The 115,343-nt window shown below is 70.2% G+C and carries 98 protein-coding genes and 1 tRNA gene (2 of these 99 cut by a window edge); 56 read left to right on the top strand and 43 right to left on the bottom strand.

Annotation, left to right across the window (positions count from 1 at the left end):
* On the bottom strand, positions 1-117 hold the 5' portion of the coding sequence (locus tag ABD817_RS11500) for a hypothetical protein (protein ID WP_344917804.1). It extends 501 nt beyond the left edge of the window; only the first 117 of its 618 coding nucleotides appear in the window; the start codon lies at positions 115-117; the stop codon falls past the left edge of the window.
* A gap of 640 nt (positions 118-757) precedes the next feature.
* Between ABD817_RS11500 and ABD817_RS11505 the strand changes: the two genes are divergently transcribed.
* Positions 758-2,188 carry an NsdA family TPR-like regulatory protein gene (locus ABD817_RS11505; protein WP_344917805.1) on the top strand — a complete coding sequence of 477 codons (1,431 nt, stop codon included), beginning with the start codon at positions 758-760 and terminating at the stop codon, positions 2,186-2,188.
* Here ABD817_RS11505 and ABD817_RS11510 read toward each other — a convergent pair.
* Positions 2,185-3,198 (bottom strand): NAD-dependent epimerase/dehydratase family protein, encoded by a 1,014-nt coding sequence (locus ABD817_RS11510; protein WP_344917806.1) that lies wholly within the window; start codon positions 3,196-3,198, stop codon positions 2,185-2,187. The two genes, ABD817_RS11505 and ABD817_RS11510, sit on opposite strands and share 4 nt — an antisense overlap.
* 183 nt (positions 3,199-3,381) lie before the next feature.
* On the opposite strand from ABD817_RS11510, the gene ABD817_RS11515 reads away from it, so the two are divergent.
* Together ABD817_RS11515 and ABD817_RS11520 are read left to right on the top strand one after the other, a co-directional pair.
* On the top strand, positions 3,382-3,858 hold the full coding sequence (locus ABD817_RS11515; RefSeq protein WP_344917807.1) for an SAM-dependent methyltransferase: 477 nt from the start codon (positions 3,382-3,384) through the stop codon (positions 3,856-3,858).
* 137 nt (positions 3,859-3,995) lie between these two features.
* On the top strand, positions 3,996-4,532 hold the full coding sequence (locus ABD817_RS11520; protein WP_344917808.1) for a GNAT family N-acetyltransferase: 537 nt from the start codon (positions 3,996-3,998) through the stop codon (positions 4,530-4,532).
* A 131-nt stretch (positions 4,533-4,663) separates the two neighbouring features.
* Here the strand turns inward: ABD817_RS11520 and ABD817_RS11525 are convergent, their stop codons facing one another.
* Positions 4,664-7,741: a M14 family metallopeptidase gene (locus tag ABD817_RS11525; protein ID WP_344917809.1), complete on the bottom strand. Its 3,078-nt coding sequence runs from the start codon at positions 7,739-7,741 to the stop codon at positions 4,664-4,666.
* 248 nt (positions 7,742-7,989) lie between these two features.
* On the bottom strand, positions 7,990-8,433 hold the full coding sequence (locus ABD817_RS11530) for a MarR family winged helix-turn-helix transcriptional regulator (RefSeq protein WP_344917810.1): 444 nt from the start codon (positions 8,431-8,433) through the stop codon (positions 7,990-7,992).
* 143 nt (positions 8,434-8,576) lie between these two features.
* On the opposite strand from ABD817_RS11530, the gene ABD817_RS11535 reads away from it, so the two are divergent.
* Together ABD817_RS11535 and ABD817_RS11540 are read left to right on the top strand one after the other, a co-directional pair.
* On the top strand, positions 8,577-9,815 hold the full coding sequence (locus ABD817_RS11535) for an FAD-dependent monooxygenase (RefSeq protein ID WP_344917811.1): 1,239 nt from the start codon (positions 8,577-8,579) through the stop codon (positions 9,813-9,815).
* Positions 9,812-10,534, top strand: coding sequence for an MBL fold metallo-hydrolase (locus tag ABD817_RS11540; protein ID WP_344917812.1), 723 nt, complete (start codon positions 9,812-9,814; stop codon positions 10,532-10,534). Before ABD817_RS11535 ends, ABD817_RS11540 begins: the two co-directional genes overlap by 4 nt.
* 213 nt (positions 10,535-10,747) lie before the next feature.
* Here the strand turns inward: ABD817_RS11540 and ABD817_RS11545 are convergent, their stop codons facing one another.
* Positions 10,748-11,935: a ThuA domain-containing protein gene (locus ABD817_RS11545; protein WP_344917813.1), complete on the bottom strand. Its 1,188-nt coding sequence runs from the start codon at positions 11,933-11,935 to the stop codon at positions 10,748-10,750.
* A complete protein-coding gene (locus ABD817_RS11550; protein ID WP_344917814.1) occupies positions 11,928-14,738 on the bottom strand; it encodes a PQQ-dependent sugar dehydrogenase in 2,811 nt (936 codons plus the stop codon). Before ABD817_RS11550 ends, ABD817_RS11545 begins: the two co-directional genes overlap by 8 nt.
* A gap of 1,299 nt (positions 14,739-16,037) precedes the next feature.
* On the opposite strand from ABD817_RS11550, the gene ABD817_RS11555 reads away from it, so the two are divergent.
* From ABD817_RS11555 to ABD817_RS11575, 5 genes are all read left to right on the top strand, one after another.
* Entirely contained in the window at positions 16,038-16,379 is a 342-nt protein-coding gene (locus tag ABD817_RS11555; RefSeq protein ID WP_344917815.1) for a CU044_2847 family protein, read from the top strand.
* On the top strand, positions 16,376-17,311 hold the full coding sequence (locus ABD817_RS11560; RefSeq protein WP_344917816.1) for an AAA family ATPase: 936 nt from the start codon (positions 16,376-16,378) through the stop codon (positions 17,309-17,311). The genes ABD817_RS11555 and ABD817_RS11560 overlap by 4 nt, the downstream gene beginning before the upstream one ends.
* An 8-nt stretch (positions 17,312-17,319) precedes the next feature.
* Positions 17,320-19,062 (top strand): hypothetical protein, encoded by a 1,743-nt coding sequence (locus tag ABD817_RS11565; protein ID WP_344917817.1) that lies wholly within the window; start codon positions 17,320-17,322, stop codon positions 19,060-19,062.
* Positions 19,063-19,294: 232 nt separating this feature from the next.
* Positions 19,295-20,380, top strand: coding sequence for a CHAT domain-containing protein (locus tag ABD817_RS11570; protein ID WP_344917818.1), 1,086 nt, complete (start codon positions 19,295-19,297; stop codon positions 20,378-20,380).
* Positions 20,377-23,070 (top strand): trypsin-like peptidase domain-containing protein, encoded by a 2,694-nt coding sequence (locus ABD817_RS11575; protein WP_344917819.1) that lies wholly within the window; start codon positions 20,377-20,379, stop codon positions 23,068-23,070. Before ABD817_RS11570 ends, ABD817_RS11575 begins: the two co-directional genes overlap by 4 nt.
* Before the next feature lie 16 nt (positions 23,071-23,086).
* Here the strand turns inward: ABD817_RS11575 and ABD817_RS11580 are convergent, their stop codons facing one another.
* Genes ABD817_RS11580 through ABD817_RS11595 form a run of 4 tightly spaced genes read right to left on the bottom strand, consistent with a single transcriptional unit; the run spans position 23,087 to position 29,313 of the window.
* Positions 23,087-24,877: a hypothetical protein gene (locus ABD817_RS11580; protein WP_344917820.1), complete on the bottom strand. Its 1,791-nt coding sequence runs from the start codon at positions 24,875-24,877 to the stop codon at positions 23,087-23,089.
* A 13-nt stretch (positions 24,878-24,890) separates the two neighbouring features.
* Positions 24,891-26,846: a hypothetical protein gene (locus ABD817_RS11585; protein ID WP_344917821.1), complete on the bottom strand. Its 1,956-nt coding sequence runs from the start codon at positions 26,844-26,846 to the stop codon at positions 24,891-24,893.
* A 20-nt stretch (positions 26,847-26,866) separates the two neighbouring features.
* Positions 26,867-27,880, bottom strand: coding sequence for a DEAD/DEAH box helicase family protein (locus ABD817_RS11590; protein WP_344917822.1), 1,014 nt, complete (start codon positions 27,878-27,880; stop codon positions 26,867-26,869).
* Positions 27,877-29,313 carry a hypothetical protein gene (locus ABD817_RS11595; protein ID WP_344917823.1) on the bottom strand — a complete coding sequence of 479 codons (1,437 nt, stop codon included), beginning with the start codon at positions 29,311-29,313 and terminating at the stop codon, positions 27,877-27,879. Before ABD817_RS11595 ends, ABD817_RS11590 begins: the two co-directional genes overlap by 4 nt.
* 305 nt (positions 29,314-29,618) lie before the next feature.
* On the opposite strand from ABD817_RS11595, the gene ABD817_RS11600 reads away from it, so the two are divergent.
* Complete coding sequence (locus tag ABD817_RS11600; RefSeq protein WP_344917824.1) at positions 29,619-31,022, top strand: DUF4407 domain-containing protein; 1,404 nt, start codon at positions 29,619-29,621, stop codon at positions 31,020-31,022.
* A 6-nt stretch (positions 31,023-31,028) separates the two neighbouring features.
* Positions 31,029-32,789: a protein kinase domain-containing protein gene (locus tag ABD817_RS11605; protein ID WP_344917825.1), complete on the top strand. Its 1,761-nt coding sequence runs from the start codon at positions 31,029-31,031 to the stop codon at positions 32,787-32,789.
* A 166-nt stretch (positions 32,790-32,955) separates the two neighbouring features.
* Here ABD817_RS11605 and ABD817_RS11610 read toward each other — a convergent pair.
* The 4 genes from ABD817_RS11610 to ABD817_RS11625 form a co-directional block, all read right to left on the bottom strand.
* Positions 32,956-33,032: transfer RNA gene (locus ABD817_RS11610), tRNA-Lys, on the bottom strand.
* A gap of 615 nt (positions 33,033-33,647) precedes the next feature.
* Positions 33,648-34,043: an OsmC family protein gene (locus ABD817_RS11615; protein WP_344917826.1), complete on the bottom strand. Its 396-nt coding sequence runs from the start codon at positions 34,041-34,043 to the stop codon at positions 33,648-33,650.
* An 88-nt stretch (positions 34,044-34,131) separates the two neighbouring features.
* On the bottom strand, positions 34,132-34,416 hold the full coding sequence (locus ABD817_RS11620; RefSeq protein WP_329085017.1) for a hypothetical protein: 285 nt from the start codon (positions 34,414-34,416) through the stop codon (positions 34,132-34,134).
* A gap of 35 nt (positions 34,417-34,451) precedes the next feature.
* Positions 34,452-34,718, bottom strand: a complete 267-nt coding sequence (locus ABD817_RS11625; RefSeq protein ID WP_344917827.1) for a hypothetical protein — start codon at positions 34,716-34,718, stop codon at positions 34,452-34,454.
* 876 nt (positions 34,719-35,594) lie between these two features.
* On the opposite strand from ABD817_RS11625, the gene ABD817_RS11630 reads away from it, so the two are divergent.
* Together ABD817_RS11630 and ABD817_RS11635 are read left to right on the top strand one after the other, a co-directional pair.
* A complete protein-coding gene (locus tag ABD817_RS11630) occupies positions 35,595-35,975 on the top strand; it encodes a phage holin family protein (RefSeq protein WP_344917828.1) in 381 nt (126 codons plus the stop codon).
* Between the two features lie 4 nt (positions 35,976-35,979).
* Positions 35,980-37,416 carry an aromatic amino acid lyase gene (locus ABD817_RS11635; RefSeq protein WP_344917829.1) on the top strand — a complete coding sequence of 479 codons (1,437 nt, stop codon included), beginning with the start codon at positions 35,980-35,982 and terminating at the stop codon, positions 37,414-37,416.
* 39 nt (positions 37,417-37,455) lie between these two features.
* Here the strand turns inward: ABD817_RS11635 and ABD817_RS11640 are convergent, their stop codons facing one another.
* Positions 37,456-38,445, bottom strand: coding sequence for a LacI family DNA-binding transcriptional regulator (locus ABD817_RS11640; protein ID WP_344917830.1), 990 nt, complete (start codon positions 38,443-38,445; stop codon positions 37,456-37,458).
* A gap of 213 nt (positions 38,446-38,658) precedes the next feature.
* On the opposite strand from ABD817_RS11640, the gene ABD817_RS11645 reads away from it, so the two are divergent.
* Together ABD817_RS11645 and ABD817_RS11650 are read left to right on the top strand one after the other, a co-directional pair.
* Positions 38,659-39,651, top strand: coding sequence for an amidohydrolase family protein (locus tag ABD817_RS11645; RefSeq protein ID WP_344917831.1), 993 nt, complete (start codon positions 38,659-38,661; stop codon positions 39,649-39,651).
* Positions 39,652-39,799: 148 nt separating this feature from the next.
* The gene (locus tag ABD817_RS11650) at positions 39,800-40,318 is read left to right on the top strand and encodes a cysteine dioxygenase (RefSeq protein WP_344917832.1); all 519 of its coding nucleotides are present in this window, start codon (positions 39,800-39,802) and stop codon (positions 40,316-40,318) included.
* 92 nt (positions 40,319-40,410) lie between these two features.
* Here ABD817_RS11650 and ABD817_RS11655 read toward each other — a convergent pair whose 3' ends face one another.
* A complete protein-coding gene (locus tag ABD817_RS11655; RefSeq protein WP_344917833.1) occupies positions 40,411-40,551 on the bottom strand; it encodes a hypothetical protein in 141 nt (46 codons plus the stop codon).
* A gap of 82 nt (positions 40,552-40,633) precedes the next feature.
* On the opposite strand from ABD817_RS11655, the gene ABD817_RS11660 reads away from it, so the two are divergent.
* On the top strand, positions 40,634-41,365 hold the full coding sequence (locus tag ABD817_RS11660) for an HAD family hydrolase (RefSeq protein ID WP_344917834.1): 732 nt from the start codon (positions 40,634-40,636) through the stop codon (positions 41,363-41,365).
* A 246-nt stretch (positions 41,366-41,611) separates the two neighbouring features.
* Here the strand turns inward: ABD817_RS11660 and ABD817_RS11665 are convergent, their stop codons facing one another.
* The 4 genes from ABD817_RS11665 to ABD817_RS11680 all read right to left on the bottom strand — a co-directional run bounded on the left by ABD817_RS11665 (position 41,612) and on the right by ABD817_RS11680 (position 45,955).
* Complete coding sequence (locus tag ABD817_RS11665) at positions 41,612-42,709, bottom strand: glycerophosphodiester phosphodiesterase (RefSeq protein ID WP_344917835.1); 1,098 nt, start codon at positions 42,707-42,709, stop codon at positions 41,612-41,614.
* Positions 42,710-42,885: 176 nt separating this feature from the next.
* Complete coding sequence (locus tag ABD817_RS11670) at positions 42,886-44,094, bottom strand: CynX/NimT family MFS transporter (protein WP_344918102.1); 1,209 nt, start codon at positions 44,092-44,094, stop codon at positions 42,886-42,888.
* A gap of 266 nt (positions 44,095-44,360) precedes the next feature.
* The gene (locus tag ABD817_RS11675; protein WP_344917837.1) at positions 44,361-45,821 is read right to left on the bottom strand and encodes a benzaldehyde dehydrogenase; all 1,461 of its coding nucleotides are present in this window, start codon (positions 45,819-45,821) and stop codon (positions 44,361-44,363) included.
* Positions 45,818-45,955, bottom strand: coding sequence for a hypothetical protein (locus ABD817_RS11680; protein ID WP_344917838.1), 138 nt, complete (start codon positions 45,953-45,955; stop codon positions 45,818-45,820). Before ABD817_RS11680 ends, ABD817_RS11675 begins: the two co-directional genes overlap by 4 nt.
* Before the next feature lie 457 nt (positions 45,956-46,412).
* Here ABD817_RS11680 and ABD817_RS11685 point away from each other — a divergent pair, with 457 nt between their 5' ends.
* From ABD817_RS11685 to ABD817_RS11705, 5 genes are all read left to right on the top strand, one after another.
* Entirely contained in the window at positions 46,413-47,594 is a 1,182-nt protein-coding gene (locus ABD817_RS11685; RefSeq protein WP_344917839.1) for a thiolase family protein, read from the top strand.
* A gap of 29 nt (positions 47,595-47,623) precedes the next feature.
* Positions 47,624-49,012, top strand: a complete 1,389-nt coding sequence (pcaB, locus tag ABD817_RS11690; RefSeq protein WP_344917840.1) for a 3-carboxy-cis,cis-muconate cycloisomerase — start codon at positions 47,624-47,626, stop codon at positions 49,010-49,012.
* Positions 49,009-49,440, top strand: coding sequence for a 4-carboxymuconolactone decarboxylase (gene pcaC / locus ABD817_RS11695; protein ID WP_344917841.1), 432 nt, complete (start codon positions 49,009-49,011; stop codon positions 49,438-49,440). Before pcaB ends, pcaC begins: the two co-directional genes overlap by 4 nt.
* On the top strand, positions 49,424-50,230 hold the full coding sequence (locus tag ABD817_RS11700; protein ID WP_344917843.1) for an IclR family transcriptional regulator: 807 nt from the start codon (positions 49,424-49,426) through the stop codon (positions 50,228-50,230). The genes pcaC and ABD817_RS11700 overlap by 17 nt, the downstream gene beginning before the upstream one ends.
* A gap of 288 nt (positions 50,231-50,518) precedes the next feature.
* Positions 50,519-51,508: a LacI family DNA-binding transcriptional regulator gene (locus ABD817_RS11705; RefSeq protein WP_425583320.1), complete on the top strand. Its 990-nt coding sequence runs from the start codon at positions 50,519-50,521 to the stop codon at positions 51,506-51,508.
* A gap of 28 nt (positions 51,509-51,536) precedes the next feature.
* Here ABD817_RS11705 and ABD817_RS11710 read toward each other — a convergent pair whose 3' ends face one another.
* Entirely contained in the window at positions 51,537-52,466 is a 930-nt protein-coding gene (locus ABD817_RS11710) for an SDR family oxidoreductase (RefSeq protein ID WP_344917844.1), read from the bottom strand.
* Between the two features lie 105 nt (positions 52,467-52,571).
* On the opposite strand from ABD817_RS11710, the gene ABD817_RS11715 reads away from it, so the two are divergent.
* Together ABD817_RS11715 and ABD817_RS11720 are read left to right on the top strand one after the other, a co-directional pair.
* On the top strand, positions 52,572-53,258 hold the full coding sequence (locus tag ABD817_RS11715; protein ID WP_344917845.1) for a TetR/AcrR family transcriptional regulator: 687 nt from the start codon (positions 52,572-52,574) through the stop codon (positions 53,256-53,258).
* A gap of 120 nt (positions 53,259-53,378) precedes the next feature.
* On the top strand, positions 53,379-53,831 hold the full coding sequence (locus ABD817_RS11720) for a hypothetical protein (protein WP_344917846.1): 453 nt from the start codon (positions 53,379-53,381) through the stop codon (positions 53,829-53,831).
* A gap of 111 nt (positions 53,832-53,942) precedes the next feature.
* On the opposite strand, the gene ABD817_RS11725 is transcribed toward ABD817_RS11720, so the two are convergent.
* Positions 53,943-55,100 (bottom strand): glycosyltransferase 87 family protein, encoded by a 1,158-nt coding sequence (locus ABD817_RS11725; RefSeq protein ID WP_344917847.1) that lies wholly within the window; start codon positions 55,098-55,100, stop codon positions 53,943-53,945.
* Between the two features lie 438 nt (positions 55,101-55,538).
* Here ABD817_RS11725 and ABD817_RS11730 point away from each other — a divergent pair, with 438 nt between their 5' ends.
* The 4 genes from ABD817_RS11730 (at position 55,539) to ABD817_RS11745 (ending at position 58,514) form a co-directional block, all read left to right on the top strand.
* Positions 55,539-56,087 (top strand): EXLDI protein, encoded by a 549-nt coding sequence (locus tag ABD817_RS11730; protein WP_344917848.1) that lies wholly within the window; start codon positions 55,539-55,541, stop codon positions 56,085-56,087.
* 95 nt (positions 56,088-56,182) lie between these two features.
* Positions 56,183-57,154, top strand: a complete 972-nt coding sequence (locus ABD817_RS11735; protein WP_344917849.1) for an ATP-binding cassette domain-containing protein — start codon at positions 56,183-56,185, stop codon at positions 57,152-57,154.
* Entirely contained in the window at positions 57,151-57,954 is an 804-nt protein-coding gene (locus ABD817_RS11740; RefSeq protein ID WP_344917850.1) for an ABC transporter permease, read from the top strand. Before ABD817_RS11735 ends, ABD817_RS11740 begins: the two co-directional genes overlap by 4 nt.
* Positions 57,951-58,514 carry a DUF1707 SHOCT-like domain-containing protein gene (locus tag ABD817_RS11745; protein WP_344917851.1) on the top strand — a complete coding sequence of 188 codons (564 nt, stop codon included), beginning with the start codon at positions 57,951-57,953 and terminating at the stop codon, positions 58,512-58,514. The genes ABD817_RS11740 and ABD817_RS11745 overlap by 4 nt, the downstream gene beginning before the upstream one ends.
* 213 nt (positions 58,515-58,727) lie before the next feature.
* On the opposite strand, the gene ABD817_RS11750 is transcribed toward ABD817_RS11745, so the two are convergent.
* The 4 genes from ABD817_RS11750 to ABD817_RS11765 form a co-directional block, all read right to left on the bottom strand.
* Entirely contained in the window at positions 58,728-59,462 is a 735-nt protein-coding gene (locus ABD817_RS11750; RefSeq protein WP_344917852.1) for a hypothetical protein, read from the bottom strand.
* 252 nt (positions 59,463-59,714) lie between these two features.
* Positions 59,715-60,497 (bottom strand): SDR family NAD(P)-dependent oxidoreductase, encoded by a 783-nt coding sequence (locus ABD817_RS11755; protein WP_344917853.1) that lies wholly within the window; start codon positions 60,495-60,497, stop codon positions 59,715-59,717.
* Positions 60,498-60,729: 232 nt separating this feature from the next.
* Entirely contained in the window at positions 60,730-61,506 is a 777-nt protein-coding gene (locus tag ABD817_RS11760) for an AMP-binding protein (protein ID WP_344917854.1), read from the bottom strand.
* Between the two features lie 522 nt (positions 61,507-62,028).
* Complete coding sequence (locus ABD817_RS11765; RefSeq protein ID WP_344917855.1) at positions 62,029-64,536, bottom strand: tetratricopeptide repeat protein; 2,508 nt, start codon at positions 64,534-64,536, stop codon at positions 62,029-62,031.
* Positions 64,537-64,713: 177 nt separating this feature from the next.
* Between ABD817_RS11765 and ABD817_RS11770 the strand changes: the two genes are divergently transcribed.
* Positions 64,714-66,591 (top strand): ABC transporter ATP-binding protein, encoded by a 1,878-nt coding sequence (locus tag ABD817_RS11770; RefSeq protein WP_344917856.1) that lies wholly within the window; start codon positions 64,714-64,716, stop codon positions 66,589-66,591.
* Positions 66,592-66,769: 178 nt separating this feature from the next.
* On the opposite strand, the gene ABD817_RS11775 is transcribed toward ABD817_RS11770, so the two are convergent.
* The 3 genes from ABD817_RS11775 to ABD817_RS11785 form a co-directional block, all read right to left on the bottom strand.
* Entirely contained in the window at positions 66,770-68,242 is a 1,473-nt protein-coding gene (locus ABD817_RS11775; protein WP_344917857.1) for a peptidoglycan D,D-transpeptidase FtsI family protein, read from the bottom strand.
* Positions 68,243-68,595: 353 nt separating this feature from the next.
* Complete coding sequence (locus ABD817_RS11780; protein WP_344917858.1) at positions 68,596-68,958, bottom strand: MerR family transcriptional regulator; 363 nt, start codon at positions 68,956-68,958, stop codon at positions 68,596-68,598.
* 494 nt (positions 68,959-69,452) lie between these two features.
* Positions 69,453-70,109, bottom strand: coding sequence for a TetR/AcrR family transcriptional regulator (locus ABD817_RS11785; RefSeq protein ID WP_344917859.1), 657 nt, complete (start codon positions 70,107-70,109; stop codon positions 69,453-69,455).
* Between the two features lie 68 nt (positions 70,110-70,177).
* Here ABD817_RS11785 and ABD817_RS11790 point away from each other — a divergent pair, with 68 nt between their 5' ends.
* From ABD817_RS11790 to erm, 3 genes are all read left to right on the top strand, one after another.
* The gene (locus ABD817_RS11790; protein WP_344917860.1) at positions 70,178-71,503 is read left to right on the top strand and encodes a GH1 family beta-glucosidase; all 1,326 of its coding nucleotides are present in this window, start codon (positions 70,178-70,180) and stop codon (positions 71,501-71,503) included.
* A 265-nt stretch (positions 71,504-71,768) separates the two neighbouring features.
* Positions 71,769-72,449 carry a GAP family protein gene (locus tag ABD817_RS11795; protein WP_344917861.1) on the top strand — a complete coding sequence of 227 codons (681 nt, stop codon included), beginning with the start codon at positions 71,769-71,771 and terminating at the stop codon, positions 72,447-72,449.
* A 429-nt stretch (positions 72,450-72,878) separates the two neighbouring features.
* Positions 72,879-73,571 (top strand): ErmE/ErmH/ErmO/ErmR family 23S rRNA (adenine(2058)-N(6))-methyltransferase, encoded by a 693-nt coding sequence (gene erm / locus ABD817_RS11800; protein ID WP_425583327.1) that lies wholly within the window; start codon positions 72,879-72,881, stop codon positions 73,569-73,571.
* Between the two features lie 110 nt (positions 73,572-73,681).
* Here erm and ABD817_RS11805 read toward each other — a convergent pair whose 3' ends face one another.
* On the bottom strand, positions 73,682-74,287 hold the full coding sequence (locus tag ABD817_RS11805) for an NADPH-dependent FMN reductase (RefSeq protein WP_344917863.1): 606 nt from the start codon (positions 74,285-74,287) through the stop codon (positions 73,682-73,684).
* A 166-nt stretch (positions 74,288-74,453) separates the two neighbouring features.
* Here ABD817_RS11805 and ABD817_RS11810 point away from each other — a divergent pair, with 166 nt between their 5' ends.
* Both ABD817_RS11810 and ABD817_RS11815 read left to right on the top strand, forming a co-directional pair.
* Positions 74,454-75,308, top strand: coding sequence for a helix-turn-helix domain-containing protein (locus ABD817_RS11810; protein WP_344917864.1), 855 nt, complete (start codon positions 74,454-74,456; stop codon positions 75,306-75,308).
* A gap of 340 nt (positions 75,309-75,648) precedes the next feature.
* Complete coding sequence (locus ABD817_RS11815; protein ID WP_344917865.1) at positions 75,649-76,503, top strand: hypothetical protein; 855 nt, start codon at positions 75,649-75,651, stop codon at positions 76,501-76,503.
* A 115-nt stretch (positions 76,504-76,618) separates the two neighbouring features.
* On the opposite strand, the gene ABD817_RS11820 is transcribed toward ABD817_RS11815, so the two are convergent.
* Entirely contained in the window at positions 76,619-77,059 is a 441-nt protein-coding gene (locus ABD817_RS11820; protein ID WP_344917866.1) for a DUF6294 family protein, read from the bottom strand.
* Positions 77,060-77,161: 102 nt separating this feature from the next.
* On the opposite strand from ABD817_RS11820, the gene ABD817_RS11825 reads away from it, so the two are divergent.
* The 12 genes from ABD817_RS11825 (at position 77,162) to ABD817_RS11880 (ending at position 90,807) form a co-directional block, all read left to right on the top strand.
* The gene (locus tag ABD817_RS11825; protein WP_344917867.1) at positions 77,162-77,929 is read left to right on the top strand and encodes a response regulator transcription factor; all 768 of its coding nucleotides are present in this window, start codon (positions 77,162-77,164) and stop codon (positions 77,927-77,929) included.
* 132 nt (positions 77,930-78,061) lie between these two features.
* The gene (locus tag ABD817_RS11830; protein WP_344917868.1) at positions 78,062-78,961 is read left to right on the top strand and encodes a maleylpyruvate isomerase family mycothiol-dependent enzyme; all 900 of its coding nucleotides are present in this window, start codon (positions 78,062-78,064) and stop codon (positions 78,959-78,961) included.
* Between the two features lie 93 nt (positions 78,962-79,054).
* The gene (locus ABD817_RS11835) at positions 79,055-81,271 is read left to right on the top strand and encodes a glycoside hydrolase domain-containing protein (RefSeq protein ID WP_344918104.1); all 2,217 of its coding nucleotides are present in this window, start codon (positions 79,055-79,057) and stop codon (positions 81,269-81,271) included.
* Complete coding sequence (locus tag ABD817_RS11840; RefSeq protein ID WP_344917869.1) at positions 81,268-82,542, top strand: glycosyltransferase; 1,275 nt, start codon at positions 81,268-81,270, stop codon at positions 82,540-82,542. Before ABD817_RS11835 ends, ABD817_RS11840 begins: the two co-directional genes overlap by 4 nt.
* 199 nt (positions 82,543-82,741) lie before the next feature.
* Positions 82,742-85,066 carry a GDSL-type esterase/lipase family protein gene (locus ABD817_RS11845; RefSeq protein WP_344917870.1) on the top strand — a complete coding sequence of 775 codons (2,325 nt, stop codon included), beginning with the start codon at positions 82,742-82,744 and terminating at the stop codon, positions 85,064-85,066.
* A gap of 90 nt (positions 85,067-85,156) precedes the next feature.
* A complete protein-coding gene (locus tag ABD817_RS39565) occupies positions 85,157-85,594 on the top strand; it encodes a hypothetical protein (protein WP_425583321.1) in 438 nt (145 codons plus the stop codon).
* A 57-nt stretch (positions 85,595-85,651) separates the two neighbouring features.
* Positions 85,652-87,265: an alpha/beta hydrolase gene (locus tag ABD817_RS11855; protein WP_344917871.1), complete on the top strand. Its 1,614-nt coding sequence runs from the start codon at positions 85,652-85,654 to the stop codon at positions 87,263-87,265.
* A gap of 140 nt (positions 87,266-87,405) precedes the next feature.
* Positions 87,406-88,149 carry a MerR family transcriptional regulator gene (locus ABD817_RS11860; RefSeq protein WP_344917873.1) on the top strand — a complete coding sequence of 248 codons (744 nt, stop codon included), beginning with the start codon at positions 87,406-87,408 and terminating at the stop codon, positions 88,147-88,149.
* Between the two features lie 89 nt (positions 88,150-88,238).
* The gene (locus tag ABD817_RS11865; RefSeq protein ID WP_344917874.1) at positions 88,239-88,757 is read left to right on the top strand and encodes a hypothetical protein; all 519 of its coding nucleotides are present in this window, start codon (positions 88,239-88,241) and stop codon (positions 88,755-88,757) included.
* 41 nt (positions 88,758-88,798) lie between these two features.
* Positions 88,799-89,545 carry a GOLPH3/VPS74 family protein gene (locus ABD817_RS11870; RefSeq protein ID WP_344917875.1) on the top strand — a complete coding sequence of 249 codons (747 nt, stop codon included), beginning with the start codon at positions 88,799-88,801 and terminating at the stop codon, positions 89,543-89,545.
* 19 nt (positions 89,546-89,564) lie between these two features.
* The gene (locus tag ABD817_RS11875) at positions 89,565-89,915 is read left to right on the top strand and encodes a Rossmann-fold NAD(P)-binding domain-containing protein (RefSeq protein ID WP_344917876.1); all 351 of its coding nucleotides are present in this window, start codon (positions 89,565-89,567) and stop codon (positions 89,913-89,915) included.
* Between the two features lie 496 nt (positions 89,916-90,411).
* Positions 90,412-90,807 carry a hypothetical protein gene (locus ABD817_RS11880; RefSeq protein ID WP_344917877.1) on the top strand — a complete coding sequence of 132 codons (396 nt, stop codon included), beginning with the start codon at positions 90,412-90,414 and terminating at the stop codon, positions 90,805-90,807.
* A 63-nt stretch (positions 90,808-90,870) separates the two neighbouring features.
* Here ABD817_RS11880 and ABD817_RS11885 read toward each other — a convergent pair whose 3' ends face one another.
* The gene (locus tag ABD817_RS11885) at positions 90,871-91,110 is read right to left on the bottom strand and encodes a hypothetical protein (protein WP_344917878.1); all 240 of its coding nucleotides are present in this window, start codon (positions 91,108-91,110) and stop codon (positions 90,871-90,873) included.
* 350 nt (positions 91,111-91,460) lie between these two features.
* Here ABD817_RS11885 and ABD817_RS11890 point away from each other — a divergent pair, with 350 nt between their 5' ends.
* From ABD817_RS11890 to ABD817_RS11900, 3 genes are all read left to right on the top strand, one after another.
* On the top strand, positions 91,461-91,736 hold the full coding sequence (locus ABD817_RS11890) for a helix-turn-helix domain-containing protein (protein ID WP_344917879.1): 276 nt from the start codon (positions 91,461-91,463) through the stop codon (positions 91,734-91,736).
* A gap of 57 nt (positions 91,737-91,793) precedes the next feature.
* Entirely contained in the window at positions 91,794-93,686 is a 1,893-nt protein-coding gene (locus ABD817_RS11895; protein WP_344917880.1) for a hypothetical protein, read from the top strand.
* A gap of 448 nt (positions 93,687-94,134) precedes the next feature.
* Positions 94,135-95,118: a hypothetical protein gene (locus ABD817_RS11900; protein ID WP_344917882.1), complete on the top strand. Its 984-nt coding sequence runs from the start codon at positions 94,135-94,137 to the stop codon at positions 95,116-95,118.
* 196 nt (positions 95,119-95,314) lie between these two features.
* On the opposite strand, the gene ABD817_RS11905 is transcribed toward ABD817_RS11900, so the two are convergent.
* A complete protein-coding gene (locus ABD817_RS11905) occupies positions 95,315-95,659 on the bottom strand; it encodes a hypothetical protein (RefSeq protein ID WP_344917883.1) in 345 nt (114 codons plus the stop codon).
* Positions 95,660-95,849: 190 nt separating this feature from the next.
* A complete protein-coding gene (locus tag ABD817_RS11910) occupies positions 95,850-96,716 on the bottom strand; it encodes a coiled-coil domain-containing protein (protein WP_344917884.1) in 867 nt (288 codons plus the stop codon).
* A 388-nt stretch (positions 96,717-97,104) separates the two neighbouring features.
* Between ABD817_RS11910 and ABD817_RS11915 the strand changes: the two genes are divergently transcribed.
* The gene (locus ABD817_RS11915) at positions 97,105-98,538 is read left to right on the top strand and encodes an aldehyde dehydrogenase (protein WP_344917885.1); all 1,434 of its coding nucleotides are present in this window, start codon (positions 97,105-97,107) and stop codon (positions 98,536-98,538) included.
* A gap of 260 nt (positions 98,539-98,798) precedes the next feature.
* Here ABD817_RS11915 and ABD817_RS11920 read toward each other — a convergent pair whose 3' ends face one another.
* The 3 genes from ABD817_RS11920 to ABD817_RS11930 are packed head-to-tail and all read right to left on the bottom strand — an operon-like array spanning position 98,799 to position 102,913.
* Positions 98,799-100,085: an acetate/propionate family kinase gene (locus ABD817_RS11920; RefSeq protein WP_344917886.1), complete on the bottom strand. Its 1,287-nt coding sequence runs from the start codon at positions 100,083-100,085 to the stop codon at positions 98,799-98,801.
* Positions 100,082-102,127, bottom strand: a complete 2,046-nt coding sequence (pta, locus tag ABD817_RS11925) for a phosphate acetyltransferase (protein WP_344917887.1) — start codon at positions 102,125-102,127, stop codon at positions 100,082-100,084. Before pta ends, ABD817_RS11920 begins: the two co-directional genes overlap by 4 nt.
* Before the next feature lie 27 nt (positions 102,128-102,154).
* Complete coding sequence (locus tag ABD817_RS11930) at positions 102,155-102,913, bottom strand: alpha/beta hydrolase (protein WP_344917888.1); 759 nt, start codon at positions 102,911-102,913, stop codon at positions 102,155-102,157.
* A gap of 259 nt (positions 102,914-103,172) precedes the next feature.
* On the opposite strand from ABD817_RS11930, the gene typA reads away from it, so the two are divergent.
* Both typA and ABD817_RS11940 read left to right on the top strand, forming a co-directional pair.
* A complete protein-coding gene (gene typA, locus ABD817_RS11935; protein ID WP_344917889.1) occupies positions 103,173-105,026 on the top strand; it encodes a translational GTPase TypA in 1,854 nt (617 codons plus the stop codon).
* A 423-nt stretch (positions 105,027-105,449) separates the two neighbouring features.
* The gene (locus ABD817_RS11940) at positions 105,450-106,106 is read left to right on the top strand and encodes a superoxide dismutase family protein (protein ID WP_344917890.1); all 657 of its coding nucleotides are present in this window, start codon (positions 105,450-105,452) and stop codon (positions 106,104-106,106) included.
* A gap of 74 nt (positions 106,107-106,180) precedes the next feature.
* On the opposite strand, the gene ABD817_RS11945 is transcribed toward ABD817_RS11940, so the two are convergent.
* The 4 genes from ABD817_RS11945 to ABD817_RS11960 all read right to left on the bottom strand — a co-directional run bounded on the left by ABD817_RS11945 (position 106,181) and on the right by ABD817_RS11960 (position 109,090).
* A complete protein-coding gene (locus ABD817_RS11945) occupies positions 106,181-106,639 on the bottom strand; it encodes a hypothetical protein (RefSeq protein WP_344917891.1) in 459 nt (152 codons plus the stop codon).
* A complete protein-coding gene (locus tag ABD817_RS11950) occupies positions 106,630-107,157 on the bottom strand; it encodes an RNA polymerase sigma factor (RefSeq protein WP_344917892.1) in 528 nt (175 codons plus the stop codon). The genes ABD817_RS11945 and ABD817_RS11950 overlap by 10 nt, the downstream gene beginning before the upstream one ends.
* A 90-nt stretch (positions 107,158-107,247) precedes the next feature.
* Positions 107,248-108,285: a polysaccharide deacetylase family protein gene (locus ABD817_RS11955; RefSeq protein ID WP_344917893.1), complete on the bottom strand. Its 1,038-nt coding sequence runs from the start codon at positions 108,283-108,285 to the stop codon at positions 107,248-107,250.
* Positions 108,286-108,511: 226 nt separating this feature from the next.
* A complete protein-coding gene (locus ABD817_RS11960) occupies positions 108,512-109,090 on the bottom strand; it encodes a helix-turn-helix domain-containing protein (protein WP_344917894.1) in 579 nt (192 codons plus the stop codon).
* A gap of 85 nt (positions 109,091-109,175) precedes the next feature.
* On the opposite strand from ABD817_RS11960, the gene ABD817_RS11965 reads away from it, so the two are divergent.
* Positions 109,176-110,012: an EamA family transporter gene (locus ABD817_RS11965; RefSeq protein WP_344917895.1), complete on the top strand. Its 837-nt coding sequence runs from the start codon at positions 109,176-109,178 to the stop codon at positions 110,010-110,012.
* Positions 110,013-110,071: 59 nt separating this feature from the next.
* Positions 110,072-111,010: an anti-sigma factor RsbA family regulatory protein gene (locus ABD817_RS11970; protein WP_344917896.1), complete on the top strand. Its 939-nt coding sequence runs from the start codon at positions 110,072-110,074 to the stop codon at positions 111,008-111,010.
* Between the two features lie 100 nt (positions 111,011-111,110).
* On the opposite strand, the gene ABD817_RS11975 is transcribed toward ABD817_RS11970, so the two are convergent.
* Positions 111,111-111,707: a sigma-70 family RNA polymerase sigma factor gene (locus ABD817_RS11975; RefSeq protein WP_344917897.1), complete on the bottom strand. Its 597-nt coding sequence runs from the start codon at positions 111,705-111,707 to the stop codon at positions 111,111-111,113.
* 654 nt (positions 111,708-112,361) lie between these two features.
* A complete protein-coding gene (locus ABD817_RS11980; protein ID WP_344917898.1) occupies positions 112,362-113,381 on the bottom strand; it encodes an ABC transporter substrate-binding protein in 1,020 nt (339 codons plus the stop codon).
* A gap of 100 nt (positions 113,382-113,481) precedes the next feature.
* Here ABD817_RS11980 and ABD817_RS11985 point away from each other — a divergent pair, with 100 nt between their 5' ends.
* Positions 113,482-114,534, top strand: coding sequence for a FecCD family ABC transporter permease (locus tag ABD817_RS11985; protein WP_344917899.1), 1,053 nt, complete (start codon positions 113,482-113,484; stop codon positions 114,532-114,534).
* Positions 114,531-115,343 carry the 5' portion of a FecCD family ABC transporter permease gene (locus ABD817_RS11990; RefSeq protein ID WP_344917900.1) on the top strand. It continues 291 nt past the right edge of the window, so 813 of the gene's 1,104 nt are visible here — the first part of the coding sequence; the start codon lies at positions 114,531-114,533; its stop codon lies off the right edge, out of view. The genes ABD817_RS11985 and ABD817_RS11990 overlap by 4 nt, the downstream gene beginning before the upstream one ends.

The following is a 115,343-nucleotide window of genomic DNA, read 5'->3' on the forward strand; positions in this document are numbered from 1 at the left end:
GTAGGTCAGCCGGGGCACCCCGTCCGCCCACTCGAAGGCCAGCGGCAGATCCAGGTTCTCCTCTTCATACGGCGTGACGTAGGGCTTGCGAAGCCGCGTCGACACGGCGCCCGTCATGACCTGCCACCCGATCGAGCGGCGAGGATCAGGTCCGCGACCTGCCGCGGTTCCCGCACTGCCTGCGGGTCGGGGTCCTCTCGCAGGGATACCAGGTAGCAACCGGAGCGCGGTCCCATGGTCACCGTAGCCACCCGTCCGGCGGCGCCGTGAACGACCAACTCGGGAACGTACCGCTTGGTCTCCCCCAGCTGGATCGGCCGACCTCTCTTATCGGACAGTCTCAGGCCGAAGGTACGGATGGCGCACGAGCGAACTCCATAATCCCTCAAAAGCCGCTGCACATCGGCCAACGCGTCGTTGTATTTCTCCTCCCTCGCTTCGCTTATCCCCGGTTCCTCGTGCTTTTCGGCTGCCGATCGTTTCGCGTGCGCGGTGTCTGCTTCAGCACCACTGACGGTAGGAGACTGCTCACAAGATTTCATGAGGAACCCTTGAACGCTGGAAGACGGGTACGAGTGGGTTGAGCATGAAGGTCCGCTCGGTGTCTTCGGGAGGGTTCCGGCGGCGTCTTTTCACGTCCAGTTGGGACATGTGTGGGACATCTATGTGACGCGGGTGAGACATTTGCGACATGTAGGGCACGCATAACTTCCACCACTGGACGTTGCCGCTTACCCTGCGATCGACAGGACCCACGGTGAAGGGCTGGATCGTGATGGAGCAGGCGGAGGAGACCCACCTGAAGCAGCTTGTCCGCGCTCGTAAACTGCTGCCGTACAAACTGTTTGTCCGCGCTTACGAAAAGGCCGCCAACGCGGCTGATCTGCGAGGGTTGACCGTGGAGCGGCGGCAGTATCAGCGGTGGCTTTCCGGCGAACTCAGAGGGCTTCCGCAAATCGACGCGTGCCAGGTGCTTGAGAAGATGTTCGGCTGCCCTGCCCGGAGGCTGTTCACCAAAGTCCCCGTCGCCGTAATGCCCATTCCCGGCCCGGATGTGATCAACGTTTCACCGATGTCCGACGCCATACGGAGTGCGCCCGACACTTCGGCCGTTCGGCCGATTCCTACGAATTTGCATGAGTTGATGATGTCTGCTGCTGAACAGTCCCGCGAATCCGCTACCCACGCCGAGACGGCGCTCGGCCGATCCACCCTGGAAATCCTCGAGGCCGACGTCACCGCGCTCGCCCGGACCTACCTGAACCGGTCGCCGATCGTGATGTTCCCCAAGATCACAGAATTACGGGATCACGTCGAGGCCAAAACCCGGCAGACCCGGAACCCCGACCAGCTCCGTCATCTGTCGCTCATGAACGGGCTGTTGTGCTCGATGTTGGCTGAGGCGTGCATCGACCTGGGCGAGCACCGGATGGCCACCGACCACGCCCGCGCGGCTTGGGTCCATGGCAACAACATCGGCCACGTCCCCCTCGCGGTGTGGGCCCGCGGCATGCAGGCCACCTCCTCGTACTGGAACGACTGTCCCGGCGACGCGTTGATAGCGGTCCGTCGTGGCGAGGAACACCGCCCGACCGGGGTGGCAGCCGCCCGGCTGAGCAGCATCCGTGCCCGCACCTGGTCACATCTGGGCAACCCAGAACAGACACTACGGGCGGTGCGTGACGCCCAGGACGCGCGGGCCACCGCCCAGGAGGACGAGGACGATCTGGAGTACGTCGGCGGCATGTTCGTGTGGGACCTGGCACGGGAGGAGCGATGCGCGTCCAGCGCGTTCCTGGAGGTGGTGCAGCGGCGCCACACAGAACTCGAACCGGCAGCCCTGCGGCACCTCACGGGCTTGATTCTCGACCACGCCGAGCGGGCGCTGGCCATCTCGCGGGCCGCGCCACCCGAGGAGCGTTCCCCGATCGTGGACGCGACCATCCTGCTGGACATGAGCACGGCCCGGCTGCTGCTCGGCGACGTGACCGCCGCTCACGAAACGCTCCGCTCGGTGCTCACTCTGCCGGAGGACATGCGGACCGTCCCGATCCTGCGGCGCCTGAAAGGCATGCGGGTTCCGCTCGCCGAGGTCCAAGCGACGCGGGCGGTTCACGAACTCGCCGAGGATCTCGTCGAGTTCGCCTCCGGGTCGACCATCCGGGCGCTTCCCCCCGGTTCGCCTTAGCCGTCGGCCTCGTCGCGGGCGTCCCATGCGGTGAGGATCTCCGTCTCGCGCTCGCGGCTGATGCCCAGTTCGGCGGATCGTTCGGAGGAGACCACAGCACCACCGCGTAGCCACGCGTAGGTGTCGGCGACGGTCTCCTCCAGCGGGCGGCATCTCAAGCCTTCGGCGCGAGCACGGGCGGCGTCCACATGCCATGTGCCCTGGTAGTCGCGCCACAGGGGCAGTCCGACCCACTCGGGGACACCGTGATCGCGCAGGAACGCGTCGTCGACCCAGACGAGTTCGGCGTCGGCACCGGTCACCTCACGGCACGCGCCCAGGAACGCGCCGAACGTGGAATGGCCGATCGGCGCGGCCAGGTTGTAGGACCCCGCGAGGTTCCGTTCGGCGACGTCCAGCGCGAAAGCCGCGACATCGCGGACGTCGATCGGCTGGATGGACCGGTCCGGGAGGCCGGGTGCCAGGACCCGGCCTCCGGCCTGGATCCGCGACAGCCACCAGGGGATGCGGCCGATGTACTCGTACGGGCCGAGGATGACGCTGGGCCGCAGCAGCGTGGCCCGCTCTCCGAAGACGGTCGTGACGGCCCGCTCACATCCGGCCTTGAGACGGCCGTACTCGTCGGCGTCGCTCTCACCGGCCGGGCCGACCGGGGTGTAGTCGCGGATGGGCGAGTCGTCGTCGAGCGGGTCGGTGGGCCAGCCTTTGTAGACGTTCACCGTGGAGACGAAGACGTAGCGGTCTACGGCGTCGGCCAGCACGCGGGTGGAGTTTTCCACCATGGAGGTCGTCATTCCGCTCGTGTCTATGACCACGTCCCAGTCGCCTTGCGCGACGAGCGTCGCTAGGTCCCGGTCACTGGTGCGGTCTCCGCGGATCGGTGCGACTCCACGCACGTCACCGCCGGACGTGCCGCGGTTGAACGTCACCACGTTGTGATCGCGGCGCAGCGCCTCTTCCGCCACGATGCGCCCGAGGAACTTCGTGCCGCCGAGAATGAGGATTCGCATGCCTTCGATCCTGGCTCACGGGCGGGTCGGAGACGAGCCCCCGCCGGGGGTTGCTTACGCGGGCGGTGTCAGCGACAGGTCTTGTTCAAGGGCTGGACCTGAAACCGAACTGGACGCATGAGCCACCGCATACCTGACCAACGTAGATTGATCACGCCGGATCGACAGGATGAAAATAGGCGCATGACTCAGTCGCTGGAGATCAAGCCCATCGGAACCGTTGTGGGTGGACGCACCGAACCCACCGACGACCACTGGAGTGGCACGGCGATCATCCGCCTGAACGCGGACTTCCCCGCCGAGGTCGTCCAGGGCCTTGAGGAGTTCTCCCACCTGCTGGTCGTCTGGCACTTCCACCGGGCCTCGCCCGAGGATGTTGCGCTACACGCCCGCAGCCCGCGCAACAACCCCGCCTGGCCATCCACCGGCACGTTCGTCCACCGTAACCATCGCCGCCCGAACCAGCTCGCGCAGTCCTTCCCCCGCCTCTTGAAGGTTGATGGCCTGGACCTGTACGTCACCGATCTCGACGCGATCCACGGCAGCCCTGTGTATGATCTGGCGCCGTACTTCAGGGAGATGGGTCCGCGTGGCGAGGTACGCGAGCCTGTCTGGCCCGGCGAGATGCTCAAGGACTACTGGGACGACCCGCGAAACTGAACGCGGCTGTGTGGGCGACGTCACGAGACACCTGATCGCTTACGGTGCGGCTGACGCCGCGCCGACCGGGCACAAAGCGCAGCGTGCCATTGCGAGTATCGGCAACATCTGGCCCTGACGGTAGCGAAAGAGGACACGTGACCGATATCGAATACCGGTGCCTGACCGGTGGGGATGCCGCCGAGGTGCTCAGTGATGAGTACGTCCATCTGTACCTGGAGAATTACGCCGAGCCCCCTTATCTGTCCGGGCCGCTCTTCAGTCGTGAGCGGTTTCTTGAGCGCACGGGTCGGCAAGTGAAGAATGACAGCTTCGTTCTGGTGTCGGCCCGGGACGGGGCGGAGCTCGTGGGATTCTCGTTCGGTCTCGCGTTCGGGGTGGATCGGTGGTGGGCAGGGGAAGCCGCTCCCGCTCCCGCTGAGCTGGCGGGCTCGCCGAGGTTCGCGGTGATCGAGCTGGACGTCCGCGAGGACCACCGGCGACGGGGTATCGGCCGACGGCTTCTGGAGACGTTGCTGGCCCAGCAGGACGCGCCGTACGCGACGCTGCTGGCCGATCCGGACGCTCCCGCCCACGCCATGTACCAGCGCTGGGGATGGCGGCCGGTGAGCGCCGTGCGATCCGCGCCCGACGCCAGAGCCAGTGACGCACTGGTGCTCGACCTGAAGAAGTAGGGGGTTTCCGGCGCGTCCGCTGTGCGGGCCACGTCGGCGCGGGTCTTTCTCCGGAAGCCGGACGCGCGAAGGCCGGGCGCCACGGGTGTGGCGCCCGGCCTCACGATGCGGTTACCGGTGGGAAGACCCGGTTAGCCGATCAGGTATTCCATGATCTTCTTGATGGTGGTGGCGCGTTCGGCGGGGCTGGCCACCTGCTCCAGGCCGAAGCCGAGGAACACGGTGTCCTTCGTCGAGACGGCCGCCGTCTTGTCGGCCTGGGCCCTGGTGAAGTCACCGGCGTTCGCCGGGCTGCCCGGGGGCGGTCCGGGGATCGCCCAGGCGCCGAGGCCGGACTCGAAGCCCTCGGCGGCGAGCTGGCCGCCGGTGGTGGTGATCCTGGTGTCGTCCACGAACGCGCCGACGCCGCCGGTGCCGGGGTCGGTCACGTAGCTGATCGACACCTCGACCTGCTGGCCCGCGTACGCGGACAGGTCGAAGGCCACCTGCTGCCAGCCGTCGGAGCTACCGGTGAAGGCGTTCCAGGAACCGCTCGTCCCGGTCGGCGTGCAGGGGTTGCCCGGCGTCAGGTAGCGCAGCAGCCACGGGTGCTCGTCCAGCAGGAAGCCGGCCTCGCACTCGGTCGGGACGTCGGTGGCGGTGCCGCCGTTGAGGTCGGGCAGGGTCGTCCAGTTGTCCTGGCCGACCGTGTGCGCCTCGACGATGACGTTGTCGTAGCCCGGCTCGGTGTCGTAGGAGAGCTGGAACTGGAGCTTGGGCTGCTGCGCGGCGGGGACGGCCGCCAGGTCGATCGTGCGCGTCAGCCTCTTGTACGCGTCGTCGGTGTGCGGGCCCGCCACGTACCAGTCGCCCTCGGCCGGGTCGAACGGACCGGTCGCCCCGATGTAGTCGGCTACGGCCGAGCTCCTGAACTGCGGGAACTGCGCGGGTGGCAGCGTGTCGCTGGTCACCTGCAGGCTGCCCGCCTCGTCCAGCGGGTTGTCGGCGAGCGCCGGGCCGCCGAAGGTGCCGCTCGTGCCGTTCATCGCGGCACCGGAGCCGGTGAACCCGGTCGGCCCGACGCGCGGGTTGCGGCCGTAGACGCCGAGGTAGTACTGGGCGAAGTCGTCGGCGAGGATGAGGCACTCATCGAAGAACCCGGCCTGGCTGGTGATGACGCAGTCGGAGTCCGGGGCGCCGTCCAGGCCGTAGTAGATGCCGCCGAGGCTGGTACCGAAGAAGCCGAAGTATCCGGCGGTCTCCCCGGTGTAGAGCAGCTTGCCTCCCTCGTTGAGGTAGTCGCGGACGGAGATGGTCAGGTCCTGCTGCTGCCGCTTGACGTCCATGTCGGGAAGCGGGCCGAACGGGGTCTGGGTCTGCACGTCCTGGGCGTCCATCGCGAGCCGGTCGTCACCGAGGTACCAGGCCACCGCCTTGAAGTGGCTGAGCACCCCGAGGTGGTGCGGCACGCCCTGGGCGTCGACGTCCCACGCCTCGGAGGAGTATCCGGCGGTCTGCAGCGCCTGCCTGTACTGCGCGATGTACTTCGGCGCGGTCACCGACGCCGGGTAGTCGGGGTTGAAGCCGGTGTAGTCCTCGTTCGCCACGACGAGCACCTTGGCGTTGGGCTTCTTCTCCAGCTTGTACGTGAAGTGCTCGCTCTCCACGGTCCCGGTGCCGGGCTTGTGGCCGGAGAACCAGACCTCGACCCTGTCCCCCGGTTTGGCGCCCTCGACCTTGGCGCGGTACTCGGCGAAGTACAGGTCGTTCTCGTCGCCGTACCGCTCGCCGCCGTCCCACTCCTTGAGGCCGCGCACGCTCACCGAGCCGCCGTTGATCCGGAAGTGCAGCTGCTTGGCCGACAGGGAGCGCCGCATGGTCACGGCCACCGGCTGCGGGTCGCCGTACGAGACGGTGAAGCTGTCGGGCCGGAAGTCGGGAACCGCGCGGTTCACCGGGGAGACCGGGGTGTCGGGGGTCTGCACGGACTTGGCGAGGTCGACCGCGAGCGGGACGTTCTTGGCGAACTCCGCCTGGATGAGGGCCTCGCTGTCGGGGAAGGTGAAGCCCGAGCCGCCCGCGCAGTCGGCGAGCGTCCACTCGTCGTCGGGGACGCTCTCGACCGCCACCTCGCAGGTGGTCATCTCCGGCGTGATCGTCAGTGCGTCGCGCTTGTTGGTCATGTGACCGTCGGTCTCGCCGTTGGTCGTGTAGAGCTCGGCGCCGATGTCGGGGTCGTAGCCGGGGACGGCGGGCGTCGCGTCGTCGCCGAGCAGCGCCTCGAAGATGAGGTCGTCGGGAGAGGGCGTGGCCTGCTGCCAGCCGACGCCGTACAGCAGGAGCTGGGCGGCCGAGTGGTAGTTGAGGATGTAGGTGAAGTCGATCTTCTTGGCGAGGGTATCGACGGCCATGGTCTCCGGCTCCGACTGCGCCCTCGGGCCCCGGTAGGTCTGGCTGGCCGGGTTGTCGGAGGAGCCCTCGTTGTCGTAGCCCCACTTGTAGTCGAAGTTACGGTTCAGGTCGACGCCGTCGGCGCTGGTGATCTGGCCGTCGCCGTTGTTGTCGCGGAGGTTCTTGCGCCACAGGCGGTTGCCGCTGGTGAAGCTGTAGTCGTAACCGTCGGGGTTGGCGACCGGGATGAACCAGAGCTCGACGGTGTCGACCAGCTGGGTGATCTCGGGGTTGGTGCCGTAGCCGTTCAGATAGTGGAGCAGGAGCCTCCGGTTCATCTCCGGGGTGATCCACTCACGGGCGTGCTGGGCGGACATGTAGAGCACGGCCTTGCGCGCCCCGTCCCTGAGCTGCCGCGCGTCCTTGGTCACCTTGATCGCGGTGAGCGGCTGCCCCTTGACCGTGGTGCCGAGGTTGACGACCTTGGCGATGTTCGGCTTGGCGTTCGCCGCGTTGACGATCTGCTCGCGGATGCCCCCCGCGCCGCTGTACGGCTTGAAGACGCCGTCCCCCTTGGCCGCCTGCCTGCTGGCCGCCGCGGACCGCTGGGCCTTCAGGCCGAGGCCCGCCTTGCTGAGCTGCTCCGCCTGGGCCGCGCCGAGGATCGCCTCGACGCTGACCTTCTTGCCGTCCGCGGACTTGGTGAACCGCAGTTCCTCCCGGTCGACGCCCGACTTCAGCAGCGTGTCCAGCTGCTGCGGGGTGAGTTCGCCGACGTAGACGCGTACTCCGTCGTCGCCGGCGGGTGGATCGGGTACCGCCGCGGCGGGTGTGCTCACGACCAAGCCCAGGAGCAGGACCGCGATTGCGAGAATGGATAATCTCGCACGTTTCATTGCAACCTCCGTACATCCCCCGAGAGACAGGAATGTCCGAAATCTGGGGGATAGACGGACCTGAGTCAACGTCAATCCTCGCCAGCTTTTCGCTCTGACCTGATGTGGTCAGCGCGAATCCAGGGCTTCCGAAATCACGAAGGACGTGCGGGGCGCGGCCGAACGTCGTACCGAGGTCACGGTGGGGTCGTTCACGGTCGCATGGCACGTGTCGCCCGCTTGAGGTAATCGGTGACGGCGCGGTGGGCGTCGGCGTCGAGTTCCCTGCTGATGCCGTCGATGGCCATGATCGCGGGGCGCAGGAACTCAAGGGTGGCCTGATGTGCCGCCGGGGTGGCGGCGACGGTGACGCGGCGGCGGTCGTGGGGATGGCTGGAGCGCTCTACGTGGCCGGCGCGTTCGAGGCGGTCGATCAGCACGGTCACCGACGCCGACCGGATCCCGAGTCGCGACGCGAGTTCGGCGGGCCCCATCGGCCCATATTGCTCCAGCAGTGACAGGGCGCCCATGTCGGTGGCGTTGACGCCGAGTTCGCGTGCGGCGCGGGCCGAGAGTTCACGCGCGGCGCCGATCAGGTGTTGTACCGCGATCGTGGCCTCCGTGAGTTCTGGCAGCTCCTGGTGCTGGTCGCCCATGAACTTTTACCCTCCAATGTCTAGTTACTAGATAAAACAACATATTGTGGGTCGAGGGTCACCCGATCCTTCGTCAAGTGTGGTCACCGGGGAAGTCCCGTCCCCGGCGACCCCCCAACCGCCCAAAGGACGTGTATCCGACGATGCCCACACCCAGCATCCTCATCTCCGGAGCCAGCGTCTCGGGCCCCGCCCTGGCCCACTGGCTCAACGCGGCCGGTTGGAGCACGACCGTCGTCGAGCGTTTCGACGGTCTACGCGACGCCGGACAGAACGTCGACGTTCGAGGGGCGTCACGCGAGGTCGTACGCCGCATGGGCATCGAGGACGCCCTGTTCGCCACCGCCACCGGTGAGGAGGGCACCGAGATCGTCGACGACCGAGGGCGAACCGTCGCGTCCTTCCCGAGGAACGCCACCACCGTCGACGGCGCCACCGCCGAACTCGAAATCCTGCGCGGCGAACTCTCCCGCGTGATCTACGAGAGCACGCTGCCCGCCACGGAGTACGTCTTCGGTGACCAGATCACCGGACTCGACGACCGGGGCGATCGCGTCGACGTGACCTTCCGGCACGCCGCGCCGCGCTCCTTCGACATCGTCGTCGTCGCCGAGGGCCTGACGTCACGGACGCGCTCGCTGGTCATGCCCGACGCGCGCATCAGGTACCTGGACCTCTATCTGGCGTATCTGACGATCCCCCGGACCGCCGAAGACAGTGACTGGTGGCGCTGGTACAACGCGCCCGGTCAACGCTCCGTGACCCTCCGGCCGGACAACTTCGGCACGATCCGGGCCACTTTGGGCTTCATGTCGAATGTCCGTGGTCTTGAGGATCTCGACCAACGGGACCAAACCACCATTCTGCGCAAGACCTTCGCCGACGGCGGCTGGGAGACCCCGCGCGTCCTCGACGGCCTCGACGACGCGCCCTACTACTTCGATGCCGTCGGGCAGGTCCGTATTCCCCGCTGGAGCAGGGGCCGCGTCGGGCTGGTCGGCGACGCCGCCTACTGCGCGGCCCCCTTGAGCGGCATGGGAACCAGCCTCGCCCTGGTCGGCGCGTACGTGCTCGCCGCAGAACTCGCCACCGCGTCGGACCACGCGCGGGCTTTCGACCGCTTCGAGCGGAGGATGCGGCCCTATGTCGCCGGTGCGCAAAAACTCCCTCCCGGCACGCCGGGCATCGCCCATCCCCGCACCCGGGCCGGGGTCAGAACCCTGCGGACCCTCGCGAAGGCGGCCGGCAGTCCCCTGGCCCAGCGATTCGCCCTGGCCGACAAGATCAGCTCCCCACCGGCCGACAGGATCACCCTCCCCGATTTCCTTCCCGGCGGTAGCCGGCCCGGGACCGCCGACGCCATCGAAGGGGACATGGCATGACCGGCGCGCGGGCGATCGCCCGTGACCTGTGGTACCTGCCCACCTCGGCCAGCAACGCGTACCTGTGGCGCACGGCCACCGGCAGCCTCGTCGTCGTCGATCCGGGGCTGTACGGCGACGAGGCGACGGTTCTCGGCGCGATCGCCGAGCTCGGCGGCACGGCTCACGATGTGGAGTCCATTGTGCTCACGCACTTCCACAGCGACCACGCCGGCGCCGCGTCCGCGCTCGCCGAGGCAACGGGCGCTCAGGTGTGCGCCGGCTTTCGCGACGCGGCCGTGCTGCGTGGCGAGAGCCCCGCGCCGTCGCCGGACCTCACAGCGGCGGAACGGCCGATCTACGAGAGCATCGCCGCCGCCCATCCGGAGAACATGAGGGCACCCCGGTGCGAGGTCTCGGTGGAGCTCGAACACGGCGACGCCGTCGACGCCGGGGAATCCATGATCGTTCATGCTGTCGCGGGGCACACCTGGGGCAGCGTCGCCCTGCATCTGCCGCACTGCGCGGCGGTGCTGACCGGCGATGTCGCGATCAACGGCCCCGGTGGGCGAACCACCCTGGGACCGTTCAACGTCGACAGGGATCGGGCTCGAAGGGCGCGGAGGCGACTCGCCGCGCTCGATCCGCGGATCGCCGGCCTCGGCCACGGCCCGCCCCTCCTGCGCGACGCCGGCGAGGCCCTGCGCGACGCCACCGACGTGTTCGCGGGCCCGTCATGAGAGACCCGGCACCACCCTCGGCGTGACCGGCCCCGCCGAGGGCGCCGCCCGCGCCCGATCCCCGGCCGGTTGGCTGCGCACCGGAGAACCCCTGACCGCGTCCTGGCGGCGACCGCTCGGAAACGCCGGGAGCCCCGGCCCGGCGAACCGGACCGGGACTCCCGTCACTGAGAACCGCTGAACCTCCGGGGCCGCTGTCGCGGTCCTGGCGGCCTATCTGCCGTAGACCTCCAGCTCCCACAGGGAGTAGCCGTACGGGGTCGCGCGCTGGGTGCCGTACATCCGTACGTAGCGGGCGCTCGTCGCGGTGAAGCTCACGTCGTCCACGCCGCCGTCACCGGTGGTCGTGGCGTGCACCTGCGACCAGGTCGTGCCGTTGGTCGAGGTCTCGATCCGGTACGCCCTGCCGTACGCGGCCTCCCAGTTCAGCCGGACCCGGCTGACCTGCCGGGCGGTGCCCAGGTCCACCGAGATCCACTGCGGGTCGGAGAACGCCGACGACCAGCGCGTGCCGCCGTTGCCGTCCACCGCGTTGCCCCCGGCGAAACCGCCGTTCTCCGTGGAGGAGGTCGTCACCGGGCGTCCGGACGACAGCAGCACGACACCCGGGCTCGGCGTGGGAGTCGGGGTGGGCGTCGGGTTCGGGGTGGTGCCGCAGTTGCCCGCGACGACCCCGGCCGCGTAGCGGAGCCCGCCGTACAGGTGCGCCCGGAAGTTCGCCTCGCTGTAGGACGCGATGGTGTGACCGAGGCCGGTGTACCAGGACCGGCCGCCCGAGTACGTCTTGCACCAGGAGATCGGGTGGTCGGCGCCCATCGACCCGCCGGAGTAGGTCGACTCGTCCAGCGTGGCGAGCACGCGGGCGGTGGAGCGGGGGTTGGTGCGGTAGTTGTACAGCTCGTCGGTGCGCACCCAGGCCGCCGGGAGGTGGGCCGTCGAGGGGTGCGTGCGGTCCTCCACCCGTACGGTCACCTGCTGGATGGCGGGGTGGGAGGCGAAGTAGGCGCCGACGAGGTTGCCGTACCAGGGCCAGTCGTACTCGGTGTCGGCCGCGGCGTGGACACCCACGTATCCGCCGCCGCCCCCGATGTAGGACTCGAACGCGGTCTGCTGCGCGGCGTTGAGCACGTCGCCGGTGGTCAGCAGGAAGACGACCGCCCGGTACTGGGCGAGGTTGGCGGTGGTGAAGGCCCCCGCGTCCTCGGTGGCGTCGACGGTGAAGCCGTTCTCGGTCGCCAGCCCGCGCAGCGCGGTGATACCCGCGGGGATGGCGTCGTGCCGGAACCCGGCCGTCTTGGAGAAGACCAGGACCTTGTACGCCGGATCAGCTGCCAAGGCTGGAGCCCCCAGACCAATCATGACGACGAACAACGCGGTGACAACCGCGATGACATTACGCACCGTAGACCTCCATTTCCCATAGGGAGTAGCCGTACGCGGTCGCGCGCTGGGTGCCGTACACCCGCACGTATCGAGCACTGGTCGCGGTGAAGCTCACGTCGTCCACGCCGCCGTCACCGGCGGTCGTGGCGTGCACCTGCGTCCAGGTAGTGCCATTGGTCGAGGTCTCGATCCGGTACGCCGTCCCGTACGCGGCCTCCCACTGCAGTTTCACCCGGTTCACCTGGCGGGCCGCGCCCAGGTCCACCGAGATCCACTGCGGGTCGGAGAACGCCGACGACCAGCGCGTACCGAGGTTGCCGTCCACCGCGTTGGATCCCGCGGAGGCGGCGTTCTCCGTCGAGGACGCGGTGACCGGGCGGCCCGCCGACAGCAGCGTGCCGGTGGGCGGCGGGCCCGTCCCGGTGGTGAGGGTGAAGTCGTCCACGTCGAACAGCGGGCCCGCCCCTCCGGCGAAGACCAGGAAGAGCTTGGTGGTCCCGGCCGGGGCGTTCGCCAGGGTGGCGGAGACGTCGACGAACGTCTCCCACCCGCCGGTCGGTGCCACGGTGGCGGTGCCCAGCAGGGTCCCGGTCGCCGAACCCGCCCTGACCTGGATCGTCCCACCGGCCCCCGCCGAGGAGACCCGGGCGGTGAGCCTGGTGACACCGCTCAGGACGTAGGGGTCGAAGGAGATCCAGTCACCGTTCTCGATGCTGCCCACCGTCTTCGCGCCGTGCGCGGTCGGCTTGTCGTACACGGTGACGCCCTGGGAGGTGGTGTAGTGCTCGGCCTGCCGGTTCCTCGGCTGGGTGACGTGCTGGGTGTGGGTGGTGAGCCCGCCCGCGTCGGTGTACTCGGCGTCCCAGACCCCGAACAGGTTGGCGGCCCCGTCGTGCTCGCCGTTGCCGGGTGTCTGGATCGTGCCCGAGCAGCCGTTGGCGTTGGCGAGCGGGTGGCCGTGGGTGTCGTGACCGAGGATGTAGGTCATCTTCACCTTGGCGCAGTCGATCGTCGTGTCCTCCGCGTCGGTGACCGTGATCCGGTACGGCACGGCGTCGTTGAAGCTGAACACCTGCCCGTTGAGCGGGAGATCGATCCGCACGACGGGTGCGGTGTTGCCGACGTTGATCTCGATGTTGGCCGTCGCGGTGTTGCCCGTACTGTCCCTGACGGTCAGGGTGACGATCCGCCTGCCGTTCGTGGTGTAGGTGTAGGTGGGGTTGGCCGCCGTGGAGGTGCCGCCGTCACCGAACGCCCAGGAGTAGGTGAGCGCGTCGCCGTCCGGGTCGGAGCTGCCCGCCGAGGAGAACGCCACGGTCAGCGGCGCCTTCCCGGAGACCTTGTCGGAGGTGGCCTTGGCGATGGGCGCCCGCCCGCCGGTGCCGATGTGCTCGATGCGGTACAGCGCCGAGTCCTGGTTGCCGTTGAACCAGCCGGTGCCGTAGTCGAGCACGTAGAGGGCGCCGTCGGGGCCGAACGCCATGTCCATCACCAGTTTGCCCGACCAGGGGAAGGGCTGGATGGTGCCCCGGCTGCCGTCGGCGTTGACCTCGATGTCCTTGATCCACTGACGCTGGAGCTCACCGGCGAGGAAGTGCCCGTCGAGCGACTGCGGGAACTTGACCGGCGAGTTCAGCGCGGCGTTGTAGCGGTAGACGACGCCGCCCATCGGCGACTCCGCGCCACAGCCGAACGGCTGGAAGTTGCAGCCGTCGTAGGTGATCCAGGCGGGCTTGGCCGCGGGCAGCCTGACCTGGCCGGTGTTCTTGCGCGAGGTGTTGTCCGGGCCGCCCGCGCAGTTGTACTTCGCCCCGATCGTCGCGGTGGCGTAGTCGTAGCGGGCGTAGGTCTCGGCCGGGGTGTTGTTGCCCGTGCAGTACGGCCAGCCGTAGAAGCCCGGCCCGGTGATCCGGTTGAACTCGACCTGCCCGCCGGGGCCGCGCGGACCGGCGGCCCCCGCGTCGGGGCCGTAGTCGCCGAGGTAGACGACGCCGGTGGCCTTGTCGACGCTCATCCGGAACGGGTTGCGGAAGCCCATCGCGTAGATCTCCGGACGGGTGTTCGCGGTGCCCGGCGCGAACATGTTCCCGGCCGGGATCGAGTACGACCCGTCGGCGTTCACCTTGATACGCAGCACCTTGCCGCGCAGGTCGTTGGTGTTGGCGGCGGTGCGCTGCGCGTCGAGCACGGGGTTGCGGTTCGGCCTGTCGTCCAGCGGGGCGTAGCCGTCGTTGAAGCCGGGCTCGCTGTCGTCGCCGGTGGTCAGGTAGAGGTTGCCCGCGGCGTCGAAGTCGATGTCACCGCCGACGTGGCAGCAGGTGCCGCGGTCGGTCTTGACCTGCAGGACGCTCTTCTCGCTCGCGAGGTCGAGCGTGCCGTCGGTGTTCAGCCTGAAACGCGAGAGCCGGTTGTAGCCTTCGAACCGCGCGAAGTCCGCCGGGGTGCCGTCGGGCGGGGAGCCGTTCGGCGGCGTGGACAGCGGCGGCGCGTAGTAGAGGTAGACGAACCGGTTGGTGGCGAAGCCGGGATCGACGCCGACGCCCTGCATGCCCTCCTCGTCGTTGAAGTAGACGGAGAGCTTGCCCGACACCTTGGTGTTTCCGGCGGCGTCGGTGATCCGGACCGTGCCGTCGCGGGCGGTGTGCAGGACGGAGCGGTCGGGCAGCACCGCCATCGTCATGGGCTCTCCCACCTCGGCGACGCCCTTGGCCAGCGTGACCTGCTGGAACTTGGTGGGGTCGACGGGCGGGGCGGCGGCGCTCGCCGAGGCCGCGGTTGGTACGGCGGCGGTGGCCGGGAGCGGGGACAGGAGGGCGGTCACGGTGAGGAGAGCGGTTAAGGGTGGTAACCATCGGCGGAGCGAGGCCATGGGGGTGACTCCAGGTCTCTGTGGGGGGTGGACCGGTGGTCAGGGTCTCGGGGCGGGGGGGTTCGGAGTCTCTGGCGGGGGACACCGGGAAATTATCGAGGGAGCGCTCTCCCAACCCGAGATTGCTCTTGCCCGACAATCCTTGTCAAGAGGCTGCTTAACCTGGCGGAAACAGCCCGCACACTCCGAGCGAACACCGGTGCGTTCCAGGGAACGCTCCCTTACCGCCCTGTTGCACCGTGACAACCATCTCTGAGCTGGCCAAATACGGAGCTCTTCGAGGAAGCGCTTTCCCTCTCCCCTCCGATCGGCCGCCGACTCCACGAGGCTCCGCCGTCGACAGGAAACGGGAACGCAACCATCCCATGGCAGGGAGCGCTCTCTTCATGATCGCTAACCTGTCGCCCGCCAACGGCCCGTCAGGAGTCGGCCGAGGCCGCCGATCCCCGGTCGCCCGGTGGAGCTCACCGGTCTCGCGAGTCAGGAAATGAGTGACGGATCCTGACGCGAAAGAACAGGGTTCCAAAGAAAGGCCACACCGAGGGGGACGGGTTTTCCCGTCGCGCACCGGCGGGGCCTGGACGGACTTCCCGGTCACGCGTCGGCGGAGCCGGAATGGGGTTTCCAAACACGCACCGGCGAAGGCGGGGCGGGCTTTCCCGTCGCATACCGACAGCTCCGAAGCAGACTTTCCGGTCGCACACCAACGGATCCGGGACAGGATTTCCGGTCGCGCACCAACGGAGTCCACCCGGGCTTTCCTGTCGCGCGCCGACGAAGCCGGTCCGGCTTTCCGGTTATCCGCCGACGGCACCTGGGAGGACGCCGGATGGACGGGGACCCGCCACTCCACGGGCCCCTCGGACCCCGAACCAGAGTTTTAGTGATATTTCGTACTATTCCCCCTAAATGCCCTTATAGATCTTCGTGGCCCCGCATTGGCGAGGAGTACCCCCGCACGGGCGAGGATCCCGAAACACCGCCAGGGCCTCGGCGTTCTCCCCCGCGGAACGGATCGTGAAAGCCGCCCAAGCGGCCCGATACCTTTCACGACCCACGACGACACAGGACGCCCGTCCCCGCCGAATGCGCGATGTTTCATTCGAGACCCGGAGGCGGGAGAATCCACCGGGCCGCATTCCAAAGAGCACATCACCGGATATGGTGACGCGCGCCGGTATCTACGGCAGAATCGGTGACCTGCCACGCGGCACAGAGAACATCAATCTCCGGTGAGGTTTCATGGTTGTGGTGGCGGTCCCGAGTGTGTCCGGTCACGGGGCCATCCAAATCGAGCTCGACGAATTAGCGACGAATGACCACTCCTCGATCTACGACGGCGACACCCGAGGAGCACTCGAAAAGCCGCTGGCGATCAGCCGTCACCTGTTCAGCGAGGCGATCCAGATGGTGACGACCTGCGCCTACGAGGTGGGCGACCAGATCGAGGCCATGGCGGAGAAGGCGCGTCCCGACGAGTTCGAGATGCAAATCGCCGTGAAGGTCGACGGCAAGGTCGGGGCGAAGATCGTGGAGTTGAGTTCGGGGGCGCAGCTCCTGGTGACGCTGCGCTGGAGGAAGCCGACTCCATGACCGAGGTACGGATTCTGCCCTACAGCCACGTCGTCGGGCAGACGGATCTGCGCCGGTGCCTGGAGCTGGCCTTCATCGCGCCGGGCATCGGCGGCGTGCTCGTCAGCGGCGAGCGCGGCACGGCCAAGTCGACCACGGTGCGGTCCTTCAGCCTCATGGCCCACGGCGGGCTCCCGGTCACGCTGCCCATCAACGCCACCGAGGACCGCGTGCTGGGCGGCTGGAGCATCGACGCGCTGATGACGGGCGGGACCGAGTGGCAGGCGGGTCTGCTGGAGGCCGCGGGCAAGCAGGGCCTCCTCTACATCGACGAGGTCAACCTCCTCGACGATCACCTGGTCAACATCATCCTGGACGTCACCTCGACCAACGTGCTCGTGGTCCATCGCGAGGGGCTCGACCGGCCGGCGATCGCCGTCAAGTTCACGCTCGTCGGCACCATGAACCCCGAGGAGGGGTGGTTGCGCCCGCAGCTTCTCGACCGGTTCGGCCTGCTGGTGCCGGTCAGCGCCGAGACGGCGGTCGAGCAGCGGCACGAGATCCTCCGCACGGTCCTGCGGTTCGAGGAGGAGATCACCAAGCCGTCCTCCCCGTGGCTGGAGCAGGGGGCCGCGCGGGATCGGGAGATACGCAAGCGCCTTGAATGGGCGAGGGCGAGGGTGGGCGAGGTGCGGACGCCGGACGAGATCCTCGGGCTCTGCTCCCGGATCTCGGCGAGGTTCGAGGTGGCCGGGCACCGTGGCGAGAAGGTGATGGCACTGGCCGCCAGGGCGCGGGCGGCACTGAACGGACATGGGGTCGTCACCGCCGAGGACGTCGGCGCGGTGGCCGAGTTCGCCCTGGCCCATCGCCTTCCCGAGGCGGTGTACGGAGAGTCGATCAAGTGGACCGCCAAGGAGCGGGACCAGCTGGACAAGATCATTTCGGGGTGACCATGGCCATGCCGACCGCATCGCGAGTGAGGTACGCCCTGGCGTGCGCCGCGCTCGACCCACGGCTCCGCGGGGTGCTCCTGTTCGACCTGGAGCCCGCCCTGCTCCTCGGCATCGGGCACTGGCTCGGCTCGCTTCTCGGAAACCCCCACCCGTACGTGCTGGGAGCGTCGGCCGTCGCGAACACCGCGTGGACCGGCCTGGCCTCCAGGCCCGCGTTCGGCGTCTCGCCGGGACCCCTCGTCGACAAACGTGGCGCTCCTCCCCTCACCGTCCTCGTCTCCGACCTCGCGAGGCTCTCGCTCACCGGGCAGCGGGCCGCGATCGCCCTTCTGGACGCCGACGTGGCCCACCTGGAGCGCGAGGGGCTCAGCGTGACCTGGGCGCCGCGGAGTCGGTGGGTGGCCACCTGCGCCCGCGCCGACGTCGGCCGGATCCCGCCCCATCTGCTCGACCGCTTCCCCCTGCGCGTCAACGCCGCCGGGTTGCACGCGGACCTGGAACCACCGGCGGAGAAGTGGCGTCGCGCGCTGGCCCGGGGCCGGTTGGCGACCATGCCCGACGAGGTCGCCCGAGAGGTTCTCGACCGTGTCCCGGCGGGCGTCGCCGGTGCGCGCCGTGACCTCGCCCTCGCCAGGATCAGCCGGGCGCTGGCGACCCTCGGCGGCCGTACGCGGACCACGAACGCCGATGTCAGGCGGGCGGCGTCCCTCCTGCGCCTCCCCGCGCCGCGCGACCGGGGGCACGACGCCGGTTCCGGCGACGGCGTCGCCCGAGAGCGGTACGACCCGGAAGCGGCGGGGAGAGCCGGAAGGCGCGGCGGGGAGGAGCCGTCACCCTCGGCGCGAGCGGACGGGTTCAACGTCGTGGCCCCGGCTCCCGCCCAGCCTCTCGCTCCAAGCCCCGTCTCCCCCGCCGACCCCGGCGGCCCCTACCCCGAGGACGACACCGAACCGGAACGAGACCCGGGGTCGCTTCGCTCGCCGACCGCGCGGCACTCCTCGTCGCGGCCGAGCCACGGCAGGTCCGTCGGGTCGCGGCCGGGCACCTTCGGCGACCTGGCCCTCGTCGCCACCATCCTCGGCGCCGCCCCCCTGCAGGCGCGGCGCTGCGAAGATCACTACTCCCGCCCGCCGCACCCTCTGCACCTGATCCCGCCGGACCTGAGGGTCCATCGCCGCAGTGCCGACCCGGCCAGGCTCCTCGTCCTCGTCCTCGACCACACGTGCAGGGCGGGCTGGAACTGGCTCGACGCCCTCGCCCCCTACCTGCAGTGGGCCTACACCGGCAGGGCCGGTGTCTCCGTGATCGAGGTCGGCGCGGCGGGCGTCGCCAACGAGCTCCGTGCCCAGCGGTTCAGCGCGTCCAGCCTGCTCGACCCCCGGGTCGTACGAGCCCTGGAACGGCCCGTGGGCCGCTGCACCCCGCTCGCGCACGGACTCGACCTGGCCGTCGAGACACTGCGCCACCGGCTCCATCTGGGGAGGATCCCCGCCGACGACGTGCTGCTCGTCATCGTCACCGACGGGCGCGGCAACATCCCGTTGCGCGCGAGCGCGACGGGCCGGCTACCCGATCATGTCGGCAGCGAGGGAGTGGAGGACGCGCTGGCGATGGCGCGAGAACTGAGCAGGATGAAACGGATCCACGCCGTCGTCCTCGATCCCGGCCCCCGGCCGGGCGCGGCCCTCACCCGCGCGCTGGCCGAGGCCTGCGGCGCCCGGCTCCAGCAGGGCGGTGAGCCACGATGAACGGCATGCCGAACGGGCTGCGCAGGGCACTGCTCAGAGGCGGACGTCCCTTCAACCCGCGCGCCGCCGGACCCACGCGAGCACAGGCTCCCCCGAACGGGGATCCCGGGGCGGCGGGGGCATGGGTTCCACCGGCCGGCGGCCCCGGGCCGGAAGCCGCCGCGACGCCCCCCCTTCGCCCTGCCCCCGTCGATCCCACCGCCGGCCTGCCCCCAGGACCGCCCGCCTGAACGTGTGGCGGGAGAGTGGCACCGGCAGGGAGAGCTACGGACTCGCGGGGGTCTGCTGCTGCGGCATCGCGCTCACCTATCAGAGGCAGCCGCAACAGGTGAAACCCTTCAGGTTGACCCTGGGAGACCTCATCCACGGCGGCGACGGCGGGGAATCCCCGACCAAGACGTTCCTGCGCCTCATGAGCTGGTCCAAGGACGCCAGCGACGGCCTCAGGGGCTTCCTCTCCGAGATCCGCCGGGCGCACGGCGACGACATCCGTATGATCATCGAGGATGTCACCGGCTACAGCCTCCCCTGGGAACTGCTGCGACACCGCGACAAGGGTCTGGCCGGTGAGTGGCTGGGCGCGCTGTTCCCGATCGCCCGCTCGGTGGGGACACCGCCCTCGGCGGTGACCAGATGCACCGGCGAGATCCTCGCCTACGTCGCTCCCGACATGGCGGGTGACCGTGCCCTGCTGGATCGATTCCAGACGACCCCCCGGAACGTCACTCTCAAAGACCTGCTGAATCTCCTGGACGCGGAGGGCGACCCCGTCTCACTGGTCTACGTGGCCTGCCACGGAAAGTACGGGAGGACCGACATCCCCCACTCCGCGGCCGAGATCAAACTCATCGAGGGTTCTCGCGACTCGAAGCGCGGGATCAGCCTTCGCGAGATCGACGGGCACGACCTGCTCCGCCTGGAACGGGACGGCGGGCTCGTCTTCCTCAACGCCTGCCACTCCGCCAGAGAGGGCGTCTACCCCGACCTCGACAACACCACGCTGCGCAGCTTCGCGAGGGTCTTCCTCCGCGCGGGGGCCTCCGGATTCATCGGGACCATTGGAGAGGTCGGCCGGAGGCACGGGTACGACCTGGCGAAGAGCCTGCTCGACGCGTTCACCGAGAGCCCGGACACGCCCGTCGTGGTGGCCCTGCGCGACTATCGGAGAAAAGCCGCGGCCCCGATCGTGGGCGTCCCCGGCGAGGACGACGAAGAGGCCGCCGCGCGGCTGCTCCCGTTCTTCTACGCCTTCATGTACGCGTACTTCGGAAGCCCGGAAACCACCCTGAGCCCGACGCCGCGCGAGGGGATCCGGTGAGCCCACCCACCATCCGGTTGGAGCCGCTGGTCAGCTGGCCCCAGACCATGACGGTGGGCCAGGAGTACCTGGTCACGGTGGATCTCAGGCTCGCGGAGCCCGGCGACGAGTGGCCCTACCAGGAGGAGGAGTTCGCCTTCAGCTGCATGCTCGACGGCGGGGAGCGAATCGCCGTCGAGTCGGTGGACGACATCTCGGTGATCCTCCACCGGTTCGGCGGCACGTACGGACCCGCCCGGTTCATCGTGACCGCGCTGGGAGACACCGGGGATCACCAACTCTGGCTCAGCCTCAGCACCCAGAGGGGCGCCACCGTCAGGACCGACCCCCTGCCCGTACGCATCACCGCGCTCGCGTCCGGCGAGGAGGATCGCCACCTCGACCTCCGGACCGTCCCCGAAAAACCCCGGCAGGAGAGGCTGTCGGGAGAGGAGGGGAGCTGGGTCGCCGCGATCCACCTGGAGGGCGATCCGGTGCCGGTGAGTGCCGGGGTGCTCGTCGACGACGGCCGGGTGCTGACCTGCGCCCACGCCCTTCTGGCCGGTAGCCCGCCCACGGGCCGGCTGTGGATCACCTTCCCCAGGGCGAACCGGCCGGCGCACCGGTACGGCGCCTCGGTGGCCCCGAGGACGGAGGCGAGGCTGGAGATATCCCGGAGCGACCTGGCGGTCCTGGTGCTCCGGGAGGCTCCCCCACCCGAGGTGCTCCCCGCGCCCGTACGGCTGAACGACGTGGACGACCTGGTCGGACGGCGGTGGTCGGCGGCGGGGCTGCCCGACCGCGAGGGCCGGAGCGTCGTCGTCAAGGGGGTCATCGACCCCGCTCCCGCTCACGGGAACGTCACGCTGACCGCCGACCCCGGCCATCGGCTGGATCCCGGCCTCAGCGGCGCCGCGGTGTGGTCGCCGGGCTACGGGGCCGTCATCGGAATGGTCCTGTGGGCCGACGGGCCGGGAAGCGGTGTGGCGATCACGATGCGGGAGGTGGACGCGCTGCTTCCCGGACGGCTGCGCGAGGGCCGCGAAGGGAGACCCGATGTCCTGGACCGGGACCGCCTGGCCCCGGTGCGCGCCGCGCTCCCGCCGGACCACGGCGCCGGGTCACCGGACGACCCGCCGGACGACCAGGCCGCGCGGGACGCCGCCCCCCGGCGGAAGCGGGCGGACGTGATCCTCGCCGTCGAGATGTCCGGGAGGAGCGAGGCCGTCCTGCGGCGCCGACGGCTGGCGGCGGCCACGATCGAAGAGCTGGCGGCCAGGTATCCCGGCGAGGTGAACGTGGCGATCGTCGGCTACACCTACCACGACTTCAGCCGTGGAGGCGACGGGCACCGGCCGGTGGTGACCGGCTCCTGGCTGGAGCCCGCGGAGAACGCCCTGACGTCCTTGGCGAATCTGACGTCGACGTCGGAGAGATTCCCGGGGGCAGCCCCCCTGGAAGACGCCCTGCACTACATCGACCGTCACCTCCCCTTCGGCGCCCCTGGCCGTCCCGTCGTCCTGCTGGTGCTGGCGAGGCAACCGCCCCACCCGGCCAGGGCGAGCCGAGGGACGGCACTCCCGTGCCCGCACCGCTACGACCACCAGCAGCTGACCGGGCGGCTCGCCGAACGCGGGGTGCGCCTCATGACCGTCATCGACGACACACCGGACCGGGCGTCCCCGCACCTGCGACGGCTCGGCGCCGACCATTCCGTGGAACTCCAATGGACCGAACCGGACGCCCTCGTGGACGCGATGGCCATCCAGCACCTCGCGCCCGCCAGGAGGCCGGCCGGCACGCCCGGGACCACGCCCAGGTACGCTCCGGCGCCCGAGCCCGGCCGGCGCGTACGCCGCGTCGGGCTGCTCGGCCCCGCGGGCAGCGGTAAGACGACCTTTCTCGCCGCGCTCAACGTGGCGCTCCTGCTCCACGACTCCGGCCTGTCGCTGCTGGGTGCCAACCCCGCGGCGGCCGATCAGCTCGTCACGCTCACCGGCGCACTCGTACAGGAGCGCAGGTTCCCCTCGCCGGACACCGCCCTGGATGACACGGATTTGATGATCTTGGGGAGCCGGTCGTCCCGGGGCTTCCTGGGGATGGGCCGCCGCGAGACCGGCGTCCGTCTCCATCTCGGCGTCATGGACACCTCCGGCGGGCCGCGCGAGGACATGACGCGATGGCTGACCGCCTGCGACGACCTGGTCTACCTCTTCGACCCCCTCCGTGAGCCGGAGAGCGACGACATCTACGACTTCTTCCTGAGCACGCTGCCGAGGCTCGGCCGGGACCTCGACGCGACCGGCCGCCTGCCGCAACGTCTCGCGGTCTGCGTCACCAAGTTCGACGACTTCAAGATCATGGAGACGGCGAAGCGGATGGGGCTGCTCACGACCGACCCCGAGGATCCCTTCGGGTTTCCCCGGGTGGTCGCCGAGGACGCGAAGGAGCTGTTCCAGCAGCTGTGCCGGATATCGGCCGACGGAAACACGGACATCGTGCCGAACGCCATCGCCCGTTTCTTCCACGAGGACCGGACCAGATACTTCGTGACCTCGTCGATCGGCTTCTACGCCCCCAGGAACGGGCCTTTCACCATGGACGACTACCAAAACCTCATCCCGACGGGGTCCGGTGACGAGGTCCGGATACGCGGCGAGGTGCGTCCGATCAACGTGCTGGAGCCGTTCCTCTGGCTGGCCCGCCCCTGAGCCGGGCCCGCCCGCTCTAGGAGCGTTTGCGGGACGTGAAACCGAGGCGTCGCAGGAGTGAGGGGTCGGTGCCGGACTCCTCCGGCCGGGTGGCGCGCGTCCGCGACGGACGGGCCTCCGGGGTGTCGTGCTCGGTCTGGAACTTCTCGAAGATCTTCGAGGTGATGCCCCCCTGGCCGAGAAGCTCGTGGAAGACGAGGTGCGGGAGCAACCGGCGGGCGGGGGCGTCGCACAGCAGCGCCAGCGCGGCGAGCAGCGGCACCGACAACACCTCGGCGTGAGCGGTGAAGGCCTCCCGCGCCTTCTCCGGGTCGAGGGACGGACCGTAGTCGATCACCAGCAGGACGAGGTGTTTCTCGAACTGACTGTCCGCGTCGGCCTCGTCGAGCCGCTCGACCGCGGCCGTGAGCCGCCCCCGCCCCCGCAGGGCCGCGCCGATGCCGGTCCGCTGGACGGGATCGGCCCAGCGGGAGGCGAGCTCCGAGCACACGAGCCGCACGACGGGCGAGGCGACCGGCTCCCGCTCCCCGGCGGCGACCAGTTCCTCGACGGACAGCAGGGTGAGGGCCGTCGCGGACTGGTACGGGTCGAGATGGCCGGCGAGCCTCAACGTGACGGCCGAGTCGGCCGCCGGCATTCTGGCCAGCGCGGTCAGCAGCCGCGCGGAGATCGGCTTCACGTCCTTGAGGATCTGGTCGAGCCCGTCGACGGTGAGCTTGGGCCCGTAGGCCACGCTCAGCACCAGATCGTAGAGACGCTCCTGAACCTCCGGGACCAGGGCGGCGCTCGGGGTCAGGAGGCGGCGGTCACTGATGATGTTGCGCCGGCGGCGCACACCGCCGTTCAGGGCGGCCGACCCCCGCAGCGCGTCGAGCCGGGCCAGATGCCCGGGGAGCAGGGCCGTCCGCCCGTCCTCGATGCTGTCGGCACAGGCGATCAGCAGGTCGTCGATCGACGTGGGGAAGGGCTTCGCGCCGGACTCGGCGTCCGACAGGACGGCCGCCAGGGTCTCCGCGGAGAACTTCCGCTGCTCGGTCTCGCGGGAGAACCGCGCGATCAGCTCCGCGAGGCCGTTCTCCTGCCTGCTCGTCAGCATCTTGTGGTAGCGGTGGGCGACGTCGTGGCTCTCGGGAACGCTCACCTCCTGCCTCCAGACGATGTTGAACGCGTTCTCCGACGGGTGCTCGGCGAAGAACAGCCTGCTCCGGTGCCCGGCCGCGGGCGGAGCCCACGTCGAGGCGATCAGCTTGGTCCTGAAGCCGTACGGGAGCAGCGCGGCCACCGTGTCCAGGAACCGGAGCCGGTCGAGCAGCGACGCTCCGTCGCCTTCGACGACGCAGACCCGCTGGCCGGTGAGCAGGAGGGCCGCCGCGCCCAGCTCGGTCCGACCGACGGCCTCGGCGACGGCATCGGCGTCCAGCGCCGGTGGGGAGACGACGAGCGGGCCACCGTCGGACGGCACCGCCTGACCGTCCAGCGCCCGGTAGAGCCCCTCGTAGGAGACGGGTCCGTAGACGGCCTGCGCGTAGGGCACGCAGAAGCAATGGGTGACCGCTATCCCGCGGCCCAGCCCGTCGAACGCGTCGGACCACTTCTGGACGGCGAGGAAGAGATGCGCGCCCTCGTCGGCGCCCGCCCTGGCGATCGTCACCTGCGGAAGCTTCCTGGGGGTCACCCTGGCGTACCGGTCGACGAGCGCGGAGAAGCCCGAGCGGCCGATCCGTCCTCGGCTGCAGGACAGGACGTCGTGCGCGTCCTTGCTTCCCGGGAGTATGCCCCACAGTGCCCACTCGGCTTCTATCAGCATGGCCGCCCCCCGCTCAGCGACCCGGGGCCGGGATGAGCATGAAGAACTCCACCAGCGCGATGACGGCGAATATGATCATCAAGAGGTACAGGGTCAGCGGAGGTATGAGAGGTCTGTCCCGGCGCCTGTCCCCGAACCGCTTCTTCTTCCCCGACGACTCGGCGGGGGTGAGGTGGCTCACGCCGGACTCGGATCCGAACAGCAGCTTCTTGACCAGATCGACGATCTCGGGGTCGAGCCCCGAGCCGCGCACGAGATTGAGGGCGGACTTCTTCACGGCCTCCCCCGCGCCCGTGCCGAACAGCGTCACCGCGGCGGCGACCAGCACCCCCGACCGCCCGCCCGAGGAGAGGAGGACCTCCTCGAACTCCTTGGTGCGGAGTTCCGGCCCGTAGGCCGCCCGTAGCAGATCGAGGAGCACGTCGAACTGGGCCCGGTCGCCAGCCGAATAAAGCGCGCCGAGCACGTCGGTGAGATAGCCGTGCTCGCGCAGGGCATCGGCGATCTCCGGGTCCTCGGCGCTGTCGCCGCCCCGCTTGACGAGCTCGTCACGGATGATCTGCACCACCCGCATGTCGGGGGGCTGCCGCGCGGCCATCGCGACCAGATCCCTGGTCTGCAGCGGCCTGAGCGTCGCCTCCAGCTCCTCCCGTCCCCGCTGGTAGGCCGCTTTCATGGAGGCGACCGGATCGGGAGGGGGTTGGCGGACGATCGCCGTCGCCGACATTCCAGCCGGCTGGGCCACCTCCCGGGTGATCTCGCCCGGCCGCGCGGGCGCGTCCGCCACACCGTATCCGGCCACCCGGACCACCTCGTGCAGAAGAGTCTCCAGCTCCCCGGGCAGGCCCTCTTTCGGCGACAGCAGCAGCCGGTCCCTGATGATCTTCTGGCAGCGGGCCCGCTCGTCATCCGAGATCAGCTGGCCGCGGCTCGCGACGATGCCGTCCAGCCTGCCGAGAACGTCCCTGAGCTCAGCCGTGCTCCCGTGTTCGAGGACGTCGGCGCACTCGGTCAGCAGCCCTTCCAGCGACTCCTGGGCGGGCGGTCGCGCGGGTGGGAGCGCGGACGTGGGCGGGAGCGGAGGCGCGGACGTGGGCGGGGGCATGAGCGCCGGTACGGACGAAAGGCTGAACCCCCGGAGCAGGTCCAGCGCACGGGACCTGCCGTTCCTGCCGAACGTGAGCGGTTCGGTGCGCGCGGCGAGCCAGTCGACCAGCTTGGCGTCCGGATCGTGACGTGCCAGCAGGGCGAGGTAGCGGTACGCGTCCTCCTCGTGGGCGGGGATCTCCGCCAGTTGTCCCCAGGTGATCGGATACGTCCTGGCGGGGACGTGCTGGGTGAACGCGAGCCTGATCTTGTGCTCCGCGGTGCTGCTGGCCCAGGTGGACACCGTCAGCCTCGCGCGCATGCCGTACGGGAGCAGCGCGGCCACCGTGTCGAGGAATCGCAGGCGCTCCTCCATCGGGACGGCCTCGCCCCCCAGGACGCAGACGTGCTGACCGGTCATGAGCAGCGCGGCCGTGCTCATGACCGTCCCGTTCACCCTCGCCGCCACCGCACCGGAGTCGAGCGTGGGAACGTGGACGGCGAACTGCCCGTCCATGGGCAGCGGGCACCCCTTGAGCACGTGGTAGAGGTCCTCGTAGGACACGGGGCAGGGAGATTGGGTGATCCGGGCGTACGGCACGCAGAAGTAGTGGGTGCGGGCGATCTTGCGGTGCCGCCTGTCCTCCTCGTCCGACCAGGTCTGGATGGCCAGGACCAGGTGCGCGTCGTCACCGCTGCCCACCCACGCGGCCACGACCTGGGGCAGTGTCTCCGAGGTGCCGATCGTGTAGACCGTTCTGATCTCCTCGAAGTCGTCGCGGCTGAGCAGCCCCTGGCTGCAGGCGAGAATCCTGTAGTCGTCACCGCTGCCCGGGGGTTTTCCTCCCACCGCCCATTCGAACGGCAGCTGCACCGTGCTCATCGGCCCGTCCTCCTGATCGGCTACGGCGCGGGAATCCGCTGTCCGAGCCAGAGCATCGGCTCCATCACATTGATCGGCCGCACTTCGCCGCGTATCAGAATCTCGGTGTTGCGCCTGGTGTCGGAGGACGGTTGACCGTCCACCGGCTTGGACACCGTCGGAACAATGTTCTGATAGTCGTCCATGTCGAAAATCCGCCTCTTGGGATCGGCATAAAAACCGATTGACGAGGTGACAAAGTACCTAATTCGGTCTTCACGGAAAAATCGCCCAATGGCATTCAGCACCATGTCGGCGTTCCCGCTCGCCGACACCCTGCAGAGATGCTGGAACAGTTCTTTCGCGTCCTCGTTCGCCACCCGGGGAAACCCGAAGGGATCCTCGGGGTCGGTCGTGAGCAGCCGCAGCCGCTTCGCCGTCTCCAGCACCTTGAAGTCGTCGAACTTGGTGATGCAGACCGCGAGATGGTGCGGCAGCCTGCCGTCCGTCACCTCGGACCTGGCGATCACCTGCTCGGCGAGCTGGGCCAGCGCCCCGTAGAAGTACTCGAACGCGTCGCCGTCCTCGTTCTCCCTGATGGGATCGAAGAGGAAGACGACGCCCCTGCTCTGCACCAGGTTGCGGAGCAGGTCCTGCTGGGCGACCCCCCGGTTGCCGCCGAAGGCCCCGCCGGGCGGGTCGAGCAGGTTGATGCCGATCTTGAGGGCACGGGCCGCCCTCGACCTGCGGAACCAGCGGGCCCGCCGCCGCTCGTGCCCGACCAGGAACCAGTTGTAGTTGTCCAGTCCCTGCGTCCCCTCGGGGAACACCTTGTCCCGCGACAGCGCCGTGGTCTTCTCCGTCAGGAAGCTGGTGGACTGGCCGTTCGCGCCCACGACGCGCCAGTTGCCCTCCTGCCGGAGCAGGGCGATGTTGAGCGCGGCGAGAAAGGTGGTCTTACCGCTGCCCGGAGCGCCCCACATCGTGATGTTGGGCTGCGGGAGTCCGGATCCGCTGTCGGGAGCCGTACGCTGCCCGCTCCACATGTTCGTCATGGCACCTCGATGAGGGGGAAGGGGATCGATCGGTCTTGAGGCGCCGACAGGCCGAGCTCGGCGCCGAACTCACGGATGTCCAGGGCGTCCAGCCAGGTCAGCGCCGTCGCACCCAGGCGGGACCAGACGGGGTCGGCCTCCCCGACGTCCCGGTCGCAGATCGCTCCGAACGCCATGCCCGGATACTGTTCGAGCCGGCCCAGCAGCGTGCGCCAGTCGTGCCGGTGCGGGCAGGGCAGGATCGTCCCGTTCACCCTGGGCGGATGCGGGGGGCGGTCGCCGACCGTGAGCAGCACCGTCCGCCCGGCCCCGCCGACGGTGAGCCGGCCGACCACCGCGGCCAGCATGTCCTCCAGCTGCGCGCCGTGCGGGTGACCGTCCGGCGCCGGGGGGCGCCCCTCCAGGCCGGTCAGCGAGGCCAGCGCGTCTCCGGGAGAGACCAGCCAGTCCACGACCTCCACCTCTCCGTCGGGGACCCTCCGGTCGTAGGAGTGCGCGCCGTAGGTGACCAGTGACACCTCGAGGAGGCCGGGGGCGCCCGCGGACATCGTCGCGACCATCTGGTGGAGGCGCTCCAGGCGGTTCGCGACGTCACCCGGGGCACCGCTGATCTCGACCGCGCAGATGAGGTGCTGCGAGTCGCTCCGGCTGTCGAGCCCGTTCGGCACCGCGGCGACCAGCTCGGCCCAGCCGCGGTCGTCTCTCACCAGGCCGGGCAGGCCGGTGAGACGGACCTTGCCCGGCCTCTCCAGCTCGACCGTGAAGTCGTAGTGTCCGGGAACGAGCCGCGCCGACTGGAGCGACAGAAGCAGCGGCCTGCGGCCCCAGGCCACCACGGCGAAGGCGGTGCCCCTGTCGTCGCCCGACTCACAGTACGCGGTGACCTCGACGGTCGCGCCGGGCCGCGCCCCGATCGTGAACAGCTGGTGGGCGGCGAGCTCGAACCGGCCCGTCGCGACGCTCCGCTTCAGCACGACCAGCTCGTACGGACGGTCCAGCGGGTCGTTCACGACGACGTCGCGAAGCAGCGCGTCGACCCGCACGTCCGCCTGGACGAAGGCCGCCGCCTCGGGGAACGCGGCGTGCAACCAGGTCAGCGCCTGGCCGGCCAGGGGGCTGTCGGGGAAGGAGCACACGAGGATCAGCGCGGCGCGGGAGGGGACGCCCGCGGCGCGGATGACGGCCTCCTCGGTGGGGTCCTGCCGCGTGAGGTCGCGCCCGGGACCGTCCCACCCGCCACCGGCCGCCAGGGAGGTCCACGGGACGACCGGGTCGAACCTGCAGCGCGGCCTGCCCAGCTCGTCGCGGCGCAGGTCGAACGTGGTGATGCCGTCGGCGGCCACCTCCACCACGGTCAGCCGCCTGGACTCGTCGAGAGCCGCGACCGCCCCGGCGAGGGCCTTGCGGAGCAGATCCTCACCCGGATCGGGCACCTGGAAGCCTCCGTAACGCGTCTGAAGAAAGGCGTGGACTACTGTCGGCGCGGCGGCCCCTCCCGCCTCGGAATCCCCTCGGCGAGTTTCCGAACAACCGCGGTGTAATTGTCTTTCCAACCTTTGTCAGCGTCGCGCCGGCCGTGCCAAAGATCACCTCCGGCGCTTCCCACGGACTCGATTTCCCTGCGGTATAAGGAATCACACCTTACGGAATTATAATAGTGTCCACGTCATGGCGATGCTTCCAGCCCATGATCTAAGTTCATAACCGTGAGCCCGGTCGCCATTCGGAAGGGGAATAGATGAGGACACTTCTGATTACCCTGTCCGGCGCCCGTCCAGAGATCTTGAAACTCTGCCGTACCGAGCAGGGGAAATTCGAGGGCATCGGCGGGGCGGTGCTCACCACCAGCGTGCTGGCGGTCGTGTCGATGACGTTCGCCCTGAACTCCGCGCTCGGTGTCCCCCTCATCCTCGCCATCGCGGCCAGCCTCGTCTGGGGCCTGGCCATCATGAGCCTCGACCGCTGGCTGGTCAGCACCATGAACGCCGACGGGCCACGGCGCTGGCGGGTGGCCCTGCCCCGGATCCTCATGGCCGTGCTGCTCGGCCTCGTCATCTCGACCCCGCTGGTGCTGCAGATCTTCAAGTCCGAGATCGACGCGCAGATCGTCCAGATCAAGCAGCAGCGCGCCAACGAGTTCTCCACCCGGCAGAACGCGGGCAGCGTCGCGCAGGAGGTCGCCCGTCTCCGCGCGGAGACGACGACCCTGCAGAACGTGATCACCTCCGAGGGTGACGTCCCGCTGGATCCCGCCAAGGACCCGAAGATCGTGTCACTCACTGCCGAGCGCGACGCCCAGCAGACGCGGACCGAGAAGCTCTACGACGAGTGGCAGTGCCAGCTCTACGGTGGGAAGACGTGCCCGCGCAAGGGCAACGGCCCCCTGGCCCAGGCCAGCAAGAACACCTACGACAAGGCCAAGGGCCGGGTCGACCTGCTCAACCGGCAGATCGAGGAGCGCAAGTCGGAGCTCACCGCCACGGACGAGAGCAGCAAGAAGGAACGCCTCGCCCAGGCGACGCAGGCGCTGCCCAAGACCCAGGAGCTGCTCGACGCCGCGGTGCGGCGCCAGAGCGACCTGCAGAACGCGTTCGACGCGGAGAACAGGACCACCGACGGGTTGCTGATCCGGCTGCAGGCCCTCAACGAGGTGTCGGGCCAGGACACCACCCTCAGGTCGACCCACCTCCTGCTGTTCCTGCTGTTCCTGCTGATCGAATGCCTGCCGGTGGCGGTCAAGCTGATGCAGAAGCCCGGCAACTACGAGAGGATCCTCAACCTCGCGGCGAAGCAGGAGTTCCGCGACGCGCGAGACAGCTACAGTTCCCAGTTCGGCGGTTCCTCTCCCCCCGCCGTGGATTCCGCGCCGCGGAAGGAGGCCTACGACGACTCCGCCTCGATCTGGGATATCTGGGAAGAACCAGACCCGCTACGCGCGACCCGCAGGGCACAGGCCCCACCCGGCCCGGCGAAGACCGCGCATCTGACCGACCCGCAGGCCCCGGACAACGACCACTACTCCGTCGAGGAGGACATGCTGCGCACGATGCAGAGCACCCGGGTGTACCACAGGTCCGACTCCACCGGCCCGGCGGCCGAGCGTCACGGCAAGATCGAGCTGTTCCCCGATGACGACGACTGACCCTGCGTGACCCCCGAGATGAACGGCCGCCTGGTCAACGGCCGCTACCGGCTCCTGTCCATGATCGGCAGCGGTGGGATGGGCAACGTGTGGCTGGCCGAGGACGAGCTGCTCGGGCGCCGCGTCGCGCTCAAGGAGCTCGTCCTGTTCCCGAACGGGGAGCACCTGTCCGTACGCCACCAGCGCGTGCTGCGCGAGGCGCGGGCCGCGGCGCGGATCAGGCACTCCGGCATCGTCGAGATCTACGACATGTTCGTGGAGAACGACATCTCCTGGATCGTCATGGCCTACGTCCGGGGCCGCTCGCTCCAGGACCTGATCGAGCACGGCCCGCTCGGCGAGCGCCGGATCGCCGAGATCGGCGGGCGGGTGCTGGCCGCGCTGACCGCCGCGCACCGGGCCGACGTGCTGCACCGTGACGTGAAGCCCGCCAACATCCTGATCAGCGGGGGCGGAGAAGTGTTCCTCGTCGACTTCGGCATCGCCCACATCGTCGGCGAGAGCCGCCTCACCTCGCAGAACGCCTTCACGGGCACGCTGGAGTACATGGCGCCCGAACGGATCAACGGCCTTTCTCCGGGGCCGCCCGCCGACCTGTGGTCCCTGGGGGCGACCTTCTTCCACGCCCTGGAGGGATACTCCCCGTTCTTCCGCGGCAACGTACCGGCCACCATGAAGGCCATCACCTTCGACGATCCGCCCCCCTTCACCCGCGAGGGGCCGCTGACCGACGCGATCGTCAGGTTGCTCCGCAAGGACCCCGGCCGACGGATGGACGCGCGGCGGCTGGAGGGGATCCTGAGGTCGATCGCCACCGGTCCCCCGCCCTCCCCCGCGCCGCACCGCCCCGAACCCGCCTCCGCACCGCCCCCTCCCGGCCGCTCCCCCTCACCACACCCGGCCGGGGCAGCGCCTTCACCGCCCCCACCACCCCCGCAGCGCCCGCCCGGGGCCGCACCCTCACCACACCACCCCGAGGCCGCGCCCGCACCGCGCCCGGCCGAGGCCGCCGACCGCGCACGGGAGAGAAACGGAGCCGAGGATCGTACGCGGGAGAAAGCCGAGGCCGCCGGGCGCGCACGGGAGAGAGCCGGAGCCGCAGAGGACGCGCGGGAGAGAAGCAGGGCCGCGGATCGTACGCGGGAGAGAACCGTGGATCTCGGCAGACTGGACCCGGCCGAGGCCGCCCGGGTCGTCGGCACCATAGCGGCCCCATCCGCCGCGCGACTGCTCGACCGTCTCCCCACCGAGACCGTCCAGCGGGTGCTGGTCCGGATGGAGCCCGAGACCGCGGCGGTGATCCTGCTGGAGCTGTCCACCGACAGGGCCGCCTCGATCCTCGACACCATCCCGGCGAGAATCGCCGGACCCGTGCTGAACGTGATGGCGACCAGGCGACAGGAGACCGCCGCGGTGCTGCGGGCGATGGGAAGGGCCCGCGCGGGCCAGGCTCTGAGCCACATCGATCCCGGACGGAGCGGCGCGCTGCTGGGCGCCATCCCCCCCGGCGAGGTCGCGAAGATCCTCGCCTCCACCACCGCACGGACCACGGCCGGCATCGTCCGCGTCCTCGCGACGACCCCGCTCGCCATCCGCCTGATCGAGACGATGCCCGCGAAAAGGGCGTGCGGCGTGCTCGACTACGTGCCCCCCGCCATCGTCGCCGGACTGCTCAAGGCATCCTCCGACGGCCGCGCCGACCGCCTGCTCAACGGTCTCGACGACGCCGTACGCGCTCAGGTGTCGCGCCACATGCGCGGTCTCTGAGCATTCGTACGGGGAGCATCGTGATAGGGAGCATCGTGACGGGGGGCAACCGTACAGGGAGCATCCGTGTGGGGCATCGACCGGATGAGAGGGCCCGTATCAGGCCGGAAATGACGGAGGGCACCTCCGCGATGCGGAAGGTGCCCAGGTCGTCGGCCTCAGCCGATGGTGCGCCGCCAGGGACTCGAACCCCGGACCCGCTGATTAAGAGTCAGCTGCTCTAACCAACTGAGCTAGCGGCGCTTGCGACGGAGGTAACTCTAGCAGCAGCTTCAGCGCGCTCGCACCCCGGTTGATCCCGTTCGCCCCTGTCCGGCCCTTCATGTGAAGCACGCCGAAACATCCGGACCATCGGGACACCATCCGGCCCGACACAGACTCGGGGCCGGACAGTCCCCCAACTGTCCGGCCCCGGCCTCTTCGCGGGCTTTGCCATCGTCTCCCCCAAGACTCCGGCGGCTCCGCTCAGGAACGCGATCCCCCTCGCGTTCTTATCCGGTGAAAAGTCTCTGCAACGCTCCCCCCGGGCTTCGCAGACCCCTCGACCTGCAACAACACTACCTAGTCAAATGTAACGGGCGCGTCATCCAAAGGTTGATTTTGCGCCTACACCCAACCTTGACCCGGTATCACCGAAGCGCCGCGAGCCCCTGCGAGCACGCGGAAACCCGCCGTCCGGGAAGCCGGTCGCATTGGTTCGGGATCGCGGGCCCATTGGTTCCGGGCGCCGATCGGGGGCCTCGGCACAGACCGGAAACACGGGCCGGAAACCTGGCGGCCCGCGTCGGCCTGGATCACCGTGATCACCGGGTCCCGGGGTGCCCCGCGAAGCGGTTCGGCCGGTTCTCCGCGAGGCCGTCAGGGGAGTTCGAGGTTGATCTCAAGGTTGTCCCTCAGCGCCCGGCTCACCGTGCAGTACTTCTCCTCGACGCGGTGGGCCACGGCGCGGAGGACCTCGGCGGCCTTCTCGTCGCCCTCGGGCAGTTCCACGTCGTAGGTGATGGTGATCGGCCCCAGCCTGGCGGCCTCGATCTTATCGGCCTGGACGGTCATCGCCAGACGGACCATGCGGTGGCCGCGCTGGGCCGTCAGCGGCTCCACGGTGACGATGTTGCAGCCGCCGAGCGCCGCGAGCAGCAGCTCCACGGGGGTGAAGACTCCCTGCTCGTCACCGCCCCCCATGGCGACCTCGGCTCCGCGGTCGTTACGCGCCACGAACCCGTCCTCGGTCCGCTCCACTCTCACCTGCGCCATGGCGTTCCTCCCCTGAAAACCTGCCGATCACCCTACAGAGGCCCGCAGATGGAGGAACGCCCGGGTTACGACGGGAACGGAACCCGCATCAGGCTTCGGGATGTTTGGACAGGTATTCGATGTAGAACGGCCGCAGCGCCTCGCCCAGCTCCCCGTGGCCCGAGGCCATCGCGTCGCTGAGCAGGGCCGAGACCCGGCTGAGGTCGTTGGTCGTCTGATCCTCGTTGCCCGCGGACGCCTCCGCCGCGGGGATCAACGTGAGCAGCTCCCACAGGAAGCCGAGATCTCCGTGGTGCACGGCGTAGTGGACCGCGCGATCATGCAGTTCCTGGGCCGACAGCGACTCAAGCTCGTCCGTTTCCAACAGACCCACCCCCTCACGCCCCTTCTGCCCCGAGAATATGACCATCATGCGCAATTGACGGTACGCACCATCAGCGTGTCGGCCGGACCGGCGTCTTTCCGGTTTCCGGTGTCGGCACCGCGAAGCGGGCCGATGAACGCCTGCGGGGCGTGCTCCAAACCGTCGACGACGGTTTCGGGAAGGGTGGGCCCGCCCTCGCGGAGCGAGGCACCTGCCTCCGCGATCAGGTCGGACACGCGATCCACGCGATCCACGTGGTTCTCGTGGTCTTCGTGGTCTTCGTGGTCTTCGTGGTCTTCGTGGTCGAACACGATGAATCCGCGCGGGGGGCCGTCTTCCCACGGTCAGGCCGATGTCACTCGGACCAGGAACCGGCCTGCTCCCGTTTCCGGCCTGTTCTAGAGGCCTGGCCTGGCCGGTGGTCCTGGCCTGGCCGGAGGAGCGGGCCTGTTGTCGGGGCCGGGCCTGGGCGGAGGACCGGGCTTGGGAATGGGGCCGGGCTCTGGCGAAGGGCCGGGCTCAGGCACGGGGCCAGGTTTGGGGACGGGACCGGGACCGGGCCTAGGTGGCGGACCAGGCTTGGGAACGGGGCGGCCAGGCTTGGGAACGGGCTCGGGCTCGGGGACAGGACCCGGGCCAGGGACAGGACCGGGCTCGGGTAGCGGGCCGGGCTCGGGGACGGGGCCAGGCTTAGGCGGAGGGCCAGGCTTGGGAATGGGGCCGGGCTCGGGGAGCGGACCGGGGCCGGGCCTGGGCGGAGGGCCGGGCTTGGGGACGGGACCGGGTTTGGGGGTGGGACCGGGTTCGGGGGTGGGCCCCGTCCCGGTTTCCGCGGACGGCTTTCCCTGTCGGCCAGTGGACGATCGGTCATCGGACATGGTGAGGCCCCCTCGGCGATTCGTGCTCCTCACCTGGGACCTTCCCACCCGGTGGTGGTTCTCCCCGCCGGGGAGCGGCACCCCTGACAGGATCTCGCCGCTTTCATGACCGCATACGGTCACGGATGCGAAACTCTCCACGGGCGCCGGGGCCGGCTCGCCGTCCCGGCGACGATGGGACCGCGTCGCTCGCGGTGATCGGAACCACGGGCAGCGGACCGACCAGCGACACCCCTGCTATGCGTATATATCCGCTCCCAGAGTGCGGATCTATCGCCCGTCCGACTATCCATGCGAGGATCGCGAAACGTGAAAATAATCATCAAAATACTGGTTGTAGCAGCCGCTCTGTGGGCGGCGACCCGATTCGTGGACGGCATCACGGTGTCCGCGACAACCCCGGTCAGGGAGATCGGCACGCTCATCGCCGTCGCCCTCGTCTTCGGTATCGTCAACGCGGTCCTGAAGCCGATCATCGCGACGCTCGGCTGCGCCTTCTACATCCTCACCCTCGGCCTGTTCGCCCTGGTGGTCAACGCCGGGCTGCTGCTGCTGACCAGCTGGATCGCCGAGCAGCTCCGGCTGCCCTTCCACGTCGAGGGCTTCTGGGCCGCCTTCTGGGGCGCGATCGTCATCGGCCTGGTCAGCTGGCTGCTCGACCTGATCCTCGACGCGATCGTCGGCGACTGAGCCGATGACCGTCGTCCTTGACGGCGCCCACCTGACCTGCGAACAGGTCGGCCGGGCGGCCCACGGCTCCGGGATCTCGCTGGGCTCCACCGGCCGTGCGGAGGCGGCATGGCGGATGGCCGGCCTGCTCAACGGACCCGTGTACGGCCGGACCACCGGCGTGGGCGCCAACAAGGACGTGGAGTCCCAGGGCGCCGGCCTGGACCTGCTCCGCAGCCACGCGGGCGGCGCCGGACCGGCGATCGAGGAGTTCCGCGCCCGCGCCACCCTCGTGGTCCGCCTCAACCAGCTACTGGCCGGTGGCTCGGGGGTCGACCCGGCCCTCCTGCCCGTCCTCGCCACCGCCGTCAACCGGGGTCTCACCCCGCCGATCCGCACCTACGGCGCCATCGGCACCGGCGACCTCACCGCCCTGGCCACCACCGCGCTCTGCCTCCTGGGCGAGCTCCCCTGGACCCCGCCCTCGGAGGACGTACGAGCCGGAAACGCCAGAAAAGCCGGGGACACCGCGTCCTGGAAACGGGCCGGGGGCGGCCCGTCCGGGACGCGGGCGGGGGATCCCGTACCCCGGTTCGCGCTCGCCTCGGAGGACGCGCTGCCGTTCATCAGCTCGGGCGCGGCGACCCTGGCGGACGCGGCGCTGGCCTGCCACCGCCTGAGGATCCTCCTGGCCGCCGCCACCGCGGTCGCGGCCCGCTCCTTCCGGGCGATCGACGCCTCGCTCGAACCGCTCTCCCCCGTCGTGCAACGCGGCCCCGAGCAGACCGAGGTCGCGGCCGGGCTGCGCGCCCTGGTCGGCCCCACCACCCCGCGCCGCGTCCAGGACCCGTACGGCTACCGCGCCTTCCCGCAGGTCCACGGGGCCGTCCTCGACGCCCTCGGCCGGGCGGAGCGGACGATCACCGAGGAGATGAACGCGGCTCCCGAGAACCCGCTGATCGCCGACGGCCGGGCCTGGCACAACGGCAACTTCCACTCGGCGCGGGTCGCGCTCGCCCTCGACGCCCTGCGGGCCGCGCTCGTGCAGACCGCGACGCTGAGCGCCGCGAGGCTCGCCACCCTGAACGACCCGGCCCACACGGGCCTGCTGCCCTTCCTCGCCGAGCGTCCCGGGCTGTCCGGGGTCATGATCCTCGAATACGTCGCGTACTCCGCGCTGGCCGAGCTGCGCCACCTGGCCGCCCCGGTCACCCTGGGCGGGGCCGTGCTCTCCCTGGGCACCGAGGACCACGCGAGCTTCACCCCGCAGGCGGCCCGTTCCGCGCTCGCCGCCGCCGAACCGCTGGAGATCGTCCTGGCGTGCGAGCTGGTGGCCTCCGTACGAGCCCTGCGGCTGCGCCGCCTGCCCTGCGACCTGCCGCTCGATCCCGCGATGGAGGACCGCCCCCTGGACGCCGACCTCGACGCGGCGCGCGGGCTGCTGCCCGGCCTTGTCCCCTGAGGCGTCCCCTGAGGCCCCCTCGGACCTTCCAGGGCCGGGTCAGCCCACCGAGCCGCGTTCGCGGAGCTGGGGGGCCTGGACGATGCGGCGGCGGCGCGGGTTGCCGTCGGCGGCTGCCACGACGATGCGGACGGCGGCGCGGACGATGCCGTCGATGTCCCAGTCGACCGTGGTCAGGCCGGGGGTGAGCAGGCCCGACATGGGATGGTCGTCGTACCCCATCACGGACACCTCGAACGGGATGCCCAGCTTCCGCTCGGCGGAGGCCGCGTAGACGCCGTAGGCGATCGAGTCGGCGAAGCAGAAGAACGCCCGGTGGCCGGCATCGAGCATCTCGCCCGCGACCTGGGTGGCGGGTCCCAGTGACTGCGAGGCGGTGACCATGTCGATGTCCAGGCCCAGCCGTGCGGCCTCGGCCATGACGTGCACGTCGGCGGGCCGGTCGGGGGTGCTGGCCCGGGTCGAGGTGAGGACGGCCAGGCGCCGGTGGCCCCGCTGGCGCAGGTGCTCCAGGGCGAGGGTCACCCCGGCCCGGTTGTCGAAGACGACCTCGCCCGCGGCGCGCGCCCCGGCCAGGGCGTCACCGATCGACACCACCGGCAGCCCCTCGCACAGCTCGGCCCAGAGCGGCGCCGCGGGATCGACCGGCTGCACGATGAGCGCGTCCACCCGCTGGTCGCGAAGCTGCCTGGCGAGGGTGTGCTCCCTGGCCGGGTCTCCCGCGGCGTCCAGGATCAGGGCGTAGCGGTCGTTGTCCTTGAGCGCGCGGCCGATGCCGACGGCCAGCGCCTGCTGCCAGAGGTCCTCCAGGGATCCGCAGAGCAGGCCGATCATGCCGGTCCGGCCGCTGGCCAGGGCGCGGGCGATGGGGTCGGCCTCGTAACCGAGCTCGGCCGCGGCCTGGCGCACCCGCTCGATGGTCTCCTCCGACACCTGCATGCCGCGCAGGGCGTAGGAGACGGCGGCGGGCGACAGGCCGGTGGCCTTCGCCACCTCGCGGATGGTCGCTCGTTTCCGGGGCTGGGGCATCCGACCAGCCTATTCCCCGGGGCCTCCGAGGGGGTGCTCCCCGCGCGATCGGGGCCGCCGAGTGGCGTTGGGAGGTATTGACACGATGCGGGGTGAAGCGGTTCACTGAAACGGTTCACTGAACCGTGTCACTGTTGGATGTGGCGAGGTGGAGGCGTTTACCCCTATTCTAGGTAGGGAATACCTCGAAGACGTGAAAGGAGGAGATCCGTCGTGACCGTCGACGTTCACCAGCATCTGTGGACGCCCGCGTTCGTGGACGCGCTCAGACGCCGCACCACCGCGCCCCGGCTCGACGGCTGGACCCTCCACCTGGACGGCGAACCCGCCTACGAGGTCGACCCCGCCGACCACGACCTCACCGGGCGCCTCGCGCTGAACGCGGGCCTCGACCTGGCCCTCGTGTCGCTGTCCAGCCCGCTCGGCATCGAGTCGCTGCCTCCCGGGGACGCCTGGCCGATCATCGACGCCTACCACGAGGACGCCCTCGCCCTGCCCGCGCCCTTCGGCGCATGGGCGGCGACCTGCCTCAGCGAGATCGATCCCGCCAGGCTCGCCAAGACCCTCGACGCGGGAAACCGCGCCTGGGACGGTACGGGGAACGACGCGAAAGACGGCATACGAAACGACGCGGAGGACGGCGACGCGGAGGACGGCGCGCGAGGAGTGTGGCCGGGGCTCGTCGGGCTCCAGCTGCCCGCGACCGCCGTGCGCGACGCCGCGGGTCTGTCCAGGGTCGCCCCGCTCCTCGACGTGCTCACCGAGCGCGACCTGCCGCTCTTCGTACACCCCGGTCCCGCCACCGAGCCCGAGGGGCCCGGCTGGTGGCCCGCCGTCGTGCCGTACGTGCAGCAGATGCACGCCGCGTGGTACGCCTTCGCCGCTTTCGGACGGTCCCGCCACCCCCGCCTGCGGGTCTGCTTCTCGCTGCTCGCCGGACTGGCCCCGCTCCACTCCGAGCGCCTGGCCAACCGGGGCGGCGAGGGCCGGGGTCAGGTCGATCCCGACCTGTTCCTGGAGACCTCCTCCTACGGCCCGCGCGCCATCGACGCGATCGTCCGAGAGCTCGGCGTCGACATCGTGGTGAGCGGTTCCGACCAGCCCTACGCCACCGCACCGGACCCCGCGCTCGGCGACGCCGCCTGGCACGCCATCGCGGTCACCAACCCGAACCGCCTGCTGAACGGAAAGGAGTCGCGCAAGTGAACCAGTACCAGGGCCGCGAGAGCTGTGCGCTCCCGGCGAAGAGAGCCGCGAGCACGCGGCGCGTACGAGCCGCCGGACCCGCCGACCGCGCCGGTCACGCCGGGCGAGTGGACAACGCCGGCTCCGGGCCGTTCGGCGGTGGGACCTCATGAGCTACGAGGCCCTGCCAGCCCGCGCCCTCGACCGGCGCGAGCTCCTCGACCTGGTCAACGAGCTGGCCGCCGACCCGTCCCGGTGGAAGGAGCAGGTGGAGTTCCCCGAGGAGGGCGGACGCCACTTCGCCTCCCTCTACCGCGACTCCCACGTGGACATCTGGCTGCTGTGCTGGCGGCCCGAGGACGACACCGGCTGGCACGACCACGACACCTCCTCCGGGGCGGTCCGCGTGGTGGCCGGGACGCTCCTGGAGTGCAACCCCCGCATCGGCGGCGAGCACCTGGAGACCGTGGTCTCGGAGGGCGAGTCCTTCTCCTTCGGACCCGACCACATCCACAGGCTGACCGGCGCGGTGCACGGCAGCGTCTCGATCCACGCGTACTCGCCGCCGCTGTGGCGCCTGGGCCAGTACTCCATCAGCGACAGCGGCGTGATGCGCCGCGTCTCGGTCAGCTACGCCGACGAGCTGCGCCCCATGGACGACGCCGAGCAGATGGCCGGGGTCGCCTGACCCCTCCCGCCACCCCGCCCTCGCCGCCGCACCCGTGAACGGGGTGCGGCGGCGGTACGGGCCGAGTGCCTCGTCGCGGACTCAGGCCTTCGTCACAGCAGCTTGAGCGCGTAGAAGATCGCGAGCAGGAGCGTCACCGCACCCGCGAAGGCGGCGCCACCCAGCAGGATGGCCGAAGAGACGGCAGCCCCTCCCGCGGTCGACAGAACACCTGCGATCAGGCTGATGATCACCCCGACGAGCACCTCGATCGAAAGAAAGCTCGCGATACCTGCCTTCTGGCGTCAGGGACAGGCACCACGAGATGATCATTTTATGGCAGACGTGATTTTCTTCGATCTGGACGGCACCCTGGTCGATCACCGAAGCGCGGTCTTGGAAACGATCGGCGAGATCGTCCGGGCCGCGCCGAACGCGACGGCTCCACCGGAGGAACTGGTGACGTTGTGGTGGACGCTGGAGGCGCGCCACATGCGGGAATACCTGGCCGGTCAGTGTTCCTTCGCCGAACACCACCGACGCAGGCTCCGCTCCTTCCTGCCCGTGTTCGGGGAGCCGGTTCCGGAAAGTCCCGGCCTTCTGGACGCCTGGATCACCGAGCGCTATCTCACCGTGTTCGAGGAGTCCTGGCGGAGTTACCCCGATGTCCAGCCCTGCCTGGAGAACCTGAAACAGCTTCCCCGAGGACCGCGTCTGGCCGTCCTCACCAACGGGGACCCCGAGCAGCAGCGCGCCAAACTCGCCCGCTGCGGCCTCGGCGAATACTTCGAAGCCGTCCTGACCCCGACCGAGCTCGGTGCGGCCAAGCCCGCCGCTTACACCACCGCCTGCCGGTGGATGCGGACGGACCCCGCGCGGGCGGTCAACGTGGGCGACATGCTGGAAAGCGATGTGAACGCAGCCGCCCTCGCCGGGCTCACCGGCATCTGGCTGGACCGCGGCGTCGACTTCGTCACCGGTGGACCATCGCCGACGGCGGATGAGACGGTGCTCCGCATCGAACGGCTCACCGACCTCCCCGACCACCTGTCACGCACGAACGCCTGACCGGCTCTCACGGCCGTCGTAAGTGAGCGACGTCGTAAGTGAGCGACCCGGGTCAACGCCTTGAAGCGTCCCGGCCTCGATGTGGACCCTGATCCCGCTGGTTCCGGTCGCCGTGATCCTCCTCGGCCCGATCCGGGCGACCGGCGAGATCATGCGCTGGTCACGGTGGCGGCGCCGGGCATCACGCCCGCGTCCGGAAAGCCCGCTACCAGCGCAGATCCCAACCGCGATCTCAAGCCGGAAAGGCTAGAAGACGCGCTCCCTGACGGCGTTGGCCATGCCGGGGTCGTCGGCGAAGACGCCGTCGACGCCGAGGGAGTAGAGCTTCTCCAGCCAGCCCATCACGTTGCCGGTGGCGCGCGGGTAGGCCGCGCTCGCCGGGTTCCCGAACCGGAAGTCCACCGGGAGCTGCGAGTTCTCGTTCCTGATGGTCCAGGTGTGGACCTTCAGACCGGCCCGGTGGGCGTCCCGGATGAGCGGGGTGGGCTGCAGGAGGCGGCCGTCGGGGCCGACGGGCACGATCCGCCTGGTGTCGACGCCGACGCCGTCCGCGTAGCTCGCCACGTCGCGGAGCCCCGCGGGGGTGACCATGGCGTCGTAGGTGCGCGGGTCTCCGGCGGCGACCCAGTCGTACGGGGCGCCCGCGGCGTTGATCAGCTGGGCCAGCGGCAGCCTGGTCTTCTTGCTCAGCTCACGCAGGTTGGCGGTCTCGAAGGACTGGATGAAGACCGGGTCCCGGCTCCCGCGCCAGCCGTGGCGGCCGAGCACGTCGAGCAGCGGCTCCTCCAGGGAGAGCCCGATGGAGTCGAAGTAGCTGGGGTGCTTGGTCTCGGGGTAGACGCCGACCCCGCTCCGCTTGGCGAGCGCGACGACCTCGTCGAAGGTCGGGATCTCCGCGAGGCCGTTGAAGGCGGTGTTGTCCGGACGCAGGTCGGGGATGCGCTCCTCGGCCCTGAGCGTCTTCAGCTCGGCGAGCGTGAAGTCCTCGGTGAACCAGCCGGTGATCGAGGTGCCGTCGATGGTCTTGGTCGTCCGGCGCCCCGCGAACTCGGGGTGGCTCTCGACGTCCGTGGTGCCGCCGATCTCGTTCTCGTGCCTGGCCACCAGCACGTGGTCCTTCGTCGAGACCAGGTCGGGCTCGATGTAGTCGGCGCCGAGCGCGATCGCGGTCTCGTACGAGAGCAGGGTGTGCTCGGGCCGGTGCGCGCTGGCGCCCCGGTGGCCGACGATGATGGGTTCGCGGCCGCGGGGTTCGGCGGTCGCGGGTTCGGGTTGTTGCAGCACAACGGCGACGGTACCGGTCGCGAGGACCGCCAGCGCCGCGGCCAGAAGCCTACGGATCATGTTGAGGACCGTAGAAGGCCCAGATGACCAGCGGAACAACGACTCGCAAAGGAAGCGGGTCACGCAGGCAGCGACTCATAAAGGGCACGGGTCTCGCAGGGGAACGCGGCGCCGTCCGGATCGTCCATGTCGTCTGGGGCGTTCGAAGGGGAACGCGAGGGAGCGGGGACCGCCCGTCAGGCCAGGGAGGGCGAGTCCTCGACCGGGCGTGGCTCGTCCGCGCCGACCGCCGTGACCGGGCGTCCCGCGAGGAACCCGGCCCCCAGTTGCACGGCGCACGCGCCGAGTCCGGCCAGCAGTGGCAGCGTCCAGCCGCCCGAGAGCTGGTAGAGCACCCCGATCAGGAGCGGCCCGAGCGCGGCCAACGTGTAACCGGCGGACTGGGCGACGGCCGAGAGCGCGGTCACCGAGACCGGGTCGGGCGCGCGGAGCGTGATGATGAGCAGGGCCAGCGAGATCGAGGCGCCCTGCCCCAGCCCGAGGACGATCATCCAGAGCCACGGGAGGGCGGCGGGGGCGATCAGCACGCCGAGATATCCGGCCACCGTGAGAACGGTCGCGGCGGTGACGTACGGCACCTGCGACCGGGCACGTCCCGCGAGCACCGGAACGGTCAGCGTGGCCGCCATCTGGGCCAGGCTGGTGAGGCTGAGCATGTATCCGGCCTGGTCGGCGGGGAGTCCCGCGTCCTGGAAGATCGTCGGTATCCAGGCCAGCATGATGTAGAAGGTCAGCGACTGCACACCCATGTAGACGGTGACGTACCAGGTCACCCGGCTGCGGAGCAGCAGGGCGAACGGCCGGGGCGCGACCTCGGGGCGGGCGGGGCGGCGCAGCGCCTGGGGTAGCCAGAGCGCCGCCGCGGCCAGTGCCGGGATCGCGGTCATGGCGGTCACCTCGCGCCAGCCGAGCCCCGTGGCCCGCTCGATCGGGACCACCGAGCCGGACGCCACGGCGGCGCCCAGCACCAGGCCGGAGACGTAGGTCGCGGTGAGCGGCCCGACCCGCGTGGGGAAGTGCTGCTTGACCACGCCGGGCATCGCGACGTTCATCACGGCGATGGCCGTACCGGCGACGGCGGCGCCCGCGTAGAGGGCGGGGACGCTTCCCGTGCTGCGCAGCACCACGCCCGCGGCCAGGATCAGCAGCCCGGCCATGAGCGTGCGGTCCAGGCCGAAGCGGCGGGCGAGCAGGGGGGCGAGCGGGCCCAGGACGCCCAGGCAGACCACCATGACCGTGGTGATCGCCCCTCCCCCGGCGGCGTTCAGCCCAAGATCGTCCATGATCTCGTCCAGCACCGGGGAGACACCCGCCAGCGCGGGCCGCAGGTTGAGCGCCGCGAGCACGAATCCCGCGATGAGCAACACCCGCGACATCCGCGACATCCGCGACACACTGCCTCCCCGCTCGGACACTGCCCAACTCTCCCATACGCCTCACGGCGCGCCATCGGGAGAGGTTACGTGGCGTTCCCTCCGTCCGTCCGCCGGTCCGCCGGACACGGCCCAACCCGGTCAGCGACCCGCCGGACGACCCTGACGGCAGCCCGCCGGGCACGCCCCCGCCCTGTCGGGCGACCCGCCGACCCGGTCTCGCCGGACGGGCCACCGGCTCATGATCCCGCCCACCCGGCTCCGCCGGGATCAAACCATCAGAAAGGGTATGTCGCGATATTTCCTTGCATCGTCACCCAGCGAGTCTCGGTGAAGGCCTCGATGTTGGCCCGTCCCCCGCCGAAGCGAGAGCCGGTCCCCGACGCTCCGACCCCGCCGAACGGGGCCACGGCCTCGTCGTCCACCGTCTGGTCGTTGATGTGCACGATCCCGGTGGGAACGAGGTCGGCCAGCGCCAGGCCCCGCATCGCGTCGCGCGTCAGGACACCCAGCGACAGGCCGTACTCGCTGTCGGACGCCAGCGCGGCGGCCTCCTCGACCGTGGAGAACGGCACGACGGGCGCCACCGGGCCGAACACCTCCTGGGCGTACGCGGGAGCGCGCGCGGGCAGGTCGGCCAGGACCGTGGGCCGGTAGAAGAGTCCCTCGTAGGTGCCGCCCGCCGCCAGCCGCGCCCCGGCGTCGACGCTCGCGGTGACCAGGCCGTGGACCTTGTCCCGCTGACCGGCGTCGATCAGCGGGCCGAGCGCGACCTGCCCGCCCGCCGGGTCGCCGACCGGCAGGTGGTCGGCCTTCTCCGCGAGCCGTGCCACGTACTCCTCCGCGATCGAGGAGTGCACCAGGTGGCGTCCGGTGGTCATGCAGATCTGCCCCTGGTGCAGGAACGAGCCCCACGCGCCCGCCGAGACCGCGAGGTCCAGGTCGGCGTCGTCCAGGACGATCAGCGCGCTGTTGCCGCCGAGCTCCAGGTGGACCCGCTTGAGCAGCCGCCCGCACGCCTCGCCGACCGCGCGCCCCGCCGAGGTCGAGCCGGTGAAGGAGATCACCCGTACCAGCGGGTCGCCGACCAGCGCCTGCCCCACCGCCACCCCTCCCGGCAGCACGTGGAGCAGGCCGTACGGCAGTCCCGCCTCCTCGAAGACGCGGGCGACGGCGACACCTCCGGAGACGGCGGTCCGCGAGTCGGGCTTGAGGATCACCGCGTTCCCCAGGGCGAGCGCCGGGGCGACCGAGCGGATGGCGAGGACGAGCGGGAAGTTGAACGGGGAGATCACGCCGACCACCCCGGCGGGTACGCGCCGGGCCAGGCTGAGCCGCCGCTTGACGGTCGGCAGGATCTCCCCCAGCGGCTGGGACGCCAGCGCGGCGGCCTCGTGGCACTCCTGGGCGGCGACGTGCGTCTCCACGCCCGCCTTGGGACGGATCGACCCGGCCTCGCGGACCAGCCAGTCCTGGATCTCCTCCGCGTGCTCCTCGAACAGCCGCCCGGCCCGCCGCAGCACGGCCGCCCGCTCCTCGAACGAGGTCGCCGCCCACTCCCGCTGTGCCCGTACGGCGCGCACGGCCGCCGCCGCCACGTCCTCGGCCCTGGCCACGCCGACCCGGCCGAGTTCCGCGCCGGTGGCGGGTTCGACCACGGCCACGTCGCCCGCGCGCGAGGTGAACCAGCCGTTCCCGAAGACCTGCCCGGCCCACGTCCTGGCGTCCATGAGCGTCATCGTGTCTCCTCTGTCATGGTGGCGTACAGGTGACCGCGCGGGTCGGCGAAGCGCGGCAGGGAGCGGGTGGCGGGCGGGGAGAGCGCGACCGTGCCGGCCGGGAAGCCGACCAGGACGGTGGTGGGACGGCGCACGGAAACCTCCCGAGGGGAAGAAGCGAGAGGGTGGTGTTCGTTATGTGAACAATGATTCTCTGAACGAACAAGGCGTATCGCGGAAGGTACGCCGCCGATGTCAAGCGTGTCAAGGAGTGTTGATCACCGAATTGACCATCTGGACAGCGGGTCGATATCGTCCTTTAAAGAACATTCGTTCACATAGCGAACAAATGCCGACCCGGATGGCGAGAACCCCCGAAGAGGACGCGATGACCATGACGGATCCGCTCGCCGAGACGCTCGCCGAGACGGCGGCCCACGCCGGGCGCGACGACGTGGCGACGGAGGATCCCGCCCACCTCGCCCCCGGGAGCTCCCATGAGAGATGAACCCCGCGTGAGGCGCGAGGCGCCGGTTGGGCCGCGCACCACCCGGCACCGGTGTCCCCCGCGACCGCGACACCCGACCACCCCGCGGACAGGAGTCCCCGATCGTGAACGACGTCTACATCCTCGACGCGGTCCGCACCCCCATCGGCCGGTACGGCGGGGCACTGTCGGGCGTCCGCCCCGACGACCTCGCCGCGCACGTCGTCCGCGCGCTGGCCGGCCGGGCCCCCGCCCTCGACCCCGCCGCGATCGAGGACGTCTTCTTCGGCGCCGCCAACGGCGCGGGCGAGGACAACCGGGACGTCGCGCGGATGGCCGTGCTCCTGGCCGGACTGCCGGTGACGGTGCCCGGCACGACCCTCAACCGGCTGTGCGGCTCCGGCCTGGAGGCGGCGATCGCCGCCTCCCGCGCGGTGGCCGTGGGTGACGCGTCCCTGGTGGTCGCCGGAGGTTCCGAGTCGATGAGCCGGGCGCCGTGGGTGATGCCCAAGCCCGCCCGGGGCTTCGACCGGGGTGAGCGGACCCTGCACGACACGGCCCTCGGCTGGCGCATGGTCAACCCCCGGATGCCCGCCGAGTGGACGGTCACCCTGGGCGAGGCCACCGAGATCCTCGCCGACCGCTACGCCATCGGCCGCGAGGCCCAGGACCGGTTCGCGCTGCGCAGCCACCGGCGCGCGGCGGCGGCCTGGGAGCGCGGCGTCTTCGACCGCGAGGTGGTCCCGCTCGACGCCCTCGGCCACGACGAGTCCGTCAGGGCCGACGCGACCGAGGAGTCCCTGGCCGCTCTGAAACCGGTCTTCCGCCCCGACGGCACCGTCACCGCGGGAAACGCCTCCCCCCTCAACGACGGCGCCGCCGCGCTGCTCGTCGGCGACGAGGCGGGAGCCGCCCGGTCCGGGCTGGCCCCGCTGGCCAGGATCGTCTCCCGCGCGGTGATCGGCGTGGAGCCGCACCTGTTCGGCATCGGACCGGTCGACGCGGCCCGTACGGCCCTCGGACGGGCGGGCATCGGCTGGTCCGACCTGAGCGTGGTCGAGCTCAACGAGGCGTTCGCCGCCCAGTCGCTGGCGTGCCTCGCCGAGTGGCCCGACCTCGACCCCGAGATCGTCAACGTCAACGGCGGCGCCATCGCCCTCGGCCACCCCCTCGGCTCCTCGGGGGCGCGCGTCCTCGGTACCCTCGCCCACGAGCTGCACCACCGGGGCGGCGGGTACGGCCTGGCCGCCATCTGCGTCGGCGTGGGCCAGGGGCTCGCCGTCGTCCTTGAGGGAACCGGCTCCTGAGCGGCCGTCCGAACCACCCGGAGGTGGACATGACCTCTCCCGCGACCGGCGGCCCGTTCCCCGGCCCAGCCCCCAGCCCAGTCCCCGGTCCAGTCCCCGGTCTGTTCTCCGGGATGTTCGCCAGGGGCGGGGCCTCGGCGGAGGTGTCGGACGTCGCGTGGCTGGCCGCCATGCTGGACGTCGAGGCCGCGCTGTCCGGCGCGCAGGCCGGGCTCGGCCTGGTCCCCGCCGAGGTGCCCGCCGCGCTGGCAGAGGCCTGCCGCCCCGGGCTCTACGACATCGCCGAGCTGGGCGAAAGAGCCGCGCGGACCGGCAACCCCGTCATCCCGCTGGTCGCCGCCCTGCGGGAACGGGTCGAGCCCGGCCTGCGGCGTTTCGTCCACTACGGCGCCACCAGCCAGGACATCAACGACACCGCCGCCATGCTGGTCGCCCGCCGCGCCCTGGCACCGGTCCTGGCCGACCTGTCCGCCTGCGCGGACGCCTGCGCGCGGCTGGCGTCCGAGCACCGCGGCACCGTCATGGCCGGGCGCACCGTGCTGCAGCACGCCGTACCCGTCACGTTCGGGTTGAAGGCGGCGGGCTGGCTGAGCGCGCTTGACCGCGCGCGGGCCGGGCTGGCGGAGGTGCCGCTGCCGGTCCAGTACGGCGGGGCGGCCGGTACGCTGTCGGTCCTCGGCGAGCGGGGCCACGAGGTGCCACCCCTCCTCGCGGCCGGGCTGGGACTGACCGACCCGGTCCTCCCCTGGCACACCGACCGGACCCCGGTGGCCCGGCTGGCCTGCGCGCTCGGCACCGCCGCCGGGACGCTGGGCAAGACGGCGAACGACGTGAAGCTGCTCGCCCAGACCGAGGTGGCGGAGGTCGCCGAACCGGCGGGGCCCGGCCGGGGCACCTCCAGCGCGATGCCGCACAAGCGCAACCCGGTGGGCTCGATGTCCGTGCTCGCCTGCGTCCAGCGCGTCCCCGGCCTGGTCGCCTCGATCCTGGACGGCATGGTCCAGGAGCACGAGCGCGCGGCGGGCCCGTGGCAGGCCGAGTGGGAGACGCTGGGCGAGCTGCTCCGGCTCACCGGCAGCGCCGCCTCCTGGCTCCGCGAGGTGCTGGAGGGCCTGACCGTGGACACCGCCAGGATGCGCGCCAATCTCGGGGCGACCCGAGGGCTGCTCATGGCCGAGCAGGTCGTCGTACGGCTCGGAGGCACCCCGGAGGCCCGGCGGCTGGTGGACGCCGCCTGCGCCCGCGCCGTCGAAGGCGGCTCGGAGCTGCGGGAGGTCCTGCTCGCCGATCCCGGCGTCTCCCTGACCATAGAGGAGATCGACGCGGCCCTCGACCCGGCGGGCGCCCTCGGCTCCGCCGCCACCTTCGTCGACCGGGCGCTCGCCGCCCACGAGAACTTCACGGGAGCCGGTTCATGAGCGAACGAAACACCGAGGACGCGAGCCGCACGAGCACCTGGGAGGCCGGGGACGCGACGCGCCGGGCCGTACTCGGCGACGAGCACGTGGACCGCGCCGTCGCGACCACCACCCCGTTCACCGCGGACTTCCAGGAGTTCATCACCAGGTACGCGTGGGGTGAGATCTGGACCCGCCCCGGCCTGGACCGGCGTACCCGCAGCTGCGTCACGCTGGCCGTGCTCACCGCGCTGGGGCACGAGCACGAGCTGGCCCTGCACGTGAGGGCGGCGCTCCGCGTCGGCCTGACCGAGGAGGAGATCAAGGAGGTGCTCCTGCAGACCGCGATCTACGCGGGCGTGCCCGCCGCCAACCGGGCGTTCGCGGTGGCACGGGCGGCGCTAGAGTTCGAGCGGAACGAGGAGGGCGGGGATGATCGAACCGATTGACCGGGGCTCGGACCATGTGCAGTCGCTGGCACGCGGGCTCTCGGTGATCAAGGCGTTCAGCGCGACGAGCCCCGAGCTGACGCTCAGCGAGGTGGCCCGCGCGACCGGCCTGACCAGGGCCGCGGCCCGGCGGTTCCTGCTGACGCTCGTCGATCTCGGCTACGTCAGGACCGACGGGCGGCTGTTCGCGCTCTCCCCCCGCGTCCTGGATCTCGGGTACGCCTACCTGTCCAGTCTCTCGCTGCCCGAGGTGGCCGAGCCGCACCTCGAACGCCTCGTCGCCGAGGTGCACGAGTCGGCGTCGGTGGCGGTGCTCGACGGCGAGGACGTCGTCTACGTGGCCCGGGTGGCGACCAGCAGGATCATGCGGGTGACCATCAACATCGGCACCCGGTTCCCGGCCCACTGCACCTCGATGGGCAGGGTGTTGCTGGCCTGGCTGCCGCCCGGCGACCTCGACGCCTACCTCGCGGAGGTCGAGCTCCACCGGTTCACCCCCAGGACGGTCACCTCCCCGGCCGCCCTCAGGACCGAGCTCGACAGGGTCCGCGCCCAGGGCTGGGCCATGGTCGACCAGGAGCTGGAGGAGGGCCTGCGCTCGATCGCCGTCCCCGTCAGGGAACGCTCGGGGCGGGTGACCGCCGCGATCAACATCTCCTCCCACGCGAGCCGTACGACCCCGGAGTCCGCCCGCCGCCACCTGCTCCCGCCGCTGCTCGCCACCGCGGCGCGGGTGGAGGCCGACCTGCACGCGTCGGGCGTCAAGGGCAGTGCCCTGTCCCCCCGCTGATCCTCACCACCGTCACCCGTCGCCCCGTGAGAACGTGCCGAGCCCGGCCCGCGGTACCGGTGGCCGGGACGCCGACCACATCTCCGCCATGCCGGTCGCCCGCCGATCCCTGGCACACTTCCTCACCACCGTCACCCGTCGCCCCGTGAGAACGTGCCGAGCCCGGCCCGCGGTACCGGTGGCCGGGACGCCGACCACATCTCCGCCATGCCGGTCGCCCGCCGATCCCTGGCACACTACCTTGATGACAACGTTGTCAACGCGCCGAACCTGGGCGATGATCGGGCCGTGACAGAGAGTTCGCGGGGACGTCCCACCATGAAGGACGTCGCGTCGGCGGCCGGGGTGGCGCTGAAGACCGTCTCCCGGGTCGTCAACGGCGAGCCGGGGGTCACCCTCGCCACCGCCGAGCGGGTCACGACCGCCATCGAGCGACTCGGCTACCGGCGCAACGAGAGCGCCCGCGTGCTGCGCCAGGGCAGGACCGCGAGCATCGGCCTGGTGATCGAGGACGTGGCCGACCCCTTCTACGCGGGGCTCAGCCGCGCGGTCGAGGACGTGGCGCTCCGGCACGGCTCGCTGGTGCTCAGCGGCTCCTCGGGGGAGGATCCCCGGCGCGAGCGGGAACTGGTCCTCACCTTCTGCTCCCGCGGGGTCGACGGCCTGATCATCGTGCCCGCCGGGACCGACCACGACTACCTGCGGCCCGAGCTCGACGCGGGCATCGCCGCCGTCTTCGCCGACCGGCCGGGCGGGCCGGACGCCGACACGGTGCTCTGCGACAACGCCGGAGGCGCGTACGCGGGGGTCTCCCACCTGATCCGGCACGGCCACCGCCGGGTCGCCTTCGTCGGCGACAGCGCGTCCATCTTCACCTCGGGTGAGCGCCTGCGCGGTTACCGTCGCGCCCTCGGGGAGGCGGGCCTGCCCTTCGACACCTCCCTGGTCGCGACCGGCCCGGCCCGGCAAGCCGGCCTCGCCCTGATCCGGATGCTCTCCGGCGACGACCCGCCCACGGCGGTGTTCACCGGCAACGGCCGGATCACCGTGGCCGCGCTGCGCACGGGACGCCGCCTCGCCCTGGTGGGCTTCGACGACTTCGAACTGGCCGACCTGCTCGATCCCGGCGTGACCGTGGTGGCCCAGGACCCGGTCCGGCTCGGCGCGACCGCCGCCGAACTGCTCTTCCGCCGCCTCTCCGGCGACCTCGGCTCTCCCGAACGGATCGAGCTGCCGACCCGGCTCATCCCCCGCGGGTCGGGAGAACTCCCGCCGTGACCGCTTTCCGGACGATCGCTTCGTGCGCTCAGGCGACGTGGGTGGCCAGGGTGACGCCGGTGAGGCGCTCGGCCTCGGCCCACAGCCGGGCGTTGACCACGGGGTCCAGGGCCCTGCGGGGCACCCGGGCGGTGACGGTGGGGCCGACCAGGCCGAACCGCCCGCCGGGGCCGTAGTAGCCGCCCGCGACGGCGTCGGGGCTGGTCGCCGCGTACAGCAGCGGCTCGGTGCCCGGCTCGACGTCCTGCGAGGGCAGGAGGTTGGCGTTGTTGAGAAGTTTGTGCAGGCGCGACGGCCTGTCGCGGCCGAGGGTCGCGCCCGCCGTCTGCAGGTTCGTGCGGGTGAAGCCGGGGTGGGCGGCGGTGCTCAGCAGGTTCCAGTTCCGCTGGACGGCGAGGGCCGCGAGGTGCCGGGTCAGCATGAGGTCGGCGAGCTTGGACTGGGCGTAGGCGAGGGTGGGGCTGTAGCGGCGCTCGCGCTGAAGGTCCTCGAAGTGGATCCGGCCGAAGTTGGCCGTACCACTGCTCATGGTGGCCACCCTCGGCGCCTCGGCGGCGAGCACGGTCGGCAGGAGCCGGACCGTCAGCGCGAAGGGGCCGAGGTAGTTGCTGCCGAACTGCAGCTCGAAGCCGTCGGCCGTGGTCATGCGGGTGGGCGGGGCCATCACCCCGGCGTTGTTGACCAGCAGGTCCAGGGGGGTGCCCTCGGCGATGATCCCGTCGGCGAACTCCTTGACCGAGGCCAGGTCGGCCAGGTCGATCCTGCGCACCTCAAGCCGGGCGTGCGGGTGCCGGGCCAGGATCTCGGCGCGGGCCCGCTCGCCCTTGGCGACCGTGCGGACGGCCATCACGACCCGCGCCCCGGCGTCGGCGAGGCGCCGGGCGGCCTCCTTGCCCGTGCCGCTGTTGGCGCCGGTGACGACGGCGAACTTCCCGCTCTGGTCGGGGACGGCGTACATGGCGAACTCCTTGGGATCTCGCTTAAAGACTGGCGGTCTGTTGGCATGAAAGCTAGCAGACTGCCGGTCTCTTAACAAGGGACCGCCGGTCTGTAGACTGCGGGGATGACGACGTTCCAACGCGCGCGCAGCGAGGAGCAGCGCGCGGTGCGCAGGCGGGCGATCCTGGACACCGCGGCCGCGATGCTGACCGAGATGCCGGTGGCACAGGTAAGCCTCAACGAGCTGAGCCGTCGCGTCGGCCTGGCCAAGTCGAACGTGCTGCGCTACTTCGAGTCCCGCGAGGCCGTGCTGCTCGAACTGCTCGACGTCGCCTCACGGGAATGGCTGGAGCGGCTCGACGGCGCTCTCGCCGCCGAGGTCGGCACCGGCACGCCGTACGAGCGCGGCGACCAGGTGGCCGCGACGCTCGCGGCCACGCTGGCGGACCGCCCGGTCCTGTGTGACCTGGCCGCCGCCCAGGCCGCGGTGCTGGAGCACAACGTCTCCCCGCAGGTCGCCGCGCAGTACAAGCGCGCCGCCGTCGCCAACGCCACCACCCTGGGCCGGTTGGTCGGCGAGCACCTCCGCGAGCTGGGCGAGCACGACGCGATGAGGCTCGCCGCCGCCACCGTCATGGTGACCGGAGCCGTATGGACCCACTCACGCCCGGCGGCCGCGATGCTGGCCGCCTACGAGGCCGACCCGTCACTGGCCGCCATGCGGCTGGACTTCACCACGGCCCTCCGCGAGACCCTCGAAGTCGTGATCACCGGCCTGCTCGCCCGCTCGTCGCACCGACGCGAAGGGTAGCCCGGACCGCCGTTCCCCGTCGCGACCCCTCGAAGGCGCACGTCAGCACGGGATTGGCCGTGGCGACGACGGGCATACCGACCTCATCGCCGACACAGCACCGGCGGAGAGGCGGGGGTCGTGAGCCTGACGGCGGGAATCCTCGCTGGCGCGGCGGGCACCACCGCGCTGGACGTCGCCGGTTACCTGGACATGGTCGTACGCGGCCGGTCCGCGAGCGGGCTACCGGCCCAGGCGGCGGGCAGGCTGGCCGAGCGTGCCGGTGCCGACCTCGGCTCGGGGGAGGCCGCCGACAGCAGGCGCGAGGGCCTGGGCGCGCTGCTCGGGTACGCGACGGGCCTGGGAGCCGGCGGGCTGTACGGCCTGCTCGCCGGAGACCGGCGCGTTCCGCTGCCGCTCGCCGCCCTGGGGCTGTCGGCGGCGGCGATGACCGCGAGCGTCGCCCCTCTCATCGCGCTCCGCCTGACCGACCCGCGCGACTGGAACGCGTCGTCGTGGGTGTCGGACATCGTCCCGCACCTGGCTTACGGCCTGACGGCCGCTGCGGCCTACGACCGCCTGACACGCCCCTGACCTGGCCACGCCCCATCGTCCGCGATCATCTTCGGATGCGACGACCGGCTGCCGGCTCACGCCGGGGTCCGGCCATATGGTCCTGACCGTCGAAGGTTTCTGGTCGTCTTTCTAGTCGCCGCCCGACGCGAGCTTTCTTCGCCGCCGATCACTCCGGCCCAAATAAAACGCGAGCACCAGCAGTGTCAGCAATCCGCTGAGCACGTAACTGCCCATCAGTGGCGTCAGCCACATTCCAGCGTGGGATGGATATATGAAAAGTGTCGCCAGAGTGATATATCCAGGCAGCAGAAAGATGAACCACAAGAACCCCACGCCCACCTTCTCAAGCGTGGCGTCCAAGCGCTGGGCGCGATATGCCCAGAGCACGAGGAGCGGTATGCACCAGACCCAGTGGTGCGGCCAGGAAACGGGTGAGACAAGCAGCCCCACGATGGCACAGGCGGTGACTCCGGCAAGCTCGCCCGCCTTCTTCGCGGTCCATGCGGCGACCAGAAGCCCACCCGCGCCAACTACCGCGCACAGGGCGAGCCAGAGAGGTGTGGTGGACCAGGAGCCGGGCATGAGAAAAAGCACGCCGCGAATTGATTGATTGAAATAATTCGTTTCCGGATCGGTGATCACCCGTTGCGTGTCGAAAAACTTACCACCCCAGTAATCACGCGAGTCTGCCGGCAGCAGCAGAAATCCGATGGCCACGGTGCCGAGAAAACCGAGGCCGGCCATGAGGGCGGCTCGGAAGCGACGCGTGATGAGAAGATAGGGGATGAATATCAGTGGGGTGAGTTTGATACCGGCGACAATGCCTGTTACTATGCCGCACCATTTTCCTTTGCCGTGCGTCAGATCCACGACTATCGCCAGCAGCAGAATAATGCCTATCTGCCCGTTCCACAGCGTCAGCATCACCGGGTATAGGGGAAGTATCGCGATAAAAGCCAACAACGTGTAAGTGGCCCGACGACTACCGCTCTTCACTGCGACACGGCCGACGAGAAGCCATATCAACACCTCAAGGGCGAGGATGGAGATCATCACCCAGAGGGCGATGGCAATCTCCATGTCAACCCAGGCGAGAGGCGTGAACAGCAATGCCGCGAACGGCGAGTAGGTGAACTGCAGCGAATACTTACCCACGACCACGTCATAAAGGGAAGTACGCTGCAGTACCGCCACTCCACCTTCCCGGTAGACCTCCAGATCAACCCAGCCCTCCGCGTAGACCACGTTGACGACGAAGGCCGCCAGCGCGCCACTCAACGCGATCAATACTCCGCACGCTATGTGGAGGGAGCTACCAGCTCTCCTGCCCAAACGAATTCGCGGACCGGCTGACACCGAAGAAGACATGGCGGCTCCCGACGTAGCTGTGGCACACGCTAGTCACGCCGGCTTGTCCAAAGCTTGTCGCGCCTCACCTGGGCCGGCCGTTCGCCGGTCAGGGGCCTGGTGTGATCAGGCGGGAGCGCCTTCCCTCCCGGTGACGGGCGGCCCCGCTTCCCGTAGGCGGGCGCAGAGCTTGTCATGGTGGGCGGTGGCGATCCCCCCGGAGCGGCCCGGCCGGGCGGCGACCGGCCGGCTAGCTGGCTAGCTGGCTGGCTGGCTGGCTGGCGAGAAGTCGCGACATAACGCGAAATTCCAGAAGAGCCTTGCCGTGCGTCTCAATCTATACGTAGGCTTATACGTATACGGGATGAGGATGGAACGATGCCCAATAAAACGATCTACGTCTCGGACGACGATCTGCCCCTGTTCCAGCGGGCGCAGGAAATCGCCGGAGGCAAGCTGTCGACGGCGATCAGCGTGGCGTTGCGACGCTACGTCGAGATGGAGGAGGGCCGCCAGGAGGGCTACGAAGAGATCGTCGTGCAGGTCGGCCAGGGCGGCACGGGCCGCAAGCAGCGCTTCTCCGGGGTGCTGCTCGGTGAGTGGGGACGCACGACGGGCAGCCGCGTGGAGATGTTCCGGGTCTACCGCTCCCGGAAGAACAAATACGTCCTGCACGTGGACCGCTCGCCCGACTGGACGGACAGCCTTACGTCGGGGTCCGACAACTGGCTGGAGGGTCTCCTCTCTCGCGGCGCGTGGCGGAGCTATCTCGGCCTGGCCGACTCAAGCTGGGGCTTCGTTCAGGGCGAGGCCACGCTTGAGGTCGTGAACACCTTCCAGGAGCTGCGCGGCAGGATCCCGGACGAGTTCTACGACCTGATCGCCGACATGGCCGAACGCCCCGTCGTGGAGGACCTCGACATCTAACTCCATCCCAGGAACACAACCGGACGGTCGACAGGCGACCGCCCGCTACCCCGTCACGCCCTCATCCCCCCGGTACGAACGAAGGAGAAAGCCACATGCCCCCCGCGATCACCGCCGAAGGGCTGGTCAAGAAGTACGGCGACGTCGTCGCCCTCGACGGGTTGGACCTCTCCGTCCCCCAGGGCACGGTGTTCGGCCTGCTCGGCCCCAACGGCGCGGGCAAGACCACGACCGTGCGGGTCCTCACCACCCTCCTGAAACCGGACTCCGGCCGCGCCACGGTCGCCGGGTTCGACGTCGTCGCCGACGCGCACCGGTTGCGCGCCCACATCGGCGCCTCCGGCCAGTACGCCGCCGTCGACGACCACCTCACCGGTGCCGAGAACCTGGAGATGGTCGGCCGCCTCTACCACCTCGGCGTCAAGCGCAGCAGGCAGCGGGCCCGCGAGCTGCTGGAACGCTTCGACCTGACCGAGGCGGCCGACCGCCCCGTACAGGGGTACTCCGGCGGCATGCGACGCCGCCTCGACCTGGCCGGAGCGCTGGTCGCCGATCCGCCGGTGCTCTTCCTCGACGAGCCCACCACCGGCCTCGACCCCCGAGCCCGCGCGGGCCTGTGGGACACCATCTCCGAGCTCGTCGCCGACGGCACCACCGTGCTGCTCACCACGCAGTACCTGGAGGAGGCCGACCGGCTGGCCAGGACGATCGCGGTGGTCGACCACGGCCGTGTGATCGCGCTCGGCACCGCCGACGAGCTCAAGGACCAGGTCGGCGGCGACCGCGTCGAGCTGACCATGACCAGCGCCGCCGACCTGGACGTCGTACGGCGCACCCTGGCCCCGCTGGCCGTGGGGGAGATGCGGACCGACGACGCCGCGCTCCGGCTGACGATCCCGGTCGGCGACGGCACGGCCTCGCTCACCACGGCCCTGGGCCACCTGGCCGCCGAACGTGTCGCCGTACGCGACGCCGGACTGCGGCGGCCGACGCTGGACGAGGTGTTCCTCACCCTCACCGGACACCAGGCCGGGGAGCCCACCACGACGAAGGAGCCCGTCCGATGAACGCCCTCCAGATGGCCGTCTCCGACGGCATGACGATCACCAGGCGCAACGTCCTCAAGATCAGGCGAGCACCCGACCTGCTGGGCGGCGTGATCATCCTCCCGATCGTGTTCGTGCTGCTGTTCGCGTACGTCTTCGGCAGCATGATGAGCCTGCCGGGCATGTCGTACCAGGAGTACATGATTCCCGGGATCTTCGTTCAGACGATCGTGACGAGCGCGCAGATCACCGGCTACACGCTCACCCTGGACCTGCAGAAGGGCATCTTCGACCGGCTCCGTACGCTGCCCATGTCCCCGTCGGCGGTGCTGACCGGCCAGACCTCCAGCGACGTCCTCATGAACGTGAGCAGCGTCGTCGCGATGACCCTCGTCGGGCTGGCCGTCGGCTGGCGCATCCACTCGGAACCGTACCGGGCCGTGCTGGGCTTCCTGTTGCTCCTGCTGTTCGCGTACGCGTTCTCGTGGGTGACCGCGACCGTCGCGCTGGCCCTGCGCAAGCCCGAGGTCTTCAACAACATCGCCACCATCGTGTCGATGCCGCTGGTCTTCCTGTCCAACGCCTTCGTCGACAGCACCCGCCTGCCCGGACCGCTGCGGGTCGTCGCCGAGTGGAACCCCGTCTCCACGGTCGTCCAGGCCGCCCGCGAACTCTTCGGCAACACCAACGCGGCCATGCCGGTGCCCGATGCCTGGCCGCTCCAGCACGCGGTGGCGGCGACGCTGCTCTGGTCGGCACTGCTCCTGGTCGTGTTCGTCCCCCTGTCCATCCGGCTGTACAAAAGGGCGGTCAGTCAGTGACGGCGCACGCGGAACCGTGGACACGCGTCTCCGACGGAGAACGCGACAGGGTCGTGCGACGGCTCCAGCAGGCGTTCGCCGACGGGCGCCTCGGCCCCGGCGAGATGGAGGAGCGGCTCGAACGCGCGCTCACGGCGACGTCCCACGGCGACCTGCTGCCGACGGTCGCCGACCTGCCGGACGACCCGGACGACCTGGATGACGTGGTCCAGCTGACACTCACGGGCGGACGCATCAGGCGCTCGGGCGACTGGCAGGTCCCGCGCCTGCTGCGCGTCGAGTCCGAGTACGGCGGGGTGCGGCTCGACCTGTCCCGGGCCGTCGTCCGGCATCAGGAGATCGACATCGAGCTCCGGCTCGCCTACGGCTCCGCCGCGATCGTCCTGCCGCCCGGCGCGACCGCGAACGCCGACGGGGTCCGCACCTCATGGGGCAGCGTGATCTGCGCGGCGCCCGGCCGCGCACGTCCGGGCAGGCTGCACGTTCGGATCACCGGAGAGCTCGGCTACGGCGGCGTGCGCGTCCGCACCCCGCGCAGGTGGTTCGGCCTCCGTCGCTGAGGGCACCCCTCGCCGACCGGGGGAGAGCAAGGTCACGAGAGGTCATGGGAGGCATCGTGAGCGACCGGCCGGACACAGGGAGCGTTTCCACCTGCCTGCGCCGTCGCGCACGATCACCACCGCACCACGCCGGGCGACCCCCTGGTCAACCCCTTGGGCCTCCGGCTCCAAGAAACCGGGGAGCCGAGGTTCCCCGTGACACGAAAGCCGAGTTCAGGGACCACCGCGATACCCGGCGGCGCGTAGCCGCGTGACGATGCCGTCCAGGCCGCAGGGATCGGCCCAGCGGGAGGCCGGATTGATCTCCTCCATGCCCCCGATCACCTTCAGGCCACTGCCGAGGAGCGCCCCCTGCGGATGGGTCGTGTAGATCGGCGTCCCGGCCGGAAGAGCGGCGCGGTCCTTGATCGTAGGCCACTCCTCCCGGGTGTTCTGGGAGACGAACAGCAGAACCCTGGTGCCCTTGGGCACTCCCCTCCGGAAGTCGGCCACCGAGTGAACCGGGGTCTGCTTCTTCCATATGCCGCCCTGGAAGAATTTCACGTAGACCACGGCGGCGGACCGCCCCTTGAATCGCTCGGTCACCCGCACCGGCATCAGCACGTGGTGCGTACGGTCGCCGGGGATCCCTTCCTCGACGACCGGTCCCGGCAGGAAGTCCTTGACGGTTCCCGCGACGACCAGCGGCATCTTCGCCGCGAGTTCCTCCGGGGAGTTGAGGGGGTCGTAGTCGAAGGTGGTCTGCCGGAGCAGTTTGACGTTCAGCTTCCTGGAGGGGGCCGGAGAACACTCGGATCCCGACTCCGTCCTCATCGGGGCCGGAACCGGGGTCAGGGCGGAAGCGGGGGCGGCCGACGCGCCCGCGCTTCGAGCCGCGGTCGCGGGCGCGCCGCAGGCGGTCAGCGCGAGGAGAAGCGGAAGCAGAAGCGGGGGGACAACCGGTCGCATGATGATGAGACGTCGGCGGGCCTCGTCCGGTTCAGCCCTTCAAGGGACGCCAGGACCGTGAAGCCACGCGCTTTCACGGGACACCAGGTCAGGGACGCCAAGCCGTCAAGTCGCATCCTTTCAAAGGACGCCAGGTCGTGGGACCGCGTGTTTTCAAAGGACGCCAAGCCGTGGAGCCGCGTGAGAACCGGCCGAGGAGAGCGCGAGCGACCGTCGCGGGAATGGAGACGGGCCCCGTCCGCGCCGACGCGCTCACGTCGCGTGCGACGGGAGCTGGACGCCGGTCAGCTTGGCGCACTCGTCCAGGAGGCCGTCCTGCGTCTCGGACGACCGCGCGGCGGGATGGGCGAAGCACGGTTCCTGGTGATGGAAGTAGCCGCCGGTCACGGTGGCCTCGGGGTCCTGGCTCGTGGCCAGCCACGCCTGCGTCACGGGCCCCAGGGAGAGATCGTCGGGCGCGCCCGGACCCCCCATCTTCGTCGGGACCCAGCCGGGTTCGAGCGCGTTGGACAGCACGTCCGGCCACCGGCGGGCGACGGCGAACGCCAGGACGACGTCCAGCAGCTTGCTGTCGGCGTACGCCCGCGAACCGTCCCAGGTCCGGGCGGTCCACTGGAGGTCGTCCAGCCTGGGGTCTCCGCCGCGATGCATTCCGGAGCTCAGGTAGACCAGCCGGGCGGGCGGGGTGATGAGTGCCGTGAGCAGGTACGGGGCGAGCACGTTGACCGCGAAGACGTGGGCCAGGCCGTCGGCGGTCTCGATCCTGCTCGGCTCCCGGTATCCGACGGCGGCGTTGTGGATGACCGCGTCGTAGCGATCGAGCTTGTTCGCCTGGACGGCCACGGACCGCATTCCCTCGATGGTGGTCAGGTCGCCGATGAGGACGGCCTCCGCCTCCGGCAGCGCGTCGCGCGCGTCACCGGCGCGGGTGTCGTTGCGCGCGTGCAGGGTGACTCCGTGGCCGTCGTGAGCCAGCAGCCGGGCGGCCATGAGCCCGAGGCCGTCGGTGGAGCCGGTGATCAGAATGCGTGCCATGAAAACGATCCCCTTTTTCAGAACATGCTTGTCGTTAACTACCCACGGGACGGGAACACACGCCGCCGGACAGGCATCAGGCCAGGTCAGCCCCCTGGCAGACCGTTTCCTGAAGCCCGGGAACCGTCGGCGGCCCGACGCGGCGGGCGTGGTCGTCCCTTACCGCCACCCGAAGGGGACATCGTGGCGATGGAAAACGCCTTAACCGACAAACATCGACATAACGGATGCCTCAGACGCGCTGAATGGCCCCGTCGGACAGCGCCACGACGGTGACGCCGAAGTCGTGGATGGTCGCCGACAGCTCGGCGGGCGAGAGGCCGGGGGCCACGACGACGAGGGAGCCGCGCATCAGCGCCAGCCCGATCAGCGTCGTCATCGCCAGGCTGCACCTCAGGGGCCAGGTCACCAGGAGGACGTCGGACTTGCCCAGCTCGACGCCCTCGTCGAGCGTGTTCATCCGCGTGATCAGGTCGTGGTGGGTGAGCACGCCCCCGTCGTCGATCAGGAGGGCGGGCTGCACCGCCGGATCGAGGAAGGGCAGCGGGACGGGCTCAAGGAGCAGCAGGTCGGCGAAGTCGACGGTGTCACGGGCCTGGCCGAACGCGATCACCTGCCGGACCCGCGAGTCCTCCACGGCCCGCAACGACGCGTCCGCCAGGCGCGGGGTGGTGATGAGCAGCCGCGCGTCCCACTCGGCCAGCAAATCGGCCATCTCCTCGCATCCGGAGGTGATCGGCGCCGCCACCCCGCCCGCCGCGATGACGGTGTGCACCGCCAGCGTCTGGGCCACCGCGCTGTCCACGTGGATCCCGGCCACCTGGCGCCGCCTGGCACCCCGTCTCACCAGGCCCGACGCTCCCCGCGTCACCTCCGCGGCCAGACGACGGTAGCCGTACACCACCCCGGCACCGAGGTCGATGAGTGCGGGTCGATCACCTCGACCGTGTGCGTAGCCGAACACCGCTTCGGTGAGGGTGCAGCTGGTTGACGGGGAGGTGGGTCTCATTCCGCCGACGGTAGGGCCGTTCCATCCATGCGGGCATCCGCAGATGTATGTAGATGACTGTGTATTCGATTCCCTGCCCCGTGGCGGGCGCCCGATCCGCGGGTTCCGGGGCCGCGGCGACAGGCGGGAATCGGGAGAAGGGCCGGAAAAAGCGATGGGCGGGCCCGAGCCCTGCGCGACTCGAGCCCGCTGTCGCATGACCCATGGCCCAGGTCCCCACCCCTCCGAGGAGACCTCGGCCATCAAACGGGGACACGCGACGTCCGCAGCGTGCTCGACCGAGACGCCCGGGATGGTGTGGACCTGCCGTTCCGGACCGGAACTGTGACCGGCACGGTGCGGAAGGCTGGACGTCATCGGTCGAACACCAGGAAAACGTACGGCGCGCGGCGGGCACGACACATGCTCCGGACTGCGTATCCCGAGATGTATCTTCACAACCCCAAATGTGTAGCCCGGAGTATGTAGAACTCACACGCGCCCGACAAGACACGTGAGCTCGCGGGCCTGCGGACCGGCGGGCTAGGAGCGGTTCTGCTCGATGACCCAGGTGGCCACCTGGGTGCGGGAGGAGAAGCCGAGTTTGGCCAGGATGTTGGCGACGTGCCGGGCCGCGGTGGCGGGGCTGATCACCAGGTCGTCGGCGATCGCCTTGTTGCTCATCCCCCTGGCGATCAGCTCGGCGATCTCCCACTCCCGGCAGGTCAGCGTGGTCAGCGGGGCCACGACCGGATGCTTGCCGAGGATGGGCGTCTCGTACGGCTCGTCGAACTGCAGCGCGTAGCGGACCGCCTGCTCCTGGGACATCTCCTGGCCGTGCGCCCACAGCTGGGCGACCAGCGCGTCACCGAGGCGCACCCGGGCGGGCTGGAGCAGCTCCTCCATCCGCGCCCCGAACCCGGGCGGCGGCAGCACGGCGTCGCTCATCGCGTTCCTGATCGCGGCGGACGCCCCGGCCAGGCGTACCGCCCGGCGGTCGTCCTCCTCGGCGAGCGCGAGCTGCGCGAGCGTCTCGATGCGGCGGGCCACGCCGAGCCGCTGGCCGGTCCCGATGCACAGTCGCAGGCTCTCGGTCAGCCTGTCCCGCGCGGTGACGAGGTCTCCCTGGGCCAGCGCGATCCGGCCCAGCCCCGACAGGCAGGTGACGGCCTGCCAGTGGGCGGTGATGTCCTGGAGCATGTCGAGGGCACGCTCGTAGTGGGCGCGGGCCTCGGTCAGGTCGCCGCGGAGCCAGGCGACCTGGGCCAGGCCGATGAGGGCGACCGGCGCGGCCCAGTGGTTGTCGAGCTCGTGGGCGATGGCCAGCGCGGCCTCGAAGGATCGCTGTGACTCCTTCGCCCTGCCCTCCGACAGCGCGAACGTGCCCTCCATGGAGCGGATGACCGTCTCGTGCCAGGGGTCGTCGACCGTGCGTACGGCCTCCAGCGCGTCGTCCAGCAGGGACCTGGCCCTTTCGGGGCGCCGCTGGTAGATGGCCACCCAGGCGAGGATGGCCAGCGCGCCGCTGAGCGGCCCGTACAGGCCCGCCTCGCGGCACAGGTCGACCGCGGCGGTGCAGGCGATCTGCGCGGTGTCGGGGTCGCCCTGCCCGAAGGCCACCTGCCCGCGCAGCGCGAGGGCGTCGCCGCGTACGCACGGCGCCAGCTCCTCGGGGGCGGCGTCGAGCAGGCGGTCGAGCCACTTGTCGGCCGGGGTGAACCTCCCCCCGGCGATGATCGGCCAGCGCAGCAGGACGAGGATGCGCAGCGCGCTCTCGGGATCGCCCGCCGACTCGACCGACCAGCGCACCGCCGCCCACACGTTGGCCTGGAGCTCGTCCAGCATGACGAGCATCGGGCAGATCTCCGGCCAGGTCGGGCGGGGGCGCCGGACGATCGTCTGGTGGATCCGGGCGGCGACCTCGATCATGTGGTCGCGGTGCAGCCGCCGGAACTCTGGCTCCTCCCCCGAGGCGTCGAGCTGCTCGGTGGCGTACTCGCGGATCGTCTCCAGCATGCGGTAGCGCGTCTCGCCCGCCACCTCGGCGTCGGCGAGGACGAGCGACTTGTCGACCAGGTCGCAGAGCACCCCCAGGACGTCCTCCGCCCACAGCGCGTTGCCCGCGCAGACCTGCTCGGCCATGTCGAGCGTCCACCCGCCGGTGAAGACCGCCAGGCGGCGCAGGAGGATCCGCTCGGGCTCGTTGAGCTGCTGGTAGCTCCAGTCGACGGTGGCCCTGAGCGTCTGCTGCCTGGCCGGGGCCGTCCTGTCGCCCGCGGACAGCAGCCGGAACCTGTCCCTGATCCTGGCGTTGATCTGCTCCACGGTCAGCACCCTGCACAGGGCGGCGGCGAGCTCGATGGCGAGCGGCATCCCGTCGAGCGCCTCGCAGAGCCCGGCGATGTCGGCCGCGTTCTGCTCGGTGACGGAGAAGGCCCGCGAGGCGGCGGCGGCGCGCTCGGCGAACAGGCGCACCGCCTCGCTGGTGTTCAGGAAGAGCCGCACCGCCTCGCCGGTGCCGAGGTCGTGCTCGCCACTCCTGGGCAGGGTGAGCGGCGGCACCCGCCACACGGTCTCCCCCGCCACCCGGAGCGGCTCGCGGCTGGTCGTGAGGACGCGCACGTCGGGGCAGACGGTGAGCACGGCGCGGCAGAACCTCGCGGACTCCTCGATGAGCGACTCGCAGTTGTCCATGACCAGCAGGAGCCGCCGGTCGCCGAGCGCGTCGATCAGGGTGTCGGCCAGCGCGCGGGACGGCTCGGCCTTGACCCCGAGCACGGCGGCCACCCGGGGCTCGATCTGGTCGCCGCGCACCGCGTCGGCCAGCTCGACCAGCCAGACACCGCCGGGGAACTCCCCCGCCACCTGGCTCGCGACCCGGACCGCCAGCCTGCTCTTGCCGATGCCGCCCGCCCCGCAGAGCGTCACCACCCGGGCGACGCCCAGCAGGTCGGTGAGCTCTTCCACGTCGGCTTCACGCCCCACGAAGCCGTTGGGTTCGAGGGGGAGGTTGCCTCCGGTGAGGGAGGCGTGTGCGGTCTCCTGGGTCATCGGCTCTTAACAGGTAGCGGACAGAACCGTCACAGAAAGTGTGACATCAATTACCGAACCATGCCCAGTCTTACGCCTTTTCCGGCCTATGGGATTACCCTGCCCCGCCGTGACCCCCCACGGCCATCCGATGGCCATCCGATGGCCATCGCCGATACGGCGACTCACACTGCTCCCATGACGGACTCCCCCGCCGCCGCGGCCCCCGAACTCGGCGAGCTCAGCCTCTCCGAGTGGTATGCGCACACCGACAAGATGACGAAGGTCGGCTTCCTGACCATCGCCCGCAGGCTTCCGGCGCTGGTGTCGCAGGCCATCAGGCTGGCGTGGCTGGCCAGTCCCCGCGACACCGCCGTCGCGATCACCCTGAGCCTGCTGAGCGGGGTGTTCACCGCGTTCGGGCTGCTCGCCACGACCGGGGTGCTGTCGGCGCTGTTCGAGGCGGGACCGACCCCCGAACGGGTGCGGGCCGCCCTGCCCAGCCTGATCATGGTGGGGGTGGCCGCGACCCTGCGTACCCTCACGCAGGCGGGCGCGGGCTGGGCCCAGTCGCGGCTGGAACCCCAGGTCGGCCGGATCGCCGAGGAACGCCTGTACGGGCTGACCAGCCGGGTCGGCCTCGCGGCCTTCGACGACCCCGACTTCCACGACGCGCTCCAGCGGGCCAGGGCGCGCGGGGTCTCCATGGCGGACGAGGTGGTGGGCACGGCCATCAACACGCTGACCGCGATCATCGGCATCGTCGCCGCGGCGGGCGTGCTGGGGGTGCTCCATCCGATCCTGCTGCCGCTGCTGGTACTGGCGGTGCTGCCCGACGCGTGGGCGGCGGTCCGCTCGGCCCGGATGCGCTACACGACCATGTACGCCCTGATTCCGGCGAACCGCCACAAGTGGATCATTTCTACGCTACTGGCGGAGCGCGACCCGGCCGCGGAGGTGCGCTCGTTCACCATGCGCGGCTTCCTGATGCGGATGTACGACGTGGTGGCCACGGCCGAGCAGAACGTCCTGCTCGGCCTGGCGCGGCGGCAGATGTTCGCGCGGATCGTGGGCGAGGCGCTGGGCGGCGTCGGCACGGCCCTGGTCTACGTCGCCCTGGGCGTGCTGCTGGCGATGGGCGCGGTCCCCCTGGCGGTCGCGGGCACCGCCGTGCTGGCGATCCGCTCGGGCCAGACCTATCTGGCCAACCTGATGTACGCCACGAACCGCCTCTACGAGGAGGGCCTGTACTTCACCGACTTCCTCGACTTCTGCGCCGAGGCCGAGAGCAGGCTCCCCGCCGGGCGCCCGGCAGAGGCGCCGGAGGGCTTCGAGCGGATCACCGCCGAGAACGTCGTCTTCACCTATCCGGGCTCCGCCGTCCCGGCCCTCCAGGGACTCACGGTGACCATCGGCAGGGGCGAGGTGGTCGCTCTCGTCGGGGAGAACGGCTCGGGCAAGACCACGCTGGCCAAGATCCTGTCCGGGCTGTACGAACCGGACAGCGGCCGGGTGAGCTGGGACGACACGGACCTGGCGGACGTCGACCCCGACACGCTGAGAAACCGCATCGCCGTCATCGCCCAGGACCACACGCGCTGGCCGCTGACCGCCCGCCACAACATCAGCATGGGCACCGACAAGGGAGAGCCCGCGCTCGTCGCCGCGGCCGAGGTCGCGGGTGCCGACCAGGTGGTGGCCGAGTTGCCGCACGGCTACAGCACCCTGCTCGACCGGCGTTTCAAGGACGGCCACGAGCTGTCCGGCGGCCAGTGGCAGCGGATCGCGGTGGCCCGCGGTTTCCACCGGGACGCCCCGCTGCTGATCTGCGACGAGCCCACCGCGGCCCTGGACGCCCGCGCCGAGCACGCCCTGTTCGAACGCATCCGGCGGCACGCCGACGGGCGTACCGTGCTGCTGATCACCCACCGGCTGGCGAGCGTCCGCTACGCCGACCGGATCTACGTCCTCGACCACGGCGAGGTCGTCGAGCACGGCACCCACGACGAGCTCATGGGTCTCGACGGCCTCTACGCCGACCTCTACGGCCTCCAGGCCAGGGCCTACTCCACCTGACCGCCGGGATGCCCCGACGACGGCCTCCGTCATCTCCGGGCGAGAACCTTCCCTGCCGGACATCGCCTCCGGGCGAGAAACCTCTCCGGCCCGACGCCGTCCAGGACCAGGGTCTCCCCGACCCGACACCACCTCCGAGCGAGAACCTTCCGGCCCGATGCCGCCTCCGGGCCGGGGGCTACTCGGCCTGGCCGCCCAGGAAGGCCTCGATGACGGCCCTGGCGATGGGGGCCGCCACCCGCCCGCCCGGCCCGCCGCCCTCGACCAGGACCCCGACGGCGATCCGGGGGGAGGCCGCCGGGGCGAAGCCGCCGAAGACGGCGTGGTCCTCGCCCTGAACGGCGTTCTCCGCGGTACCGGTCTTCCCCGCGACCTTCACCCCCCGGACGGCCGCGGCGGTGCCGGTCCCTCCCCTCCCGGTGACGGCGATCATCATCTCCGTGAGCCGTTCGGCCTCCTCGGCGCCGAGCGCGCGGCGGTACGGCGAGGGCTCGGTCACGTCGATCACCGTGCCGTCGACGAGGCTGACCTCGTCCACGAGGTGGGGGCGCATCAGCGAGCCGTCGTTGGCCACCGCCGCCGCGATCATCGCGATCATGAGCGGGGTGGCCCGGACGTCGAACTGGCCCAGCGCCGACATCGCGGTCTGCGCGTCGTCCAGCACGGGCGGATAGACGCTCCTGGCCACCGGCATGGGCACCTCCAGGTCGTCGGTGTCGAATCCGAAGGCTTCGGCCCGCTCGCGCAGCGCGTCATGGCCGAGGTCGACCCCGATCTTCGCGAAGGGGGTGTTGCACGAGAGCCTGAACGCCTGGAGCAGCGGAAGGGCACCGCCACCGCAGGCGGCGCCACCGGAGTTGCGCAGGTAGGTGCCGGTGCCGGGAAGGCGGAAGGACTTCGGGGCGCTGACACGGGTGTCGAGGTCGTAGCGCCCGGAGTCGAGCGCCGCCGCACTGGTGACGATTTTGAAGGTGGATCCCGGCGGGTAGTTCCGCTGGATCGCCCGGTTCAGCAGCGGGTCCGCGGGGTCGCCCCGCAGCCGCTTGTCCACCCTGTCGAGGCCGGCCGCGTCGAAGCTCGTGTAGAGGTTCGGGTCGTACGAGGGCAGGGAGACCATGGCGAGGATCGCGCCGGTGCGGGGATCGATCGCGACGACGGCGCCGGGCTTTCCCGTGGCGCGCAACCCGTCGTAGGCGGCCCGCTGGGCGCCGCGGTCGACGGTGAGCCTGAGTGTGGCGCCGCCGCGGGTGCCGTCGACCAGCCCGCGCACCTTCACCCGGGGGTCGTTCCCGGACAGCAGGGCCTCCTCGGCCTGCTCGACACCGCCGGTGCCGGTGCCGTAGAGCGAGAAGTGCCCGGTGATCGCGGCGTAGAGCGGGCCTCCGGGATAGATCCTCCGGTATCGGTAGGTGGCGTTCCTGGCCTTGCGGCTGGTCGCGATGACGGTGCCGTCGCGGAGCAGGATCCTGCCCCGGGGACTCTCGAAGCGCGCGATCATCGTCCGCTGGTTGCGCGGGTCCTCGTTGAGGCGCTCGGAGTCCAGCGCCTGGAGGTAGGTCACGTTGGCGAGAAGGGCGAACAGCATCCCCCCGCACATCAGGGCGACGTGGCGCAGCGGAATGTTGATCCGGCGCGCGCGTGGTGCGACCATGACCCCTCCCCGGACACCCGACCCCGAATACCGGTTTAACAGCCGGACCGAAAAGGGCACCTCGACCAGGGGCAAAGCCGTCGTACGGCTTCTGAACGGCCATAAGCCTCAGGGCTCACGGCAGGCACGAGCCGCGCGGTCATCCGGCCCGCCGACACAGACGGCGCGAGTCACCCGGCTCCCGTTCTCCCACCGACACCGACACCGACACCGAACACGGACGGCGCGGGCGAGGCGGGCGGCGCGGCTCTCAGCCTCCCGCGACACGGGCGGCGCGGTCCCCGATCTCCCGCCGACACGGGCGGCGCGCGTCACGCGGTTCCCGGTCTCCCGCGACGCGGGCCGCGCGATCTCTAGTCGACCACCGAGCGGTAGTAACCGATCTTGTTCCGGATCGCCACCTGCTTCTCGCGCAGGTTCTCGACCTGCTCCTGCACCCGCCGGTCGTGGGCTTCGAGCAGCGCGATGCGGTCGCGGACCGTGTGGTCACCCGCCCTGGTCATCTCGGCGAAGCGAAGCATCTCCGCGATCGGCATGCCGGTGTCGCGCAGGCAGCGGACCATGCCGAGCCAGCCGATGTCCTCCTGGGTGAACCGGCGCTGCCCGGCGGCGTTGCGGCCGATCGACTCGAGCAACCCGATCCGCTCGTAGTAACGAAGCGTGTCGAGGCTGAAGCCGGTCTCCTCCACCACCTGTCCCGGTGTGTAGACACTCACGCCCGTGGGCCCCATCAATGACCGCCTAACCGAGAGTCGCCCCTGCCGACCTGCCGCCACCGGCGAGTCGGCACAACCGAAAACGGCCCCGATCCGGTGCGCCACACCAGCTCAGAGCCTTGGCACATCCACCTGAGAGGAATCAGACAGACGAACCCCTACAAGCCTATCGATGCCCTCACGGCCATCACAAATGATTTCCCCGATCAGGTTGTCGGCACCGTGCCCTCCTCCGGACCCCGCGACCACGACCGTCGCCGCCCCGGAGGGTGTCGGCCGGGCCGCGCGTGCCGCGTACCGGGCGGCCCCACTTGCCCTGGAGTCCACTCCAGCGTCCAGGGTGGTGTCCATGACACACATTCCCCTCGCCCTGGGCGCCCTGGACCTCAAACTCGACGGCGAGCAGCGCGCCCGCCTGGACGCCGCCCGCTGACGGCGCTCACCGCTGGCGATCGCCGATGATGGCCGGTCCCGCCGGCGGGCCGGCGGGACCGTCATTCCTGGGGCAGGTGCGCCGACAGGTAGCGGCGGACCAGGTGCTTGCACTCGGCGATCAGCTCGGGGTCCCCGTCGGGCAGGGAGCGGAAGGCGAGCTTGAGCACCGCGTCGGCGGCCTCGACCGCGACGAAGAGCACCCGGTCCAGCTCGGGCCCGATCGGGGCGCCGAGCACCTCGACGACGATGGTGCGGAGCCGGTCGGCCACGATGGCGTTGTTCTCCAGCGCGGCGTCGAGCATGCGGTCGGTCCCCTTGAGGATGGGACCGCCGGGCGTGGCGAACACTCCCCCGAAGTCGACGACCGCGAACCCCGGTGTGGACCGCTTCATCGCGACGAACTCGTCGATCGTGAGGTCGACCATCTCCGTCCACTCCGACAGCCGCACCTCGGAGAGCCTGGCCGTGATCCGGCCGAGGAACGCCTCCAGATTGCGGATCGCCAGCGCGCGCACAAGCCCCTGTTTGTCGGGGAAGAACTGGTAGAAAGTGCCGATCGGCACCTCCGCGCGGCGCGCGACCTCCTTGGTGGTCAGCGCCTCGTAGCCGACCTCGTCCAACAGCCGCGCGCACTCGTCCAGCATGCGCTCCACCCGTTCCAGGCTGCGGCGCTGAGCGGGTCGGCGGCGAAGCGTTCCCCCGGAGACGTTCGTCATCTCCCCATCATCCCCCACGACCAGCAGGGGATTAACATGAGCAAGACTCACGCTATTTGGAGGCCGGGATGTTCCTGTGGGGCACGGCGACCGCGTCCTACCAGATCGAGGGCGCCGTCGCCGAGGACGGGCGGGGCACCTCGATCTGGGACACCTTCACCCGCGAGCCCGGCCGCGTCCGCGACGGCGACACCGGCGACGTAGCCTGCGACCACTACCACCGCTGGCCGGAGGACCTCGCGCTGATGTCCGACCTCGGGGTGAACTCCTACCGCTTCTCCATCGCCTGGCCGCGCGTCCAGCCCGACGGGAAGGGCGCGATCAACCGGGCGGGCCTCGACTTCTACGACCGGCTGACCGACGCGCTCCACGAGAGGGAGATCGTCCCCGCCGCCACGCTCTTCCACTGGGACCTGCCCCAGCCCCTGGAGGACGAGGGCGGCTGGCTGAACCGCGACACCGCCCACCGGTTCGCCGAGTACGCGGTGGCCGTGGCCGACAGGCTCGCCGACCGGATCCCCCTGTGGATCACCCTGAACGAACCCTTCATCCACATGGTCTTCGGCTACGCCCTGGGCACCCACGCCCCCGGCAGGACCCTGATCCTGGACGCGCTCCCGGCCGCCCACCACCAGCTGCTCGGACACGGTCTGGCCGTACGGGAGCTCAGGGCGCGCGGCGCGGAGAAGGTCCTGATCACCAACAACTGCACCCCGGTCTGGCCCGCCTCCCCCGATCCCGCCGACCTGGCCGCCGCCGACGCCTACGACATCCTGCACAACCGCCTGTTCAACGACCCCGTACTCTTCGGCGCCTATCCCGACCTGTCCGCGTACGGGGTGAGCCTCGACTGCGTCCGTGACGGCGACCTGGACCTGATCGGCACGCCCCTCGACGGCCTCGGGATCAACTACTACAACCCCACCCGGATCGCCGCGCCCACCGGTGAGGGACTTCCCTTCGAGGACGCGGGCGTCACCGGCTACCCCGTCACCGCCTTCGGCTGGCCCGTCGTCCCCGACGGCCTGCGCGAGCTCCTCTCCGGCCTCAGGAACCGCTACGGCGACGCCCTCCCGCCGGTCTACGTCACCGAGAACGGCTGCTCCCAGCCCGACGAGCCCGGCACCGGCGGGACGGTGGACGACCAGGACAGGATCGCCTTCCTCGACGGCCACATCGGGGCCGTCGAGCGGGCGCGGGCCGAGGGGGTGGACGTGCGCGGCTACTACGTCTGGTCCCTGCTGGACAACTTCGAGTGGGCCGAGGGCTTCAGCCAGCGCTTCGGGCTCGTGCACGTCGACTTCCCCACCGGTACGCGCACCCCGAAGGCCTCCTACCACTGGCTGCGCGAGCGCATCTCGCGGAGCCGGACCGGCACGCCCTTCCCACCGTGACGGCACGGCGGAACTCCCCGCCGCGCCCGGCCGCGCCGTGGAACGGCCGCCGTAGTCCGAAAGATGTACGGCGGCTTCGGCGTCACGCAGGAGGTCACCCGGGGTCCGGCATCACATGATCGGAGGTGAGGAGAACCGGAACCCGGCCGAGCACCCCCGTACCCGCCCCCAAGCACGACCCGGTGCCGCATGCGGCACCGGCCGCGCGGACCGCGCGGGGTACGCGGGGCCGTCGCGCCCCGGGCGTCACCGACGGAGAGCGACGTTGACCACCGAACTGGTACTGACCCTGGGAGCCCTGGCGCTCGTCGACAGCACGAGCTTCGGGACCCTCGGCATTCCCGCCTACCTGCTGCTCGCCTCGGACCGGTCGCCGACCGGCCGCCTGCTGGTCTACCTCACCACGGTCGCCACCTTCTACTTCGCCGTCGGCGTCGCGCTGATGCTCGGGCTGGCCGCGGCACTCGACGCCTTCGAGGAGGCCCTGTACAGCCGCACCGCCTACTGGGTCCAGCTGGTGATCGGTGTGGGGCTGTTCCTGCTCAGCTTCCGTTTCGACTCCAAGCGGCAGAGGGAGAAGGCCGGGCCGAGTCGCTGGGAGCCCCGCCTCGGCGGGCCGGGGACGATGGTCCTCCTGGGGCTGACCGCCGCCCTGCTGGAGGTCGCGACGATGCTCCCCTATCTCGGCGCGATCGGTTTCATGACCGGCGCGAGCCTGCCCACCGCCCAGTGGGTGCCGCTGCTCGCGGCCTACGTGGTCGTGATGATCCTGCCGTCGCTCGTGCTGCTCGGTGTCAAGACCGTCGCCGGAGGCTGGCTGGACCCGAAGCTGGAACGGCTGCGCACCTGGATGCGCAGGCACTCGGCCTCCACGATCGGCTGGACCCTGGGCATCGTCGGCTTCCTCGTCGCCTACGACGCGGCGGGTCGTCTGTTCACGACCTGAACCCGGCGTCCTCCGGCACACTTCGAGCTTCTCCGGCACCAGCCGACACGGTCGCATCGCCCGATCGGAGCCGATGGAAAACCCGTTGCGAGGTAACGAGACGGGCCGTACCGTATAGGGCCATGTACATGTACTTCGCCGGCGACATGTTCGGCTATGTGATCCGTCCCCGCCACAGCCGGCCTCCGGCCCGCTAGGGACGCTCACCTCTCTTCCCTTTTCCACGCGTCCCGACGCGCGCCCAGGGCCTCCGAGACCTTCTTTCACCTCGGACCCGAAAGGGCGAAAGCTGTGGCGCACTCCTTCGCGCACGGAAACCATTCACACACCCAGAGAAAGGTCAGGAACGGCGGTGGCCGCAGTGACCGCGACCGGACCAGGCGCGCTCTCTCGCAGAATTTCCTCGTCGATCCGCACGCCGTCCGGCAGATGGCCGGGGCGGCCGGGTCGCACGAGCTGCTCCTGGAGCCGGGCGCGGGCGAGGGTGCCCTCACCCTCGCCCTCGCGGACAACTGCGCCAGGGTCGTGGCGTACGAGATCGACCCGCTGCACGCGGGCAAGCTCGCCGCCCGCACCCGCGACGACGACAGGATCGAGGTGGTCAGGGGTGACTTCCTGACCGCGCGGGTCCCGCGCGAGCCGTTCGCGGTCGCCGGGAACATCCCGTACTCGATCACCTCAAGGATCGTCGACTGGTGTCTGCGCGCGCCCGCGCTCACCTCGGCGACCCTGCTCACCCAGCTGGAGTACGCGCGCAAGCGTTCCGGTGACTACGGCCGCTGGAGCAAACTGACCGTGCTGACCTGGCCCGGCCACTCCTGGGAGCTGGCCGGACGCGTCGGCCGCGCGAGCTTCCGGCCGGTGCCCGCCGTCGACTCCGCGATCCTGCGGATCGAGTCGCGTCCCGTCCCGCTGCTGCCCGGCGGCCGGGACGCGGCCTGGCGGGAGTTCGTCGAGTACGGCTTCACCGGGCTGGGCGGTTCGCTGCACGCCTCACTGCGGATGCGGTACGCGCCCCACCGGGTCGACGCCGCGTTCGCGGAGACGCGGGTGGACCGTGACGCCGTGGTGGCGTTCGTCCATCCCGACCGGTGGCTGACGCTCTTCGACCTCCTCCACTGAATGGACACCCGGGTCCGGCCCGCCCCGCCGGCCGGACCCGGGCTCCCATCTCCAGCCGGTCACCCGCCAACCCGGCGCGCGGCCACGGCAAACGGGTTTTCTGACGGGCCCTACCCCCGGGTGGCGTACGGACGGTCACGGCGGGCGTCGTGGAGGATCGAACCCCACCAGAGGAGCTCGTCGAGCATCGCCTTCGCGGCTCCGTCGGGGCCCTCGGGATCCTTGAGAGCGCCGTCGGGAGCGAACAGCTCGTAGTACCGGGGGAAGCTGACGTAGTTGCGGACCGTGTGGGCGTACAACTCGCCGAAGACCTGGCGCAGCTGCTCCACCGCCAGGAGTCCGCCGCTCGCCCCGCTGTAGCCGACGAAGCCGATCGCCTTGGTCTCCCACTCGGTGTAGTGCCAGTCGATGACGGCCTTCAGCGAGGCCGGGAAGCTGCGGTTGTACTCCGGTGTCACCACGACGATCGCGTCGGCCGCCTCGATCCGCCGGGTGAGGTCCGCCATCTCCGCGGGACGGGCCATATTGGGTTCGAGCGCCGGTGGCAGGGACGGCAGTTCGAGCGGCAGGGGCGTGTCCGCCAGGTCGATGAGATCCACCGTGAACCGGCTGTCCCGCCGGGCCCGCTCGGTGAACCAGTTCGCGACCACCGGGCCGAACCGCCCCTCCCTGACGCTACCGATGATCACCGCGAGGTTGAGGGTCTCACTGGGCATGGTTGTGCTCCCTGCGCGAGGTTCGGGATTCGAGGTTCCAGATTCCAGGTGACCGTGAAGGTCACGTCCCCCAACCTGCCGGGCGGGGCGGAGACCAGGAAGACCGGGCCAAGACTGGTAGTGGCAGGGCCATGACCCCGGCGGCCACGACTGTTACGTTCGAAACGTGAGTGACAACGAGCTGGGCATGTTCCTGCGCATCCGCCGTGAGGCCGTCACACCCGCCGACGTGGGACTGCCCACCGGCCCTCGCCGCCGCACACCGGGCCTGCGCAGGGCCGAGCTGGCCACGCTCGCCGGAGTCAGCGTCGAGTACCTGACCCGGCTGGAGCAGGGGCGCGACCGCCACCCGTCGGCGCCCGTGCTCGCCGCGCTGGCCGGGGCGCTACGGCTGACCGCGAGCGAACGCATCCACCTGCACCGGCTCAGCAAGGGGGCCGGCGGCGGCTTCAACTGCATGGGCGACGCGACGCCCTCCCGCGCGGTGCGTCCCACCGTACGGGCGCTGCTCGACCGGCTGGAGCCCGCCCCCGCCGTGCTGCTCAACCGGCTGAGCGAGATCCTCGCCTGGACCGCCGGGTACGAGCGGCTGGCGAGACCGATCGGCCTGCTGGACGGCAGCCCGCCCAACCTCGCCCGCTTCGTGTTCGCCGACGAGCGGGCACGGATCGCCTATCTCGACTGGGATCGTGTCGCCGACGAACAGGTCGCCACTCTCAAGCAGGGGCCGTTCCTGGCGGACCGGCACATCGCGATGCTCGCCCACGAGCTGACCGTCACCGCCGGGGCGGCTTTCACCGGACGCGTGGACACCCTGCCCGGCCTCCCGGCGTCCAGCGGCGTCACGCGGCTGTTCCACCCCGGCACGGGTGAGCTGCGCCTGGCGTACGAAACCCTCGACCTGCCCGCCGACGACGACCTGCGCCTCATCGTCCATCTCCCCGCCGACGACGCCACCTCCGCCGCGCTCGACCGCCTCTCCGGCCGTCGTCCGGGCGCGCTGCGCGCGGTGTCCGGCTGACGGGGACGCGTCGCCCACCGGCGCGGCCCGGGTGATACGAGCCCCTCCCACGGCAGGTCGCGACAGGCCCGGGGCCGCCCTCTCGCGCGAACCTTCCGCCTTCCCTGTCGCGGCGCGGGGGACAGGGACCCATACCCCGCGGACGGCCACGATCGCGTTCGTATCAGCGTGGCTCCCCCCGTTGCGCACCACAGCCGACATAATCGAGACGATCAGCCTGGTCAGAACGCACACGCGATGTCCTCATCCGGGTCGTCCCCGGCGGATCCCCCTCCACCGACACCCACGTCACGCCACGTGACGACCGTACAGCGCCCCGAGCGTCCGGCAGGAGGAGCGTATGCGTCTCGCCATACGAATCGGAGTGGCCACCAGTCTCATGGCGGCCCCGAGCGCCCCGGTCGCGCCAGCCGAGCCGGTCGCGTCGGTCGCCCCGCCCCCTCCCGCGCCTGCCGCCACGGCCCGCGCCAAAGCCACCCCCGCTCCTAAAGCCCGCGCCAAAGCCACCCCCGCCGCCAAAGCCCGTCCCAAGGCCGTCCCCGCCACCACCCCCGCCGCCAAAGCCATCCCCGTCCCCACGGCGAGCGTCAAGGCCGCTCCCGCGCCTGTCGCCACGGCCAACGCCAAGGTCACCCCCTCCCCTGCCCCCCTCGCCGTGGCCACCCCTACCCCGACCTCCCTCGCCAGCCCCAATGCCAATGCCAGTCCCAGTGCCAGCGCCACCGCGACTGTGAGCGCGAGTGCGAGCGCGACCTCGACCGTTACCTCCAAGACCAAGACCAACCACTCGGTTTCGGTGCCTCCGATGGGCGGCAGGAACACCATCCCCCCGTGGCTGAAAAAGGTGCCGTCGCTCCGTATCCGCCCCCTGTGGCCCCGTCAGGCGAGCCATGTCCGGATCTTCGCGCACTGCCCTCCGAAGTCGAACCACGCGCTCATCGGTTCCACCGCGTTCAACCTGAAGGGGTCGAGACGCATCTACCGGGAGGTGGGGCTGGGACTCTCCGACCGGGGGTTGGGGCACCGCGCCGCGTCCATCTCCTACTACGCTCTGCCGGGATTCCACGAGGCGTGCCTGACGTGCGTGAAGGTCACGATGAACAAGGAGACCCGCATCAGGCGGATCCGGGTGCTCGGCCGTGACTCCACCCCCCTCTACGTACGCAGGTTCAGCATCTGGCAGTTCTTCGACTAGCGCGTCCCCTCCACTCCGGCCCGGTGGTCCAGGCCGGGAGGCCGTCGTTGGCGGAACGGTACGAGGGTCGGCCACGCCCCCGCCGAGGGAGTGGCCGACCACGCCGGTGTCCGGTTCAGCAGTGCTTGCCCAGCGACATGCGCCGGATGAGCGGGAACTTGCGGGCGTCGAACCGGCCGGAGGCGAACCACCGGTACCGCTGGGTCTCGCTGGGCAGGTTCTTGACGAACTTGTTCCTGTCGGTGGGGTCCTGGACGCGGTAGTTGGTCAGCGTGCCGAGGACGGCGTTGTCGGCGTCCTTGAGATACGCCCACATCAGCCAGGCGTCGTTGTCGTCGCCGCTGGTGACCGTGCCGTCGAAGGTCGCCGTGCCGTCCGAGTACAGCGTCCACCGCGCGCCCTCGAACATCGTGCAGTCGCCCGCCCTCATCACCTTGTTCCAGGTGAAGGTCCTGGAGGAGAGCGCGTGAGCCGTCCCCGTGGCCGGGAGCGCCGGTCCGAGGGCGAGGGCCAGGGTGGCCGCGACCGCGCCCACCGACCTGCGAATATCACGCATGAGACTTTCCCTTTCTTTTCGCCGGACGTTCTTCCACGAAATTGTTGGCATGCGTCGCGTGTCGCGGTATACGCGGAAGTACGTAGAGCCGCAGGGGGTCCGATGCTTTCCAAGAACAGATATGACCGGGTGCTCGACCTGGCGGTGGAGTTGGTGGCCATGAGTCCCGCCGAGATCGACTACGGCTGGATCGCCGAATTGCTCCAGCAGGTGCTCGAATGCCCCACGGCCACCTTCTCCGAGGTCGGCCGGGAGGGGGTCACGGGGCTGGGGTGGCCCAGGACCCGCCTGCCGACCGCCACGATGACCGACGCCACCCGCCGCAACATGGAACGCCACCCGCTCATCCGGCACTACGTGCGGACCGCCGACCGCAGGCCGCTCGCCATCACCGATCTGATGAGCCTCGGACGCTGGCGCTCCTCGGCGACCGGTTCCGACATCCACGTCGTCACCGGTTTCTACGATCACCTGGCGGTCCCCCTGCTCTCCCCTCCGGGCACCATGCGGGCGTTCGCGCTGGGCAGGGAGGAGGGAACGTTCACGAAACAGGAACGCGAGTTCGTCGAGAGGCTCCATCCCCTGCTGATCGCCATGGACCACAAGGCACGCCTGTCACGATCCCCCGCCGCGCGGAGCCGTCTGACGCCGCGCGAGGAACAGGTTCTCGAACTCATCGCCGAGGGACTCACCCGCCAGGTCGCGGCGCGACGACTGAAGATCTCCATCAGAACCCTGGACAAACATCTTGAGGTGATCTATCGCAAGCTGGGGGTGAACAGCCACATCCAGGCGGTCCTCTGGCTGAACGCCTGCCGGGCGGGGAAAGACCCGGAGTCCCCCGCGCACCCGCGCATCCACGGGGAATAAGAACGTGACTCAATAGTGGCAGGAGGGCGATTCAGCGGAATTTCGCGGACGACCCGTTCGACGAGCGGATGGCCACGAAGATCCTCGACAGGCGCAAATCCGGTCGGGTATTCTGCGCGCACCCCCGAGGAAATGAGCGGAGTCTTTGTGACCGTTGATTCGAGCCGGCTGACACTGACCGAGAGGACGGGCTTGAGTTGCGGCCCGGAGGCACTGCACAAAGCGCTGTACGCACAGCGTAAGAAGCTCGCCGGCCGTCTCGCCGAGCTCACGCCGTCCGACTGGGCGGCTCCGACGCACTGTCCGCGGTGGTCCGTTCACGAAGTCGTCCGCCACCTCGTCGATGTGGCGGAATATCACGTCGCCCACCTCACCAACCGGTCGGAGCACAGCCGTTTCGCCAGGTTCGGGGCATTCGATCCCGCATCGACTCCCGGCCTGTGGCTTCAGGACTCCGCCGGGCAGTCGCCGGAGCAGACGGTCGAGGCGTTCCTGAGGGTGATGGAGGACGAGCGCGACAGCCTCGGTGCCCGCATCGAGGAGGGCGGCGCCACCCTGGAACGCAGCGTCGCGGGCCGCGAGAATCTGTGGTCGGTGCGGTCTCTGCACGTGCTGTGGGACGCCTGGCTGCACGAGCGCGACATGTCGCGGACCCTTCGGCTGGACGACCCGCCGGATGTCACCGTCCAGCGTCTCATCACCCTCTACAGCCTGCTGCTCGCCGGAGGTGTCGCCGCGCTGTTCGGCGAGCTCCCCCGGGTGTCCCTCCATCTCGCGGGCAGCCCCGACGGCGTGTACGAGATCTCGGAGCACCGGGGTGAGGTGAGTGTGACGGCCGTCGGAAGCGCCTCGCCCGCGCACCTCAACGGACCGTTCGAGGCGGTTGTGGAGAGCATCTCCGGGCGCGGCCCCTCCCTCGCCGAGATCGTCGGGGTCTCGAACGCCACCGTCGAAGGTCTCTCGAAGCTGTCCGCCGTCATGCGGCCCGCCCGTCCCGAGGACATCCCGCACCGCCGGGCCGCCGAGGGCTGAGCTCACATAGAGGAAGGATTTCACCTCACCGAAACCTACGGCGATACCGAGGGTGGGTAGAGTCCCGCCATCCTCGACAACGTTGATCCCTTCATCGGCATCGCGGCCACCGACCTGCCCCGGGCACACGGTCTGGCCGCTACCTGGTGGTGGCCGAAACCGCAGGTGGGCAATACCCACCCGGGTGCCACGTCGCCGCTGGGCATGGTGTCGGCCTGCGCCTACTCCGGCGCGTACCCCACCGGGTACGGGCGCTACACGAAGAACACCGAGGGCGTGCCCGAGGAGATGTTCGAGCGGCTGCAGGCGTCCGGGTTCACCCATTTCCAGCAGTCCGGCACCGGCGCGATCCGCAAGTACTACAACTACGTCCGGGTCACCCCGATGCTCCAGCCGCTGGACGCGCTGGGAGAGTCCTGGTCGCTGCGCGACGAGGTCGCGGAGGCGGGTTACTACGCGGCCACCCTGGGCACCGGGGTCCGCTGCGAGCTCACCGTGGGCACCAAGGTCGCCGTGCACCGCTACACCTTCCCCGCGCACAGCAGCGCTCGCGTGGTGGTCGACCTGTCCTGCGGCGGCCTGGCCATCGAGCACGGCCGTACCGTGCCGTTGCGGGCGCAGGTGGAGAGCATGGGCCACGGCCGCGCCCAGGGCACGGTGGCGATGGAGGGCGTCCCGCTGTCGGTGTACCTGGAGGCCGACAGCCCGGGATGGCGGCAGATGCTCTGGTACGACCGGCGGCTCATCGACGGCGGCACCCGCCTCGACTTCGACAGCATCCGGCACACCACGCTGCGGCCTTTCGGCATGCTCTTCATGGGCCCCACCGAACCGGGACAGACCGTCGAGGTGCGGCTGGGGTTCTCGCTGCGCGGGTGCGACCAGGCGCGCGAGAACCTGGAACGCGAGTGCGGGAGCGCGCGTCCGGCGTTCGACACGGTCCGCTCCGGGACCCGGGCCCGCTGGGGCGACCACCTCGGCCGGGTCCAGGTCGAGGGCGGCACCCCGGCCCGCCGTACCGTGTTCGCGACGGCGCTCTACCACTCGCTGATCAAGCCGTGCTTCGCCGACGACGAGAGCCCGTTCTGGCCGACCTCCGGGCCGTTCGCGTTCGACGTGTGCACCATGTGGGACATCTACAAGACGCAGCTTCCGCTGCTCGCGGCCATCGTCCCCGACCGGGCCGAGGACCTGCTGGAGTCGCTGATCCGGGTCTGCGAGGAGGAGGGCAACTTCCCCATCGGGTACCGGATGGCCCGCGGCGCCGACCGGTTCTACCGCCAGGGGAGCGCGCTCGTGCACACCGCGCTGGCGGACGCCCACGCGCTCGGCCGGGCGGGGCTGGACTGGAACTGGGCGCTCGTGCACATGGTCGACGACCTGCGTCGCATGTACGGCGAGGAGTTCTTCGAGTACGGGGTGGTGCACCCGATCACCCACACCCTCGACCTCGCCTACGGCCACCACTGCGCGGCGAAGGTGGCCCGCGCGCTGAACGACCGGCGCCTCGCCGACGACCTGGAGGCCCGGAGCCGCCAGTGGTCCAACGCCTTCGACCCGGGCACGGGGCTGCTGCGCGACTCGGAGTTCTACGAGGGCGGCAAGTGGAACTACTCGTTCCGCCTGCTGCACGACATGGCCGCGAGGATCGCCCTGGCCGGTGGCGACCGGGCCTTCACCGACATGCTGGACAGGTTCTTCGGCTTCGACGCCGCACCGGTGACGCAGCCCGGCCGGCGTCCCCCGCTGGCGGAGATGGCGGCCGGATACGCCCTGAACCGGTTCGAGGGGCTGAACAACGAGCCCGACATGGAAGCGCCGTGGGCGTACCACTACGCGGGACGGCCCGACCGTACGGCCCAGGTGGTCCAGGCGGCGCTGACCTGGCAGTTCGGCACCGGACCCGGCGGGCTGCCCGGTAACGACGACTCCGGCGGCCTGAGCTCCTGGTACGTCTGGGCGTCGCTGGGGCTGTTCCCGATCGCCGGGCAGAACCTGTTCCTGGTCAACGCGCCCGCGTTCGCCGGGGCCGTGCTCAGGACCGGCGGCGGCGAGTTCGTCATCGAGACCAGCGGGCACCGCGAGACGCCGATCGGCGTCGACGGCGCCGAGCGCGACCCACCGGCGCAGTACGTCCAGTCGGCGACCCTCAACGGCAGGCCGCTGCACACGACGCACCTGAGCGCCGCCACCGTGCACCGGGGCGGGGTGTTGCACCTGCGGCTGGGCCCGGAGCCGTCGGGGTGGGGCCGGAAGGTCCGCCCTCCCTCCCTTTCCGATCCGCCCGCCAGACCGGAGGAAGCACGATGATCACCCCCCGTCGCCGTCTCGTCATCGTCGTCAGGGCCGACCCGGTCATCTGCGGCCACTCCGGCGAGGCCCGTAACCTCGCCGAGGTGGCGCTGACCCGTGGGTTCGACGACGTACGGCTGCTGACCTGGCCGATTCCGGCGCTGCAGGCGGCCGGGCTGCCGCTCAAACCGCTCGACCGGCTGCTGCCGTACAGCCCCGGGATCACCGTGGAGCGTCCGGAGGCGGTCGGGGACTACCGGGTGCCGGACGGGCGTTACCAGGCCGGCCTCACCGGCCGCCTCGTCGAGCTGCTCGCCGAACCGGTGCCCACGACCTGCCTGTCCATGTACATCGTCCCGCACGCCTCGGTGGTGATGGACGCGGTCACGGCCGCGCGCGCGGCCGGGTTCGCGCCCGACGTGCACACCGTCGTGAAGGCGGTCGGTTCCGACGTGACGAACGTGATCCGGTCGTGCCTGCGGGAGGGCCGGTTCGGCGCGGCGACCGTGCTGTTCACCACGTTCCTCGCCAACGACGAGGTCGTCGCGGTCTCCGAGTACACCCGGGAGGAGATCATCGCCTCCGCTGAGCAGGTGGACGCCCACTGCGGCACCGGGTTCGCCGAGCAGTGCCGTCGCCGCGTGACCGTCAGCTACCCGCCGATCGACGCCGGCGCCTTTCTCGACCTGGATCCGGCGCGGGTGGACGCCGCGCTCGCGGGACGCGGCCTGGAGCGTGAGGGGTACATCCTGTTCCTGTCCCGGGTGACCCGGGCCAAGGGCGTCCACGACCTGCTCGCCGCCTACGGCCGGATGCGCTGCCGGTCACAGGTGAAGCTGGTCGTCGTCGGCACCGGGCCCGCGCTGGAGGAGATCCAGGCGCTGGCCAAGGAGGACGACCGGGTGGTGGTCCTCACCGACGTCGACGACCACGAGAAACCGCTGCTCATGCGCGGCTGTGCCGCCTACGCCCTGCCGACCAAGCCCGAACCCGACTTCGTCGAGACGTTCGGCATCGCCCTGGCCGAGAAGATGCTGGCCGGTGGTGGGCCGATCATCACCACCATGACGGGCGGGACCCTGGAGGCGGTCGGCGACACCGCCGTCATCGTCGAGCCCAGGGACGTCGACGGCCTGGCCGCGGCCGTGGACCGGGTGGTCCTGGACATGTCCGCCGCAGAACGGCAGGACCTGGAACGCCGCGCCCGCGCCCGCGCGATGGCGTTCGACCGCACCGCGGTGTTCGACGGCCTGTTCCCACGAAGGGAACTCGCCGCCGAGGCCCACTGACCCCAGGCACGCCCCCGGCGGCACCTTGGTGACCGCCCCCGCGGCAGGACATCGGGTGCCGGAAGAAAACGGTCTTTGACCGATATTCCTAACTGTTCACGACCCGTTTGGTTCCGGGCCCGCCTCGTTCCGGAGACGATCAAGTCCCCCGAGCCCGGAGGCGTGCGTGAAATCCCGTCTGGCCATACTCCTGACTTTGGTGTTGTCCCTCCTAGCCGTCCTCACCCCCGCCGTCCCCGCCGCCGCGGAAGTCGTCTCGAAGCCGCACATGGGTGCGGTCTCGGTCGCGGTGGCCGAAGACGACGTCACCATCAGCCTGGAGGCGAGTGGCTACTCTGCCGCCCGGATGTTGCAGATCCTCGCGGAGACCCAGAGCCGCAACGCGAGGATCAGCGACACCGTCAAGCAGGACTTCGAGGCCAACCCCAACGGCATGGGCGCCGGCTTCGACGACTGGTCGAACTTCAACGGCCAGTTGGGCATGACGCCCACCACCGTCTACCTCACCATCACCGACGGGGCGCCGCTGACCAACGCCGGGTTCTGGGAGGAGGTGCTGGCGACCGTCACCGGGCTGCTCACCGGGCTCGTGCTGCGGGCGCTCTGCATAGGGTTCATGCCCGAGGCCGCGGTGCTCTGCGTCAGCATCGGGGGCTTCTTCGGTGGCCTGGTCAGGGGGATCATCATCCAGCACTTCGACGGCACGCTGCGGGACGGCACCGCCTGGGCCAAGACCCTCGTGGGCGCGATCTTGGCGGCGGCCGGCGGGGCGGCTTGGGAGGGCGGCGTCAAGGACTTCGCCAAGGACGTGCTGCCCGGCTATATCCAGGCGGCGGGCAACACCCTCGTCCGGTGGGGCGAGACGGCCGCGGGCTGGGGCGCCTGGTTCCGCGACGGCGCCAAGGCGGCCGGACGGTTCCTCTGGGAGGTGGCCAAGGCGGTGCCGGACGCGGTTTCCAAGATCCGCGTACCGGGCATGACGCGGGTGATGCCCCTCGGCGACTCCATCACCGAGGGCGTCGGCAGCCCGACCGGTTCCGGTTACCGCATCGCGCTCCAGAGCGGGCTCAGAAACCAGGGATTCCAGTACGACTTCGTCGGCTCCCTCTCCCACGGCCAGGGGGGCGACCTCAACCACGAGGGCCACTCCGGATGGCGCATCGACCAGATCCAGGGCCAGATCGAGGGCTGGCTGAACGTCTACCGGCCCGACCTGGTGACCCTCCACCTGGGCACCAACGACATGATCCAGAACTACCAGACCGGCACCGCCGCCGAACGCCTCGCGACCCTGATCGACCGTGTCTTCACCTTCCGGCCCACCGTCGCCGTGGTCGTCTCGACGCTGGTCCCGTCCCGTACGCCGTCCATTGACGCCCGTATCCGGCAGTTCAACCGGGAGACGCGCGAGGTCGTCCGGGGCCGTCAGGAGGCGGGCCGGCACATCGTCCTGGTCGACATGGCCGAGGTGACCCCGGCCGACATCGCCGATGACGTCCACCCCGGTGACAACGGCTACCGGAAGATGGCCAAGATCTTCAACATCGGCGTGGTCCGGGCCGCCATGGAGGGCTGGATCACCCCGCAGCCCGGCCCCGGCCCGGTGTCGTGCACGCCCGGTCCCGACCCCACCGGCGGCTCCGGCCGGGAGGCCTGGTTCGCCGACTTCAACGGTGACGGCCGCGACGACTACCTGGCCCTTCGCCCCGGCAGCGGGTCGGTACGGACCTGGCTCAACAACGGCGCCGACTACTCCGGCGACCACTGGGTGGCCTGCGGCGTCACCGCCTCCGGCACCAACACCGGCGTCGGGCAGGGGCGGGTGCTGCTGTTCGGCGACCTCGACGGTGACCGGCGCGACGACTACCTGGCGGTCAACCCGGCGACCGGCGAGACCCGCGCCTGGGTCAACCGGGGGGCGGAGAACGGCGGCGACCGCTGGGAGGACCGGGGTGTGATCGCCTCCGGCACCAACACGGGTGTCACCCTGCTCGGCCGGGTCGCCCAGTTCGCCGACATCGACGGGGACGGGCGCGACGACTACCTGTCCCTCGACCCCCGTACCGGACACACCCGCGCCTGGCTCAACCGAGGCGCCGACCGTGGCGGCGACCACTGGCTCGACAAGGGCGTCATCGCCTCCGGCACCAACACGGGTGTCTCTCTGACCGGCCGCTACGTTCAGTTCGCCGACATCGACGGCGATGGCCGCGACGACTACCTGGCGATCGACCCGGCCAACGGCAACACCCGCGCCTGGCGCAACGTCGGCGCCGAGAACGGCGGCGACAAGTGGGAGGACCGGGGTGTGATCGCCTCCGGCACCAACACCGGGGTCAGCCGAACGGGGCGCATCGCCCGCTTCGGCGACCTCAACGGCGACGTCCGCGCCGACTACCTGGCGATCGACCCGGCCAACGGCTCGGTCCGGGGCTGGATCAACGTGCGGGCCGACGTCCCGGGCGACCACTGGATCGATCGGGGCCTCATCGCGTCGGGCACCAACACGGGGGTGGGCGGCTGAGCGCCCATCTAGAGGTTTCGCGCGTGACCGGGTGTGAGATCGCCGGGGCGTAAGGGCGTTGACACGGGCCTCGCCGGGGGTGGATCGAGGTTGCCACAACGCCCACCCACCGGCGAGGTCGTGGTCAGTACGCGCCCGCCCATCGCGTTCGCCAAAGCCCCCGCCACCTCGATCGAGCGATTACATGCTCAGTCGCGAGGCCACCGGCGGCAGGCGATCCGCGCGGCGATGGTCTCATCGTCACCGCGCGGCCTGTCGGTGGCGCGGATCGCCGGCTTACCGGACTACGACGCCGCCACCGTGCGCCGATGGATCGGCCGCCTGCGACGTGGCCGCGGGTCCACTGCGAGTCCACTGCGCGACGCGCCCGTGCGCGTGCCGGTGAACAACGCCGGCATCGCCCTGCTCGGCATGATCGAGGACTTCATCCGCCGGCAGCGGATCAACGCCACCGCGCCGTACCTGATCGTCCAGGTCCGCCTGCCTCGCCTGGCCGCCCCGGGAGCCGGGCCGGTGACTCCGGTTTGACCCGGTGCCGGGAACACGGTTTCGACTCGGCGGAAATGCGATGAAGGAGATTGCCACGTGAGCAGAACGACGAGTAATACGGGCCATCCGGCCTTTCGACGATTCGGGGTCGTGGGTCTCGGCCTGCTGGCCTCCATGGCTTCGGTCGTGGCCTGCGCGCCCGCCGAGCCGGCCGGAGAGAAGGCGGCGGCGGCTCCCGGCAAGAGCGCGTCCCCCACCGCCACGCTGGAGCAGTTCTACGCCCAGAAGCTGGAATGGACGGGGTGCACCACCGACTTCGCCACCAGCAAGCGCGAGGCGGAGATCCTCGGAAAGGCTCCGGCCAAGTGCGCGTGGCTGAAAGTGCCGCTCGACTACGACGATCCCCAGGGCGCCACCACGTCCGTCGCGGTCCTGCGCGTCGCCGCCCGCGGAGAGTCGCAGGGCTCGCTGCTCTTCAACCCCGGCGGTCCCGGCGGCTCCGGCGTCTTCGGCCCTCTGGCCGTCGCCGGCGCGCTGACGAAGAGCCGCATCACCGAGAGCTTCGACGTGATCGGCTTCGACCCGCGCGGTGTCGGCGCCACCAAGCCCGCGGCCGACTGCTGGTCCGAGGACGGCACGACCCGGGGAGACGAGGTGTTCCCGATGCTCCCCACGAACGCCGCCCTGACGGAGGAGGACACGCGCGCGGTGCTCAAGCGCTGCGCCGACGGGTCCGGGGGCGAGAAGGCGCTCACGCAGATGGGGTCGCGCACGACCGCCCGGGACATGGACGTGCTGCGGGCGGCGCTCGGTGAAGAGAAACTGACCTTCCTCGGCCAGAGCTACGGCACCCGCCTGGGAACGGTGTACGCGGAGCAGTTCCCGCAGCGGGTGCGGGCGATGATCCTCGACGGCGCGTTCGACCCTCAGCTGGGGACGGTCGAGCGGCGGCTCTCGGCGTACGGGGGCTTCCAGCAGACCTTCGAGGCGATGGCGGCCACCTGCGCCAAGGACGCGAAGTGCCCGCTGGGGACCGACCCGAAGGCGTGGACGTCGACGTTCCAGGAGATCGTCCAGCCACTGGGGGACAAGCCCGTGCCCGCCGGCGACCAGGAGCTCGACTTCGACAAGGCGCTCGGCGGTGTGATGGCCGGTCTGTACCACCCGGACAAGTGGCCCACCGTCATCGGCGGTCTCGCGGAGGTGCGGCAGGGGCGTGGCGACAAGCTGCTGAAGTTGATGTCCGACGCTGAGGGCGGCGACGCCGAGACCCTGGTGAACGGCAACATCACCGAAGCGATGTTCGCGATCAACTGCATGGACGAACAGCGCCTCACCCCGCAGGACATCGCGCAGCTGCGCACGAAGACCTACGAGATCGCCCCCTTCATGAACCCCGGCGGGGATGTCACGGAGGGCGCACGCGACGGATGCGAGTTCTGGCCGGCCCAGCCGACCCTCGGCATCCCGTACGGGCAGGATGTCAAGGGCCTGCCCGACATCCTCGTCGTCTCGATCACCGGAGACCCCACCACTCCGCACAAGGGTGCCATCAGCCTCGCCGAGACCCTCGGCGGCTCCCTGCTGACCGTCAAGGGCGAAGGACACACGATCGTCTCCTCCGGGAAGAACGCCTGCGTCGACCAGATCGCCGCGGACTACCTCATCGACCTCAAGCTGCCGGCCGAGATGCCCACGTGCTCCGGCTGAACCCGGCGACATGGTGATCTAGCCGAAGGCACGGATCACGACGGCGCGCACCACCGCCGGGCTCTCGCGAGCGCCAGGCCTCCTCTCCTGGCGTCTCTGGCGAAACCCCGCGCTCCGGGAACGCGGGGGAAGGAGACGACGTGGCCTGGAGCACGCGTGAAATCGCGCAGCTCGCCGGTACGACGGTGAACACCGTCCGGCACTATCACCGGCTCGGCCTGCTCGACGAGCCGGAACGCCGCTACAACGGCTACAAACAGTACGGCGTGCAAGACCTCGTACGCCTTCTGCGCATCCGGCGCCTCGCCGAGCTGGGGGTTCCGCTCTCCCGGATCGGCGAGGTCGGCGCGGACGGGGACATCGCCCCCGAGGCCCTGCGCCAGGTCGACGCCGCGCTCGCGGCCGACATCGCGCGTCTGCAGCGAGCCCGGTCCGACATCGCGACCATCCTGCGCGACAGCGCACCGGCCGGCATACCCGCGGGGTTCGAGTCCGTCGCCGCCCGCCTGTCCGGCTCCGACAGCTCGATGATCCACATCTACGGGCAGCTGTACGACGAGGACGCGATGGCCGATCTGCTGCGCATGGTGGAGGCCGACACCGACCCCCTCGGCGAGGACGTCGACGCCCTGCCGCCCGACGCGGACGAGGCGACCAGGCAGCGCCTCGCCGAGAAACTCGCGCCGACCATCGCCCGGTACCTCATCGACTACCCCTGGCTGAGCGACCCGGCGGCGCATCTGTCGAAGAGCGAGCACGTCACGCGCCAGACTTTCATCGACGCGGTGGTCAGGCTCTACAACACCGCACAGATCGACGTGCTGCACCGCGCCAGCATCCTCGCCCACGAGCAACTGCGCATCGCGGACAAAGACGACATTTGACTCTGTTCCCAGAACACGGTCTCTACTTGGGACTACATCGAGACAGCCCTCGACTCGACCCTCGCATCTCGCCCCCTGAGGAGCCCGCCGTGGATCCCATCGAGACCCTTGTCCGCAACTTCCAGGATCTCGTGGCCCAAGTACCCGACACCGTCCAGCCGCTCATCGTCATGCTGGCCGGCGCGATCCCCTTCATCGAAGGGGAAGGGGCCTCGCCGATCGGGCTCCTCGGCGGGATCCACCCCCTCGTCGCCGGGGTCGCCGCGGCCTCGGGCAACTTCCTGTGCGTTCTCGTCGTCGTGCTGCTCAGCTCGCGGACCCGCACCGCCGCGATGACCCGCCTCGCGCGCCGGTCCCGGACACCCGCGGAGCCCAAGCCCGAGTCGAGGGGACGGCGGCGCTTCCGGCGGTTCCTGGTCCGCTTCGGCGTGCCGGGCGCGAGCCTCCTCGGGCCTCTGGCGGTGCCGACCCAGATCACGTCCGCCATGCTCGTCGCCTCCGGCACACCGCGCGGGCGGGTCCTGTTCTGGCAGGCGGTGGCGATCGTCCTCTGGACGACCCTGACCACGACGCTGCTGTGGTCCATGCTCTCGGCCGTGATGGCCTGAACCGCCCTGTAGCCGCCCTCCTCCAACGAAAGGCAGGACCGATGGCCGACCACTCCGAAGAACCCGTGACCGACGACAGGACCGAGACGAAACCACTCGGGGCTCCGACCCTGGCGGAAGACCTCCTGCTGCTTTTGTTCCAGCCGGACGCCGGAACGCAGGGCACCGGGATCATCGCGGGCGAGAACACGCTTTTCTACATTCTCGCCGGAGCGGTGCTCGCCGATCTCGGGCTCGGTGAGCACGTGCGAACCGTTCCCGGCCGGGGCGGGTCGACACGGGTCGAGGCCGTCGCGGACCACCCGCCATCGGACGAGATCCTGCGATCCGCGTGGGACTACCTCGCCGAAAAACCCCGAGGTGTCCAGACCGCGCTCGCGGCGATCGGGCCGACCTTGCGCGGCCCGCTGCTCGACCGGCTCGTCGAACGCGGCGACATCCGGCGTTCGAGCCGCAAGACGCTCGGCCTGTTCGACACGAAGGTCCTCGAAGACGGCGGAACCGGTCGCCGGGCACACCTCCTCTCCGACGTACGGGATGTGCTCCTGCACGGCGCGGAACCGCAACGCCGGGTCGCCGCCCTCGGGGCACTGCTCTCGGGAAGCGGGACCCTCCCCCAGTTTCATCGCGAGATCCCCTGGACCACCCCCGTGATCACCCGCGCCAAGGACCTCGAACAGGGCAACTGGGGAGCCGGAGCCGCCGCCGAAGCGGTCGCGCGCACCGTCACCGCGACCATCGTCAACAACGTCATCATCGCGGCGGCCGTCCTGCCGAACGGCAACTGACGCCAGGACAGGGATCCGAATGGGCACCTACGCGGTGACGGGCTCGGCGTCGGGGATGGGCGCCGCGGTGACCGAACGGCTCCGCTCCGCCGGACACTCTGTGATCGACGTGGATCTGCGGGACGCCGACCTCATCGCCGACCTCGCGACACCGCAAGGCCGCTCGGCGGCGGCCGCCGGGATACTCGAGCGGTCCGGTGGCGTACTCGACGGCGCGGTCGTCGCCGCCGGGATCGGGCCCCGGCCCCTCGCCCTCCGGCAGCTACCCCGCTATCTGCGGCGCTGGCGGGCCTTCTCCCGGCCCTCCTCCCCCGACCACACCGAGCCTCTTCGCGGTTCTCCTTCCGGCGACCTGTCCGAACCCGCGTAACGGCCGCGTGGGTACGAGGCCGAGAACGCCCCCCAGGGCCGGGCGTCCAGGAAATCGCCCTCCTCAACCACCATCACGTCGAAGCGGCACGGAACGCGCAAGGCGGGCACTTCACACTGCCGCCGTAAGCCGGTACAGAATTCACGACGCGCACCTCACCGACGGATCGTCGGTAGCGGTGAAACCGATCAAACTCGGCTTACCGTCAGAACATCGAGATCTGATCCGTGATGGCGACTGACCTGCGGTGATCTCCTAGAAGACGTTCTGAGCTGGGCTCTTGGCTTTCACTGGTTCTCATCGTTTCGCGCTGCTTCTCGCGCCCATGTGCCCTGCGCTTCTAGAGCTGCAGAGCTGCCACCGCCGGGTCCGGCTACGCGAAAACCGCTCGATCATGAGACTGAGCGATGGCTACGCTGGCTAACGCCTTATATCACCTGTCGCTGTCTCCAGTGCTCTCATGGGGCAGGGACGAAACAAGACAGGAGACCACTCTGTGGCGATCCCCAAGAAGGGCTCCAGGCTAATCTCGGTCGACGGCACCGCCTATCGCTGGCGGATCCGCCACAAGCCCACGTATTCCCAGGGAAACAGTTGGGGTCCGCTGACCTACGCGGTGGAGCTGGCTGACAGGCGAGGGCGGGTTCTCCTGGTGGAACTCCCCTGCTCTCGACCGGACGCCTGGCTCGGGGAGCGAACAATGACCGTACGGCCGACCCTGGTGGCGGCGACCATACGGAGAGCCCTTGAGCGCGGCTGGGATCCATCGCAGGCGGGCAGCGCCTTCCCCCTCAACCTCACCGAGGATGAGCTGAGCGACGTGATGAACAGCCATCCACCTTCTCCTGGAATCCTCTTTAGGCCCGTATTAGGGATCGGGGGTGCGGTGTGACTTAGGGCTGGCTGAAGGCTTTCGCCTGCTTGATGGACGGGCCCACCCTCTGCGCCAAGATGATCACTGCGTCATCCACTCCGGCGGTTCAGTTGAGGTCGCCTTGCGCCACGTCTCCGCGGCCTCCGAAGGGTTCTGCCGATAGAGGTTTCGGAGGAGCGTTATTGCCACGCGGACGAGATCGGGGAAATTCCACTCTACAGCTATCTGAAGGCCTTCCATAATTAATGCGAGGCCCTTCTCAATTTGTTCTGATTCATTGAGAAACTGGCCATTGACAACGCGGCCGGTGGCCAGGTCCACCGAGTGGACCTCAGGGTTGGCATGAGCAAGCGTGCGCCTGACGTCCTTCGAACGCCGCCTGCCGGTGACCGGGCTCGCACTCGACGTGCGGTGGGGTCTGTCTCCCCTTACGACAAGCGACGTAACCAGTTGCCGCGGTGCCCATCGCCGTGGCCGCGACCATCGACGGCCCACGCCGATGTCGAGATGAACCGTCGATTCGACATACTCGAATGCCTGGTGAGGAATCCGTCGATCAGCCAGGAAAGTCCACGAATCGAAACCCTTGACAAGATGTCTCGCATTTATCGAGGCTGTGATCAGGTGCAAAATCGAAGAGGATTCGAGTTATTCGAATGGTGACGACAGGAATGCCGACGACGAGGAAGTCGTCGAGTACGACCAAGGCGTTCGAGCTGCTGGAGACGGTGGCGTCCGCCGGCACAGCGGGTGCGAGCCTGTACGATCCGGCAGCCACGTCCCATGTCGCGGTCAGCACGGCCCACCGCTACGCCGCATCCCTGCTTGAGCTCGGCGTCCTGGAGAAGGACGGCGGCGGCCGGTACCGGCTCGTCGACATCACGATGACCAAGAAGGTGTGTCGGTCACGGCCAACGTGTTCACAACCCTCATCGGCCAGGACGTGACGACCGCCCTGGTCGACGGCTCGAACGGACGCCTTGCTCAACGGAGAAGGAAACGCAATGAGATCAACAACTCGCAATCGCAGACGTCGCTCGGCCGTGGCGGCCCTGAGCATGGTCACCCTGGGGGCGTCTCTGCTCCTCGCCGCGACGCCGACCGCCGCGACGTCGGCCACCGCGGACGAGCCCAGCGCCTCGATCATCTTGGGCGAGGTCAACGAGGAGAACGGTCTCCGCCAGATCGAGCAGGGTGACGGCACGACCGCACCCGTGACGGTTGGCGGGCGGAGCGCACGCGCGACCGTGCAGACCTCGGCACCGGCGCAGCACATGTATTTCCAGGTCGACGACGCGGTCGCCTTCGACGGCGCGTACGTCGCGTGCCTGCAGGTCGAGTACTTCGACGAGGGCGGGGCCACGTTCCGCGTCCAGTACGACTCGACCAGCAGCGCGTACGGCTCGACGGGTTCGGTGAACCGCACCGGGTCGAACACGTGGAAGACGGCGGGCTTCGAGCTGATGGACGCCCGGTTCGCCAACCGCGAGAACGGCGGCGCCGACTTCCGCGTCGAGGCGGGCACGACCGGGGTGACCTTCCACAGCGTCAAGTTGACGATCATCCAGGACGACGACGGCGTGACCCCGCCGTGCGCGGCCGCCGAGCCCGAGCCGGAACCCACTCCCATCCGCTGGCGGCTCAAGTACGACGAGCCGTTCGAGAAGAAGATCCGCACTGAGGCCAGCCCGTGGGTGCTCGACGACTACAGCGAGCCGGTCGACGACTTCAACGACGACAACGGCGACCTCTACCGCCTTCAGCTCGGTCCCGAGTTCGACGCGTCGATGGCGACCATGCGGACCTACCGGCAGGAGACCGAGTTCGGCAAGGACGGCTGGCTCACGGCGTCCCTCTCCACGCGCGAGAGCGGCGGGCGGGTCGACGACAGCTATACCGACACCGCCGAACGTCCGTCGATCAAGACGGAGAAGCTGGACACCGTGGGCGCCGTCGCCAAGATCGCCGTGCCTCACTACACAGGTGGCGCGATCATCCGCAACACCGAGCCGCTGCCGAAGTACTACCGCATCGAGTACGACCTCAAGACGCTCGACTTCGGCGGCTTGCGTAACGGCTCGCTGTTCTACGACGGCAAGTACAACGGGTACACCCTCGGGGAGTGCAAGACGTTCTACCCCTGGGTCGGCGACCCGAACGACATCGACCCGGCCGACCCCTGCGCCACCCGCTCCGTGCGGGAGGACAGCAACGAGGCCTACAACGCGTTCCACTTCATGTCGATCCTGGACTTCCCGGCGATGCCCCGGAACCTGGCGATGTACCACTGGCACCGCAAGGTGCTCATGGACCAGTTCAGCCCGGCCCCGTCACGGAACACGAACGGCTATGACGTCTGTAACTCGCTGACCGGTGAGAAGTACCCCTGGGACCAGAGCAACAAAACCACGGTGAACATGCTCTACTTCACGGGTTCGCTCGGCCAGTCGCAGACGTTCGTGACGAGCTGCGACCGTCGCCCGGTCTCCGGCGTGCAGAAGTCGGCCGTGGAGCTGCAGCCCGAGCTGATGCCCCACAAGGACTACGCGTTCGCCATCGAGCGCACCCCGGCGGGTTACACGATGGAGGTGAGCGGCGTCTTCAAGAACGTCGGCAAGCAGACCTACCGGTTCACCCGGGGCTTCATCGACGACGACGCCGGCGTGATCGGGGCGAACGTCCCGATCTTCCACTACAACGTGGACGCCGAGGAGTACAACGGCCAGTTCAACACGTCGCACACCGCGCGGGGCGCGTTTGGCTCCAAGACGTGGGACAACCAGTGGCCGGCCGGCTCGGCCTACCCCGACTACTTCGTCATCGGTGAGCCGTACACGAACGTCGGTGAGGGCCAGGCCCGCATCGACAACATCCGGCTGTACGTGCCGAAGAAGTAGGCACGGGAAAGTCGCGATCGAACTGACGCGGCCGCGCCCCTGGGACCTCGGACTGTCCCCAGGGGCGCGGCCTGCGTTCCGAATTCACGCGATCCTTCATTTCGAGTCTTCGATTGGTCCGAATCATCGTCAACCAACGTTGCGTTGACAGTCTGATCAAAGAGCGGACCCTGTCCAGGAAGCCGTCACCCTCTACCAGGAGCTGGCGCGATCTGAACCCGAGCTGTACAGCGCAACGCACGAAAGGCTGACGGGGAAACCGATCGGCATGGCGCTGGAGGCCGAGGAGACCTCCTGGCTCACTCCAGCGGGCGCGGGACGCTTACCCGTCGCGCAGACGTCCCGTAGCCGTCCTCAACGATGTTCCACCGTCCCGTCACGAACCCGGGAGAATCGCTAGTCTGCCGCAATGTCATTCGATTATCGATCTGTTGGTGCGATAGCGCTCGTGGCAGTCACCGCGCTCACCCCAGCCGCTCCCTCGGTCCCGCAGACGCACCAAGCGTCCACGACCGCGGCAGATCGCGTCTTACGGGTCTACAACAACAACATCGAGAATCTGGTCAGAAACAACGCCGACGGCTCGTGCACCCGGATCTCGGGCCCGGACCACCTCACATCGATGCTGGTCGACGACAACGGTAATACCGGCACCTCAGACGTGCAGGCACCCGACCTCCTGATCGTGCAACAGGTACGTGGCACCGGACAGGCCACGGCGTACGCCGATCAACTCTCGGCCAAGTTCGGCTATCCGGCGGGCACCTACAAGGCGATCGTGGCCTGGGACGACCCCGAGGTGTGGGGCGGCACGCACAAGTGCAGCCAGCAATCGCTCGGCGACCTGAAGAAGAAGCAGACCAACGGGATCCTCTACAACACCAGAACGCTGAGCCTCACGGCGGGCGGCATCTCGAAATACTGGAGCGCGGGCTGGCTGAAGCCCGGAACGCCCTACCGCGACGGGGCCGGGTGCACGCTGTACAAGCCACCGAGCAACGACGCGGACAGCGCCAACGAACACAAGTGGAAGCGCACCAGCGCCATCGCCGCGAAGTTCACCATCACGGCGACGGGAACACCGGTGTTCGCCGCGACCATGCACCTCCCGGAACAGAACGGGGCGAACGCCTGCGCGGGTGCGGGCTCCGCGGGCATCGCGAAATCCGGCATCCATGTCGGCGCGGACGCCACGAGCCTGATGAACACCTCAACGATCCGCGTGATCGGAATCGACGCCAATCGCACGGGCATCGCTCCCACAACGCTCGGCGACTTCGGCATGACCGGTTACGGAACGAAGGCGACCTCCGGCTCCAGAAAGATCGACTACCTGTTCGTCAAGGGCACCGTGCAACCGTCGAGCATCGGCCACACGGTAGGCAGCACGAAGTCGAATCACCTCGCGCTGTACGGATTCGTCGAGTTCTGAACGGGTGAACCCGTAGGTCCTCTTGAAGGTGACCGCCGCCCCGTGCTCGTGCGCCCCGTACCGAGTTCGAAACCGAACGGCACGGCGCCGAGCCGGGCGCGGTGCCGCAGCACGTCCTGCGGTATATGCCGGGCATTCTGTGGAAGCGGCAGCCGGAGCCGGCGGTACGGAGTTCGACGCGGACCACGTACCGCGTTCACGGACGACCGCCTGCGGCGGTGAAGCGCGCCTCGATCACCGCGTCCAGATCCGCGCTGCTGACGGACCGTCGACGCCCGGTCGCGCCACTTACAGCACCGATCGCGAGACGACAAAGGCCCGGCAGGTCAGCGAGATACGTCGTCGCGGTGCTGTTGGCTTCGGTATGAGTCAGGTAGATGACGGGTGCTTCGGGGGCTCGGGTGCCATAAGCGTGCAGGTTGATCAAAAGTTCGTTGTCGGCGCGGTAGATGGAGTTGTAGAGCACCGTGCGATGTAGCCGGAGCTCGCCTCCCTCGACATCTTGGAATGGCCGGTAGAGGGCTTCCACATGCTCCGCCACCACTTCGCCTCGGTGCTCCTGGAGCGGAGTGTCTCCATCACTTCCTCGGGCACGCCGACCCCGGGTTCACCCCGCGGACCTACACGCACCTCATGCCCTCCAGCGAGGACCGCATGTGGCAGGTCATCGAGGACGCGTGGGCGACGGGCCGAAATGCCCTGAGAACCCCACCGAACGAGATCACCGCAGGTCAGAACATCGAGATGTGGACGTGGTCGATGTGGTTGGCGGTGTTGCCGCCTCGGTTGGACATCATTTTCCAGCCGGCGCCGGTGCGGACGTCGTAGTACTTCTGCTGCCAGATGATGTACATGACCCCCAGGCGGTTGCCGTTGTCGATGGCCCACTGGGCGAGACGGTTGCCGCGGTCCATGGCCTCCTCCGTGGGGACGCTGCCGCCGGCGCTCATCATGAAGTCGCAGGCCCGGCCGCTGCCGTGGTCGCCGGGGTCGCCGGGGCGCAGGCAGCCGTAGTTGTACGGCATGGGGAAGTTCTGCAGCACGAGGTTGCGCATGGTGATCGTCCGGGGGGTCAGGCCGCCGCTGCCCGAGGGGGTCTGGAAGCCGTACTTGGCCAGGAGCCCCTCGATCCTGACCCGCTGTCGCTTGAGGTCGGCGATGTCCTTCTTGAGCTTGACGATCTTCGCGTCGGCGGACTTCTCCGCGGCCTTGGCCCTCTTGATGAGGTCCTTGACCCGGTTGAGCTGGGTGGCTCGGCGGCTGGCCAGGTAGGACATGGTGGCGGCCTGGCCGAGGGCGAGGTTGGCGTTGCCCTGGAAGCTCAGCAGGTTGTCGTCGTCGAGGGCACCGCCCATGTAGGCGGTCTGGGCGAAGCGCACGACGTCGGTCTCGGCGTTGGCCAGGGCGCGCCTGAGGCTCTTGGCGTTGGTGGTGGCCTTGCTGGCCTGGACCCGGGTCTCCTCCAGGCTCTGCACCTGGCCTCGGTAATTCTTGTTGATCGCGGCGGCCTCCTGGGTGAGCTTCTTGAGCTCGGCCTCGGGGTTGGGCCTGGCGGCCTGGATGGGCGCGGCCCCGGCGACGGCCGGCGACAGGAGCATCACGGTGAGTGCGACAGCCAATGCGGCTGCGCGAGTCGGCCTCACGCTTCGCTCACCTCCGGAGCCCCCTCATAGACGGAGCGAAACTATAGAAGGCGATCTTGACGCTCGCCACCGGAACGAAGGAACTCGCGCACCATTGGTGAACTATCTGCCTCTTTAGGGTGATTTAAACAAGCATCACGAGACATGTCACTCCTGTCACTCTGGTGAATCCTCGCATGAAACGCACCACCTCGACCACAGGACGAGGCCGCCGTCCACCCTTGTCATCGGCGACAGAACATGATTCGGTTTCAAGCAGCGGCGGGGCGCGTGGCGCCCCTCCCGGCGGATGAGACCATCCGAGAACCGCGACTCCGGCCCGCCCACCAGGAGGCAACACATCATGCGCCAGCACGACACGCTCTTCATCGGGGGCGACTGGGTGGCCCCCGCCGGGACCGGCGTCATCGACGTCGTCTCCCCTCACACCGAGGAGGTCGTCGGCCGGGTCCCCGACGGCACACCCGCCGACATGGACCGGGCGGTGGCCGCCGCCCGCCAGGCGTTCGACCACGGCCCGTGGCCCCGGATGACGATGGCCGAGCGCGCGGCCGTCGTCGGCAGGCTCGCCGAGATCTACGCGGCCCGCCAGGGGGAGATGGCCGAGCTCATCACCCTGGAGATGGGCTCCCCGATCACCTTCTCCCAGCTGGCGCAGGCCCCGCAGCCGCTCGGCATGCTCCAGTACTACGCCGAGCTGGGCAGGACCTTCCCCGTCGAGGAGGAGCGCCCCGGCACGTTCGGCACGGTGACCGTCCGCCGCGAGCCGGTGGGCGTGGTCGCCGCCGTGGTCCCGTGGAACGTCCCGCAGTTCGTCATCATGATCAAGCTGGCCCCCGCCCTCGTCGCGGGGTGCACGGTCGTGGTCAAGCCCGCGCCCGAGACCCCGCTCGACCCCTACCTGCTGGCCGAGATGGTCAAGGAGGCGGGCGTCCCCGACGGCGTCGTCAACATCGTCGCCGCCGGACGCGAGACGAGCGAGTACCTGATCTCCCACCCGGGCGTGGACAAGGTCGCCTTCACCGGTTCCACCGCCGCCGGACGGCGCATCGGGGCGATCTGCGGCGAGCGGCTCAAGCGGTGCACCCTGGAGCTGGGCGGCAAGTCCGCGGCGATCATCCTGGACGACTGCGACCTGCCCTCCGCGATGGGCTTCCTGTCGATCGCCTCGCTGATGAACAACGGCCAGGCCTGCGTCGCCCAGACCCGTATCCTCGCCTCGCGCGACCGCTACGACGAGGTCGTGGACGCGGTCTCGGCGATGGTACGGGGCATGCCGGTCGGCGACCCGTCCGACCCGGCCACCGGCATCGGCCCGATGGTCGCCAAGCGGCAGCAGGAGCGGGTCGAGAACTACATCAGGATCGGCATCGACGAGGGCGCCAAGCCGGTCGTCGGCGGCCTGGAGCGCCCCCACGACCGCGGCTGGTACGTGGCCCCGACCGTCTTCGCGGCGGCCACCAACGAGATGCGCATCGCCCGCGAGGAGATCTTCGGCCCGGTCCTGACGGTGATCCCCTACGAGGACGAGGGGGACGCGGTCCGCATCGCCAACGACAGCGACTACGGCCTGGCCGGGACGGTGTGGACCGCCGACGCCGAGCGCGGCATGGACATCGCCCGCCAGGTGCGCACCGGCACCTACGGCGTCAACCTCTTCATGATCGAGAACAGCTCTCCGTTCGGCGGCTTCAAGGGCAGCGGTCTCGGCCGCGAGCTGGGCCCGGAGGGGTTGTCGGCCTACCTGGAGTACAAGTCGATCGCCCGTCTGGGCTGAGCGAACCGGCCCCGGACGCGCGACGGGCACGGCGCACCGGCCCCCGGTCCGTCGCGAGATCGGGGTCCGGATGCGCCCGTACGGCTCACGACGAGCCGTACGGGCCGCACCGGCCGGACGACCGCCCAGCGCACCCCCGCGACGCTGGGCGACCATCCGATCACAAGAAGTATGTCCCACGACGATCGCCGAGCGATGATTCGGGTCCCGCGGACTTCTCCCGGCGGATTTCATCCATCCGTTGCAGTGGTAGACGTGTTTTATCCGCGATTGGTTCTGGAAATAACCGCGAGAGTTTGCCGGGCGATCTCGAACTCCTCGTCCGTGGGGATCACCGCGACCCGCACGGCCCCGCCGTCGGCGGAGATGAGCGTGTCGCCGCGCGCGTTGCGCACCGGGTCGACGGCGATGCCGAGCGCCCCGAGACCGGCCAGTGCCCGCTCCCTGACCAGGGCGGAGTTCTCCCCGACGCCGCCGGTGAAGGCGATGACGTCGACCGTGCCGAGGACGGCGTAGTAGGCGCCGACGTACTTGCGGAGCCGGTGACAGTAGACCGACATGGCCAGTTCGGCGTCGGGGTCGCCCGCGGCCACCCGCTCCGTCACCGCGCGCATGTCGTTGTCGCCGCAGAGACCGAGCATGCCGCTGCGGCGGTTGAGCAGCGCGTCGATCTCGTCGAGGGACATGCCTCCCGTACGCGCCAGGTAGAGGACCACCGCCGGGTCCAGGTCGCCGCTGCGCGTCCCCATGACGAGACCTTCGAGCGGGGTCATGCCCATGGACGTGTCCACGCACCGCCCGGCGGACACCGCCGAGGCGCTGGCCCCGTTGCCGAGGTGCAGGACGATCACGTTGGCCCCGGGCCCGCCCGCGAGGAGGGCGGCCTGGCGGGAGACGTACGCGTGTGAGGTGCCGTGGAAGCCGTAGCGCCGCACGCCCAGCCGCGCGGCCACCTCGCGGTCGATCGCGTACGCCGAGGCGGCCGGGGGGATCGTGGCGTGGAAGGCGGTGTCGAAGACGGCGACCTGCGGCAGGTCGGGGCGGAGCCGCCGGGCGACCTCGATGCCCGCCAGGTTGGCGGGGTTGTGCAGGGGCGCGAGCGGGATGAGCGCCTCGATCCCCCCGACCACCTCGTCGGTGATCAGCGTGGGCCGGGTGAAGGTCGTGCCCCCGTGCACCACCCGGTGCCCGATCGCGGTGAGCTCGGGGGAGTCGAGTCCCAGGCCGTCGGCGGCCAGCCGGTCGGCGACGGCCTCCAGTGCCGCCCGATGGCCGGGCACCGGGGAGCCGGGCTCGCCGACGCGCTCCACCGTTCCCGAGGCCAGCCGCCCGGCACCGGACAGGAGCCGGTACTTCACCGAGGAGGACCCGGAGTTGAGGACCAGCACCCGGCCGGGAAGGTCTCCCCGGGCCGAGCCGCTCCCCCGGTCCAGGTCACCCGAGTCGCCCACATCGTCGAGGTCGTCGTCCCGGCTCGGGTCACCGCTCGAGTTCACATCACAGTTCCGGCCCGAGGGTCCGGCCGGTCGCGCGGCTCGCTCGCTCATGTGGTGACCTCCTGCGCCTGTACGGCGGTGATGGCGACGGTGCTCACGATGTCGGTGACCAGGGCCCCGCGCGACAGGTCGTTGACCGGCCTGCGCAGTCCCTGCAAAACGGGCCCGACCGCGACGGCACCGGCCGAGCGCTGCACGGCCTTGTAGGTGTTGTTGCCGGTGTTCAGGTCCGGGAAGATCAGCACGGTCGCCCGGCCGGCGACCCGCGACCCGGGCAGTTTGGCGGCGGCGACCCTGGCGTCCACCGCCGCGTCGTACTGGATGGGCCCCTCGACCAGCAGGTCGGGCGCCCGCTCGGCGACCAGCGCGGTGGCGGCGCGGACCTTGTCGACGTCGGCGCCGCTGCCCGACTCGCCGGTGGAGTAGGACAGCATCGCGATCCTCGGCTCGACGCCGAACCGCTTCGCCGTACGGGCCGAGGAGATCGCGATGTCGGCGAGCATCTCGGCGTCGGGGTCGGGGTTGATCGCGCAGTCGCCGTAGACGAGCACCCGGTCGGCCAGGCACATGAAGAACACCGAGGAGACGATCGAGGTGCCGGGAACCGTCTTCACGATCTGGAAGGCGGGCAGGATCGTGGCGGCCGTGGTGTGCGCGGCCCCGGAGACCATGCCGTGCACCAGGCCCCGGTGCAGCATCATCGTGCCGAAGAAGTTGACGTCGGCGACCACGTCCATGGCCAGCTCGGAGGTCATACCCTTGTGCGCCCTCAGCGCGGCGTACTCCTCGGCGAACGACTCCCGCAGCGGCGAGGTCAGCGGGTCGGCGACGGTCACGCCCGACAGGTCGAGGCCGAGGTCGGCGATCCGCCGCCGCACCACCTCCTCCCTGCCGAGGAGGGTGAGGTCGACGATGCCGCGCCGCAGGAGGATGTCGGCCGCCCGCAGGACGCGGTCCTCCTCGCCCTCGGGCAGCACGATGTGCCGCCGGTCGGCCCGCGCCCGTTCCAGCAGGGTGTGCTCGAACATCATCGGGGTGACCCGCTCGGAGCGGGTCAGCTCGATCCGGTCGGCGAGACCGGCCGCGTCCACGTGGGCCTCGAAGTGGCCGAGGGCCGTCTCGATCTTGCGGGGGTTGTCGGCGGTGAGCCGCCCCTCCAGCCCGGCCAGGGTGGTCGCCACGGTGAAGCTGTCCTCCTTGGCCGCGAGCACCGGCACACCGGGCGCCAGACGGGCTGTGAGCTCCCGTACGGCCTCGCTGGGCCTCTCCCCCACCGTGAGGACGACCCCGGCGGGTCTCGCCGTACCGGCTGCCTCGACGGCCAGTGAGACCAGCAGCAGGTCCGCGCGGTCGCCCGGCGTGATCACGAGCGCGCCGTCGGCGAGGTGCTCCAGGAACACCGGGAGCGTGGCCCCGCCGAACACGAACCCGAGCACGTCGCGCAGCAGGCCGTCCTCCCCGCCCTGGATCGGCTCGGCGTCCACGGCCCGCATGACCTGCCCGACGGTCGGCGCCGACAGCGACGGGTGCTCGGGCACGGCGTAGCGGGGCACCGGCAGGTCGCACTCGATGACCGTGCCCTCGGGCACCCGGTTGGCGATCACCGCGAGCACCGTGCAGCCCAGGTCGGAGAAGACCTGGTAGCCGGTGCGCATCTCCGTCGCGATCTCCTCGGCGTCGTCGCCGTGCGCGCCCACCACCACGATCACCGGGGCGCCGAACTCGGCGGCGAGGCGGGCGTTGAAGGCGAGCTCGCGCGGCAGGTCGTCGGTGTCGAAGGAACTGCCGAGCACCAGCAGGGCGTCGCACTCGCGCTCCAGGGTGTGGAAGCGGGCGACCAGGCGGCCGATGAGCTCCTCGGCGCCCCGCTCCGCGTAGATCTCCGCGGCCTCCTCGGCGCTCACCCCCGTCGCCGAGGCGGCGGGACGGTATCTGGCCCTGAGCAGCTCCAGGGTCCGGTCCTCGCCACCGCCCGTGATCGGCCGGAACACCCCCGTGCGGTCGGCCCGCCCGGTCAGCAGCTCCATCAGGCCGAGCTCGACGATCTGCCTGCCGTCTCCCCGCCCAAGACCCGCAACGTAGATGCTTCGCATGCGTCCTGTCCCTCGCCGCTGCCCGCCTCAATCTTCCTGAGGATAGACATCTTCCGGGGGACGGGACCTGGCCTCGGCCCACCCCCCGACGCGGCGGACCAGATCCGGCGTGGCCGCCGACTCCGCGTGGCCGAAGCCGGACTCGATCCACAGCTCCTTCGGCTCGTTCGCGGCCTCGTAGATCTGGTACGCGTGGTCGAGGGGGAAGAACCGGTCCGCGTCACCGTGCACGACCAGGAGCGGCACCGGTGAGATCTTCGCCGCCGCCTCGTAGGGCGCCAGCGGCAGCGGGTCCCACACCCCCTTCATGATCCGGGTGCGCTTGCCCAGCCGCGCGGCCAGCCGCCCGACCGGCCGCTCGATCGCCCAGTGCACCTGGCGCATCGGCCTGGTCCCCCGGTAGTACCACCGGGCGGGCGCGCTCACCGACACCACCGCGTCCACGCCGCCCAGCACCCCCGCGTGCCGTACGGCGACCGCCCCGCCCATGGAGAACCCGACGGTCACGACCCTGCGGTAGCCGATCGTCCGCGCGTGCCGTACCGCCGCCTCCACGTCGAAGATCTCCAGGTCTCCCACGGTCGAGTGGCCTCCCGAGCGGCCGTGTCCCCTGAAGTCGAACGCCACCACCCCGCCGAACCCGCTGAGCACGTGGGCGATGCGGCGCGTGGCGCGTTCCCTGAGGGATCCGGTGAAGCCGTGGGCGAGGACGATCCCGAGGTCGTCCGCGCCGCGCGAGGGGGTGTGGGCGGCGTCTATCCGCAGGTTGTCCCGGGTTCTGAGCATTACGGGAAGCGACGGTGCGAGAGGCATGGATCCGAGCTTAAGGAGTGCCGGACGCCCGGTCGCGCCTCGCTCGCACCCCGGGCGCGGCCCCGGTCCGCGGTACCGGCCACGGGCTCCGGCAGGGGGGCCGGAGGGTGTCCGGCGGGTGAATTGGCGCACTTCATCGCCGGAGGCGTGAGAGCGATTGTCCGGATCAACTAAAATAGGAGGGCCGCACAGTCCGCGGCCAGCCTCCACGATCACAGAGTGAGACTCCATCATGCCTTTGAACAGCCGCGACGACCTGCGGAACATCGCGATCATCGCGCACGTCGACCACGGCAAGACCACTCTCGTGGATGCCATGCTCTGGCAGTCGGGCGCCTTCCGCGTCAACCAGGACGTGGACGACCGTGTCATGGACTCCAACGACCTCGAACGCGAGAAGGGGATCACCATTCTCGCGAAGAACACCGCCGTCAAGCACGGCGGCATGACGCTCAACATCATCGACACCCCCGGCCACGCCGACTTCGGCGGTGAGGTCGAGCGGGGCCTGTCCATGGTCGACGGTGTCGTGCTGCTGGTCGACGCCTCCGAGGGTCCGCTGCCGCAGACCCGGTTCGTGCTGCGCAAGGCGTTCGCCGCGAAGATGCCGGTCATCCTGTGCATCAACAAGGTCGACCGCCCCGACGCCCGGATCAAGGAGGTCGTGGACGAGGTCTACGAGCTCTTCATCGACCTGGACGCCACCGAGGAGCAGATCGACTTCCCGATCGTCTACGCCTCGGCCAAGGCCGGGCGCGCCTCGCTCAACCGTCCCGAGGACGCCGGGATGCCGGACTCCGAGGACCTGGAGCCGCTGTTCGAGGTCATCAAGAACACGATCCCGGCCCCGGTGTACGACCCCGAGGCCCCCCTGCAGGCGCACGTCACCAACCTCGACGCCTCGTCCTACCTGGGCCGGATCGCGCTCTGCCGCGTCCACCAGGGCACCATCAAGAAGGGCCAGCAGGTCGCCTGGTGCCGCACCGACGGCACCATCCAGCGGGTGAAGATCACCGAGCTGCTGATGACCGACGCGCTGGAGCGCAAGCCCGCCGAGGAGGCGGGGCCCGGCGACATCATCGCGATCGCCGGAATCCCGGACATCATGATCGGCGAGACCCTCGCCGACCCCGAGGACCCGCGCCCGCTGCCCCTCATCACGGTCGACGAGCCCGCGATCTCCATGACCATCGGCACCAACACCTCGCCGCTGGTCGGCAGGGTCAAGGGCTCCAAGGTCACCGCCCGCATGGTCAAGGACCGGCTCGACAAGGAGCTCGTCGGCAACGTGTCGCTGCGCGTCCTGCCGACCGACCGTCCCGACGCGTGGGAGGTGCAGGGCCGTGGCGAGCTGGCGCTGGCCATCCTGGTCGAGCAGATGCGCCGCGAGGGCTACGAGCTGACCGTCGGCAAGCCGCAGGTCGTCACCAAGGTCGTCGACGGCAAGGTCCACGAGCCGGTCGAGCGGGTCACCATCGACTGCCCGGAGGAATACCTCGGGGCGATCACCCAGCTGCTCGCCGTCCGCAAGGGCCGCATGGAGCACATGACCAACCACGGCACCGGCTGGATCCGCATGGAGTTCGTGGTCCCGGCCCGCGGCCTGATCGGCTTCCGGACCGAGTTCCTGACCGAGACCCGAGGCACCGGCATCGTGAACCACGTGTTCGAGGATTACGAGCCGTGGTTCGGCGAGCTGCGCACCCGCAACAACGGCTCGCTGGTCGCCGACCGGCCGGGCCCGGTGACCCCGTTCGCCATGCTGAACCTGCAGGAGCGCGGTGTCCTGTTCGTCCAGCCGACCACCGAGGTCTACGAGGGCATGATCGTCGGTGAGAACTCGCGCTCCGACGACATGGACGTGAACATCACCAAGGAGAAGAAGCTCACCAACATGCGCTCCTCGACGAGCGACACGACGGAGACGCTGATCCCGCCGCGCCAGCTCTCGCTGGAGCAGGCGCTGGAGTTCATCCGCGAGGACGAGTGCGTGGAGATCACGCCGGAGAACGTGCGCATCCGCAAGGTCGTCCTCGACGCCTCGACCCGCGCCCGGACCACCGCCCGCGCCAAGCGCGCCAACTGATCCTCACCGCTCCAGCCTGATCCACCCCGTCCCGCCGGGCCCACCCGGCGGGACGGTTCTTTCCGTACGGCCTCGTCTGGTCTTTCGCCCGGCCCCAGATAAAACGCCCTGATACGGGTCCGCCTCCGATCGGCCCGAGCGCGTCGACCGTCCCGGCGCGCCCCATGAGACGCTCTCGTACGGGTCCGCCGCCGTACTTCCGCGCGGTACGGCTTTGTCCGGATCCGGCTGTGCGCCGGGCGGTTTCGTCCGGCATGGCCTCTTGTGCCCCGGCCTCGCACGGGACGCGCCCGCTGCGGCACGACTTTGCCCTCCGGCGACGGCGTGGTGCCCCTTGCACCCGCCCCCACCTGGGGTAGGAACCCTGTACTGACGGCTCCCCGTCACGGCAGGGGAGCCCGGGACTCGTACGGGGGATATCTCATGCTTCACAGGACCTGTCTCGCCCTGGCCGTCGCGCTCGGGACGGCGGTGGCCGGAGCCGGGAGCGTCCCGGCCGCCCAGGCGACGCCTCAGACCTCTCAGACCTCTCAGTTCTCTCAGACCTCTCGGACACCTCAGTCTTCTCAGCCGTCGGCCGGGGCCGTCCTCAAGAACACGGCGGGGAAGAACGTCGGCTTCCTGCGCGTCGACCAGCAGCCGCGCGACAGGTCCAGGCTCACGATCACCGTCAGCGGCCTGCCCACCGGGTATCACGGCTTCCACGTCCACGCGAAGGGCGTCTGCGACCCCGGGGCGATCGACCCGGTCACCCGCAGCCCCTTCGCCAGCGCGGGCGCGCACTTCACCCTCCTCCCGGTCACGCACACCGGCCACTCCGGCGACCTGCCCAACCTCCTCGTCGCCAAGGACGGCACCGGCGAGGCGACCGTCGTGACCGACCGCTTCCGGGTGGGACAGCTCTTCGACAGCGACGGCAGCTCCGTCGTCGTCCACGCCCTGCCGGACAACCACTCCAACATTCCCGACCGCTACAGCCACCCGGGGGACCCGACCGGCGGCACCGGCCCGGACGCGGAAACCCTCAAGGCGGGAGACTCCGGGGGGCGCATCGCCTGCGGTGTGATCACCAGGAACTAGCGGGCTCCAACCGCCCTCCCGAGGCGGCGGGGCAGGATCCCGTACCGAATCACCGTGCGGATCATGACCGGCCCTCAGCCGCCGAGCTCGCGCCTGCGCCGCAGCAGGGCGGCGCGGTCGGCGCGGGCCCGCAGCAGGACGGCCACCGCGAGCACGGCCAGCGTCGCGGCGACGGCGACCCCCGCCGTGCCCGCCCAGGTGCCCCTGGCGGCCGCGATCGCGGCCGTCCCCGCCGTCAGCAGGACCGTCGCCGCCACCGCCAGCCAGGCGGCGATCACCCGGTCGAGGGCGAACAGCGGCGTCCTGCGGGTCAGCGCCCAGGCCCCGTAACCGGCCCAGGTCAGGCCGAGCGCGACCAGCGCGCCGAAGGCCAGGTGCGTGCGGCCCGGCAGGACGGGTTCCGTGGCCCACAGCAGGCCGGTGAACAGCGCCCCGCCCAGGCCGCCGAGCAGCGCCACGACGTTGCCGATCCGGCGGCGCAGCGACAGCGGGCCGGACAGCCTGCCGATCATGTCGTCGGGGTTCATCGACATCCCTTCTCCGTGAGCTGTTCGCGCAGCATGCGCCGCGCGCGGGACAGGCGTGACTTGACCGTGCCGATGGGGACGGCGCAGACCTGCGCGCAGTCCTCCAGGGAGAGGTCCTGCAGGTAGAACAGCACGAGGACCTCCCGCTCCCCGACCGGCAGCCCCGCCAGGCCCGCGAGCAGGTCGGCGCGGTCCACGAGGGCATCGGCGAAATCGCCGGGATCGGCGGAGGCCCGCTCCTCCTCCAGCGGGGTCTCTGGCCTGGCGTACTCCTCGCGGAGCCGGTCGGCCACCGCGCGCCTGGCGATCGTGAACAGCCAGGGCGCGAACCGGCCCGGCTCCTTCAGGCGCGGCAGCCCGCGCACCACGGCGACCCAGACCTCCTGGGCCACGTCGTCGGCCCGTGAGGGCCCCAGCATGCGCCGTACGTAGTTCCACACCGGGTCGTGCCAGGCCCTCACCAGCTCCGCGAACGCCTCACGCTCGCCGAGCCGGCACCGGACCACCAGCAGTTCGTCAGTCACCCTGCCTCCTCGCCCCGCACAGTCGGGGAACGGGCCCGGAAGGTTCACGCCTCTTCCAGCGGGATCCGCCGGGATCCGCCGGGTCCCCGGTCAGCGGCCCTGGCGCCACGGGCTGCCGTAGTGCTTCCTGCCCGGCGCGGGGCGCCCACCGTACAGCTCGGACATCGTCACGAACCTGAAGCCCCTGGCGGCGAGCTCGTCCAGGATCCGGGGGACGGCCTGGACCGTGGAGGAGTGGATGTCGTGCATCAGCACGATGGAGCCCGGCCCGGCCTCGGTCGCGCGCCGGGCGACGAGCGAGGGGTCCTGGTCACGCCAGTCGAGCGTGTCGACGTCCCACATGATCTGCGCGAGCCCCAGCTGGCGGCTCTCGTCGGCGACCCTGGAGTCGGTCAGCCCGTACGGCGGGCGCATGAGGATCATCGCGACGCCGGTCACCTGCTTGACGAGCCACTGGGTACGGCCCAGTTCCTCCCTGATCCCGGCCTGCGACAGCGCGGGCAGCCTCGGGTGGTCCCAGGTGTGGTTGCCCAGCTCGTGCCCCTCGGCCACCATCCTGCGCAGGACGCCCTCGCCGTCTCCGGAGATCATGTGCCCGACGACGAAGAACGTCGCCCTGGCCCGGTGCCTGGCGAGGATGTCGAGCAGCGGCACGGTGTAGGCCCCCGGCCCGTCGTCGAAGGTCAGCGCCACACACTTGGTCCGGCCGCAGTCGATCCGGCGTGCCCGGGGCGAGACGGGAAGATCTTCCCACGCCCACTGCGATCGCACCGCGCCGGGTCCGGGCCCGGGGACGACGGTGGCGGCGGGGATGGGCAGGGGAACGGGAAGAGGGAGGGGTGCGGGGGTGGGGGCGGGTGCCGTGGGAGCGTACGACGAGGGGGCGCCGGGAGCGGGTGTGGGTCCGCCGGGCACCGCGGGTTTCTCGAATCCTGCGGGTCCCGCGCGGAGGGGGGACGCCACGGTCGCCGGTTCCAGCGATCCCACCAGGGTGATCGGGGAGGTACACCCCCAGAGCGCGACCAGCGACGCCAACGGCACGACCCATACCCGCCACACCCGCATGCTTCCCCCCGAAAGCGCCGCGGGGACGGCGAGCGGCCCGGCCGGGTCCCCCCGCAAGATCATGACCGGGTATTCCACCAGGATGGGACATCAACCGCCGGTTGCCCGTACCGACGCGCCACTTCATGCCACATCCGGTGAGATGCGCACCCTGGTGACCATGTCTCATCCGATGCGGCCAGTTAGAGCTTTAAAGCTCCCAAGGCGAGCAGACGATACATAAAGCGACCGCTCAGAAGCCTCAAGGCCGGCCGGATGGGGTGCCGGTTCGCCCGTCCGCTCAGGGGGCTCAGGAGCGGTCGGGCGTCTCCCGGGGTTCGGTCACCACCATCATGAAACGCAGCGGCGTGTCCCCCTCGTTGGCGTACCGGTGCGGGCGGTCGGCGCTGAACACGACCGCGTCGCCCCCCTCCACGACGTGGCTCCTGCCGTACACCGAGAGGGTGAGCCGCCCTTCGAGGACGGTCAGCATCTCGCGGGTGCCCGGGGGGTGGGCGTCGCCGTCGTGGTGGTCGCCGGGGGCGAGCCGCCAGTCCCACAGCTCCAGGATGGCGGGCGCGTCGGTGCCGACCAGCAGGCGCGCGGTGCTGGACTCTCCGTGCGGGAAGGTGACGACGTCGGCGGCGCTGACCACCCGGACCACGGGCGTGTCGGAGACCTCCACCATCCGCGCGACCGTCACCCCGAGCGCGTCGGCGATGCGGGTGAGCGTGCTGATGCTCGGGTTCGTCCTGCCCTGCTCGACCTGGACGAGCATGCCCCGGCTCACCCCCGAGCGCGCGGCGAGCTCGTCGAGGGTCATCTGCCGGTGCGCCCGCTGGGCCCGCACGTTGTTGGCGACCGCGGCGGTGATCGTCTCTGGGTCCATGAGTTCAGTGTAGTGAACTCGTTTTGCACTTCATTGCACTCCATATATTGTTCTTTTAGTGCAGTCTATTGAACCGAGGTGGAATGTGACGGCTGTGGTGCTGGCGACGGCCTGCGCGCTGGTGTACGGCACCGCGGACTTCCTCGGTGGCCTGGCCACCCGCCGGTCGCGGGTGCTCGCGGTGGTGGTCCTCTCCCAGGCCGCCGGGCTGGCCGTGATCGTCGCGCTGTTGCCGTTCCTGCCGGAGACCCCCACGCCCGGGGCCCTGGCCTGGGGCGCGGCCTCCGGGCTCTGCGGCACGGCGGGAGTCGTGCTGTTCTACCGGGCGCTGGCCACCGGCGTGATGTCGGTGGTGGCGCCGATCACCGCGACCTTCTCGGCGGCGCTGCCCGTGCTGTTCGGACTGGCCGTCGGGGAGCGCCCCGAGCCTGTCGCGCTGGGCGGGGTGGTCCTCGCGCTGCTGGCGGTCCTGATGGTGAGCCGCGGCCCCTCGGACGGGAAGACCGGCCGGGGGTACGGCCCGATTTTGGCCTCGCTCGCCGCGGGCGCGGGTTTCGGCGGGTTCTTCGTCATCATCGCCCAGGCTCCGGCGGACGGCGGCATGTGGCCACTGGTCGGGGCACGCCTGATCTCGGTCACCCTCATCGCCCTGCTGGCCGTGGCCACCGGCCGCGCCCTGCGCCCCGGACCCGGCACGCTGCCCGTCATCGTCGCGGCCGGAACGCTGGACATGGCCGCCAACGTGCTCTTCGTGCTCGCACAGCAGCGCGGGATGCTCAGCCTCGTCGCCGTCCTGGTCTCGCTCTACCCGGCGAGCACCCTGCTGCTCGCCCGCCACTTCCTGGGAGAACGGCTCAACACGGTGCAGGTGGTCGGGATCGGCTTCACCCTCGCCGCGGTCGCGCTGATCGCGTCCGGTTGACACGATGTCGCGAACTGACTCTGTTGTGTTGGAGCCGGACGCTTGTTACGGTCATCCCCGTGCAGCCCGAGCGGGCGTCCCTCGACTCCGGCGGGCCGTTCGCGCACACGGCTGTCGCGTACGGCTCCGATTCCGGCTTCCTGGCCCTCGTCCAGCCCCTGATCGCCGGTGCCCTCCGCGAGGGCCGGCGGATCCTGGTCGTCACGGGCGAGCGCGGGCTCGACCTGATCGGTGACGCCTTCGGCGCGGACGCCCGCCTCATCGACCGCCACCTCGCCGAGAGGTGGTACACCCATCCGACACGGACCCTCGCCGCCTTCCACGACTACGTCCGGCAGCGGGAGCGGCCACTGGTCGTCGGGGAGCCGGTGTGGTCGGGCTGGACCGAGCGGCAGGCCCGCGAGTGGATCCGCTACGAGTCGGTGCTCAACGCCGCCTTCGCCGGGGTCCCGGCCGGTCTGTGCTGCCTGTACGACGAGACGCTCGCGCTCGACCACGTCCTTCGCACCCATCCCGCGGAGCTGACCGGCGCCGGTGTGCGGCGGAGCGACCACTACGTTCCCCCGGAGCGGTTCGCGCTGCCGGGAGACGACCTCCCCCTCCCCGACCCACCGCCGTCCGCGGTGGTCACCGACTTCACCCTGGAGGAGCTGGGACGGCTGCGCGCGCTCGTCACCGACCACGCGCGCCGGGCGGGCATGCGGCGCGACCTGGTCGCCTCACTCGTGCTGAGCGCCTCGGAGATGGCGGCCAACAGCGTGGAGCACGGGGCGGGACACGGCCGGGCGACCATCTGGGCGGCCGACGGCGAGATCGTGTGCGAGATCGCCGACTCCGGCGGCGGCGACCTGGACGTCCCGCTGCCCGGCTACCTCCCGCCCGAGCCCGGATCGCCGCGCGGCTACGGGCTCTGGATCAGCCGCCAGCTCTGCGACCTGGTGCAGCTGCGCGGCGTGGACGGGGAGCTGAGGGTCAGGCTCCACATGACGCTGGGGTGACACCGCCGGTGCGCGAAAAGCGCGTACGGCCCGCACCCGGAGCGGGTGCGGGCCGTACGCGAAGCGGAGAGGCGGGAAGGGGCGGGAAGACCGCGGGGTGTCAGGCGGCCTGGACCTCCTCGGACAGCCGGAGGCCGGCCTCCTCGCGGGCGTAGTCCTCAAGCATGGTGCGGAGCTGGCGCCTGCCCCGGTGGAGGCGGGACATGACCGTGCCGATGGGGGTGCCCATCCGCTCGGCGATCTCCTTGTAGGCGAAGCCCTCGACGTCGGCCAGGTAGACGGCGACCCGGAAGTCCTCGGGCAGGGAGCGCAGGGCGTTCATGACCGCGCTGTCGGGCAGCTGCTCCAGCGCCTCGGTCTCGGCGGACTTGAGACCGCTGGACATGTGGGACTCGGCGGCGGCGAGCTGCCAGTCCTCGATCTCCTCGGTGGCCGAGAGCTTGGGCGAGCGCTGCTTCTTGCGGTAGTCGTTGATGAAGTTGTTGGTCAGGATGCGGTGCAGCCACGCCTTGAGGTTGGTGCCCTCACGAAACTGGTGGTACGAGGTGAAGGCCTTGGTGACGGTCTCCTGGACCAGGTCCTCGGCGTCGGCGGTGTTGCGGGTCAGACGCATCGCGGACGCGTAGAGCTGACTGGTGACCGGCACGACGTCACGCTCGAACCAGTCCTGACGTTGCTCTTCCGTCATCGTGATCATTGGACCCCCCTCGTGCTCTTCCCCCCATTACCGCCCGGCAAAGATACGGTGCGTTCCTTCTGACGGCGTACTCGATGCTCGCAGGCACCTCGTAAGGAGGCCGTTAAAAGCTCTACGTGGTCAGGGGATCGATCGGTGGCTGCGCCAACGGCGGGTGCGACACGCTCTACAGCCAGGCAAGTCTCAGTATCGTAACATCGTTCCCTTGATTCAGTAGAAGATGTGTCCATCATCACATAACCCCAGGTAGCACCCCATTTGGGGTAGTGAGAAACGTCGATCGCCACGGTCCGGAAGCCCGCCGCCGAACGGCCGAGACCGGTCGCCGGGTCGAGGCCCGCGCCCTGAGAAACTCCGACATCCATCTCCACGTCTCCCCGCTTCCCACGCGTTGGGGACTTAATCTCCTCCTAAGAGACGGGCCGGCACACCCCCGCGGTTCACCCGGACGCCCTCCCCCGCCCGTTTTCCCGCGACCGTCCCGGCAGGGTCTCCCGTACGACCAGACGGCCGGATCGGTTTACCGGCGTGATCGTGGGACCTCCCGGCGGCCCGGCCGCGACGGGCGACGCCCGCCGCGGCCCTCGGGCCCCGCCGTCGATCACGGCGCCGGACGGGGAGGTCAGGCGGCGGGGAGATCGGGCGGCGGGGAGGTCAGGCGGCCTTCGCCGGGTCGACCTCGAAGAACTTCGCCAGGTCGTCGAGGATGGAGTGCGCTCCCTGGATGCCGACGGCGGTCATCCAGGTGGTGTCGCTGACGTCGTGCTTGACGCCCTTGAGCCTGTCCCAGAGCGGGTTGGCCTCGAACTCCTCCTTGACCGGCCCGACCGCCGGGTCCGCGTAGGCCGCGACGAAGATGTGCTCGGCGTCGAGCTGGGAGATGTTCTCCTGGCTGATCGGGACCATGATGGTGTCGGTCACGGTCGGCTGGTCCTCGGGACGCGGGAAGCCGACGTCCTTCAGCACCAGCCCCGAGTAGGAGTTCTCCACGTACAGGCGGACGGTCGGCTCGCCCGCGAAGCGGACGACGGAGACGGTGGGCAGCTCGCCGTCCTTGGCCTTGATGGACTCGCCGATCTTGGCGGCGCGGTCCTGGTATTCCTTGATCTTCCGCTCGGCGAGGTCCTCCTTGCCCAGGGCCTCGCCCACGAGCTTGAGGTTCTCCTTCCAGATGGCCCCCGTGGTCTCGCTGAAGACCGTCGGCGCGATCTGCGACAGCTTGTCGTAGAGCGCCTCGTGGCGGACCTTGGCGGAGATGATCAGGTCGGGCTTGAGCGCGACGATCCGCTCCAGGCTCGGCTGCTCCAGGGTGCCGACCGACGTGGCCTCCTTGGCGTGGCCGAGGACCGGGGCAAGATACTCGGGGAGCTTCTCATCGATCGCCCGGTAACTGGTGAACCCCACGACGTCGGTCTCCAGGGTGAGCACCGCGTCGACGAAACTCTGGTCGAGGGCCACGACCCGCTTGGGCTGGGCCGGGATCTCGGCCTCCCCCATGGCGTGCTTCACCGTCCGGGGGTAGGCCGCCGCGTCGCTCGCGGCGGGAGCGGCGGACGCGCCCGCGGTGCCTGAGGTCTCCCCGGTGGTCCCGGAGGTGGCCGAGCCGCAGGCGGCGAGGCCGCCGGACAGCACCACTCCCGCCACCCCGAGGGCCAGGGCGCGCAACGCTCTCATCTTCATGAATCCCTTCACCACATTAAAGCCAACCCTTTTTAGCTTAGCCATACCTAACCTGACATACTCGTACCGGCCCGAGCAAGAAAGGGGAGGTCAGGTGATCAACGCGGTGGCCGTCTCACGGCCCGCCCCCGGCGCGGGCCTGAGAAAAACCCACCGGCGCCGCCTTTTCATCCTGGCCGGATTGCTCGCTGCCCTCGCGGTGGCGATCGTGCTGAGCCTCGCGGTCGGAGCGAAACCGGTCCCTCCGGCCGACGTCTGGCACGCGATCACCGGCCCCACCGGCACCGAGAACGACATCGTCGTCCGGTCACTGCGAATCCCCAGGACCGCCATCGGCGTCATGGCCGGAATCGCCCTCGGTGTCGCGGGCGCCCTCATGCAGGGCCACACCCGCAACCCGCTGGCCGACCCCGGACTGCTCGGCGTCACCCAGGGGGCGGCGTTCGCGATGGTCCTCGGCATCATCGCGCTGGGCGTCACCAGCCCGTACGGCTACATCTGGTTCGGTCTCGCCGGGGCCCTCCTCGCCAGCGCGGGGGTGTTCGCCCTCGGCATGGCAGGCGGCAGGGGCGGCCCCACGCCGGTGACCCTCGCCCTCGCGGGCACCGCGGTCAGCGCGTTCCTGTACGGGCTCACCTCGGCGCTGGTCCTGCTGGACGAGCAGGCCATGGACGTCTTCCGCTTCTGGCAGTCGGGCTCCATCGCGGCCAGGGGCGCGGACGTGGCCTGGCAGGTCCTCCCCTTCGTCGCCGCCGGCCTGGTCCTGGCCCTGATCAACACTCCCGGTCTCAACGCCCTCTCCCTGGGCGAGGACGTCGCCCGCGCGCTCGGCCAGAACGTCACCCTGACCCGTGCCGTCGGCATCGCCGCCATCACCCTGCTCAGCGGCGCCTCCGTGGCGGCCTGCGGCTCGCTCGCCTTCATCGGCCTGATCGTGCCGCACCTGACCCGGCCGCTCTCGGGCCCCGACCACCGCTGGCTGCTGCCGTACTCGGGGCTGGCGGGCGCCGCCGCCCTGCTCCTCGCCGACGTGATCGGCCGCGTGGTGGCCTTCCCCGGCGAGCTGGAGGTGGGCGTGGTCCTCGCCCTCGCCGGAGCGCCGTTCTTCATCGTTCTGGTACGACGCAGGAAGCCGGTGCGGCTGTGACCACCTCCACCACCGCGCCCCCCACTGGGCCCTCCACCGGACCCTCCGCTGAGAGGCGGGCGCTGCGCGTCGGCCCCGCCTCCTGGCCGCTCCGGCCGCGCTCCGTCGTCGCGGCGCTGGTCCTGCTGGCCGCGACGACGCTGTTCATGGCGCTCAGCATGCGCCTCGGCGACATCCCGATGGGCGTCCTCGACGTCTTCCGCGCGATCACCGGCGACGGACCCGACCACTTCGTGATCATGGAGCTCCGGCTCCCCCGCGCGCTGACCGGCGCCCTCGTCGGCGCGGCGCTCGCCCTGGCCGGGGCGATCACCCAGGCCATCGCCCGCAACCCGCTGGCCAGCCCCGACATCCTGGGTGTCACCACCGGTGCCAGCGTGACCGTGGTCGCGGTCATCGTGGCGGCCGGAAACACCTGGGGCGGCACCAGCGGCGCCCTCGCCGAGGTGGGCGTCCCCCTCGTGGCCCTGCTGGGCGGCCTGGCCGGCGCGCTCGCCGTCTACCTGCTGGCCTGGCGTAACGGTCTGGACGGCTACCGGCTCGTCCTGGTCGGCATCGGGGTCTCGGCGGTCTGCACCAACCTCAAGTACTGGCTGCTCACCGTCGGCGACGTCAACGACAGCAGCCGGGCCATGGTCTGGATCAGCGGCTCACTGCACGGCCGGGGCTGGGAGCACGTGGCGCCCGTCGCGATCGCCCTCGCCGTCCTCGTCCCGGCGACGCTGCTCGGCACCCGCTCACTCGGCGCGCTGCGCTTCGGCGACGACACCGTGACCGGCCTGGGCGTGCGGATGAACCTCGCCAGGGGC

This window comes from Streptosporangium oxazolinicum, assembly GCF_039537505.1.
GTDB lineage: Bacteria > Actinomycetota > Actinomycetes > Streptosporangiales > Streptosporangiaceae > Streptosporangium > Streptosporangium oxazolinicum.

Bases quoted from the DNA above. Each gene is read 5' to 3' on its own strand.
- ABD817_RS11890 (WP_344917879.1), top strand. From the start codon at position 91,461: ATGCCGACGACGAGGAAGTCGTCGAGTACGACCAAGGCGTTCGAGCTG.
- ABD817_RS11825 (WP_344917867.1), top strand. From the start codon at position 77,162: ATGCTTTCCAAGAACAGATATGACCGGGTGCTCGACCTGGCGGTGGAG.
- ABD817_RS11600 (WP_344917824.1), top strand. From the start codon at position 29,619: ATGAGGACACTTCTGATTACCCTGTCCGGCGCCCGTCCAGAGATCTTG.
- ABD817_RS11510 (WP_344917806.1), bottom strand. From the start codon at position 3,198: ATGCGAATCCTCATTCTCGGCGGCACGAAGTTCCTCGGGCGCATCGTG.
- ABD817_RS11940 (WP_344917890.1), top strand. From the start codon at position 105,450: ATGCTTCACAGGACCTGTCTCGCCCTGGCCGTCGCGCTCGGGACGGCG.
- ABD817_RS11955 (WP_344917893.1), bottom strand. From the start codon at position 108,285: ATGATCTTGCGGGGGGACCCGGCCGGGCCGCTCGCCGTCCCCGCGGCG.
- ABD817_RS11830 (WP_344917868.1), top strand. From the start codon at position 78,062: ATGAGCGGAGTCTTTGTGACCGTTGATTCGAGCCGGCTGACACTGACC.
- erm (WP_425583327.1), top strand. From the start codon at position 72,879: ATGGCCGGGGCGGCCGGGTCGCACGAGCTGCTCCTGGAGCCGGGCGCG.
- ABD817_RS11920 (WP_344917886.1), bottom strand. From the start codon at position 100,085: ATGAGCGAGCGAGCCGCGCGACCGGCCGGACCCTCGGGCCGGAACTGT.
- ABD817_RS11670 (WP_344918102.1), bottom strand. From the start codon at position 44,094: ATGTCGCGGATGTCGCGGGTGTTGCTCATCGCGGGATTCGTGCTCGCG.
- ABD817_RS11755 (WP_344917853.1), bottom strand. From the start codon at position 60,497: ATGGCACGCATTCTGATCACCGGCTCCACCGACGGCCTCGGGCTCATG.
- ABD817_RS11740 (WP_344917850.1), top strand. From the start codon at position 57,151: ATGAACGCCCTCCAGATGGCCGTCTCCGACGGCATGACGATCACCAGG.
- ABD817_RS11750 (WP_344917852.1), bottom strand. From the start codon at position 59,462: ATGCGACCGGTTGTCCCCCCGCTTCTGCTTCCGCTTCTCCTCGCGCTG.
- ABD817_RS11910 (WP_344917884.1), bottom strand. From the start codon at position 96,716: ATGCTCCTGTCGCCGGCCGTCGCCGGGGCCGCGCCCATCCAGGCCGCC.
- ABD817_RS11715 (WP_344917845.1), top strand. From the start codon at position 52,572: ATGACGACGTTCCAACGCGCGCGCAGCGAGGAGCAGCGCGCGGTGCGC.
- ABD817_RS11840 (WP_344917869.1), top strand. From the start codon at position 81,268: ATGATCACCCCCCGTCGCCGTCTCGTCATCGTCGTCAGGGCCGACCCG.
- typA (WP_344917889.1), top strand. From the start codon at position 103,173: ATGCCTTTGAACAGCCGCGACGACCTGCGGAACATCGCGATCATCGCG.
- ABD817_RS11960 (WP_344917894.1), bottom strand. From the start codon at position 109,090: ATGGACCCAGAGACGATCACCGCCGCGGTCGCCAACAACGTGCGGGCC.
- ABD817_RS11895 (WP_344917880.1), top strand. From the start codon at position 91,794: ATGAGATCAACAACTCGCAATCGCAGACGTCGCTCGGCCGTGGCGGCC.
- ABD817_RS11515 (WP_344917807.1), top strand. From the start codon at position 3,382: ATGACTCAGTCGCTGGAGATCAAGCCCATCGGAACCGTTGTGGGTGGA.
- ABD817_RS11565 (WP_344917817.1), top strand. From the start codon at position 17,320: ATGCCGACCGCATCGCGAGTGAGGTACGCCCTGGCGTGCGCCGCGCTC.
- pcaC (WP_344917841.1), top strand. From the start codon at position 49,009: ATGAGCGAACGAAACACCGAGGACGCGAGCCGCACGAGCACCTGGGAG.
- ABD817_RS11675 (WP_344917837.1), bottom strand. From the start codon at position 45,821: ATGACGCTCATGGACGCCAGGACGTGGGCCGGGCAGGTCTTCGGGAAC.
- ABD817_RS11815 (WP_344917865.1), top strand. From the start codon at position 75,649: ATGCGTCTCGCCATACGAATCGGAGTGGCCACCAGTCTCATGGCGGCC.
- ABD817_RS11660 (WP_344917834.1), top strand. From the start codon at position 40,634: ATGGCAGACGTGATTTTCTTCGATCTGGACGGCACCCTGGTCGATCAC.
- ABD817_RS11765 (WP_344917855.1), bottom strand. From the start codon at position 64,536: ATGACCCAGGAGACCGCACACGCCTCCCTCACCGGAGGCAACCTCCCC.
- ABD817_RS11590 (WP_344917822.1), bottom strand. From the start codon at position 27,880: ATGACGAACATGTGGAGCGGGCAGCGTACGGCTCCCGACAGCGGATCC.
- ABD817_RS11945 (WP_344917891.1), bottom strand. From the start codon at position 106,639: ATGTCGATGAACCCCGACGACATGATCGGCAGGCTGTCCGGCCCGCTG.
- pta (WP_344917887.1), bottom strand. From the start codon at position 102,127: ATGCGAAGCATCTACGTTGCGGGTCTTGGGCGGGGAGACGGCAGGCAG.
- ABD817_RS11585 (WP_344917821.1), bottom strand. From the start codon at position 26,846: ATGAGCACGGTGCAGCTGCCGTTCGAATGGGCGGTGGGAGGAAAACCC.
- ABD817_RS11540 (WP_344917812.1), top strand. From the start codon at position 9,812: ATGACCGGCGCGCGGGCGATCGCCCGTGACCTGTGGTACCTGCCCACC.
- ABD817_RS11615 (WP_344917826.1), bottom strand. From the start codon at position 34,043: ATGGCGCAGGTGAGAGTGGAGCGGACCGAGGACGGGTTCGTGGCGCGT.
- ABD817_RS11930 (WP_344917888.1), bottom strand. From the start codon at position 102,913: ATGCTCAGAACCCGGGACAACCTGCGGATAGACGCCGCCCACACCCCC.
- ABD817_RS11580 (WP_344917820.1), bottom strand. From the start codon at position 24,877: ATGCTGATAGAAGCCGAGTGGGCACTGTGGGGCATACTCCCGGGAAGC.
- ABD817_RS11820 (WP_344917866.1), bottom strand. From the start codon at position 77,059: ATGCGTGATATTCGCAGGTCGGTGGGCGCGGTCGCGGCCACCCTGGCC.
- ABD817_RS11735 (WP_344917849.1), top strand. From the start codon at position 56,183: ATGCCCCCCGCGATCACCGCCGAAGGGCTGGTCAAGAAGTACGGCGAC.
- ABD817_RS11560 (WP_344917816.1), top strand. From the start codon at position 16,376: ATGACCGAGGTACGGATTCTGCCCTACAGCCACGTCGTCGGGCAGACG.
- ABD817_RS11915 (WP_344917885.1), top strand. From the start codon at position 97,105: ATGCGCCAGCACGACACGCTCTTCATCGGGGGCGACTGGGTGGCCCCC.
- ABD817_RS11875 (WP_344917876.1), top strand. From the start codon at position 89,565: ATGGGCACCTACGCGGTGACGGGCTCGGCGTCGGGGATGGGCGCCGCG.
- ABD817_RS11980 (WP_344917898.1), bottom strand. From the start codon at position 113,381: ATGAGAGCGTTGCGCGCCCTGGCCCTCGGGGTGGCGGGAGTGGTGCTG.
- ABD817_RS11700 (WP_344917843.1), top strand. From the start codon at position 49,424: ATGATCGAACCGATTGACCGGGGCTCGGACCATGTGCAGTCGCTGGCA.
- ABD817_RS11870 (WP_344917875.1), top strand. From the start codon at position 88,799: ATGGCCGACCACTCCGAAGAACCCGTGACCGACGACAGGACCGAGACG.
- ABD817_RS11665 (WP_344917835.1), bottom strand. From the start codon at position 42,709: ATGATCCGTAGGCTTCTGGCCGCGGCGCTGGCGGTCCTCGCGACCGGT.
- ABD817_RS11775 (WP_344917857.1), bottom strand. From the start codon at position 68,242: ATGGTCGCACCACGCGCGCGCCGGATCAACATTCCGCTGCGCCACGTC.
- ABD817_RS11640 (WP_344917830.1), bottom strand. From the start codon at position 38,445: ATGCCCCAGCCCCGGAAACGAGCGACCATCCGCGAGGTGGCGAAGGCC.
- ABD817_RS11530 (WP_344917810.1), bottom strand. From the start codon at position 8,433: ATGGGCGACCAGCACCAGGAGCTGCCAGAACTCACGGAGGCCACGATC.
- ABD817_RS11770 (WP_344917856.1), top strand. From the start codon at position 64,714: ATGACGGACTCCCCCGCCGCCGCGGCCCCCGAACTCGGCGAGCTCAGC.
- pcaB (WP_344917840.1), top strand. From the start codon at position 47,624: ATGACCTCTCCCGCGACCGGCGGCCCGTTCCCCGGCCCAGCCCCCAGC.
- ABD817_RS11635 (WP_344917829.1), top strand. From the start codon at position 35,980: ATGACCGTCGTCCTTGACGGCGCCCACCTGACCTGCGAACAGGTCGGC.
- ABD817_RS11760 (WP_344917854.1), bottom strand. From the start codon at position 61,506: ATGAGACCCACCTCCCCGTCAACCAGCTGCACCCTCACCGAAGCGGTG.
- ABD817_RS11785 (WP_344917859.1), bottom strand. From the start codon at position 70,109: ATGACGAACGTCTCCGGGGGAACGCTTCGCCGCCGACCCGCTCAGCGC.
- ABD817_RS11975 (WP_344917897.1), bottom strand. From the start codon at position 111,707: ATGATCACGATGACGGAAGAGCAACGTCAGGACTGGTTCGAGCGTGAC.
- ABD817_RS11790 (WP_344917860.1), top strand. From the start codon at position 70,178: ATGTTCCTGTGGGGCACGGCGACCGCGTCCTACCAGATCGAGGGCGCC.
- ABD817_RS11650 (WP_344917832.1), top strand. From the start codon at position 39,800: ATGAGCTACGAGGCCCTGCCAGCCCGCGCCCTCGACCGGCGCGAGCTC.
- ABD817_RS11535 (WP_344917811.1), top strand. From the start codon at position 8,577: ATGCCCACACCCAGCATCCTCATCTCCGGAGCCAGCGTCTCGGGCCCC.
- ABD817_RS11710 (WP_344917844.1), bottom strand. From the start codon at position 52,466: ATGTACGCCGTCCCCGACCAGAGCGGGAAGTTCGCCGTCGTCACCGGC.
- ABD817_RS11805 (WP_344917863.1), bottom strand. From the start codon at position 74,287: ATGCCCAGTGAGACCCTCAACCTCGCGGTGATCATCGGTAGCGTCAGG.
- ABD817_RS11730 (WP_344917848.1), top strand. From the start codon at position 55,539: ATGCCCAATAAAACGATCTACGTCTCGGACGACGATCTGCCCCTGTTC.